Consider the following 109,233-nt stretch of genomic DNA (forward strand, 5'->3'; position numbering starts at 1 on the left):
ATGCCGTACTTGATCGGCATCCGGTCACCTCCCTGCAGGACGACCGGTTGACCGCAGGCCACCAACACCAGGCTGGTCAGGGGGTAGATGGGCGCAGTTCTTGTGCGACCGTCAAACGGCATGCCGAAGCAGAGAGGTCTTTTCTGATCAGCAGGACTGTGAAGAACGGGCCCCATCGTTCTGTAGGTGTCGAGCATGCCGGTGAGTTCCTGGGGCTCAGGCCGGCGGATGCGATGGGCGATCAGAAAGGCCCCAATCTGTGCCGCAGTGGCTTCCTCCCGAAGCATCAGTGCCAGAGCATCGGCAGCTTCCTCTCGACTCAGACCTTTGCTGGTGTGCTCACCGCTTCCGACTTTGCGCAGGTGCTGCTTGAAGCGGTCGCGACCGCTTAAGACATGACTTGTCAAGAGCGTTACCCCCGCTTAGGGCAGTGTTCAGCAGTGGGGTCACCTTCAGGGGTAGTCATTGCTACCGATCAGCTCACGCAAGCACGGAAAGACCCTGGAAGCTTCCATGTTTTGGATGGCTGGGGTTGTGGCGGCCATCGGCGTAATAGAGGCGCTCAAGTACCAGACTGGTGCTCACGCTGGAGGAAAGAGTCGGGTTGTTCAGAAGTGAAGTGAGTCTGCGGAAAATGGTGCTCATTGCGTCCACAATCGATCAATTCAATAGAGCAGTTCTGTATTCGGGAAGTTGTAGTCAATGACTCCAAACTCAGTTTTGAGTTTGGTTGTCTTTGTTGCTGTTTTCTGGCGTGAAGCGCGACAGGCTTTTTCAGATTTCAGTGTTTTTTATGACTGTTTCGTCGATGTCCACCCCATCTCTGGCGGCTCCTTCGCAGGCCACGCTGACTGCTTCGTTGATGGCTGCAAAGAAGGCAAAAGGTATGAGTTTTGCAGATCTTGAGTCGGCCCTTGGACTCGATGAAGTGTGGATCGCTTCGCTTTTCTATGGACAGGCCACAGCATCAGCTGAGGAGGCCGAGAAGCTGGCATCCCTGCTGGCGTTGGATCCTGCGATCACAGCTGCGATTCAGGAATTTCCGACCAAAGGCAGCCTGGAGCCAGTGATTCCGACTGATCCCCTGATTTATCGTTTTTACGAGATTATGCAGGTTTATGGAATGCCACTGAAAGATGTGATTCAGGAAAAGTTTGGCGATGGAATCATGAGCGCCATCGATTTCACTCTGGATGTGGAGAAGGTTGAAGATTCCAAAGGTGATCGTGTGGAAATCATAATGTGTGGCAAATTCCTGCCATACAAGAAATGGTGATCTCATCGATTTATTTTAACTGATATTTTTCGATCAAGTTTCAAGCCCGACATCTGTCGGGCTTTTGCATGTTCAGCTTCGAAACTGTTGCTCCAATTGCTGACAGGCAAGTTGTTTGCGAGATTCACTGTTTAGCGTTTCACTGAGCTCTTTCAGGCAACGTTGACTGACTGGGGTTGCGATGCAGCCGAGGGCTCTGAGCGCTGCGATGGCCACATTGTCGGATCCGGTTTTGCATAGATCCGACAAGCGTTCACTGATCGTTGCGCCATCCCGGCGTTGCAACACCCGAACTGCGGCAATCACCACTGGATCACGGAAATCGTTCAGCGGTTCTGTGCACAATGTGAGCAATGCGTCGTCGCTCAGGCAGTGAGACCGGAAACCAAGTAGCTGTAATCCCGCTAAGCGATGGTGCTGACCCGGATGATGTAAGCACTCCTGCACGACATGTTCTGGAACATCTGCGCCCCAGCAGGACAAGGCTTCAATGATGCAGAGGTTCACTTCAGCTAATTCGGAGCTGTTCCTCAGTTGGTCCAGAAGCCAATCCCTTGCTTCTGGCTGGTGACATAGCCCGGCCGCCAGCACCAGATCAGGTAGAGGGCCATGCTGCTGAATCAATTGTTCAATGATTGGCCAGCCTTGTTCAGCCAGCATTCCCAGTTTTTCGCAGAGAGCACGGCGAAGCTCAACAGAAAAGCTGGGGGAGTAGACCTCCCCCAGCCATTCGGGCTCCAACGGAGCACGGCGTGATCTGGAAAGCCGATCCCAGAGAGCGGCTTCGTTCACCGGTTGTGACACAGAACGTCAATCAGCGGGCGCCGAGCTCAGCGGCTAGTTCGCGTTCCAGTTTGTCATCGTGCTCGCTGGGCAGTACGTTGCCGATGTTGGTGCGGTGGGTGCTGTAAAAGAGCATTCCGATAAACACCATGCCACCAATGATGTTGCCAATGGTGACGGGCAGGAAATTCCAGAAAATGCATTTCCAGAAGGGAACCCCAGATCCGAGGATTGGCCCGGCGGTGTGCAGAAACTGGTTGACCACAATGTGTTCCATGCCCATTGATTGGAAAGCGGTGATCGGTAACCAGCAAGCCAGGATCTTGCCCGGAACACTTTTGCTGACCAGGGCCATCGTCACACCCAGACAGACCAGCCAGTTGGCAATCAAGCCCCTGACAATGGCCAGGAAGAAACCAAGAGATTGAAGATTCTCATATTTGGTAACAACGTTGGTTTGATTTAACCCGACGATTTTTGCTGCCACCTGCTGCCACATACCACCACCGTCAGCAGCCGAGGCTGGCTCAACAGTTCCTCCACTCGTGAGGCTGATTGCCATCAGCACTGCCACAACGGCAGTTCCGATCCAGTTGCCGAGCCATACCCATGCCCAGTTTCGAAAGGTTGCCCCCCAGGTGCTTTTGCCTGCCCAGGTGGCCATCGGCAGAAGGGCAAAGTTGCCTGTCACCAGTTCCATGCCGAACAGCACGATGCTGGCGAAACCAAATGGGAAGAGAAGAGAACCGAGCCAAGGTTGACCGCTTTTGAGTCCAACCGTGAGCGCAAGGATCACAGCCAAGCCGAGAATTGCGCCGGAATAGAATCCTCTCAGCAACAGGTTTTTGACGCTGACGGTGGATTTTTTGCCTCCGGCACCGATCATGCCGTCGACAAGTTCATTGGGTAGGACGTAGTCCATCTGCGAAGCAGTAACACTCATGATTTCAATTCTTTTGATAAGGAATGAGTTGAAGCGCAATGATCAACGGCTAGCCGCTTATTTTGTTCATTAATTTGGAGAATGGATCTCGTTGACTTTCTGTACGTGAAATCGGTTGTTTGTCTTGACCGGTTTTTGTGAACCAGTTGACAAAACGTGAGAAGAAGTCTTTGTTGCCAGGCATAAATAACCTCGTACAGATTGGTAATCAGATCAGTTGCGCCGTGGTGGTCTCAAAAAGTCAGCACCAACACTTGTGTCATTCCTGAACTGATTATGTGTTCGACATTTCACGCCGTGGCTTTGCACCGAAGCGTTCAATGAGAACTTCCTTTAGGACCTCTTTGATCTTTTCCGCAGGGATTGCTTTCTGATGTAATTCACCCACTGTTGGATTGGGACCCTGGGACCCTCCAAGAGTCATCGTGTACCCATCATCTGTTTTGCCCTCACTGTTTTTGGCCTTGGCGCCCGTCAGGCCGATTGCCCCCATATAGGCCTGTCCGCAACTGTTTGGACATCCGGTCCAGTGGATTTTCAATTCCTCAGGAAGCTCCAGCTCCTGATCGAGTTCCTTGGCGGCAGCCAGAGCCTGATCCTTGGTGTTGGTCAGTGCAAATCCGCAGTAGGTGCTGCCTGTGCATGACACGGTGCCTGCAGAAATTGCGCCGGGTTCCAGTGGAAATCGTTTGAGCAGCGGATCACTTTCAAACGATTCGACTTTTGCTTGTGGCAATCCGACAATGATCACGTTCTGATCTTCGGTCAGTCGCACTTCTGCGCCTCCATAGGTGATGCTCGCTGTGGCCAGATCATGGAGATCCTGTGCTGTCAGGCGACCAACCGGCACGTGCAGACCTGCGAAAACAAGCCCTTCCTGTTTCTGCGGGTGAATGCCGTAATGCGATCGGGGTGTGGTGTCGAAGACAGACCCGGGGTCGGGTGTCAGCGGTCCAAAAAGCTCTTCAACCTGATTACGGAAGTTTTCATGACCCACTTCATCGAGATACATCCTGAATCGACCCTTGGGACGCTTATTGCGCTCGCCGTTATCCCTCCAGAGGCGAATCACCGTGTCTGTCATTCGACAGATTTCCTCAGGTCTCACCCAGGCATTCAGGGGAATTGCATAGGCATTCATCTGGGATGAAAGAATGCCGCCAATCCAGACACCAAAGCCCATCACTCCATCCTTCTCAACCGGGTGGAAGGCAATGTCGTTGTGAAGCAGGAAGTTGTCTTTTGCGCCGGCGACGGCGGTATTCCACTTTCTAGGCAGATTGGAATACTCAGGATTTCCTTTGCGGTTATTTGTTAAAAACTGTTCAAGTTCGTCTGTGTAAGGCCTGGTGTCGACAATTTCATTGGGATCGATTCCAGCAATTGGGTTTCCGGTGACATTCCGAGGATTGTCAAATCCTGATTGAATCGTACTCAGACCAGCTTCCTCAAGCCGCTTCAGAATTTCCGGCAGATCGCCAAGCAGCACCCCTCTTAGCTGCAGATTTTGTCTTGTGGTGATGTCACAGCTGCCGTTATCGCCGTAGCGTTCAACAATGGAGCCCACCACACGCAATTGCTGAGCTGAGAGCACACCATTGGGGACTCGCAGGCGCAACATGAATTTGCCTGGAGTTTTTGGCCGCCAAAACATTCCATACCACTTGAGGCGAAGTTGAAGATCGGTTTCATCAACCTGCTCCCAACCCATTTTGGCGAATTTTTCAATTTCACTGCCGACAAGAAGGCCATCTTTGGCCGACTTGTTCTGCTCGATCTTATTCAGCTTCTTGCCGTCCAGATAAGGCCTGGAAGGAGAGCTAACTGTCATGATCTTGTTCTGCGAGGGGTGGATGATTGATCAAGAATTGGTATTGGTCAATCAAAGTGGTCGGAGGACCAGCGCTTCAAAAAGAACGGGAGCGCTTTTGCAGCAGTTAAGAGGCTTGTCAGGGGGTTGTCCGTAGTGGATCAAACAATTTCCCCTGCTGACTCTTGAAATCAAATGGGATGGGCGAATTGGTGACTGTGACTACATCTCATCCGCCCGACGGAGCCCTAGAAGGCTTGCTTTCGCGGACTCAGTATTGACGTCCAACTTCGCCGATCATTCGTATCGCTCCGTAGCGAAGCATCTGCCAGACGCGTTTCATGGCGGCGAAATCTCTGTCGAGTTCACTTCTGAGTTGTCCATCTCCCCGACGAACGCTCCGTCTTCCTTCGCCATGCCTCTGACGGAGAACCCTTGCCGAGCGATAGCTTTGGACAGTGTTCTCGCGCTGGAATCGACCTTCAGAGACAGTGCGATCAAGGGATCGACGGCGGGACATGGCACCAGGGGGAACGATGAACAACCGATGACAACAGCCAGCTCGGCCATCGATCCGTGGCCATTGCTACGGAACCGTGATTTGGGTTGTCAGCGGGCGATCAGGTTGGTTGTGCATGGACGTTCAGGTGGTGTTGTTCCTGAATCCTTGCTCGAGCTCCAGCAGGCGCTCCAGCAGCGCCGTCAGGCTCCTGTGCAGCTTGAAGTGCTCACGGCCGATTCACCTCCGGTATGCCCAGATCAAGCGAGCTGGTTGGTCCCTTTGTTGTTATGGCCGGGTTCTCATGCTCGCGCGGATGTGCCTGAGATTAAAAGTCGCATGCAGCGTGAAGGTGCGGACGTTGAGTTGCTTCCTTTTCTCGGCTCCTGGCCATGTTGGTGGGTTCTCGTGGCTGAAGCGCTTCAGCCCTTCGCTGCTGAAGGCTCGGTTCTCGTTCATCACCCGTTGAGTTCCGAGGAGGCGGATCGTTTTCTCCTGGAGTTGTCCGATCGCATGGGGCTACCGCTGCTGTCTTTCGACCATTGGTCTGACTATCGCAAGAGGCACCCGGAGGCACATCCACTGATGCTTGCGCTCGCCCCCAATCGCATGACGGAGGCACTGAGCGAGGCTGGGAGTATTCCACCGCTTCTTGATCTGGCTCTGATTCGTCAGGGCCTGATCGACTTGCTTGCCGCTCTGCCGTGAAGACTGCTGAACTCATCGGAACCGTTTATCTCGTTGGTGCAGGCCCTGGAGACCCCGATCTACTCACGGTGAGGGCCCATCGCCTTTTGGGTCGCTGTGATGCACTGGTTTACGACTCCCTGGTTCCTCGAGAGGTTCTTGATCTGGTGCCCGAGAACTGCGAGCGCCATTTCGTTGGCAAGCGTCGTGGGCACCATTCCGTTCCACAGCCAAGCACCAATGCGGTTCTCGTGAAGTTGGCAGCTCGGCATCGCTGCATTGTGCGTTTGAAGGGTGGAGATCCTTTTCTGTTCGGGCGCGGTGGTGAGGAGGCTGCGCATCTTGTTAAATACGGCGTGTCGGTTCAGGTGGTGCCAGGGGTGACCGCCGGAATCGCTGCACCCGCGTACGCAGGGATTCCAGTGACCCATCGTCGTGCCGGTTCTTCCGTCACCTTTGTGACCGGTCATGAGGAGATCGACAAGCGACGTCCCAAGGTGAACTGGCGGTCTCTGGCAACAGCCAGTGATGGGCTGGTGATTTATATGGGCCTTCATAACTTGCCTCGGATCGCTGCTGAGCTTGAGGCAGGTGGTCTCAGTGCCGAGACTCCAGTGGCTGTGATTCAGCAGGGGACCGTCGCCGGGCAGCGCTGTCTCAAGGCAACTCTCTCCGATGTGGCTGCACGCACTCGCAGCGAAGGCTTTGCTTCCCCTTCCGTGATTGTGGTGGGAGAAGTGGTCAATCAGCAGGTGGAGTCCTGTGCGCCTCGGCCGGCGGATGTCACGATGCCGATCCCCTTCTGACGATCAGATTGCCGGCCTTTCTGCGGATTCCTTCAGCCGCGATTTGAGCTGCGCCAAGTTGCAGGGGCGTGTCTCGCTGTTCAGCTGGGCTGAGATCAGTCGCTCCCAGGCTGTGGTGACGGCATCCTGAGATCCAGGCAGAACAAAGAGAAACGTGCCGTTGGCCACTCCGGCGATGCAGCGGCTCTGCAGGCTGCTCGTGCCGATGGTCTGGAAGGAGAGCATCCGGAACAGTTCACCGAATCCATCGATGGTCTTATCCAGCAAGGGGGCGATGGCTTCAGGGCTGCCGTCGCGTCCGGTCAGGCCTGTGCCGCCTGTGGTGATCACCACGTCAACGGCGGAATCCACGATCCATTGGCTCACCGCTGCTCGGATCCGATAGCGGTCGTCCGGACAGATTTCGCGGCTGTGCAACTGATGACCAGCTCCAAGCACGCGTTCCTGAAGCAGATCTCCGCTTGGATCGTTCTCCAGGGTCCGACTGTCTGAAATCGTCAGCAGGGCAATGGACAGCACGCAGCGTTGATTGGGGATGTGATCAGCAACGCTAGAACCGTGATGGTTTCGCATGGCATGCATGAAAGGGAGGCAGTCCGGTCCGGTTGATTCGGTGCAAGTGCTGCTGTTTGCCTCATTGCGGGACCAGGCGGGCTGGTCTGATCGTTGTTTTCCACTGAATGATCCAGTCGTGCAGACAGCCAGAGAGATCTGGAATCAGCTTGAACTTGGTGACTTACCTCGAGTGGTGCTTGTTGCCATCAATCAGGAGATCGTCAGCGCCGATCATCCTGTGCATGCAGGTGATGAACTGGCTTTCCTGCCGCCATTCACCGGAGGTTGACCGTGGTGTCGAAGTCGGTCGACTTGGAGCTTGTCATTCTTGACCAACCCACTTCGGGTGTCTTGGAGCTTGACGCCTGGTTGCGTTCCCAGATGGGTGCCGCCACAGCGATGTTCATGGGGCGCGTGCGTGATGTCGCCATGGATGGACGAGCGCTGGAGGTCCTTGAGCTCAGCCACTATCCGGGTTTGTGTGAACGTTTGATTGACACTTCCGCCCGCCAGTTGCTGCAGCAACACGGTGCTCGTTCTGCGCTTGTGCTGCACCGCGTTGGCCGGTTGCTGCCAGGTGAGTTGATCGTTCTGGTGGCGATCAGTGCTGATCGCCGTGGGCCCGCACAACGCTGCTGTGCCGCGTTGCTTGAGGCTCTCAAGCATGACGCTCCCTTCTGGAAGCGGGAATGGTGTCATGGAGAGGGGACCTGGCTGTCGGAGAACACACCGCTTTGAGCCTGAACGGTGGCTCAGAGGATTCGCCGTCGTAACAGTTGTGCCCAGACCTGATCACCAGATTCCATTTCGCCTGACTCTGCAGGGATCTCCAACAGCAGATCTGCATTCCGCAGTGAGCCGATTCGTGAGGAGGCCTGGGATCCATCAATACGGGCAAGCAGTTGTCCGTCGTCAGCGCAGATCAGCGAAGCCCTGGCCAGTTCCGGCCGTCCTGGCCTGCGCCGGTAAGGCGTTTCAAGGCTCACAAGCAGTCGCGGTAACAACTCCGGTTCCTGCTGGCCCTCCAGCAGCTGGAGGGCTGGCCAGAGCAGTTGCAATGCCGTGATGGCTGCTGCAACGGGATTGCCTGGAAGGCCAAAGAACGGAAGCTGATCTCCCACGTAGCCAAAGGCGAAGGGCCGCCCTGGTTTGAGGAACAGTTTCCAAAAGTCGACCTGACCCAGCTCCTTCATCAACGGTCGGATCCAGTCGCTGTCACCTGCGGAAACACCTCCTGTACTCACCAACACATCGCAGCAAGCGCTGAATTCAAGGATTGTCTCTCGCAGTGCCTGCGGTTGATCGGCCACCACTCGGCAATCCCATGCTCGATAGCCAAGTTGCATCAGCAAACCTTTGAGCAAGGTGCTGTTGCTTTCCCAGATGGCTCCCTCAGGTCGCTGTTCACCCGGAGTAACCAGCTCGTCGCCACTGATCAGCAGTCCAATTCGTGGTTGCCTATGAACACGCAGTTGCTCCACGCCACAGCTGGCAGCTTGGGCAAGATCTGCGAGTCCGAGGCGCTGGCCAGGATTCAGCAAGGTGAATCCTTGGCTGCATTCCTCGTTAGCCGGCCGGATCCATGGGTTGGCGGAGGCTTTGTGTTTCAAACAAAGAGTGTCGTTCAGCCTCTGCACCAGTTCCTGGGGGAGAACCCAGTCAGCCCCCTCAGGTAAAGGTGCACCGGTGAGAATTCGGATGGCTTCACCGTGGGCAAGCGCCGCGGGGTAAGGAGCGGCTGGTGCGGAGCGGCCCACCAACCGCCAGGTGTCATCAACGGCTGGTTGCTGACTCTGGCCCAGGGCATAGCCATCCATGATCGCGGCCCTGAAGCCGGGAACATCGGCTCTTGCCAGCACCGGGGCTGCGTTCACGCGTTCCAGAGCTTCTGTCAGTGGAACTGCTTCAGTCGACCCTTCAGCACGTTGAGCTTTGCCCGCCTGGATGGCTGCCAGGACACGTTGTTGAGCCTCTGAAAGATGCAGCCCCTCGCGGCCATAGGGGTCAGCAGCTCCAGCTGCCATGGCGACCTCCGTCTTTATGCAGCAGCTGAATTCGATTGATCGTCATGCCTGGTTCAACCGACTTCAACATGTCGTAGAGGGTGACCAGCGCGAGCGAGACCCCTGTGATTGCTTCCATCTCCACGCCGGTTTGACCGGTCGTGCGACAGCTGACCTGCACAGTCAGACCAGGCAACGAGGAGTCCGGTTCAATGGTTACGTCGATGCCGCTCAGGGGCAAAGGGTGGCACAGCGGAATGAGCTCTGATGTGCGCTTGGCCGCTTGAATGGCAGCAACGCGTGCTACCGCCATCAGATCGCCTTTGGATGTCTGGCCGCTAAGGACCAGATCCAATGTGGATGTGTTCATCACCAGCGAACCCGTCGCGGTCGCTTCGCGTTTGGTGATGGCGCGATCACCGACTTCAACCATGTGCACCTCACCCTGATTGGTGAGGTGCGAAAGCTGTTCAGACATCGATGAATGAGGTGCTGACTGAGGTCGTCAGTGTTGATCAGCGCTCACCCAGCACCGACCACATTGCAGCCTGGGAGGTGATCACGGGCTCCACCTGGGTTGATGACGCTGACGTCATCACGGGGGCGACTGCAGCTCGCTGACTGCGGACCATCTGCACGGCCAGGGAGGCCACGATGAAGGCGCCGATGAAACCTGCTGCAACGGTGATTGGGCTTCGGCTTGAGCTGCTGGTTGAGTAGGAAGGGCCCATTCGGGAATGAACGATCTCCTTTCACTATGGATAAAAACTGTAAGAACCGCTACTGAGCTCACTGAAACTTTGCAGTGATGTCTTTTCTTGCGGGGAGTTGATCACTAGGAGGCCGGAAGCGAGTCCTTCGGAGGCCAACCAGCCATGGGCCGAGCCGAAAATCATTCCCAGACAAAGGGCGAAACGCATTGCAATGAACAACGTTGGGCTGAGCATCTCTGCTTTGCGCCATGTCGTTGGTCGTTGTTGCCACTGTTTCCAGCTAGAGATAGGCAAAGCGTTGTTATTACTACCAATGCATCCGCAGCTGGATCAGTCGCGGCACTGTTTTGCATTCGAACAGGACTTCATCGGCTCCTGGCGATGTATTCCTTTATGTGTTCGCCGCAAACTTGATTTGGCGGGAATCAAGCTCAAGCTCAGTCACTGGTTGGCGATGAGTCACGAGCAACGTCAGGACCTGGTCGACTGGAATGATTCCCCCGAGCACCTGGCTCAGATGCGCGATCACTTGCGCGCCTGCACCGCTGCGATGCCTGATGGCATGGTCAAAGATCTGCCCCCTGCCGAGATGGAACCCTGGCAATTGCCGGCTCGGCTTCCGGATCAGCTTCTTGAGGCTGCTCGGCTTCGTGGGATCGACCTGACCTCTCAGGCCTGGATGAGGTTGCGTGAGCTGGATCGCTTCGCACTCTGCAAGCTGGCGCGCCCGGGCCACGATCATCACAACCTTGATGCTGCGTTCAGCGAAGTGCTGGGATGAGCATCCTGCGCAGCCTCTCCAGTCGTCCGCTCTGTTGTTCGACCGGTTGCATCACCAAGACGGCAGGGGCGACAACCACTGCCGTTGCCTTGAGTTCAGGTTGTTTGGAGATCGGGCAGGCCTGATCGTGCATTAGCGTGTTGGCCTCGCAGGCTTCAGGTTGCGTGAAACCCCAGTGCATTGGGAGAAAAACTGAGCCCCTGCGGATCCGGTCAGTCACGCTGACACGTGCTGTGAGTGTGCCTCGCCTGGATGTGATCGCCGCCAGTCCTTCATCCTCGATGGCGAATCGTTCGGCATCACTGGGATGAATTTCCAGGCGAGGTTCCGGATGCATGCTGTTCAGTCGTTTCACTTTTCCAGTGCGCGTCATCGTGTGCCACTGGCCGAGATAGCGACCAACTGTGAGCACCAACGGGTAGATCTCACAGGGTGGCTCCGCCAGTCCGAGAGGCGCATCCGCCTGAAAGCGGGCGCGACCGCTGGCTGTAGGGAATCGCTTGCCCACGTACAGACGCTTGGCTGCTTGCGTCGGCTCATGGCCGAAGGGGAAAGGCCATTGCTGGGGACCATGCTCGTTCAGCAGTTGGTGGCTCAGTCCTGAGACATCACAGACACGGCTTTCAGTGAGAGCTGCGAATTCGCTGTACACCTCTTCTGATGTGGCATAGGTGAACTGATCGACGTACCCAAGACGGCGTCCGAGTTCGGCAAAGACCTCCCAGTCGGGTCGGCTGTCGCCATGCTGCGGCCTGAACGCCGGGCAGAGCGTGACGCGACGCTCTGAATTGGTCATGACGCCTGACTTTTCGCTCCACTGCGATGCAGGCAGTAGGAGATGCGCGTAGTGCGACGTTTCCGTGTCGGCGTAGGCCTCGCTTACCACCACCAGAGGGCAGCGCTCCATGGCTGCTTTCACCCGCTCCAGATCAGGCATGCTCACAAGGGGGTTTGTGGCAGCGACCCACCAGAGATCCAGTTCGCCACGCTCCATGGCTTCCACCTGCTGCCAGGCACTCAGTCCCGGTTCTGCAGCGATGGATCCGCCGGCAAATCCCCAGGCCTGCTCCACGTCGGCGCGATGATCCGGGTTGGTCACAAGCCTGTAACCCGGCAGCAGGTGGGCCAGGCCTCCAGCTTCGCGGCCGCCCATGGCATTGGGCTGGCCAGTCAGTGAAAAGGGCCCAGCACCGGGTTTACCGATTTCACCGGTGAGTAAATGCAGGTTGATCAGTCCACTCACCACGGCGGTGCCTTCCCTGCGTTGGTTCACGCCCATGGACCAGAGGCTGAGGATGCCTTTTCTGCGGCTCCAGAGCCTGCCAACGTCGCGAAGTTGTTGTTCCGTGATTCCGCAGAGTTTGGCAGTTTCTTCAGCTGTCCAGGCGTTGATGGTCTTGGCGTAGTCCGAGAATCCTTCAGTGGCGGCATCGATGAAATCGCTGTCGAAGCCGTTGTCTTCAATGACGAGACGAGCCAGCCCGTGGAGCAGGGCGAGATCGCTGCCCGGGGTAATGGCTAGATGATGATCGGCAATCTTGGCCGTGTCTGTGCAACGAGGGTCAACCACCACGATGGTGAGGCCCTTGGGATCACGTTTTTTGCGTTTGAGCAGGCGCTGGAACAGCACGGGGTGGCATTCGGCCGTGTTCGTGCCGATCAGGAATGCCACGGAACAGTGATCGAGATCCTCGTAACAGCAAGGAGGACCGTCCGAGCCAAGACTGCGGGTATACCCGGCCACGGCTGAACTCATGCAGAGGCGTGAATTGGCATCGAAATTGTTGGTGCCCAGAGCTCCTTTCAAGAACTTCTGGGCCATGTAGTAATCCTCGGTGTGGAACTGGCCGGAGCCGTACATAGCGATGGCATCGGCACCTTTGCCGCTGAGGGTGCTGCGAATGCGCCTTGTCAGCAGATCAAAGGCACTGTCCCAGCTGATCGGCTGGAAATCATCATTGAATGTCGGCCGGTAGAGAGGCTGAGTGAGCCTTCCCCGGGCCAGGGTCTCACCCACCGTGGCCCCCTTGATGCAGACCTGTCCTAGGTTCGATGGATGTTGTTTGTTGCCTCGCGCAGTCCACATCGGGTTGCCTTCGGCGTCCCGTTTCACGGATTTTCCCGCTTCTCCCGGTGGCATCAGTTCCAGACCGCAACCCACGCCGCAGTACGGACACTGACTCTTAACGCTCGTGCAGGGACTGGTCATCAAAGAAGTCCGATGGAATGAGAGATCCCCGGTGCAGACAGCACCAGGGATCCGTGATCTCAGTCGAGAGTGCTGATTGATCAGCGAGCCATCGCAGGCGCGGATGGCGATGGACTTTCGCCTTCGTGCAACTCAGCGAAGGATCCTTTGGGTTCCTTGAGGAAGAAGAAGCAGAAGAAAGCCACGATCAGTCCTGCGATGCCCAGAATCTGGAAGAAGGCACTGTTGGAGGCTGCAATCACCTCAGGGGAAGGATCTTTGCCTCCACCCATCCAGAGCGGCAGCAGGCTGAAAATGGTGAGGTAAGTCACGGCGCCGACATTGCCGTAAGCACCAACCAGGCCTGCCACCTGACCCGTTACGCGACGCTTCACCAGCGGTACGAGGGCGAATGTTGCGCCTTCCCCGGATTGAACGAAGAAGGAAGCAAGCATGGTGATCACCACAGCAATGAAGATGCCTGTGGAACCGCTGAATGTGCCTGGTTTGATCAGGCTCATCACCAGATAGCCGATGCCCAGTCCGGCTGTGAGAAAGCCCATGGTGTTTTTTCGGCTGCCGAGCTTGTCGGAAATCAATCCGCCGGCCGGTCTCGCCACTAAATTCACGAAAGCGAAACAGGAGGCCAGGATTCCAGCTGTCGCTTTCGGCAGGTCGAAAGTGGTTTCAAAGAATGTTGGCAGCATCGAAACAACAGCCAGCTCAGAACCGAAGTTCACGATGTAGGTGAGTTCGAGAATGGCCACCTGACGGAACTCATAACGATCTTCCTTGGGATATACCTTGGTTCCCATGATCAGATCACGGTTGGTTCGGATGATTCCCCAGGTTTGAAAGATGAACCAGATGAGAACAGCCAGCAGGGCCAGTGGATAAGTTCCGGCGTTCAGGAATCCAACTTTCTGAAGTCTCCAGCACAGAACACAGAGGATTGCGGCGAAGGGAACATTCATGCCGAGTAGTCCCCAGAAATCCCTCATCGACGTGACTTCAAGACCTGCAGTCTTCTCGGGACGTTGATACTCTTTTCCTGGCGGGGTATCGCTGACGTTGAAGAAGTAAATCACTCCGTAAACGGCGGAGATGATTCCCGTTAAAGCAATCGCTCCTCTCCAGTTCAGGGTTGCACCAGTTGGCAGTTCGAATCCTCCGGAGAAGGAAAGAAAGCCAGCAAGCGCAACCAGGCTCAGTGCTGAGAAGGCTGAGCCGAAGTTGCCCCAACCGCCATAGATGCCCTCTGCCAGGCCGATCTCTTTGGGAGGGAACCATTCGGCAACCATGCGGATGCCGATCACGAAGCCGGCGCCCACGATGGAAAGCAGCAGACGGGCCACCACCAGTTGATTGAAATCCTGTGCTGATGCAAACATCAGGCAGGGAATCACCGAGAACACCAGCAGGGTGGAATAGGTGAGTCGAGGCCCGAATTTATCCAGCAACATGCCAATCAGCACACGAGCCGGAATGGTGAGCGCAACATTGCAGATTGCAACCGTACGGATCTGGCCGACGCTTAGGCCAAGATCAGCTTTCACTGTTGTGGCCAGTGGCGCCAGATTGAACCAAACGACAAAAGTTAAAAAGAATGCAAACCAGGTGAGATGGAGTGTTCGATATCTCCCCTGGAATGACCAGAGTTCGCCAAGCATGGGGTTTGTTGGTGTGGAGATTCAAACCCCGGTGTCGAAACGAAGGCACTCAGGATTTCAAAGTGCGGCGCTCATGCAGACCGCCTGATAATTGCACCATTTGGTGGCTACATGAATCGTTGCATTGGCTACAAAATTGCAGTGTTGGGCCCTCAGCATTTCTTTCGTGCATCAGCGATCTGAGTCTTTTTGGTAGTCGTTGTAACTGCAAAGTCGTTGGCTTGAGGTGTTACCAAGGCCCAAGATCTTCGGTCCTATGTCTCGTCGTCTTCTGGGCGTTGTTCTTGCCGGTGGTGCCAGTCGTCGCATGGGTGCCGACAAAGCTTTGCTGACCCATCCGGATGGATCGAGCTGGCTTGAGGCTCAGGTCCAGTTGCTGCGCTCAGCGGGTCTTGATGTGTGTGTGATGACGGGTCATGACACGCATCACGCGTTGCTCAGCACGCGCAAGGGAGTGACTGTTCAAGCGGAGCCCTGGCAGCCTGCAGGCCCCCTCTGGGCTTTGAGCTGTGTTCTGCATGATCGTGATGATGAAGCGCTGCTCACACTGCCTGTGGATATGCCGGGCCTACGTCTGGATGCATTGCAGCAATTGATCCTTCGCTGGAGACAGCAGCCAGCCAGGGCGCTTGTTGCCGATGACGGCTCCAGGCTCCAGCACCTCTTTGGGATCTATCCGTGCGGTGCTTCGTATCGCAAGGCGCTTGATGACGAGCTGACGGAGGGGAAGGGCCGTTGGCGCGAGTGGCTTGGGTGCATTCCTCATGACACGCTGAAACTACCTCCTGATCAGTTGGTCAATGTCAATAGGCCCCTTGATCTGAAAGCGTTGACTGGATGATTGCCGCATTTCCCCTGATTGACCAGCGGGCTCGAGCGCTCGGGGTGCTGCGGTTGTCGCTCACGGCCCGCTGCAATCTGGCCTGTCCCTATTGCTGCCCTGATGCTGAGGATCCTCCTGGGCTGCTCAGTCTTGAGCAGCAATTGCGCCTCATCCGGGTTGCTTCCAGGCTGGGAGCACACACCCTTCGGCTCACTGGAGGCGAACCGTTGCTGAGTGATCGGTTGCTGCCGCTACTTGAGCAGGTGGCTTGCGGGCGTGCCACTCCTGGAGACCCCTTGCAGGGTTTGCGTCAGGTGGCACTCACCAGCAACGGTGTGTTGCTGACGCAGGAACGGGCTCTTGCTCTGCGCGCTGCTGGTCTTGATCGGATCACTATCAGTCTCGATGCGGTCGAGGCTGTGGTGGTGGCGCGTATGGCGGGTCTGCGCGGTGGGGAACCAGCCGGAGCCCGCCTGATTCAGCAGGTGCTGGCTGGTCTTGAGGCAGCTCGTTCTGCAGGATTTGACCCTGCTTCTGGGGCCCTAAAGCTCAATGCGGTGATCCAGCGGGGCGTCAACGACGATCAGTTGATTCCTCTGGCGATGTTGGCGCGTCAGCAAGGGCTGGAGCTGCGCTTGATCGAATATATGGATGTGGGTAATCGCAACGGCTGGGCCATGGAGCAGGTTCTGCCTGCCGCCGTGATGATTGATCGCATCAGCCGCCATTGGCCGTTGTTGTCACTCGGGCGCTCCCCAGGTGGCACCGCCCTGCGCTGGCGTTATCGCGATGGCGCCGCAGACATCGGTGTGATCGCCTCAATCAGTGAGCCCTTTTGTGGAGACTGCAACCGCTTGCGCATCACCGCTGATGGGCAAGCCTTCACTTGTCTGTTTGCATCCTGTGGAACAGATCTGAAACCGGCTCTGACCAGTGACGACGACCTGGAGCGAGCAATTTGCTCTCTCTGGCAGCAGAGACTCGACCAGTACAGCGAAGAGGGCCGGGCGGCTTCCGGGAGCGCAGCTCATGCAGAGATGGCTTATCTGGGGGGCTGAACCGTTATCGACGCCACCGTTTCAGCAGAGAAAGCTCGGTGAAAACTACAGAGTTCGGGCCATGATCCGGCTCATAGGTGATGTTTTCAGTAACCCTGCCGAAGCCACGAAAGTCATCGAGATTGGTTTACTACTAACTTTCTTTCACAGTTGAGCTGGAGGGTAATTTCACCATGCTGTGATTATTAATTAGCGATGTTATCCGTCGATTGTTTAATTCTCTGTCGTGGTTGTCGAGGCTTCGACCAGTGCCATGACATGTTTGCAATGCTCTTCATAAAGAGCAGCGCAGTCTCTTGCATCGATGTATCGCCATGCTGCATGGGCTCCGCATGTGCCCCGATACTCCGTCTCGCAACAAAAGCTTTCTACAATCTCTGGTGGAGCAATGGCACGACTATGGGAGTTGATGTGCTGTGCAAAAAAGATGTCTTCAGCTTCATCCGAGGGGGATTTGTTGGAGTGTTTGATGCATATCTCAGCCATAAGCTTTGGATTCCTGATGCTTAATCCACCATTGCCGTTGATCAGTCCGTCAGGTACGGAATTGCAATAGATACGAGATTCTATAGCCGCTTCAATTCGATTTAATGTCTTTGAATATCTTGGGAATGAATGCGAGTCATAGCGATTTTTAGCCCAAGGGGATCCAACATAGTCATATTTAAAATATTCGAAATCGACAGGTTTGATGAGCAAAGTGTCGGTTTGAAAGATAAGAATTTTATCGTGATCGAGGCTTTGCCAGAAATCGGCGTTTTTCAAAAGTTGATTGTATCCGTTCCAGCCAAATTCAGAATCAGTTTGCTCAAGGCAATTGATTTTCACGAATGGTTCGAGATCCTTGAATAAGGTCTTCATGGCATCCAGTGCCTTGGAAGTCGTGTAAACAGAGACTTGCCACCGTCGTATCCCCATTAATAAAGTATTGAGAACGCAGGCTCTTAATTGGGGTGTCGGTCGATCATCAATGATGATTGCTCCAATGTTCTCTTTGGACCAAATTTCTGGGAGCATATTTATATCCTCGGTCGGTTTGTTTTGTATTGATTGAACCCAAGGCTCGAGAAACTGCATTTTGATGATTTGGCAGTGAGCTTGGAAAGCGTTCACGCGGTATAGTTCTAAGCTTCTCAAGCGTTGGGGCATGGTGAATCTTGGAGTTGACGTGGACTTTTAATCAAGTTTAGCTTGGATCAAAAAGATATTCTCCTTGCGCGCTGATTGTTTGACTTGATCAGATCTCAGGGTGTAGTGGGGTTCGATTTAAAAATGTTGCAAGGTTGCTCAGTGTGGCCGATCTGGTGCTGATCAAGCATAATTACATTAAAGTAAAGCTTCCAAAGGGTTCTTTGTCGTTGAATCATGTAGCCATTTTTCATCCTCCAGGGCGCTTGGTGGATGTCAATAATCCTTTTGGTAAGGATATCGCCAACGCAGCCTTGTATCGAGCTTTGGTGCGTTGGGGAGATTTCGAAAAAGTTCATATCCTTAACCAGATTAATGTTTCTTCGGATGATCTTCGTGAGGATTTGTATGCTCGTGATCTCGAGAGTACTGATATTCTCTCGGCACCATTAAGTGAGATCGAAGCGCTTAAATCATCGGGAATTTTGCTTCGCGGTCAACCCTATCTCAGTGAGCTTGCCTGGTTGAGACGATCTCAATGTTCAGATTCAGATTTTAGTCTTGCGGGCTTAATTCATACGGTTGCACCAGCTCAGATACGCGAGCGCATTGGTCAGTCGTTGTTTGCGCCTGTTCAGTCATGGGATGCTTTGATCTGCACATCACCTGCAGTGCAGGACAATGTTGGGCGTCTTTTTGATGCCTATGAGGAATATGTTCTTGAGCGGTTTGGAGGTCGTTGCATTCAACGTCCTCAGTTGCCATTGATTCCTCTGGCCGTTGATCTTCCCGAACGTTCTTCAGGTGTGTCGCTCGAGTTTGCTTCTCTGTTCAGATCAAAATTGCAGGTTGAATCCGATGATATTGTTGTGTTGTGGGTTGGAAGGCTTTCTTTTTTCGAAAAGGCATTTCCTCAGAGTATGTTTCTTGCCCTTGAACAAGCAGCATCGCAGACATCTAAGACTGTGCATTTCTTGATGGTTGGATGGTTTCCTCGAGGTGATAGTGACTACAATCTTTATTTAGAGGCTGCTCAAAAATTAGCACCCAATGTAAAAGTATCATTTCTTGATGGTAATCAGCCAAAAGTCGTTTCTGCTGCCTGGAATCTTGCTGATATCTTTTTGTCTCTCGTTGACAATATTCAGGAGACTTTCGGTTTAACTCCCCTTGAGGCGATGGCTTCAGGATTGCCAGTAGTTGCCAGCGACTGGGATGGCTATCGGATGACAATTCGTGATGGAGTTGATGGTTTTCTCATTCCTACGTTGTTTCCAGATTTGCAGGATCTGGGTGTGTTACTGGCAAACAGTCATGCGCTTGAGCTCATGGCATATCAAGATTATGTTGGTTCTTTAGCGCAGCACACTTCTGTCGATGTGAAGCTTGCTTCTCGTGCGCTTCTTTCTCTGATTGAATCACCATCATTGCGTAAAAAGATGGGAGAAGCCGGTCGTGCCAGGGTCGAAACAACTTTTTCCTGGCCTGTGGTTGTTGGTCAATATAGAGAATTGTTCTCAGAGCTTGACGCATGTCGTCAACATTATCAGCTCGAACATGCTCATTCAGAGTCCAGGCCTGCCAGAGTTCATCCTTCCCGTGGAAATCCATTTGTTGACTTCCTGGCGTTCGCTTCTGCCAGTCTGGGTGATGATGATTTTGTTCAATGTAGTGTTGAACCTGATCAGTGGTTATTCGTTTGGGATCAGCTTCAGGATGTGAAGCTCAACAACGTTTACCCTAGTTTTCGTTTAAATCAGCAAGAGCTGATGCTCCTGAGATCACATTTGCATCGTAAGCCCTGTTGTTCTGTTCGTGAATTGAAGGATCTGTTTCTGCCATCGCGCAGTGAACACGTTTTGCTGACGCTTAGTTGGCTTTGTAAGTATGGACTTCTATCAATTCCCTCATGACGCCGTTATGAATTGAATGATTCAACAATTTCCATAGGCTGGTTAATGACCCTGGCATCAGCCGCTAGATGATTCTGGTTGGTTTGACAATATCTGTTCCTTGATGCATTGAGTAAGTCTGTATTTTTTGATGACCGCCTTTCTGTCTTCCTTCTTTCGGTTGTTCAGATCATTCTTTCTTTTTGCCATTAGTACTGTAGTTGTTGATCAATTCTAAGATCGAAAGATTTTGACAGGTCAGCCGCTTTACCTTCCTCAATCACTTCTTTGATCGGTGTTGAAGTTGTGCTGTACTGCGGAGCCTTACATCGCATGTTTTCCAGAAGGCTGCAGCACCTCTTTGGGATCTATCCGTAAGTTGACTCAATGGTTCGTCAACGACGATCAGTTGATTTTTTGTGACGTCGGTGCTGCAGGCATCGGTGTGATCGCCTCAATCAGTGAGCCGTTCTGCGGAGACGGCAACCGGCTGCGCATCACTGCTGATGGGCAAGCCTTCATTTGTCTGTTTACATCCCGTGGAACAGATCTGAAACCGGCTTTGACCAGTGACGCCGAGCTGGAGCCAACAATCAGCTCTCTCTGGCAACAGAGACTTGACCAATACAGCGAAGAGGGCCGGGCGGCTTCCGGGAGTGCAGATCATGCAGAGATGGCGGATCTGGGTGGTTGAACCGTTATCGATGCCACCGTTTCAGCAGAGATAGCTCGCTAGAAGAGTGCAGAGTTCGGGCCAGGATCCGGCCCATTGGTGATGTTCGAACTGTTGTCCTTCGAGCGGTTTCGCGATACGCCATCCGTGCGTTTTTTTGACGTGACGGTCGAGACGTCCAATGCACGCGATCTGGTCATTCACTCAGGGCCTGCCGTGAGTCCCCCGGATGACCCGGAGACGGGAGCCTGGCAGTTTTATATGCATCCCAATCAGGAAGACAATCTTTTGGCTGCCAGTGGCGGACGAACCTTTTATCTGGTCAATCCTGCCTGGGATCAGCCTTTTCATATCGTCCGGCTTGATAGCGGTGGTGACATCCTGCGCATCCCGCCGAGGACGTTTCACCGATCCATCTCCGATCAGGAGGGCTCTGTGGTGTTGAACCAGGCTGTTCGAAAGCCAGGAGTGTCTCTGGTGCAGGAATTCCGCGTGTACAACAGTGCACGGATTCCTTCGCTGATGGACGCAACGACGACTTCGGCTCCGAAACCGCAGCTGCATGGGGTCATACCCTTGCCTCAAGCTGCCTGAACCAAGGACTGCGAAGTCTTTTCGCTGGTCTCTTCCTCGACGTTGATCGTCCAGCTGAGTTCGCTGTCGGTGTTAGGTGGACCACTGAATGTTCCACTCACTGCTGCCGTGAGCTCGGGTTTCGCCGATGTGGCCAAGACCACATAGCGCTCGTTGACCTCGTGACCGGCGCTTGGGTCGAATCCTCGCCACCCTGCTCCAGGAAGGTAGACCTCAGCCCAGGCATGCAGGTCGTACTTCTCCGGTGCCGGTTGCTGAATCTGATAACCGCTTACGAAGCGAGCCGGCAGTCCCGCAACGCGACAGCAGGCCACCATCAACATCGCCAGATCACGGCAAGAACCGATTCGTTCCCGAAGTGTGCGGCCTGCCGTCCATGCCGGACCAACGTGCCGTTGTGTGTACATCACCCGCTCCTGAATCAGCTCCAGCAAATGGTTGAGAAAGGCCAGCATTTGCTGGTTGCTACCCATCAGTGCCTCCTGGGTCAGGTCAATGGCAGAGGGTTCGTGCTGGCCATTGGGCAGCCAGCCCTCCAGCGCTCCCAGCAGGTCAACATTCAGCTGGCCACGGGGATAGGGCAGCGGTGGCTCGAGGTCGTTAAAGCAGAGTTCCAGAGATGGAGCAGGGCGTGTCTGCACTCGGCTTCGGGCTTCGAAACACAACTGATTGGTGCTGCCGACAAAGTTGAGTCGCTGGACCTCATCGCCACTGGCAGTGAGCACCTCACGTTGCAGATGGGGCTCAGGCAAAACGATGAGTTCATGGTGCAGCAATGTCTGGAAACCCTGCCCCCGGGGCTTGAGGCAAAGCCTGTGATCGCCGAGATTGACTGGCGCCTCGTAGCGATAGCTCAAGCGGTGAATGATGAAAGCGCGCATGCCGATTCAGTTGATGTGCGAGGAAAGTCAGTGCTCATGAAATAGCGCTTTTCGATGAGGCCATGGAGCCGATTGAGGTCCTGCTGCAGTTGATCGATCGCTTCGTGCAGACCGTTTTCGATGAGGTTGTCGATTCGGACGTAGCTCCAGCGGGCAAGCAGTTGACCACGCAAACAATCCAGGTCATCCGGTTGTTTCAAGACCGGTTGGGTTTGGATCTGTTGCAACGTGTCGCTGATCCCTTGCAGGCAGAACCGGACCGATCGCGGAAAGATCGGATCGAGCAGTAGGAACTGGGCGACGGATGTTGGTGTGATTCCCTTCTGCATACTTTGTCTGTACATCTGATAAGCCCCGGCGGTGCGTAGCAGGGTGATCCATTGCAGCTCGTCGAGCACTCCTCCGATCTCTTCGGGAATCGGCAACAGCAGGAAGTACTTCACATCGAGGATCCGAGAGGTTTTATCCGCTCGTTCCATGAGTCGTCCCAGCTGGCTGAATAACCAGCTCAGATCGCGACTGAGCGTGGCATCAGTGATGCCATAAACGATCTGGCAGCCTCGTCGGATGATCCTTAATTGTTCCTGAGGTGGTTCCTCCCAGATCGTTTCGCCTTTCTGCAGGCTCCAGTGAAGATCATTAATCTGCTCCCACATCTCCGTGGTGATGACGTCGCGGATCTGCCGTGCGTTCTCGCGAGCCATCGCGATGCAGCTCACAATGCTGTTGCGGTTGTCCTGATCCAGGAGCAGGAAGTGGATGACATCTTTGGATGATCCAGATGGATAAGCTTGTCGAAACTGCGGCGGTCGCCGCTGGCATCCACCAAAGGCAGCCACGGTTCGGCACTGCCCGGAGGGCAGTCGAGAGCCATCGCTTCGCTGACCTCGAGAAAGCACGAGATGTTTTCTGCTCGTTCCAGATAGCGATTGATCCAGTAGAGGGAGTCGGCGACCCGGCTCAGCACAGGACGGCCTCCCTTTTCTGCTCCGTTGTGACCCGCTGTTCATCAAGAATCCAGGTGTCTCTGCAGCCGCCACCCTGGGAGGAATTCACCACTAGAGAACCTCGCTTTAGGGCAACACGGGTGAGTCCACCTGGGCTGACCCAATTGCTTTTTCCACGCAGCACGTAAGGGCGAAGATCCACATGACATGGGTAAAGCTCCCCCTCGCTGAGCGATGGCACGGTGGAGAGCTGAAGCGTTGGCTGGGCGATGAAGTTGCGTGGATTCTCCCTGATCTTCGAATCGAAGTCGGCCAATTCTGAGCGGCTTGCCTGCGGTCCGATCAGCATCCCGTAGCCCCCTGCTTCGGCAACGGATTTCACCACTAGATGTTCAAGGTTGTCGAGGACGAACTGGCGATCCTCTGACCGTGCGCACAGAAAGGTGTGAACGTTCTCAATGACTGGCTCCTCACCGAGGTAGTAGCGAATCATTGCCGGCACATGGGCATAGATGAGCTTGTCATCGGCAACTCCTGTTCCCGGTGCATTGGCGATGGAGACCCTGCCCTGACGCAGCACATCCATGAGGCCGGAGACTCCCAGCATGGAGTCTTTGCGAAAAACGGTTGGATCGAGGAAGTCGTCGTCGATGCGGCGGTAGATCACATCCACTCGCGTGCGACCGTTCGTGCTGTGCATCCAAACACTATTGTCCTCGCAGATCAGATCCCGTCCTTCGACTAATGGGATGCCCATTTGCTGGGCCAGGTAGCTGTGCTCGAAGTAAGCACTGTTCAAAACCCCTGGAGTCAGGATCACAACCTGTGGTGAATCGCTCCAGGGAGCCAGGTCCTGGAGGGTTCGAAACAGGTGGGATGGGTAATCGTCAATGGGTTTGACGGTGCGCCCCTCGAACAGGCTGGGGAAAAGGCGTTTCATGACCCGTCTGTTTTCGAGGAAGTAGGCAACGCCTGACGGACAGCGCAGGTTGTCTTCCAGTACACGCCAGTGGCCGTCGCCATCGCGAATCAGGTCCAGGCCTGAGATGTGGCACCAACGATTGAACGGCAGTTCAATGCCCTGCATCTGGGGGAGCCAGCCTGATGAACTCTCCACGTCCTCGCGGTCGATGACGCCGTCACGAATGATCAGCTGAGAGCCATAGACGTCGGCGAGGAAGCAGTCGATGGCCTCCAATCGTTGCAGCAGTCCCTGCTCCAGGGCCTTCCATTCGCTAAGGGCAATCAGTCGAGGCAGGGGATCGAATGGAAGAATCCGTTCGCTACCCTCCTGGCCAGAGTCATTGAGGCGAAAGGTGGCTCCAAGCCGGCGCAGCAAGTTGCTTGCAGAAGCATGGTTGCGTTTCAGTTCCGGCAGGCCAATCTGTCCCAGTGAACTGAGCAGGGGGGCCAGATTCTTACGGGGACAGGCTGTACCACTGCAGAAATATTCGTCGTAGCCGACCGATGGTCTGTAGTCGGTGAACATCCCTTCAAGGTGGGTTTACTTCATCCAAGAGCTCGCTCCAGCCACGTCTTGTGACTGTTGCTACGAATCCTTGTTGAGGGTGATCTGATCTCCAAAGATCACAAAATTTGTGTAGTGCTCGGTACGCAATTCACTGATGTGAGCTCGATCAGCAGATCACCACGCGTTGCTGAAATGTTCTCAGCTGTTGCAGTGAAAAGAGAGCTGATGACCAGGCAGTCGAAACCGGATAGTTTTTCTGTTTGCAGCCGGAGGACTCCCTGGCGCTTGAAAGGGATCGCTTGCAGCTTTGCCCGATGTTCGATTGAACCATATCAACTCTGATCCAAGTAGAAACTGAGTTTTAGCCACTCAGATCTTTCGATTTGGCCGCACTCAAAAGAGTGGATTGCTCAGTGGCTGTAAGCCACGCCCCGGTATTTCAGCTCGACCACAATCGGGCGAGCCTCTGCCTGACGTGCCCGATAAGTCTGCCGGCGATAGGTGAGTTGAACAGTTGGCTTTTTTACAAAATCCTTGTGCTGATTGTAGGTGTGACCGCGATAGAGAAGTGCGCTCATGATCGGTTCTCCGAAGCAAGCTCAGGTCCCCGTTCCATGGCCTGAGTCGTACTGCGCTTCATTCAAGGATGAAGTGAACGATGTGTAGCTGTGACTACCAAATGATTGTGATTGATTGGCTTGTTGCTCTGGTGTTCGTGTTGATACCAGTTTCGAAAGGTTTTGGATTCAGTGGCTGCTGATGTTTTGTAGCTCGTTGAACATATTGCTGAACAACTGGCTTCCACTCTGTTGCAGATATCCGCCGAGTCGCTCCCAGTCACTGCGGAGTCGATTGGCTCCGTTCCTCCCCATCGCGCTAACGATGTAAGCGGCGTCGGATTGTATCCATCGCTCCAGGTTTGGCCCTGAGATTTCGAGATGACACTGGAGGCCAAAGGCATGCCGGCCGATCCTGAACACCTGTTCGGGGCAGTGCAACGACGAACCAAGCAAGGTGGCGTCATGGGGTAGTCGGATGCGATCGCCATGCCAGTGCAGGACCAGTGCACTTGGATCAAGGCCATCAAGCAGGGGTTCTTCTTTGGAATTCCGCAGCCAGTGAATGGCGCCAATACCCAGCTCTTTCATTGCTTGTGGTGGGTCGCCCACCTCGAGTGCTCCCACCGATCCTCCAGCCGCCACAGCGAGCAGCTGGGCACCCAGACAGATTCCCAGCACGGGTTTTTTCTGCTGATGCCAGATCGATAACCATTCCAGCTCGCGTTGAAGCCACTTCATGTGCGACTCATTGCGGTCGTTCACCCCCATCGGGCCGCCAAGCACCACAGCAATCGTGTCCGGGAGGCTGGCTGGATCGAGCAGGACTTCGCCGAGATCTGGACGGATCGTCTGGATGCTCATTCCCCGTTGAATCGCGAGTTCACGAATCAGATCAGGACCCTCATGATCAACGTGCTGAACCACCAGCAGGGAGTGATTCACAACAAGAGGTAGCGCTGGGCGAGGGGCAGAGTCTCGGCGGGCTCGCAGGTGAGCAGATTGCCATCGGCGAACACCTCATAGGTCTGCGGGTCCACATTCACCTTGGGCAGGGCCGCATTCAGCTTGAGCGCACTCTTGCCCACGCTCCGGGTCTCCTTCACCGCCATGCAGATGCGTTCCAGACCTAGTTGGCGTTGGATGTCGGCATCCATCGCGGCTTCGCTCACGAAGGTGAGACAACTGGGAGCCAGGGCTCTGCCGAAGGCGCCGAACATCGGGCGGCCGTGCACGGGCCCTGGAGTCGGAATTGAGGCATTGGCGTCTCCCATCTGGGCCCACACAATCGAGCCGCCCTTGATCACCAGCTCAGGTCGGATGCCAAAGAAGCCTGGTTTCCAAAGCACCAGATCAGCGAGCTTGCCGGTTTCGATGGATCCCACTTCGTTGCGGATGCCATGGGCGATTGCGGGATTGATCGTCACCTTGGCGATGTAGCGCTTGAGGCGATGGTTGTCGTTGCGATCGGAGTCTTCCGGCAGTGCGCCGCGCTGCAGCTTCATCTTGTGAGCTGTCTGGAAGGTTCGTATGATCACCTCGCCGACACGGCCCATGGCCTGGGAGTCGCTGGCGATGATCGAGAAGGCGCCCAAGTCGTGAAGGATGTCTTCAGCGGCGATCGTTTCGCGACGGATGCGTGACTCGGCGAAGGCCACGTCTTCGGGAATCTTCGGATCCAGATGGTGGCAGACCATCAACATGTCGAGGTGCTCCTCGAGCGTGTTGGTGGTGTAGGGCCTGGTGGGGTTGGTGCTGCTCGGCAACACATTGGCTTCGCCGCAGATCTTGATGATGTCCGGTGCATGGCCGCCACCGGCGCCCTCGGTATGGAAGGTGTGAATCGTTCGCCCCTTGATGGCGGCAATCGTGTCTTCAACGAAACCGGCTTCGTTGAGCGTGTCGGTGTGGATGCAGACCTGCACGTCCATCCGATCAGCGACGGAAAGGCAGGCATCGATCGTGGCTGGTGTGGTGCCCCAGTCTTCATGCAGTTTGAGACCGCAGGCACCGGCGCGCACCTGCTCTTCGAGGGCTTCCGGAGTACTGGCATTGCCCTTGCCGAAGAATCCCAAGTTCACGGGAAGCCCCTCGGCGGCCTGGAGCATCCTGCCGATGTGGAAGGCTCCGGGGGTGCAGGTGGTCGCGTTGGTGCCTGTGGCCGGACCCGTTCCTCCGCCCATGAGGGTAGTGACGCCGCTGGCCAGCGCCGTTTCGACCTGCTGGGGGCAGATGAAGTGGATATGGGTGTCGATACCACCTGCCGTGAGGATGTGGCCCTCGCCCGCAATCGCTTCGGTGCCTGGGCCCACAACGATGGTGACACCTTGTTGTGTGTCGGGATTGCCGGCTTTGCCGATGCCCACGATGCGGCCATCTCTGAGACCCACATCGGCTTTGATGATTCCCCACCAGTCGAGGATCAGAGCATTGGTGATGACCGTGTCAACGGCTCCTGCAGCTCGTGATGTCTGCGACTGGCCCATGCCATCGCGGATCACCTTGCCGCCGCCAAACTTCACCTCATCGCCATAGACGGTGCAGTCTTGTTCCACCTCCAGGATCAGATCTGTGTCAGCAAGACGCACGCGGTCACCGGTTGTGGGGCCGTAGGTCTCGGCGTAAGCCTCTCGGGAAATGCGGTAGGGCATGGTTCAGGCGTCGAGTGGTCCGTTGATGCGGCCGTTGAAACCGATCACCCGACGGGCACCGGCGAACGGAATCAGGTTGACGTCGCGACTGTCTCCCGGTTCAAAGCGGATCGCGGTTCCTGCAGGGATGTCGAGCCGTTGGCCGCGGGCCGCGGCTCGATCGAACTGGAGGGCTGCATTGGCTTCGGCAAAGTGGAAATGAGAGCCCACCTGCACAGGTCGATCACCGCTGTTGGCAACGCTGATGGTGGTGGTGGGTCGGCCCGCATTGAGTTCGATCTCGCCGGGTTCGCAGAGAAGTTCGCCAGGAATCAAGGGGGTCATTGGTCAGTGTTCAGCGGATCGGGTCGTGGAGCGTCACGAGCTTGGTGCCATCGGGGAAGACAGCCTCGATCTGCACCTCTTGCACCAGTTCGGAGACCCCTTCCATCACCTGATCGCGGCGCAACCAGGTGGTCCCTTCTTGCATCAGATCGGCAACACTTTTACCGTCACGGGCACCCTCGAGGATCAGAAAACTGAGCCAGGCCACGGCTTCAGGATGATTGAGATGAAGGCCGCGCTTGAGGCGTCGTTCGGCCAGCAGTGCTGCGGTCACGATCAGGAGTTTGTCTTTTTCCTGGGGACTGAGTTGCATGGGAAGCCTGGGTCAACTTCAGTGTGTCGCCGTTGGTCCGAGCGCATGGTTCGCTGTGAACAGTGATCGTTGCAAAGGCTGTGCTTGTAAGGGCTGTTCCTGCAGTGGCCAAACCCGTGGAGTCTTTGGCTCGTTCAGGTTTCTCAACAAACGGGTCCGTCTCCAGATGCGGCTGAACCAGAAACGGGCATCTCTGCTGGATGGACCTGCATAGCGGGCGATGAATCCCTGCTGGAGACCTCCGCATCGCATCGTGCCTTCAAGCCCCTCGCGATCGTCACGCGCAGCAGCAACCAAGTCCTTGAGGATGTGGGCACACAGCGGGATGGGAGCGGCCCAGATCAGAGTTCCGAACACTGGTTGGTGATGCAGGCCGTGCAAATCCTGGAGGCTTGAGTCCCCCAGTTCAAGCCTGTCCACCAGTTCCCAGGACTGCGGCTCCGATTCGTTTGCGCTCACCCTTTGGATGCTCAACGACGACCGCCAGCGGCCTTGCTGCAGTGTTTCGCCAGCGGCTGTTCGGCCCAGGCGAACAATCTCGGCTCCCAGGAATGAGGCATCCTCCGGTAGTCGCACGCTGAGTTGCTGCTCATAGAGGGCGTTGGCGTAGACCACGAGTTCCTGGGGAAGCCATTCCAAATCGCTGTTGCTGGAGAGTTGGCAATTCACTTCTTGTCGAGCCCAGGATCCCTGAGGATTCAGGCGGCTGCGACCGATGGAGCCATACACCTTTTGAGCTGCGACGCTGGTGATCAGGCTGCGGCTGTTGGCCTCGAGATCAAGGCTGATGTTGAGCTGGTCCCCGCCCACCAGTCCGCCAGCAGTGTGCAGAAGTGGGATTTCACGGCGACCGTCAGTGCCGTCTTCTGCGCGCAGCAGTTTGAAGGGAGCACTGCAGCCGCCCTGGTGAATGGTGCTCTCATCTTGCTGAATAAACTTCAGCCGGCAGTGTCCCTGCCAGGGATCGAGGCGTTGCATCACACCAAGCTCGATGGCTCTCAGCGATCACTCTGTAGCAATGCACACGAAAAGAAAGCTTGGGTCATAGGCAGGCTCAGGGCCGGACAAGGAAGGGTGGTGGTTGAACCTGTGATCGTGCTGGAGCACCGCCAATTAGCCGGCGGATCGACCAAGGCCGAGGCGGTCGGTCGTTTGCAACTGCCGCTCACCGCAGACGAACGCACGGTTTTGCGTGGCCGCCGTCGCACCCGCTGCGGCAGGGAGTTGTTGCTGCAGCTGCCTCGTGATGGTGCTCTCCAGCCGGGAGATCTGCTTTTGGATGGATTGCGCAGTTTGCAGGTGGAAGTGATCGCAGCGCCAGAACGGCTGTTGCGGGTTCGCGCGGCTTCGCCGCTTGAGCTCCTGCAGGCTGCATATCACCTTGGAAACCGTCATGTTCCGCTTGAGTTGCATGAACAGGAGCTTCTGCTGCTTGAGGATTCGGTGTTGGCCGTGATGTTGACGAGTCGTGGACTTCAGGTGGGTACCTGTGAACGGCCGTTTGTTCCCGATGGTGGTGCCTATGGCGGAGTTCATTCGCATCCTCATGGACTCGCTCCTGCATGACATCGCTCGCCTTGCTGCAGATGGTCAGTCCGGCGCTGCCCGTGGGTGCATTCAGTTATTCCGAGGGATTGGAGGTGTTGATTCAATCCGGTGCTCTCAGGGATGAACATGGGATTGAGCTGTGGCTTGCTGCAGAGCTTCAGCGGGGTGGCTTGCGCCTCGAAGCCGCAGCGCTCCCGGAGTTGGCAGCTGATCTGAGGCATTGGCAGGCCAGTGCTGATGCCAGTGCGCGAACCCGGGTGATTGATCTGGATGGCTGGCTGTTGGCGACGCGCGAAGCTGCAGAGCTGCGTGCCCAACAGCGTCAGATGGGTGGTTCGTTGCTTGTGCTGCTCGCAGACCTGGGTCACCCTCTTCCAGAAGCGCTTCCTCTGGCATGGCCTGCTGCATGGGCATGGGCCTCCGTTGCTCTGCAGGTCGCTGAGCGGGAAATGGTTGAGGGCTATCTCTACGGCTGGGTTGCCAATCAACTCAGTGCTGCTGTGCGTTTAGTGCCATTGGGGCCAACAAGAGCCCAGATTCTGCAGCAACGCCTGCTCCCCCAGATAGTGGATGTGGCTGAACAGTTGTCTGCTGTTCACCCCCATGAGCTTTGGAACAGTGGTGTTGGCGTCTCGATGGCGCAGCTGGCCCATGCTGAGTTGTATTCCCGCTTGTTTCGAAGTTGATGGCTAGCAAGCTTCGTTTAGGTGTTGCCGGACCGGTGGGCTCGGGGAAGACCGCATTGGTGGAGGCTCTTTGCAGAGAGCTGCGCGATCAGTTGCAGCTGGCTGTTGTCACCAATGACATCTACACCCAGGAGGATGCTCAGTTTCTGACCCAGGCAGGGGCCTTGGAGCCAGAGCGGATCCGTGGAGTCGAAACTGGAGGATGTCCGCATACGGCGATTCGGGAGGATTGCTCGATCAATCGGTCTGCGGTGTCTGAGCTGGAAGCCCAGTTTCCCGACTTGGATGTGGTGTTGGTGGAAAGCGGTGGCGATAATTTGGCCTCCAGCTTCAGTCCTGAGCTGGTGGACTTGTGCATCTACGTGATCGATGTGGCTGCTGGTGACAAGATCCCGCGCAAGGGCGGCCCAGGCATCACCCGCTCAGACTTGCTTGTGATCAACAAGATCGATCTGGCACCTTTCGTTGGAGCCGACTTGGGGGTGATGGAGCGTGATGCCCAACGAATGCGTGCAGGCCGTCCCTGGTGCTTCACCAATCTCCAAAGCGGAGAAGGCCTGGATTCTGTTGTTGGATTTCTGATGCAACAGCTACCAAATTCAAGACGTATTCAATAATTGTTATTGCTTTTGCTGTCGTTGATACCGAATTATTTTTGGTGTAAGTGGATGCAAGCTCATCCCTTGCTTGATGCACATTTGTCGCAATAGTTACTTTGCTTAGGCACTGTTCAGGACCCTTAACGTCATTATGTTTTCGTTAATACAAAACTGATTTTGAATCAGTCTTACTCAGTCACTTCCGCCATTCGGCGAGCATCCTGAATTGAGGATTTCATGAGTAATTCTTTGTCCAAGCGGTTGTTTTCTGGCTTGGCTGCTGCCTCTCTAGGTCTCGGTGTCACGGCATGTGCAGGTGGCGGTCAGGCCACCAACGCCACCTGTGATGACGATGGCAATTGCACTGTCACTGTTGGCATCCTTCATTCTCTGACAGGCACCATGGCCATCTCGGAGAAGACCCTCGTTGATACCGAGAAGATGGCCATCGCAGAAATCAACGCTGCCGGGGGCGTTGAGGTTGATGGCAAGAAATACATCATTGAAACCATCGTTGAAGATGGTGCATCCACATGGCCGACCTTCGCTGAGAAATCGAAGAAGCTGATCGACCAAGACAAGGTGCCAGTTGTTTTTGGTGGCTGGACTTCAGCCAGCCGGAAGGAAATGCTGCCGGTCTATGAGTCGAAGAATGCCTTCCTGTATTACCCGATTCAGTACGAAGGCCAGGAGTGTTCGAGCAACATCTTCTACACAGGCGCAACCCCGAATCAACAATCGGAACCGGCCACCAAATTCATGTATGAGAAGTCACCTGCTGCCGGTAAGGACTTCTTCCTGGTTGGATCGGACTATGTGTTCCCCCGCACGTCCAATACGATCACCAAGGCTCAGGTTGAGCAGCTCGGTGGCAAGGTTGTCGGCGAGGACTATCTGCCTCTAGGGAATACAGAGGTGGCTCCAATTATCGCCAAGATCAAAAAAGCCCTCCCGGATGGTGGCGTCATCATCAACACCCTTAACGGCGACCAGAACGTCGCTTTCTTCAAGCAGATCCAAGACGCTGGGATCACACCGGCCAATGGTTATTACGTGATGAGTTATTCCATCGCTGAAGAAGAAATCAGCACGATTGGACCTGAATTTCTTGAGGGTCACTACGGCGCATGGAACTACATGATGTCGATCGATACACCTGCTTCCAAGAAGTTTGCTGCAGACTTCAAGGCCAAGTACGGCGCCGATCGCATGGTTGCTGACCCGCAAGAGTCGGCATACAACATGGTGTATCTCTGGAAAGCTGCTGTCGAAAAAGCCAATAGCTTTGACGACGACAAAGTGCGTAAAGCGTTGATTGGTATTGAGTTTGATGCACCTCAGGGTCCTGTGAAAGTGATGCCAAACCATCACCTCTCTCAGACGGTTCGGATTGGTCAGATCACCAAAGACGGTCAGTTCGCGATCCTTGAAGAGACCAATGGTCCTGTGTCACCGCAGGCTTGGAACCAGATTCACCCTGATTCCAGTGGTTATGCCTGTGACCATACCGATTCCTCTAAAGGCGGTAAGTACAAGCTCTGATTCAGTTTCATTCATTGACTGATCACTGATTGGTCTTTGGAGGAGTTCCTCATGGGACTCCTCCTTTTGTTGTTCCACCGACTGTTTCAGTCCCGACTTCCGTGCAAATGCTTTTTGAAAGCCTGTTCAATGGTGTCGCCATCGGTTCGGTCCTGCTGATGGCTGCACTTGGATTGGCGATTGTGTTTGGCCTGATGGGCGTGATCAACCTCGCCCATGGTGAGTTGATCATGCTCGGGGCCTACACGACCTATGTGGTGCAGCTCATCTTCAAGCTGCCTGCAATGCAGCCCTTCTACAACGTCTATGTGTTGGTTGCGATACCCCTGGCCTTTGTCGTCAGCGGTGTCGTCGGCATCCTTTTAGAGCGAACCGTCATTCGTCGTCTTTACGGCAGCCCTCTGGAAACACTGCTGGCTACCTGGGGAGTCAGTTTGATTTTGCAGCAGTTTGTGCGCAGTGTGCCGATGGCTTATGCCGCAGGATTGGTCCTCGCTCTGGTGAGCGGATTTGGTTTGCCGTTGGTGCTTCCCGCTCAGTGGTTGATCGCGAAGCGTGCGCGTTTGATTCGTTTTGGCTCCTGGGCTCTGTCGGCCTGTTTTGGGGTTTGTCTTGCAGGGGTTCTGGCTTCGCAGATCAATCGCATAGCCCGAGCGGATGCACGCAATGTGGATGTCACGGCTCCGCAGTGGATGCGTGGCGGACTTGAGTGGATGGACCTGACCTTTCCTGTCCCTCGCTTGGTGATCATCGTGATGACCGTTCTCGCGGTGGTTGGTGTCAGCTTGTTTTTGAATCGTAGTGTCTGGGGAATGCGCATCCGTGCCGTCACCCAGAACCGCTCGATGAGTGATTGCCTCGGAATCCCCACCGACACTGTTGACGTGCTCACCTTCGGCATCGGATCCGGTCTCGCTGGAGTGGCTGGAGTGGCCGTGTCTCTGCTGGGGTCGGTTGGCCCCAACGTCGGGACGTCTTACATCGTTGGTTGTTTCATGGTTGTTGTGCTGGGTGGGGTCGGAAACCTGCTTGGCACTGTTCTTGCTTCCTTTTCAATCGGTTTGCTGACGGATCTGATCGGTGCTGGTCGCTTGCTCACGCTCTGGCCCGAGATGCCGGCACCGCTGGAGCAGTTGGTGAGCTTTTTCGCCACAACGAGCATGGCTCAGGTGATGATTTTCGCTCTGATCGTTGTGTTCCTCCAGTTCCGTCCTGCCGGTCTTTTCCCGCAGAAGGGACGCATGGTGGAGGTCTGATCGATGTTTTCTTCCTTTTCTCATCGTCGCTGGACGATCGTCTGCTTGTGGGTGCTGATCATCGCCGTGATCGTGGCGGCGCCCGCTGTCTTGCCTGTGTTCAGGCTCAACTTGCTGGGACGATTTCTGTCTCTGTCGATCGTGGCTCTCGGGATCGATCTGATCTGGGGTTTCACCGGTCTGCTCAGCCTTGGTCAGGGCATCTTTTTTGCCCTCGGTGGCTATGCCGCCGCGATGTACCTCCAGCTCAGCAACGCAGGTGATCTGCCCAACGGTATCCCTGAGTTTTTTGGTCTTTATGGCGTCAAGGAGCTGCCATTTTTCTGGCACCCCTTCGCCTCGCCTTGGTTCGCGCTGATGGCGATCTGGTTGATTCCCGGGATTCTTGCCGCTGTGCTAGGTGGCCTTGTGTTCCGTAATCGGATCAAAGGTGTCTACTTTTCGATCCTTACTCAGGCAGCATTGCTTGTTTTTTACAACTTTTTCAACGGCCAGCAGAAGCTGATCAACGGCACGAACGGTTTGCAAACCCCGGCCACGAAATTGTTTGGCCAGTACGTTGGCTCCGATTTGATGCAGCGTTGGTTCTTCTGGGTCACCGCTGTGGTGGTGATTCTGATCTGGGCTTTGTTGCGGTGGGTGGTGCGTGGTCGTTTTGGTGATGTGTTGATCGCGATCCGTGATGACGAACCGCGATTGCGCTTTGCCGGCTACAACCCAACGTTGTTCAAGACGTTTGTGTTTGGACTCGCCGGTGCTTTGGCTGGCATTGGCGGTGCGCTTTACACCGTTCAGTCGGGAAGTGCGTCGCCGCAGTTCATGGAAGTGCCCATGTCGATTGACATGGTCATTTGGGTTGCGGTTGGAGGTCGCGGAACTCTGGTGGGCGCGATTCTCGGTGCTGTGGTGATTAATTTCGCCAAGAGTCTCGTCAGTGAGGCGATGCCTGAAAGTTGGCTCTTCATTCAGGGCGGTTTGTTCATCCTCGTGGTGACCGCGCTCCCGGAAGGGGTGATTGGTTGGTTCCGAGGGGAGGGTCCAGGCAATCTTTTGAATCGTGTAGGACTCTCTCGACCTAGTGCGACTTATCCAAGGCTTGAGCTCGATGGTCAGGAGGAGGTGCAGCCATGACCATGCTCTCAACAGGAGGCGAAGCTCTGTTGGAGCTGAAGCAGATCACTGTCAGCTTTGATGGTTTTCTGGCTCTGAGAGACCTCAACCTCAGCCTTGCTCCTGGCGAACTTCGGGCGGTGATCGGCCCCAATGGCGCCGGCAAGACCACATTCCTTGATGTGATTACGGGCAAGACGGCACCAACGGAAGGCGATGTTGTCTTCAAAGGCTGTTCATTGCTGGGACGTGCAGAGCACCGCATTGCTCGCATGGGCATCGGTCGCAAGTTCCAGAGTCCAAGGGTGTTTGAACACTTGAGCGTTCAGGACAACCTTGTGCTGGCTGTGAATCAGCCGAAGCAGCCCTGGTCGCTGCTGGTTGGCGGCCTGAATGCCAGCAAGAGGGATCAGGTGCATCACTTGATGAGTATCGTCAACCTGCAAAACCGAGCCGACTGGGTTGCCGGTTCGTTGTCGCATGGTCAAAAGCAGTGGCTAGAGATTGCCATGCTTGTTGGCCAGGATCCCGATCTCTTACTGGTGGATGAACCGGTTGCTGGTCTGACTGATGAGGAGACTGATCTCACCGCAGATCTACTCAAGTCATTAGCTGGGGATCACACCGTGCTGGTGATCGAGCACGACATGGAATTCATCCGTCGTTTGGAGAGCCCAGTGACGGTGTTGCACCAGGGGCATGTGCTTTGTGAAGGAACGATGGATCAGGTGCAGGCCGATCCACGTGTGATTGAGGTCTATCTCGGAACCACAGAGGAGGACAACGGATGACAACGCTTTTGGAAATGCGCGGTCTGAACACCTACTACGGGGAGAGTCACATTCTTCGCGATGTCGATCTAACCGTAAAGGCTGGTGAGATGGTTTGTCTGATTGGTCGCAACGGGGTCGGCAAAACGACCTTGCTCAAATCTCTGATCGGGTTACTGCGACCACGTCGTGGTGAGATCGTTTTCAACGGCATCCCCCTCGATCGTCAGGCTCCGCATCAGCGGGCGCATGCTGGTTTGGGTTATGTGCCTCAGGGACGCGAAATCATTCCGCAGCTCACAGTTGAGGAGAACCTCATGCTCGGTATGGAGGCGCTGCCGGGAGGTTTGGACCGCCAACGAGGGATTGATCCCTTCGTTTACGACTTGTTCCCGATTCTGAGGGATTTCCTTACTCGCAAGGGTGGGGACCTCAGTGGTGGTCAGCAACAGCAATTGGCGATTGCACGCGCGCTGCTTGGAAAACCCAAATTGCTCCTACTGGATGAACCCACCGAAGGGATCCAGCCCAATATCGTTCTTGACATCGAATCGGCAGTGCGACAGATCATTTCCCAGGCTGGAATCAGTGTCTTGCTGGTGGAACAGCATTTGCACTTTGTTCGTCAGGCAGATCGTTATTACGCCATGCAACGTGGCGACATTGTTGCCAGTGGCCCAACGCAAGAGCTGAGTCAATCAGTCGTTGATCAGTTTCTCAGTGTTTGATCAAAGAGTTCAATGGTATTGGCCTCCATTAACTTGCCATAGCTGATTCGGGGATTTGATCATTGTCCATCGCGTAGTCGGCTGCATAGGCTCGCACATCCAGCATTTGGCCTTGTGGCGACATTAGCCAGAGCTCCAATCGAGCCTCTTGTGGGGCTTGAAACCAGAACATCTCTTTGGGCATGACAACCTTTTCCAGGTAAAAGTGCGATTCCCCAATGCACTTCATAATCACCATCTTGTTGGTGTTGTTGCGGTAAACGCATTCGATCATCTTGTTGGAAAACTCATTCATCCAATGTCGTCAAAATCTGACAGGTCAAATGTCTGATTCGTCACAAAAGCAGCCTCGGCAATATTTCAATTTTGCGCACTTGATACCAAATCCTTCGATTTGGTAGTTGTCGCAACATTGCTCACAGTTCGCTGTGTCACACCCATTATCTTCTGTTCACTCATAGGCAGAAAGGTCTTGCTTCACGGTCAGCCTCACGCTGCTGCGGTTGTTGCTGCTTTGGCCTGATCTTCGTGTCTTGCTGGTGAATGGTTCGGTCGTCTGAGCCTGATGGCGCTGGGTGTGTAGCTCGGTGACTGGCGCCCGACTCTGCCAGCTGTTGCCAGATCCATTGCAAAGGATGGATTACAGCTGTTCAGTCGCGACCAGCTGGGGAGCTGATGGGCGATCGGAGAAGCCAGCAGACCGCTCAGGCTTGGGCGCAGCAGGTCTGCAAACCGGTGTAAAGCAAGCTCCTCGCCATGACGGTCATAGGGAAGACGGTTAATGGCGGAGTCGAGCCCGAATTGACGCACTCTGTCTTCTCCGACACGCCGGTAAAGCACCTCCAGTGTGGGCAGTTGATCCATCGAGATCACGCAGCCTTCGTGTTCCATCAGGCTGCGCAGCACGGTGCAGAAGATTTCGCTGGCCATGCGTTGCAGGCCTTCGTCTGGTTTGTTTCCCAGGCTTTTGTGCTTGTGATCAAACAACCCCAGATCCACCTGCGTGATCCGGCTGGGTGCAACGTGTCGATAAACCTCGGAGAGCAGTCCCATCTCCAGTCCCCAGTCTGAAGGGATCCGCAGGTTCATCGCTAGATCGCGCGTGAAAGCGAATTCACCAGCCAGTGGATAACGGAAGGTCTGGAGGTAGCAGAGGTAGGGCAGTGCGCCGAAAATCTGTTCCAGGCTTGCCAGTAAGGGGCCGACGAACAGTCGTGTGGCGCGCCCCTGCAGCGCCTGTGTCTCTAAGGAGAGTCGGCTGTAGAAGGCCTTCACATAGGCCATTCCATGGGATGGGTTGAGCAGTGGTCGCAGCATTCGCTCCGGATAGCCGGAACCAAAGGTGCGGATGTCTGCGTCAAACAAGCCGATCACTTCCGCCTGCTGGCAGGCCACTCCCAGACCTTGCCAGACAGCCCAGCCTTTGCCGGGTGGGCCCGTCAGATCCAGCCCCAGGCTGGCCATGGAGGAGAGCACGTCCTGCACAGCAGGGCCGTTGGTCCAGTGCACCTGCACTTGGAAAGGCATGTTTGCAAAGAAGGCTTCGGCTGTATTGACGTCGTCGATGCTGTCGGCGGAGAGGGCAATCACCAGGCTGGATAATCCTGTGAGCGTCGACAGCGTGTCGCGAATCAGGCTCAGGGCCGGCCGCTTGAATTCCTCCATCAGGCAAGGAATCAGCAGGGCGGTAGGCCTTTGCCGCAGCTCCTTGTTGAAGTCGATGGCGTCGAGATTGCCAAGGCTGTAATCATGAACCGTGGTGATCAGGCTTTGCTGAAAATCCATGCGGTGTTCGATGCGACAACAGAGGAGAAGAACCTGTTCCATACCTGAACGACGTTCTGGTGGAACCTGATGCAGCCTCCGCGCGATCAAACGCTGCGAACCCTGCTAGGAGATCTCTACCCCAATAATTCTTCCGTCGATCTCCAAGAGTTGTCGTCGCAATTGCTGCAAATTCTCGGACCGGCTTCAGCACATGCCGACCCGGCAGTCGTGAATCACTGCTGGAACGGAGACGATGTGGTGTTGATCACCTATGCGGATTCTGTCGTCGATGATGCAAAACCTGGATTGCAGGGGCTTCGCAGCTTTGTGAACCGCCATCTGCAGGTTTTTGCACCTGTGATTCATGTGCTTCCGTTTCTTGAGTCCACCAGTGATGGGGGGTTTGCCGTTTCGAGTCATGAGCAGTTGGAGTCACGTCATGGCGACTGGACTGACCTTGCTGCGTTGGCAGAGGGGCGTTGCTTGATGGCGGATCTGGTGCTCAACCATGTTTCTGCATCCCATCCGTGGGTCCGTCAGTTTCTGCGAGATGAGGAGCCTGGTTGCTCCTGTGTGCTTGAGGCTGCCCCTGATCCCTGCTGGGACGACGTGGTCCGCCCTCGTAGTTCAGCGCTATTCACCCATCTGCAGAGCTCTGGGGGTCAGCGTCAGGTGTGGACCACATTCGGACCGGATCAGGTTGATCTGGATTGGCGTTGTCCTGAAGTTCTGCTGGGCTTCACGCGTTTGTTGAAGCAGAAGCTCGCCCATGGTGTGCGCTGGATTCGACTCGATGCTGTTGGCTTCGTCTGGAAGGAGCCGAATACTTCCTGCATTCACCTTCCTCAGGTTCACCGGCTCGTTGAGGTGCTGCGTCATCTGCTCACGCATGCCTGTGCGGGTCGAGGCGTAGTGGTGACGGAGACGAATGTTCCGGAGGAGGAGAACCTCTCTTACTTACGAAGTGGTCGGGAAGCTCATCTCGCCTACAACTTCCCGCTTCCTCCCCTGTTAATGGAGGCCGCGATGAGCGGTTCTGCTGATTTGCTCAATCGCTGGCTCTCGCGCTGGCCCCAACTGCCAAACTCCACTGCATTGCTCAACTTCACGGCCTGCCATGACGGTGTGGGGTTAAGGCCACTGGAGGGACTAATGCCCCAGCGGCGTTTGTTGAATCTGCTGATTGCCTGTGAGCAGCGAGGTGGCTTGGTGAGTCATCGTCGTCTCGCTGATGGGGAGGACGTTCCCTATGAGATCAACATCAGCTGGTGGAGCGCCATGGCCGATGGCGGTCTCGACCCAGCTCATCTTCAGCGCCAGCGTTTTCTGCTCACCGAAATGCTGAAGTTGGTGCTTCCTGGCATTCCCGCTTTTTATTTACCAGCTTTGCTGGCCAGTCCAAACGATCTGGCTCGCTTTCGTCAAAGTGGTCATCGCAGGGATCTCAACCGTCCTCAATTCAAAGCAGTGGCTCTGGAGCGGCGCCTTGATGATCCCGACAGTGATGCCACCGCTGTGTTGAGGGCTCTGCGCCATGCGCTTACGCAGCGGGCTGAGCTGCCTGCACTGCATCCGGACAGCGTTTTGGATGTGCTCAGTGTGGATCGTGTGGATCGTGTCGTCCTTCGCTGCTCCCATCAGGGCCACATTCTGGTGGCTGTCCACAATTTCACAGCCTCTCGCCTCACGTTTGATCCCACCGTTCTGGGCGGTCGAGATAATCGGGTCTGGGTCGATCGCCTCACTGATCAGCAGTTCGCGCCGCGGAGGAGACATTCACTGGAGCCGTATGCCGTGCTCTGGCTGGTGCAGCCATGACGGAGACTCCACACTCCAACTGGTGGGTTGTGACAGATCTCGACGGCACGCTCATGGATCATCATTACGACTGGTCCGCCGCGATGGACGTGATTCGTTGTCTGCAGCGTCATGGCATTCCTGTGATCCCCTGCACGAGCAAGACAGCAGAGGAGGTGCTCCGCTTTCGTGAGTTGGCGGATCTGCACGATCCGTTCATCGTCGAGAATGGTGGAGCCATCTATGGAGAATCCGCGACTGGTGAGCTTTGGCACCATGACTTAGGTCCATCCTGGAGACAGCTCAGACCGCAACTTGGTGATCTCGAGCGTGAGCTCGGCGAACCGCTCCAGGCCTTGGACGATCTCAGTGAAAGCGAGGCTGATCGGCTTTTAGGCCTCAGCGGTGAGGCCTTACGGCAAGCACAGTGCCGTCAGTGCAGTGTTCCCTTCGTTCCGCCGAAGACCCCTGAGTCTCGACATCGTCTTCAGGTGCTGGCTGAGATGCGCCATCTGGGCGTGGTGCAGGGCAATCGTCTCGGTCATCTGCTGGGTGCTGGCGTCAGCAAGGGCCAGGCACTGAAGACCCTCAAACAACGCCAGGGAGTTCCGGACGTGAAAGTGCTGGCTCTGGGCGATTCGCCCAACGACCAGCCGCTGCTGGATGCCGGCGACTGTGCTGTGGTGGTTCCAGGACCGACCGGACCGCATCCCGAGCTCAAGAACGGAGTGGCCGAGGGTCGTTATCAACTGGCGCCTGCACCCCATGGCGAGGGTTGGTCGGCGGCTGTGCTGCGCTATATCCCAGGGTTGCAGGACAACGACACGGTGCTTGCCTGAAAGCCAGTTCTGTTTCAGCCATCGAGCAGCTGTTGCCACAGCTGTTCTGGCTCGGGATATGGATCCAGGTCCATTCCGTTTACGGTTTTCAGTGATCTGCAGCCCAGGCTGTTGATCAATAGCGCCTGGTCATTGGCTCTCAGCTCTGGACCGATTGTCTTTTCTTTGATGAGTCTCTGTTCCAGTGCTCTGGCTCGCATCACACCTGGCAGGCAACCGCTGCTCAGCGGTGGGGTGATCCAGGCGCCTTGTCGTTTCACCAGCAGGTTGGAGCTGTCGCCGCAGCAGAGATCACCAGTTGTGTTGCGCAGCAGGGCCAGTTCTGCTCCCCGCGCCTGCACTTCCCGCCTGGCCTGTATCGCCTGACCGTAGGCGAGTGTTTTGCAACGGCTGAGAACACTGTTGGCGTTGCGTTGTTCCTGAACACTGATCCAGGCCTGAGCGGGTTCAAAATCCAGCTGATGGGGTTGAAGGGTGAGCCAGAAGCGGTGCTGAGTTGGATCTGGATCACCGGTTGCTAAGCCGATTCCTCGGCCAGCACTGCTGCCGCGGCTCCAGTTGAGACGCATCGCCCCTGCTGTAGCGGCGGTGTTCAGGCCTGCTCGAGAGATGGCTTCATCAGTTAGTTGCTCTAGCCAGGGGCGAGCAGGAGGAGCTGCCATTCCGAGCAGTGATGCGCCGCGCTGCCACCGCTGCAGATGTTCACTTAGCAGCTGGGCACTTCCGTTCTGGACCAGCACTGTCTCGAACAATCCATCCGCAAGCTGCAGACCTCGATCCGTGAGCGGCATTCGCAGGGCATCGGCACTGCCCCACTCGCCGTTATGCCAGCCGAGGATTGTTGCCGTCATGTCAGTGCCTCCAGCAAGGGCAGCAGCTTCCAGTCGAGTTCGTCAGCTTCCGCTTCGGGGTCGGAGTCAGCCACAATTCCGCAACCTGCATGCAGTCGTAGCTGCGCGTCTTTACGTAGCAGGGTGCGGATCAGGATGTTGCTGTCGAAGCGGCCGTTCCAGTCGAGGTGCAGCAGCGAGCCGCAATAGGGTCCACGACCCTGCGCTTCCAGTTCATGCAGCCGTTGGCAGGCTCTCAGCTTGGGTGCTCCTGTGATCGACCCCCCTGGCCAGCTGGCCTCCAGCAGGTCCACCCAAGACGCGTCCGGACGCAACTGACCTGTGACAACAGAGGTGAGATGGTGCACGCGCGCATAGCTCTCGAGCCGTACGAGGTCTGGCACCTGGATGGATCCAGGACGGCAGACACGACCAAGGTCGTTGCGCAGCAGGTCCACGATCATCACATTTTCGGCGCGATCTTTGGCGCTACACACCAGGTCCGCCGCAAGGTCGTCGTCGATGCGCGGATCATCATGGCGCGGCCGGGTTCCTTTGATCGGCCGTGTCTGGACTGCGCCGCTGGCCTCCACCTGTAGAAAGCGCTCGGGGGAGGTGGAGAGAACCGCTTCACCTGTGGCAGAACCGCTGCCAACCAGCAGACCGCTGAAGGGAGCAGGGCATTGATCGCGCAACCGTCCGTACAGCTCCAAATTGTTGACGTTGTTTCTGAGTGTGCTGCTTGCGCAGCTGGTGAGATTGGCCTGAAACAGATCGCCGCTGGCAATCAGCTCACGGATTGTGCTGACGCCTGCTTTGTATGTGGCGCGATCACTATGCCGATGCCAGCTGCATCCAAGCCTCTTCCCTTGCCTCGAAGTGGTCTTGGTTGGTCTCAGGCGTTCCATAGTCCTGGCCATGCCGGCGTGGCGTACGGGGTCGACGCCTTCCAGATGGATCTCTCTGGCTTTGAGATCAAATCGCAGCACAGGATCGTGGCGTGCGATCCAGAGGGTTGCCATTACGTCGCGACGCCAGGGGTTGCCGGGTTCCGTCCAGGCTGCAGCGTCGTAGCTGAGCCATCCAGTCCAGTGGCCGCCCTGGAGTTTCCGCAGAGTTGTGAAGGGATTGGACGCTCCTGGGTCACCCGGCAGCCCTCTGCAGCAGTACTGCTCCAGAGGATCAACCGCCAGGGTGATGTGCCGTCCAAGGTCGCTGCCATCTCCATCGAGCCAGATCAGGCCGCTTTCACCGTGAAGGTCAGCCAGGTTTTCAGCGACCAAGGCCGGCTCGAGCCAGGGCAGACGCCTGCGCAGCAGGGTCATTGGCTTGCGCTGCTGCATAGATCGGGGCGACCGGCATCGCGCAGAGCCGCATCACGGATGCGACAGCTGTCGCAGACGCTGCAGGGTCTGCTTCCTCCGCTGTAGCAGCTCCAGGTGGACGCAATCGGTACCCCCAGGCGCAGGGCTTCTTCCACGATGCGTTGCTTGCTCCATTTCACCAGTGGTGCCCAGAGTCGAGGACCATGTCCTTCCCGGCCCACTTTGCTGCTGAGATTTGCCAGGGTCTGGAAAGCCTCCAGATAGTCGGGCCGACAATCGGGGTATCCCGAGTAGTCCACGGCATTGACCCCAAGAACCACTCGCTCGGCGTTGCGAGCCTCGGCCAGGCTGAGGCCGATGCTGATGAAAACAGTGTTTCTGCCTGGGACGTAGGTGTTGGGGATGACTCCCTCCTGCACCCCATGTGTCGGTAAGGCCTGCTGCTGGTCAGTCAGCGACGATCCACCCCAACTGGCCAGGTTCACGCTGATGGTGTGGTGCTCGGCCAGGTTCAGAGCTTCGGCGATCGTGTTGGCTGCCTGCAGTTCCCGCCGATGGCGCTGGCCGTAATCGAAGGAGAGCCCGATCACCCGCCCACCTGCTTCCATCGCCAGTGCTGCCGCTGTGGCGGAATCCAGGCCGCCAGATAAGAGGGCAATCGCTGTGAAATCGGTCATGCTGTGCATTCTGTTGTCCATGGGGTGATGACGAAGCCTTCGCATCAGCTGTTGAAGCCAATCACCTGCTTTGGAGCTGCTCTGTCGCTCTCCGCTGTTTCTGCGCTGCCCGGTATTGCGATTCCGCGGCTGAATCTGACCGGCTACCCGGAGCCAGCCCCTGGCCTCAAACGTTGGGTGATTCAGCCGTCGGGTCTGCTGCCTAAGAGTTCAGATCCATTCATCTCTGCACAACCGATCGACTGGCGGATTCAGCTGATCGTGGGCCAGAAGGTCAGTCTTGATTGCAACACCAAGCGCCTTTCAGGTCCTGGGATGACCATGCGCATGCTGCCCAAGGCATCTGGCAAGGCCCTTTTTGAAGTGAAGGCTCCAGTGGCTGTGATCAGCACCAAGATGGCCTGTCCTGATGATCAGTCCACCGGTACTTCTTTCCTATCGCTCGGCAAGCAACCCTATCTCGTTCCTTACAACACCTCCTGGCCGATCGTTGTGGATCTGCCCGAGACCTTGCAGCTGCGCTGGCGGATCTGGAAAGCGGAGACCCGCCAGCAGCCTGGGGTCAGGCTCTGATCAAATCTGTCGCAGTGAGTCGGTCTTGCTTCGGAAGGTGTTCAGCATCAGCTGCAAATAGCTGACACTGCGCAACTTGATGTTGGCGGTGAGTGACATGCCCACCTGAAGTGGCAACTGTTTGCCGCTCTTGAGTTTGAGTTGCTGGCTGTCCAATTTGATCACTGCTGGGTAGGTGTACTCCTGTTCCATCTGCTGTGGGTTAGGAGGAAGTGCGTCTGATCCCACCGACTGAACGGTCCCTTCCAGTACGCCGAAGTCAGTGGCTGGAAAGGAGTCGATGCTGATGTCTGCTGGCTGACCCGTTCGTACGAAACCAATCTTGTTGCTTGGGATCATCACGTCGGCTTCCAGGGTGTTGAAAGGCACAACCTTCAACATCACATCGGACGACATGGCCTGGGAGACGAAACCGGGATTGTTCAGTTTCAAATCAAAAACAATTCCGTCAACAGGTGCTCGCAGGATCTGATTTTTGTTCGCAACCCTGACTTTCGTCAGCTCGGAATTGAGCCGAGCTCTATCGCTGCGTAGGCCTGCAAGCTGTGCATTAATTAATTTGGTTTCCTGGTCGAGCTGATTCATTTCACGGCGACCATCGAGCTTCAATTTGATGAGATCACCTTTCACCTCCTCTACCGTATTGCGTTGCTGCAGATATTGAATATCTTTGATGCCTCCTTCTTCGGCCAGGGTACTTAATCGTCTCAGGATATCTTCTTCAAGAGCAAGTTTGGCACGCGTGGTGGCTACCTGTTCGCGGTTTAAATCCTTGGTGCGCTCTTTTTCCTGATTTTTCAGAACGAGCTGTTGTTCTCTCTGGTTGATTTCAGTGGTTTTTTCTTCCACCCCCTGGATCGCGGACTTGAGTTGCTCCGCTGTGCTTTCCTGGTCGAGGCGGATGAGGGCCTGTCCCTTCGTGACGCGTTCGCCACTTTTTACCAAAATTTCTTCGACGACTCCGCCGGGTGGGACCCGAACTTCCTTGACGTTCCCGATCGGTTCGAGTTTGCCCTTAGCAACCACCACTTCTTCGGTACGAGCTACCGCCAGGAAGCCGATGCCGAGCAGGGTGGTACCGATCAGCCCCCAGGTGACTGTCTTCATCCACAAGCGACTTTGCTGCAGAACGTTCTCCTGATCGCTGACCAGGGTGATCCGGTTCTCCAGTGCTGAGCGTGCCTGCCTGACAAGCTTTCCGGGAGCACTTTCTTTATTGCTTCCGTTCTCCTGACTGCCAGTGTCGTTCTGAGAGTTGTTGTTGTTGGAATCGTTCGTCATCTCAGCTGGCCTCCTGCTGGCGATAAAGGGCGTAGTAACGACCGCGTTGGCTCATCAGTTCGTCGTGCGAACCCTTTTCAACCACCGCGCCCTGGTGCATCACCACAATCAGATCTGCCCGACGCACGGTGGATAGGCGGTGGGTGATGAAGAAAACCGTGCAGTCGTGCAAGGCCTGGATCATGTTGTCGCAGACCCTGCGCTCGGTTTCGTAGTCGAGTGCGCTCGTGGCCTCATCCATCACCAGCAGCTTTGGATTGGCCAGGAGTGTGCGGGCGATGGCAATGCGCTGACGTTGTCCTCCACTGAGAGAGGCTCCACGCTCACCCACTGAGGTGCTGTACCCAGCCGGTAGCTCCATGATGAAGTCATGGGCACAAGCCACTTTTGCGGCCATCACAATCTGTTCGCTGGTGGCATCCGGCTGTGTCAGAGCGATGTTCTCGCTCACGTTTCCCGAGAACAGCAAAGGGTCCTGGGGAACGATGCCGATCTGGCGCCGCAGCGAGTAAAGCTCGACTTTGTCGATGTCATATCCATCGATCAAGATCCGGCCCTTGTTTGGCGAGTAAAGCCGTGGCAACAGTTTCATCAGCGTGCTTTTGCCGCTTCCGCTTTGTCCAACGATTCCGACAAAGGTGCCGGGTTTCACTTGCAGCGATACATCGTTCAAGACCGGAGCTGAGCCTGGATTGAAGGCGAAAGTGAGGTTGTCAAAGTGCACTGCACCTTCAATGGGGGGCAGGGGCACCTTGGCTTTGTCCTGATCGTCAGATTCCTGTTTGGTGTCGATCACATCAGCCAATCGCTCGAAGCTCACCCTTAATTCCTGGATCGTCTGCCAGATCGTTGAAAGGCGCAGAAGTGGTTGAGTCACATAGCCGGAGATGATTCGGAAGGCAATCAGCTGACCGAGGGTGAGATCTCCAGAGAGAACCAATATGGCGCCCACCCAGAGCACCAAGAGCTGGGAGATTTTCTGCAGAACCTGTGATGTTTGGCTGAGTGCTGTTCCAGTAATGGTCTGTTCAAATGTGCGGCTGATGTACTTGGCATAGCGTTCTTGCCAGGTCCAACGACTCACCATTTCAACGTTTTGGCTTTTCACCGTTTGAATTCCGGTAAGCACTTCAATGAGATGGCTTGACGTTGAAGCATTGGCTTCAGCCGCTTTGCGGTACTGCCTCCGGAACAGGGGAGCGCCCAGAAGGGTGAGTGCGATCTGTATCGGCAGTACGGCCAGGGCGACCAATGTCAGCACCCAGCTGTAGAAGAGCATCACCACGATGTAGATGACTGAAAAAGCCGCATCAAGAACAGTGGTCAGAGCCTGACCAGTCAGAAAGTTGCGGATCTTTTCAAGCTCGGCGATTCGGGATCCCAGCTCACCTACCGGGCGGCGATCGAAATAGCCGAGGGGGAGCCGGAGCAAATGGTCAATGACTTCCGCGCCGAGGCGCTGGTCGATGCGGTTGGTGGTTTCGGTGAATAGGTAGGTCTTCAAACTGCCCAGAACTCCTTCAAGCAGCGTCACTGCCACAAGGGCGATGCCAAGAACCTGCAGGGTGTCCAGGCTGCGCTGGGCAATCACCTTGTCGACGATCACCTGGATCAGCAGAGGATTGGTCAGGGTGAACAACTGCACCACGAAGCTGGCGATCAGCACCTGAGCCAGTACACCGCGGTAGCGCTTGAGAGCAGGCCAAAACCAGGAGGGACCAAAATTTTGCTCTTGTGTGGCGCTGGTGCGGTCGATTAGCAGCAGATCGATTCCCTCTGGGAAAGCGTTTTCCAGTTGGGTTAAATCGAGTTCCACAAAGCCCTGGCTCGGCGACGCCAGCACAAGGCCACGTTGATCGCTCCGCACTGCCAGGGCGAAGGCTTGTCCCCAGGGCACCAATGTTGGCGTCTGCAGACGCAGGCCCATGCTCGCCGCCACCTTGGCACCCGACACGTGCAGGCCTAAACCGGCTGCCATCTGGCCACACAGTCGCAATGTGGGTGCCTGGTTGCGGCGCAGCTGATCGCGCAGGACCCGTTCAATGGCATCGCGCCGGAACGGCAGCTTCATCAGCTTGGTCAGCATCTGGAAGCAGGCCAATGTCTCTTCGACAACGCCTTCACCCGCCACGAAGAAGTCGCGGTTGTCTTCATTGGTCTGGTTGAAGCGGCTCACCGGCACGTGCCGAGGGGCCTGCGTGATCTCACTACCAGACTGGAGGCTGTCAGTCAGGTTGCTGACGGCCTCGGGTTCGACTTTTTGCTCTTGTATTTCGGCGTCGATCGCTGCAAAAGCCCCGCCTGGAAGGGCGATCACCCGCATCGGCAAGCCGTGCACATCGACTGGCATCGCAGCGATGAGACCAGGATCGATGAGCTCATCTCCAAGCGCAGCCTCAGTTCCCTCAGGGGGTTGACTGGCAAGGAACAGTCGCTCCCCTTGGTTCAGGGAGGTGCGGATGGCGCCTTCGTTCGAGGCGTCCAACAGTTGTGCTGTGGGCAGGAGCTCCGTGAGCAATTCGCTCAGAGACAGTGATTGCTTGGCGACACGATCGAGTTGCTGCTGCAGAAGCGCTGCCAGCTCCGCTTCCCACAGATGATTGCGGCAAGCAGCAGCGATTGTTGGGTCACAGTTCACAAGTGCAAGCAGCTGTTCGTCGCTGAGGCTGATGGCGACCAGCTCTGAGGCAGCTCTGACCTCTTCGCAAGCAGCGGCACGCAGCAGTGAAGCCACACCCACAAAGCTGCCAGCCTCAAGACGGATCAGGGTGCTGAGTCGACCCCCCTGTTCTCCGAGCAGTCGGGCACTGCCACTCTCGATCAGCAGCACGCGACCAGGGATGAACTGCCTCTCACAAAGGGGCTGACCCAGGGCATACCGCTGGGATTCACCCTGTTCGCGGAATCTGGTACGCAGGGCTTCGAGCCCGATCGACATTGCGGATTCCAGAATCGTTAGGGCACGGCCGGATCATTTTCCATGCTTGAGAGAGATTTGACCAGTTCCTTGGTCTCAATCCGCAGCCAATCCTCAAGCATTTCGCTGGCCATGCGCTGACGCATCGCGTCATCGAAGCTGGCTTCATGACGCTCATCAAGGCGGCTCACCACCCACCATTGATCGATGAGTATGGGTTCCAACACCACACCAGGGGTGGCTGTACGCAACTGGTAGCGCAGTTGAGGATGCGCACGCATCAGGCTTCCTGGGCCGATTTTGCCGCTGCTGCGTTTTTCAGGTCCTTCGCTGTGATCTGTGGCCAGGTTCTCAAAGCTTGCTTCACCTGCCTCCAACTGCAGATACAGCTCATGGGCCATTCCGGAATCCTTAACCCGCAGCAGGCTGTAGGTCACTTGATCGAGCGATTCCTTTCGCTGCAGAAAACGTGCTTCTGCTTGGATGCCAAAACTGCTCAACGCCAGTTCAGCGAGCTTGAGAGGCATACTTAACTGGACAAGCAGCTCATCCCTGCTCAAACAACGCTCTTCCAACCAGATTTTCAGAGCTGCTTCATCTTTGATCTGGGCCTGTTGGCAGTGGCTGACCAGCGCCTTCTGAATCAGTTCTGCTGAGGGGTTGAGGCCGGTGGTGGCCTCGTGCATGAGCTGCTTTCTCACCAAGGAATGCAGCAGGTCATTGCGACGCAGCAGGTCGAGGGTGTCGGCACCCAGGTTGGTCATTGAGGCCTGAACAGCGGGCCGGAAGTCATCCATGCATCAGAAGCTAGCTGGCGGGCCAGTGGTCTCAGAGAGTGTGGATTCTGGCGGCAGTAATGGACCAAGATCCAGCGCAAAGGCCTGGCGTCCTTCCAGTCGTCGCAACTCCACATGCAGATGGTCGGTGCTGGCGGAGCCGCTGCGGCCGACGCGGCCGATGCGGTCACCGGCACGCAGCAGCTGACCGGCATGAACGTCCGCGCTCTGCAGATGGGCGTACAGGGTCTGCCAGCCCCGGCCATGGTCCAGCAGCACCGTGAGTCCATAGCCACTGATCGACTGCACCAGATGGACCCGTCCTGAAAGCATGGCCAGGACCGGGGTGGCTGCAGGAGCGATCAGGTCATGACCCACGTGCATGCGCCAGCGTTGGCGACGGTCTGAGTAGCGCCAGCCATAGGGCTGAACCTCCTGCGCAGGCTGAGCGAGTGGATAAACCAGACGCAGAGTTTCGCCTTTGCGGAAAGGACGGTGGGTGTCGGGTAGCCGTCGCGGGCGGGATTGGCTCAGCAAGGCCAGATTGGAAACACCAGTGCGTTCAGGGACCTGTTCAGGAGGAAGAGGTTGTGCATCGATGGTCGATGCCATGTCTGCAAAAGCCCATGTGATCCCAATCGCCGTGGCTGCGAGCATCAGCAGACTTTTGCGGCGCATGGCAGAAGGATCTGATTCCGCTGTTGTATCGATTCAGCGCACGCCAAGCCACTTGTGGTTCTGCAGGCTCAGCCGCCAGCGTCCGTCTCCCTGTGCTTTGGTCACTGCCAGCTCCTGGCCTTCCTGGCTCTCCCATCCCGGTTGTACAAGCCAATGAGCCTGAGGAGCCTGAGAGGCCACCACATCGGCGAACAGCAGATCTGCAGCTTCATGAACCACCACCTTCAGTTCATGGCAGCAGGAGAGCAGATCCTGCCTGGGTGGTTTGTGTCGTTTCGGCGAGAGCGTGATCCAGTCGGGGCTGCCGCTGAGGGGATCCACGCCACTGGTCTCAAGGTGGATCGGAAGTGAACAGCTGCTGCGGATGGCGCTGGTGAGCGGTTCAAGCTGGTGATGCAGTGGTTCTCCGCCGGTGATGACCACGAATGCTGCTCCTTCCTTCGCGGCCTGCAAGGCATCCTGCGCCAGGTCTTCGACGCTGCGTTGCGGGTGCACGTTTGCTGACCAGGAATGCTTGGTGTCACACCAGCTGCAGCCCACCTTGCAGCCGCCGAGGCGGATGAAGAAGGCGCTGCGACCTGCATGCAGACCTTCCCCCTGCAGGGAGTGGAAGGTTTCCACCAACGGCAGGCCGTTCAGGGACTCGGCAATGCTCAAGGTTTGCGGCTGGCTTCGGGGAGGTCGCGGCCTCCGATGGCAGAACCCTGTTGACGCAGAGCTTCGCTGGGACTTGAGGGCAGGCGCTGCTGGGCTGCCTCGATCAAACCGCGGAACAGGGGATGTGGTCTGCCCGGGCGCGACAGGAATTCCGGGTGGTACTGGCAGGCCGTGAAGAAGGGATGACCCGGCAGCTCGATCAGTTCCACCAGCCGGCCATCGGGTGAGCTGCCGCTGATGCGATAACCCGATTCGAGGAACAGGCTGCGGTAGGCATTGTTGAACTCATAACGGTGCCGGTGTCGTTCGTAGACCACCTGATCGCCGTAGAGGTGTGCGGCCATCGAGCCCTCTGCGATCCGGCACGGATAAACCCCCAGACGCATCGTGCCGCCGAGATCGACGACGTCCTGCTGCTCAGGAAGTAGGTGAATCACCGCATGTTGGGTGTCGGGATCGAGCTCAGCGCTGGATGCATCCGTGAGACCGGCCTGATTGCGAGCCCACTCGATCACCGCCGTTTGCATGCCGAGACACAAACCCAGGAAGGGCACCCGTTGTTCCCTTGCCCAGCGAATGGCGGCCACCTTGCCGTCAACACCCCTATTGCCGAAGCCGCCCGGTACCACGACGGCGTCCATGCCTTTCAGCAGGCTTTCGGCTCCGTCGTTCTCGATCTGCTCAGCGCAGACCCAGTGCAAATCCAGGGAGGCATTCTGCGCCAGACAGGCGTGGCGCAGGGCTTCGACCACCGAGAGGTAGGCGTCGTTGAGTTGCACGTACTTGCCGACCAACGCCACCTTGACGGTCGGTCCTGGGTTGCGCATCTGGTGCACCAGCTGGGCCCAGCCAGCCATGTCGCTGTCATGGTCCTCCAGTTGCAGAACATCGAGCACTTCGCGGCAGAGGCCTTCGTCCTCGAGGGTCAAGGGCACGGCATAGATGCTGTCGGCGTCGAGGGAAGGAATCACAGCTCGTTCGGGAACTCCACAGAAGCCGCCGATCTTGCGTTTGAGCTCCTGGTTGATGTCACGGTCGCTTCGGCACACCAGCACATCTGGTTGGATGCCGATCGATCGCAGCTCCTTCACCGAGTGCTGGGTGGGTTTGGTTTTCAGTTCTCCAGAGGTGCCGATGAAAGGCAGCAGGGTCACATGGATGTAGGCCAGGTCATGGCGACCCACATCGCCGCGGAATTCTCGGATGGCTTCCAGAAAGGGCAGCGACTCAATGTCACCCACGGTGCCGCCGATTTCGGTGATCACCACATCGGCGCCACTGTTGGCGGCCACACGGTGGATCCGTTCGCGGATCTCACCGGTGATGTGGGGGATCACCTGCACCGTGCCACCGTTGTAATCACCGCGGCGCTCCTTGTTGATCACCGACTGGTAGATTGAACCGGTGGTCACGCTGTTGAGGCGCGACATCGCTGTATCGGTGAAGCGTTCGTAGTGACCGAGGTCGAGGTCGGTCTCAGCCCCGTCTTCGGTGACGAAGACCTCGCCATGTTGAAACGGGCTCATCGTGCCTGGGTCCACATTCAGGTATGGATCCAGCTTCAGAATCGAAACGCTGTAGCCACGCGATTTGAGCAGGCGTCCCAGGCTGGCGGCCACGATTCCCTTGCCGATGCTGGAGACGACACCACCGGTGACGAAGACGAACTTGGCCATGAACCCCTGGTCGATTCTTCAATGTACCCATTGCACCAAGGGGTCCGGTTTTGGCCGAGGCTCAGTCCTCCAGCAGGCTTCTGAGCATCCAGGCGGTTTTCTCGTGAATCTGCAGCCGCTGGGTCAGCAGGTCAGCGGTGGGTTCATCGCTGGCGGCCTCCGCCAGGGGGAAAATGCTGCGAGCGGTTCTGGCCACGGCCTCATGGCCAGCCACCAGTTCGCGCACCATGTCGAGAGCAGCAGGTGGTTGGCTGACTTCCTTGATCGATGCCAGTCCGGCAAGGGTCGCGCCGCCATAGGGGGCCACGATGCCAAGAGCCCTGATTCTCTCGGCGATCTCGTCCAGGGAGTTCCACAGCTCGGTGTACTGGTCCATGAACATCAGATGCAGGGTGTTGAACATCGGACCGGTCACGTTCCAGTGGAAGCCATGCGTTTTTCCATAGAGCACATAGGTGTCAGCCAGTAATCGACTGAGCCCAGCAGCGATCTGCTCGCGCTGTTCCTGAGGGATACCGATGTTGATCTGGGGTGCGCTGGCCATGCAATTGGTTTGGATCACGGTGGTTGAGGTCAGGAATCCAGGCCCAGGATGTAATCCTTCACCTTGGATCGCCGCTGCGGTTGGCGCAGCTTGAGCAGGGCGCGCGTCTCGATCTGGCGAACCCGTTCCCGCGACAGCGCCATCGCTTCTCCGATTTCCGCCAGGGTGCGCGGGTGATCGTCCTCAAGGCCGAAACGGCTGCGAATCACTTCCGCTTCCCTTGGTGTCAGCTCATCCAACAAGTGCTCCAGATCGTCATGGAGGGAGTCGCGGGTGAGGGTCTGCTCAGGTGTGGCACTGCCGTCTTCCAGCAGGTCTCCCAGCTGGGTGTCCTGATCCTTTCCGACCCTGGTCTCCAGGGAGACCGAGCGAGGAACCCGCATCAGCGTCATGCGCACTGTTTCTTCGCTCAGCCCCAGTTCCCTGGCCAGATCAGTCACCGATGCCAGTCGTCCCTTTTCGGTGGCGATCTCCTGCTGAACGCGCTTGATGCGGTTCAGTTTTTCGGTGACATGCACCGGCAGACGAATCGTTCGGCTCTGGGTGGCGATGGCTCGGGTGATTCCCTGACGGATCCACCAGTAGGCATAAGTGCTGAAGCGGAAGCCTCGGGTGGGGTCGAACTTTTCAACCGCCCTCTCGAGGCCAAGCGTGCCTTCCTGAACCAGATCCAGCAGCTCCATGCCCCGCTGCTGGTATTTCTTGGCCACTGCCACCACAAGGCGCAGGTTGGCCTGGATCATCCGGTCGCGTGCCCTGCGACCCTCCCGAAGCCGTCGCTGCAATTCCTTGGCCTCAAGGCCCACCTCCTCGGCCCAGAGGCTGTAGCCCTCATTCAGCTGTCGATTGAGTTCCTCGAGGGGCAACTCAGCCGCCCGAGCCCATTCCTGGCGTGTGGGCCAGTGGCTCACCTGATTGGCCTCACGCAACTGCAGTTCCTCCAGATCCAGCAGGATCCGGATTGCCGCATGGTGATTGCTGAGGTCCCGCTCCTGCACGAGCAGTTTTTCCCGCGCCTGGACCTGACGAGAGAGGGTGACTTCTTCTTCGCTGGTGAGCAGGTCGACTCGACCGATGTCCTGTAAGTACAGGCGCAGCAGGTCGTTGCCACCGCTCCAGCGGATCGGGGCATGCCCCGTCGATCGGGAGTGTTTGGCCAAGGAAACCCTGAATGGCTCACAGTCCTTCCAGGGTTGATGCTTTGAGAGCCCAGTGCTCCGAACCGCTGGTTTCTGTTCGGGTTCTAGTTCGCGGTCTCGTCGTTCTCTTCCACCCAGGTGCTGGCCACATGCAGCTCCTCAAGCTGTTTGTCGGCAACACCGCCGGGAGCGTTGGTCATCAGACAACGCGCCTGCTGGGTCTTGGGGAAGGCGATCGTGTCGCGGATCGATTCCTCGCCTGCCAGCAGCATCACCATCCGGTCGACGCCGAAGGCCAGGCCTCCGTGGGGGGGAGCTCCGACATCCAGGGCATCCATCAGGAAGCCGAACTGCTCCTGGGCTTCCTCCAGGGGCAGACCAACGGTCTGTAACACCTGTCGCTGCAGGGCCGAGTCATGGATGCGCAACGAGCCACCACCGAGTTCGAGCCCGTTGAGCACGAGGTCATAAGCCTGAGCGCGGGCTTCCGGCAGTGTCTGGGCCCACTCCGAGGGGTCGTTGCCCAGGTCTTCGGCGTTGGGAGCGCAGAAGGGGTGATGCAGAGCCTCAAAACGATTCTCATCACTGTTGAACTCGAACATCGGGAAATCCACGACCCAGAGGAAGTTCCACTGGCCGTTCTCCCTGTCGGGTTGGACCATGCCGAGCTCTTTGGCGAGGTATTGACGCACCCGGTCGAGGGCCTTGTTCACCGTGGCGGTGTCACCGGCACCGAATAACAGCAGCGTGCCTGGTTGGGCTCCGGTGCGACTGAGCAGCTCCTGCTTCTGCGCATCGCTGAGATTGTCCTTGATCGCACCGATCGTGTCGATTTCGCCACCGTCGCGCACGCGGATGAAGGCCAGGCCACCGGCACCGGCTTTCTGGGCTTCGCTGAACACGTCGCCGCCGGGCTTGATCCGCACATTGCTCACCGCATCGTTGCCGCCTGGGACGGCGATGCACTTCACCGATCCGCCGGATTTCACTGCACCGCTGAACACCTTGAAGCCCATGTCCTTGACGATGTCCGAAACGCTCACCAGCTCCATGCCGTAACGGGTGTCGGGCCTATCGGTGCCGTAGCGCTCCATGGCCTCATGCCAGGTCATGCGGGGGAAGGGCCGCGGCAGCTCGATGCCCTTCACGGCCTTCCAGATGGCGCAGATCAGTGATTCGTTGAGCTCGAGGATCTGCTCCTGATCCATGAAGCTCATTTCGATGTCCAGCTGGGTGAACTCCGGCTGGCGGTCGGCACGCAGGTCTTCGTCGCGGAAGCAGCGGGCCACCTGGTAATAGCGCTCGATGCCACCCACCATCAGCAGCTGTTTGAACAGCTGGGGGGATTGCGGCAGGGCGAACCAATCGCCGCCGCAGACGCGGCTTGGGAGTACGTAGTCACGCGCCCCTTCGGGGGTTGAGCGCGTGAGCACCGGTGTCTCCACCTCGATGAAGCCTTCGTCTTCCAGGAAGCGGCGGGCGGCCTGGATGGTCTGGGCCCGCAGGCGCAGGTTGTCGTTCATGCGCTTGCGGCGCAGATCCAGATAGCGGTGACGCAGTCGCAGCTCTTCTCGGGTGTTTTCTTCGTCGTGCACGGAGACGGGGAAGGGAAGGTTTCCTTTCACGCTGTTCAACACCGTGATGCCGCTGGCCAGCACTTCCACTGAGCCCGTCGCCAGCTTGTCGTTGAGGGATTCGGCCGGCCGGGCTCGCACCTTGCCGTTCACCTGCAGCACGGTTTCGCTGCGCAGATGTTCGGCCACAGCAAAAGCCTCAGCACCCAGGTCGGGGTCCACGGTGATCTGCACGGTGCCGCTGCGGTCGCGCAGGTCAATGAAAATCACACCGCCGTGGTCGCGGCGTCGATCCACCCAGCCGCACAGCTGCACCTGCTTATCAATGTGCTGCTTGCGCAGGTCGCCGCAACCGTTGCTGCGCATGGGATTTATCAGCTGGTGACAGGCGAGTTTCCCATAGCCCGGGCCCTTTTAACCACGTCGGTAGAAGGGTCGCTTCACCACGGTGGCCGGTTGCACCTGCCCTCGGATCTCCACACCAAGTTCGCTGCCGACTTTCGCCAGTTCCTTGGGTACGAGGGCAAGGGCGATGGCCTCCTCCAGGGTGGGTGACCAGCTGCCGCTGGTGACCACTCCCACCTTTTCACCGTTGTGCAGCACCGGGTAGTCATGGCGGGCGATGGCTCGTCCTTGCAGCTTCAGCCCCACCAGCCGCCGGGTGACTCCATTGGCTGCCACCTGCTCCAGAGCGTCTCGGCCGATGAAGTCCTGAGGCATCTCGAGGTGGACCAGCCAACCCAGGCCTGCTTCAAACGGGTTGGTGTTGGCATTCATATCTTGGCCATAAAGGTGCATGGCGGCCTCAAGACGCAGGGTGTCGCGTGCTCCCAGGCCGCAGGGCACCACATCCAGGTCCAGCAGTTGCGCCCAGAGTTTGCGTCCGTCTGCCCGGTTCAGCAGCAGTTCAGCACCGTCTTCTCCCGTGTAGCCGGTTCGGGCGCAGAACACCTGTTCGCTGAGCCCTTGCAGTTGCAGCAGGCGATGGCCAAAGCGGGGTAGCTCGTGCAGTGACTCTCCGCTCAATTTTTCGAGAATCCCAATCGCCTTTGGACCCTGCAGGGCGAGCAGCACGCCATCCCGCTTTTCATCTTGAACACTGAGACCTCGCGGTTCCAGCTGCTGTTTCAGCCAGGCCGTGTCGCTATCAGCGCAGGCAGCATTGATCACCACCAGCACGGTGCCGTCGCCGGATGCAGCTTCCCCCTGGTCGTAGACGATCAGGTCGTCACGGATGCCGCCGTTGTCATTCAGCAGCACGGTGTAGCAGGCCTGCCCCACTCCGATCCGGTGCAGGTCTGTTGGCACCAGAGTCTGGAGTGCGTCCTTGGGATTGCTGCCTTCGATCCGAAGCACGCCCATGTGGGAGATGTCGAACATGCCCACGCCTTCGCGCACGGCTTTGTGTTCGGCGATCAACCCCGAGAATTGCACCGCCATGTCCCAGCCGGCAAAAGGAACCATGCGACCCTTGGCTTCTCGGCAGAGGTCATGAAGCGGCGTGCGTTGCAGATCCATGACAGAGATCAGGCGTTCACAGCGGATCCTATGGATGCAGTTCCGGTTTGCGTTGGAAGTGGAAGCAAAGCCGCAGATTGAGTCATCAGCGTCGACCGCTACGGAAAGCGTCCTTAGCTTGAACTTCTCCGTTCAGAGTGCCTTCTGTCAAGTCTTCCTGCCAGTCCTGTCAGCACTGCATCCCTGCCCAGGGTGGTGGGGGAGGTGGATGGTGCAGGTTGCGCAATCTGACGGTGCACGTTGAGCTTGCACGGGTGATCTGGTGCCATCACTGGACAGCGCGTGCTCCGGTGCTTCCTGGCCTCGTGTCCTCCGATCAGCCTTTAGTCGGAGGTGATCGACAGCTGGACCTGGGATCTTCCCTGGATGGTCTTGGTCAATCCGAAGAGCCAGCCCAGGTCTTGTGAATAAAGATGGTGTGTCGTTTCAGTTACAACACCCCTTGAATCGGTCGCAACAATGAAGAGACTGAATGATTATTTGCGTCTCCGTTGTCGGTCTCCACATCCATGCCGACCGCTGTTCAGCTAATCGCTGAGCATCGCAACGTTGATCAGTTATTGTTGCCCACGGGCAGCATCCTGTTTGAACGGGGTGAATCGGCGACTGCTCTCTACGCAATTGAACGCGGGCTGGTGGAGCTCACGACCGGTGGTCGTGACCGCCTCCGCTATGGCGATGGAGAAGTGTTCTTCTACGAAGACCTGGTGGCGGAAGACACCCATCACAGTCGAACAGCGCGAGCGATCACTCCGGTTCACGTTCTTCGACTGGATCGCAACAGTTTTCTGGAGTTGATTCACGGGCATCCCACACTCGTGCTCAGCCTGCTCAGCGGTCAGCACCGACGACTGCGGCAGCAGCGTCTGGAAGCTGCTCACTTCTACTGAGCCATCAGCAACAGCAGGCTGCGGGTCACCTTGGCTGCCAGAACGCTGCTGATGCCACTCGGGTCCAGTTGAGGAGCCAGTTCGACAACATCGGCTCCGACGAGGTTGTGATGGCGTAATTCGCTTATCAATTCGGCGAAGTGTTGCCAGAGAAAGCCACCTGGTTCAGGGGTCCCTGTGCCAGGCATCACGGCCGGGTCAAACCAGTCAAGGTCAACGGTCAGATAAAGAGGCTGGCCGCGCAAATTCTGCAGACGGGAACCCATCTGAGCGAAGGGGACCAGGCGGTTGCTGCTGTGCAGTTCCGAGAATTCCTCCCTGGTACCGCTGCGAATGGCGATCTGCAGCAGCTCCCGACTGGGAAGCACCTCCAGGCAGCGTCGCATGGCGCAGGCGTGGCTCAAGCGAGATCCCAGCCATTCATCGCGGAGATCTGCGTGGGCATCCAGCTGCACCAGTGCCAGATCAGGATGTCGTTCGGCGACAGCAGCCACCGCTCCGGAGCTGATGGAGTGCTCACCACCCAGCATCAAGGGCTTGAGCTGCAGGTCCAAGGCATGGATCGTGGCCTTATGAACGGCCTCCACCACGGGTTCAGCGGCGCCAAAGGGGATATCAACCGCTCCAAGGTCGGCGTAGGCCATGGTCTCGAGGTCAAGGTCAAGCTGGGGGCAGTAGGTCTCAAGGCCAGCACTCACCTCCCGTACTGCTGAGGGTCCGAAACGGGTGCCTGGCCTGAAGGATGTTGTGCCGTCGTAGGGCACGCCGAACAGGCCTACCTTGCAGCCGTTCGGATCCCGGCTCGCGCCCATGTAGACCGCTCCCTCCCGATCAAACAGTGAATGGACCGGGATGCTCACGCCAAGAGCTCCCGTTCGATGAAGGCAGGTATCGCTTCAAAGGCACCGGCTTGCCAGCGAGGGCTCCAGATTTCGCAGCCTGCGGCGATGCTGGCCGCTCGCTCCACAATGGCTTTTCGGTAGCGGGGGCCCTCCACCGCAGCGAAAGTCCAGCTCCACCAACCGCTGGGATACATCGGCACCCAGCCGTAAAGGGGATCGGCATGGCCGAACACATCCCTCAGCAGCCGAACGGTATCGATGTGAACCTGCCGGAAGGCCTCAGGTGATTCGCTCTGGGTGGCGAAGATGCCTCCCGGCCTGAGGATGCGCCGGCAGTGCTCGAAGAAGCTGCGGTTGAACAAACCTTCGGCCGGACCTGCCGGATCGGAACCGTCCACGATCACCACGTCGTAGCTGGCTTTAGTGCAGTCTGCTGCCCAGGCAATGCCATCTCCCACAGTCAGGTGAAAGCGGGGGTCCTGCCAGCAGCCTCCACCAATGCAAGTCAGATGCTTCTGGCTGAGTTCCACCACCCGGCCATCGATCTCCACCATGTCGAGATGTCGCACGCCCGGATGGCGAAGGCATTCGCGAGCAGTGCCGCCGTCGCCACCGCCGATGACCAGGACGCGTTCAATGGCCGCGGCACTGCAAAGAGCCGGATGCACCAGTGCTTCGTGGTAGTGCCGTTCCTGGTGCTCGGCGGTCATCCAGCAACCGTCCAGCAGCAAGCCTCTGCCATAGCGCTCGCTCTCGATCACGGTGATGCGCTGGAAGCTGCTCTCTTCATCCACCAGCACCTGTCCAGTGAGTCCATAACGAACTCCTTCATGGTGTTCATCGATCCAGCGGCCTGTGGCCGGGGATGCCTTGGTCATGAAGGTTGTGGAGGAATCCTTCCTCCAGCTAAGAACAGCGTTGGCTCATCGTTTGCGCGGAGCGGACGCAGACTGCTGTTACCACTTCCAATGCTCGTCGGAGTCGGCGCGTGATTCAGGATCTGCCGATCAACGACCGTTTGGTGATCCCAGCCGCTGAGCTGCAGTGGCGGTTTTCCCGGTCCTCTGGTCCGGGTGGGCAGGCTGTGAACACCACCGATTCCAGAGTGGAGTTGCGATTTGACCTGGAGAGTTCCCAGGCTCTGGGTCCCTTTCGCAAGGCCCGCCTGCGTGAGCATTTGGCGTCGCGTCTGGAGGGGAATTGCCTGCGGGTGGTTGCGGCTGAGGAGCGTTCGCAGTGGCAGAACCGTCAGAGGGCCATGGCGCGACTGGCCGATTTGTTGAGGAAGGGGCTCAAGCCGCCGCCGCCGAAGCGCAGGCCCACACGTCCAGGACGTGCTGCAGTCAAACGGAGATTGGAGGCCAAAGGCAGGCGCAGCGAACTCAAACGTCGTCGCCAAGGCCGGCCCTCACTGGATGACTAAGGGTTGGTTCAGATGGATTGCTTGGTTAAGGTGCGGTTAACCAAGCTGTCTTGGAGGTGGATTGATGAATCAATTTCATGATCAACACCCCGCAGCGGAATTGGTCAACCTGATGCGTCTGGAAGAAGGGGCGCGGAGCTGCACAACCCGTGATCAGGCGCGCGCCATCATCCACGAAGCCGACCAGGTCAAGCGCCATCTCTGGGGCACAACGGAAGGCACGATCGCTGCTCACGATTGATCCAGGCCTCCGAGCTGGTTTCTGTCTACGGTCCGCGCAACGTCGCTGATCATCGTGCAGATACGCAAAGACACTGTGGGCCTGACCGTCGACAAAAGCCTGATGCGACTGCACGTTGTGCGGCCCCAGAGCGATGGTTGCTGGCCGGGCATCCTGTTTTATTCGGATATCTATCAGCTCGGTGCGCCGATCACCCGTCTTGCTGATCGTCTTGCCGGCTATGGCTATGTGGTCGCTGCGCCGGAGATCTTCCATCGCCGTGAGCCGATCGGCTCAGTGATCGAGCCTGATCCCATCGGCCGATTGCGAGGCAACGACAACGCTGCGCACACGTCTATTGCGGCCTATGACGCCGATGCGTCGGCGACATTGGCCTGGCTGGCTGAGAATGCGGATGTGGATAGCGGTCGTCTTGGGGCCGTCGGCTTCTGCATCGGAGGTCATCTTGCCTTTCGTGCTGCGCTCATGCCGCAGGTCAGGGCCAGTGTGTGCATCTATCCCACTGGTCTTCAGGACGGCAAACTCGGTCTGGAAGCGGCTGATTCATTGCAACGGGCTGCAGAGATCCAGGGGGCTCTGCTCACGATCTTCGGCCGGCTCGATCCCCATGTTCCTGGCGAAGCCAGGGAAGTGATTCTTGCGACGCTCGCGGCGATCCCTCATCTGCGGCACGAATCCATTGTTTATGAGGCGAACCACACCTTCATGCGCGATGACGGCGAGCGCTGGGATCCGCAGTGCGCTGATCAGGCCTGGACAGAGCTCACTGGTTTCTTGGAGAGGGAACTCAGCTGATCAGCTTCCCTGATCTTGAGACGCGCTCTGGCTCCGGATGGCTTCTTTGGCCTGCTGCCAAAGCCCCTCCAGTTCCTGAATGCTGTGCCCGTGGAGATCACCGCCCAAGGCTGCTTCGACCCGTGAAAAGCGATCCAGGAAGCGGTGATTGGTTCCTGCCAGTCCTTCCTCCGGACTGATCTCACACCAGCGAGCCACATTCACCAGGGTGAACAACACATCCCCAAGCTCCTCCTGGGCATGGGCCCTGTCGCCTGAGGCAACGGCTTCCTTGAGCTCTTCGAGTTCCTCGTTCACCTTGCTCCAGACACCGGTCATGTCCGACCATTCGAAGCCGGCCTTTGCGGCTTTTTTGGAGATGGTCATCGCTCCAGAGAGGGCCGGCTGTCCACGTACCTTTTCGGCGAGCTGATCGCTGAGGGGAGAGGTCGAGTTCGCGGCAGCTTTTGCTTCTGCTCTTTCCTGCGCCTTGATGGCCTCCCAGCTGATGCGAACAGCTGCGCTGTCGCGGGCTTCGGCGTCAGCGAAAACATGGGGATGGCGGCGAATCAGTTTCTCGCTGATGCCGACTGCCACAGCATTGAGATCGAATCGCCTGTCTTCTTCGGCGATGCGGGCATGAAGCACCACCTGCAACAGCAGGTCACCGAGCTCCTCCTTCAAGTGCTTGTCATCGCCATGACGGATTGCATCGGCCACCTCATGGGCTTCCTCCAGCACGTAGGGGGTCAATGACTGGTGGGTCTGTTCGAGGTCCCAGGGGCAACCTTCTTCAGGATCGCGTAACCGTGCCACCAAGCCCTCCAGCTGGCGCAGGGGGTCCTGGTGCTGGGTCACTTCGGAGCCTGAGGCCATGGAAACCACAAAAGGTTGTGGACACCCTCTCATCGACGTCGATGCCTGCGCCATGGTTTTGACCACTCCGCAGGCAGTGGATCTCCATCCAGAATCAGGTGCAGCCAAACGCTGCTTTCCAGACCCACCAGGACGCCGATCCAAGTTCGGGGATGTTCTCTCAAGGTTGTGAGCAGGTCTGGCCATGCCTGGGATGGAGTTGGAATGGCAGGGAATAACAGCGATGCAGTGGCTGTCCAGCTCAGCAACATCAGGGCTGACAGCCATGCCAAGCGCAGTGTCATGCCGATCAGGGGGCCGTGGGATAAGAGGGATCGATGCTGAAGCAGCCGCCGATAGGGCCACCAGATTCCACCCAGTACTCCCCAGCGCCTGAGGGCGGTCGAGCGCACGTCAAGGTCTGGTGACAGCCAGAGGCCTCCCACCAGGAAGGCCAGCGCTGTTAGAGCACCGTTGATCCATCCCAGCCAGCAGCTCGTCAGTAGGCCAACGGGCAGGCACCAGGCCAGGGTGGCCCGGTCATGGTCTTGGCCTGAGGCCACATCAATGGGTGTTGAGCTGCTCCAGCCTGCCTCCATCAGGCAGAATTGTCTTACCGGGCGATTAGCTCAGCGGTAGAGCACCTCCCTTACAAGGAGATTGTCACAGGTTCGATCCCCGTATCGCCCATCAGTCACCGCAACGCTTCTTAGCGAATCCTCACCCGCCACTCGGCGGGTTTTTTATTGGCGGGACCACTTCGGGACCACTTTTGTGGCAGTATTGGCCAAGTGGTCCCAGTAAAGAGGTAGTCATGGTGCTTGATTTTCGCCCCGTCCTGAAGCAGTCGATCAAGGAAGCCGGCGTGCCCCGCGGATGGTCTGTCAGCGAGCACCGCGGCAAGGTGAAACTTCGAGTTCGGCAGGGATCTGGCGGCACCGCGGCGTCGTGGACAAAAACGCTCCCGATCGCATGGGAGGTCGGCTGCATCGGTCCCGTCACCGACACCCTGGCCAGCCTTTATCAATCAACACAGGGCGACCCTCCCAAGTCACTGGCAGAGGCCTGGCTGGAACTTCATCCAGAAGATGACGACGAAGAGCCAGCCCCAGGTGTCCCAGCAGTCATCACCGGCATTGATTGGCAGGCGATCGCTGACAGGTTCTATGCCGACCGCTGCAAGCACGGCACCAAGATCAGCCAGCGCACCCTGAATGAAGAGAAGCGCTACGTGGGAGCGGCCATCACGGTGCTCACCGGCAAGCGCCCACCATCGACGCCATACCTTCTGCTGGATGCAGCGCTTGAGCTCCGCGGATGGGTGACCAAGCCAGCAGCGCGGAAGTCTGCTGTTGATGCCATCTGCCGCTTCCTGGCTTTTGGGATGGATCACTGCGGTTTGAGCTCTGACTGGGAGATTCCTGCCAGACAGAAGGCCAAGCTCGCTGGCAGCGGCAAGGCGTCGGATTCACCACCGATCGCAGCACTTTCTGATCTGCAGCTCCTGCAGCTGATTGATTCAGCACAGTCAGACGATTGGAAAAACGCTCTTCGGGTGATGGCCACCTATGGGCTGCGGCCGATCGAGCTGAGCTATCTCACGGTGGAATTCAACGAGGCAACCAAGCGAAAACAGCTGTTTTGCACCTATCGCAAAGCATGCGGCGGCAAGTCAGAAAAACTCGAGACTGAGCCTCGATTCCTTTATGCAGCCCCGCTGAAGGATGCAGACGGCAATCTGACTAGCGGTGATCTCACTGCGGCCTGGGAGGCAGGCCTGCTGCCGATGCCACCACTGAAAGAGAAAGGTCGTGCGGTTGCTCAGTATTTGGCCCGCATGCCGCTGTGGAAGCAGTGGAAGGTTGAGACTGAAGAGCAAGGCAGGACCCTGCGGCCCTACAGCTTCCGCAACAGCTACAGCGTCCGCTGCCATGAGCGTGGCCAGAACACTGCGGCGATCAGTGACGCGATGGGCCATAGCGAGCGCACACACAGTGCCAGCTATCTGGTGACCACGGCTGAGGCAACAGCCAGGGCATTTGGAGAAATGGGGGCGGCTGATGCAACCGACTTGTGACAGCTGCGGAAGCTCTGCGAGCTGAGCCTATTTCTCACTTAGACCCCGTATACGGAGCGCCTATCTAATGCTGTCAAATCCACTGTATACAGAGTTTGCATCAACCAAAAACGGCAATTTCCCCGTCAAAGGGTTGACAAGGGCGGTGTTTGGCTGTCAAGGTGCGCCTATCAGTTGCTGGCGACCGTCTTCGGACCCTCCCAGACTTTGCCTGAACCCACTGGATGGCTTTCCTTCTGGAACCAGTGGCAATCGGAACTGTGATTAGCCGCTTTCTCTGTTATTCCGAGACAGCCTTGTCACGTCGCAATCGCAAAGTACGGCTCCCGAAAGGGACCTCATATTCACCGTCACTCGTTCAGCAAATGATCGATAAAGACGCTGCATGCGGTTTCGACCTTCCGTTGCCTGTTCATCCAAAGACGGGCAAAGAGGTTCCGCTGGAGGTTTTCATGTCCCCAGCAGTGATGCGAGCGTACAAACTAGCTTTTGACGTTCATCCCAATACGGTCAATCTTCCGCCCATGCGGATTGTTGAGCGTGGAACTTGGGAGCATCTGAATGCTCTTTTGGCGAGGCCCGCTGGTGTTGTTTATGTCAAGGAAGATCCTTCGGATCCCAAGCTCCCTGATGAGAACACTCCAGACATCCTGAGAACCCTTTGCTGGGCTCCGGAAGAAGTTTCGACGCAGGGTTAGCGGCTGGTCGGCCACATCCCACTTGATGTGACCCCCGCAAATGTCTTTCAACGCTTCAACGCGAGAGGTGATGCAGGCGCTTGGTGTCAACGACGCCAAGACCCTCCATCGTCGCCGCGAGGATTACAACGACAAGTCCATTCATCCCGACACTCAGATTTTCAAGCTGGGTGTTCACTACCGCCGCAAATCACCCACCAGCCCGCAGGTTGTCTGGGATCAAGAATTAGCGGTCCGCGCTTGGACTGAAGCCACAAAGATCAACCGCAGTCGCTTTGACGATGGAGGTGAGGCATGAGCTCCACCTTCGACATCAACAGCACCGCAATGATCGAGGCCCGCAAGTCTTCACCCGATTGGCACGGCAGTCAGGTGTTGACCGGACTGGTGGCTTTCGGTTCGCACATGTTCCAGGGCGAACGCGATGCAAAGCGCATCAGTGCCATGTCGCCTGAACGCAAAGCCAAAGCGGTCGATCTCATCAATCACTGGTCAGAGCTCCACCGGGACGTTCTGGCTCTCAACCAGGAAATCAACGACGAACTGCAGGAGGGGATCGAATGACCACCAAGAAAACACTTGTGGAAGCCAGCAAGGAAGCCCGTGCGGCTGAGCTTGAAGGCTGGACAGATCAAGACATCGCCATTGCCAAAAGGGTCAACCGCCTGGCTCAGCTGATGGATGGCGACAAGCAGGCCGCCGGTTTGGCTCTGCTCGTTCAGGCATTGAACGACGTAATTGATGGCACTCACTCCATCAACGTCCACGAATGCGGAGGTGACTCATGACCACCACCAAACTCGAGCCACTTGGCGAGTTTTATCTCGCAACTCTGGTGGATAACACTGACGTGGTGCGCCACATCTGTGATGCCATTCATGAAGGCGATCCAGTTGATGCTGCCGGATTGCTTGTTCGCGATGCGATGGGCATCCTCGAAATCACCATTGGGCGCGTCAGCCGGGATCAATGGGATCTGCCTGGTGAAACCGATTGGCCGCGGCTTGATGCGTTCTGGGATGGTCCCAGCTCCCCCGAGGAACGCTCATGGGTCATTGGTGAATTGAAGATGCAGGCCAACCGCTGCTTTGACACTCACCAGGCTTACGCCGACCCAAAGGGCTCACTCCACAACGGTGGAATCCACTGGGCCTGGATCGCTGACCTGAAGGTGGCAGGAATCCTGCTGCTGGCCGCAAGCAGTGTTCTGAAGGAGGTGGAGTCATGAGCACTCACGCCGACAAGAGCCATCACCTGTCTGTGGATGGTGGTTGCATTCGCACCTACATCTATTTAGATCACGACGATCTCCGACTGATCGTTCAGTGCCTACGTGATGAAGCAGTCCGCATGTCCAGGTCTACTGATTCCCAGTGCTGGGCGCTTATGGACGAACGGGAGCAGCAGTGCAACCGCTTGATCAGTGAGATCCTCACCGCTGGCTTCAAGCTTGAGGAGAGGGTCGCGCTTCGCGGCATGGGGGTGACGGCATGAAAACCTCCGATGTGATCAGCGTGGCCATGTCACGCCTCGACGGGGCTAGAGCCGCGGCCGAGATGGTGGCTGATGGTCGGATCAATCCGGACATTCCCCACGAAGTTGGTGCCGGTGATGCCAGGGATTGGGGCGCTGACGACTTCTGTCTGGAAGATGCCTCAACCGCTGCATTCCTCGGCAACGGTTGCGAGCAGTTCAGCCGTCATCGGCAGATGACCGGTCCTGGTGAATGGCAGGAGGACCACTGCGAAGCCTTCCATCAGGGCTTCCTTGGTGTGGCTCTCGAATGCCTCTGGGCTGGAGGGAGCAAATGAGCATCCCCGCCATCACGCTGTGCCAGGTCGCCTTCGGCCTGGCCACTCTCAGCCTGGTGTTGCAGATGGCCGCAGCCATCGCTCGATCCAAGGCCTCCGCTCCAGCACCAGCACCATCAACACCATTGGTGCGGACCACCTTCGGTCCGAAAAAGCCCAGCCTGAAACTCACCAGGATGGAGCTGTTGAAGCACGCCCGTGATCTCAAGATCGGGACCGCGAAGTGGCGTGCCCATGCACGAAAGGTGCAGCTGCTCGAAGCAATCCGAGCTCACAACATCCAGCGGAGGACTGCCTAATGGCTGATCTCAAATCCGTTGAAGGGTTTGAAGAGAACCCGATCGTGACGATTGCCGCCAATCAGAAACATCTGATGGAGCAGTTCCAGGTTCTGGCTGACAACCAAAAGGTGCTTTTGGACAAACTGCCAGAAAAGCTCAGGGAGGAAACCGGCTGCCTCTTTGATCAGCTAATTGAGGTCACTGACCGTCTCGATCAGATCGAACGCATCGTGCATGCCGACGATTGGCAACGTCGGACGGAGGCCAGGAATGACTGAAAAGCCAAAGCGCTTTCCAATGCGCCTGACCTCCTTCATCTCGCTGCAGCAGCAGATTCAGACACTTGCTGTGGAAGCCAAAAAGGCAGGGCAACTGGAACTGGCAAGCCATTGCTTTGTCGTTTCCGACCTCATGGACGACTGGAAACGTCGTGTTCTGGAGGCTGCCTAATGCCACGACGCACACTCGACACCGCTGAGCTCTACGACGCTGCACGGTGGGAGCTACTTCGCGCTGGTTACTTTGAATCCCGCGGTGATCATTATCGCGGGCAAGTTCAAGAATGCAGAGTGCTGGCTGATCACTACAGCCGAACTTTGCAAGAGCGTGAGCAAGGATGATTTCCTTGCAGCAATCGACTTTTCAGCCCCCAATCACGGGGGCTTTTTTGTTGCTTGACCAAGACCAGATTCAGCAAGAATGATTAAGAGTTCTGATCATTTGACTCACCGGGGCGCCCTACACCACCCCCCGAAAGGATCACTCAAAACAGAGTAATTGCGAGTCACTTTTTAACTCTTAGGGTGACTTTGTTGCATTCATTGCCCATCGAATCATGACCTCTTCCACCATCGACAAGCACTGTCCGGTCGTCGATAGGGAGTTGATCAGCACCAAGTTTCACGCCGGAACAAAAGAGTTCCTTGAAAACTATCGCCGCACTAATGGCCTGCGTTCTCACGCTGAAGCTCTTCGCCAAATCGTTCTGATCGCCGCTGGCGAATTTGAACTGGCCAACAACTGATCACAGGGGGATTCAGCCACGCCCGGAAAAGCACCGGCTGGATCCCTGCCCTCAAAGCAAACCCCGCAAAAGGTTCAACCTTGAAGCATCCTCAACTTAGGGGCATCGACCCCGATGGCGCTAATGCGTCGTCAATTTCTGAACTCCTGCAACATCAGCAGGATGCTGCTCGCATCGAGCAAATCCAAGCTGAAACTCTCCGTGACGCTGCAGACGAGCTCTGCCTGCAAGCGTCCAAGCCGGTTGGATTTCAAGCCACTTCTGAACAGCAATCCGCCATCAGTGGCATCGCTGCTTTTTGCCGCCAATCAGGTGTTGGAACATTCGCTTCATTCAATGGCCCCGCAGGATCCGGCAAATCCACAACGTCACGGTTGATTCGTGAATCGTTGATCAATGCCGGTTACACGGTTGGGCTATGCGCTCCAACCCATAAGGCCTGCCAAGTTTTGGCAGATGCCTGCAAGGTCAACAAATCTGAAACTGCAACCTTTGCTTCGCTGCTTGGGTTGCGTGAAAAGAAAACCAAAGACGAGGTTGATTTTGTTCCGCAGCCTGGCTCCAAGCCGCGCCTGGATGAAAACGACATCTGGCTAGCGGATGAAGCATCGATGATGCACCCCAAGCTGCTCAAGTACATCGAGGAGGCAGCTGATTTCTGGACCAAGATCATCTTCATCGGTGATCAAGCCCAGCTCTCTCCCGTCAAATTCGGCAGGGTTTCGCCTGCATTGCGCTGCACTCCACGGTTTGATCTCACCAAAGTGATGCGCCACGACGGTGCAGTGCTTGATGCAGCTACCGCCATCAGGCAAACCACCGGCAGCAAATGGAGAATCCCATTCACCAAATCAATCATTGGTGACTCCAGCTCGATCTTCACCTACGCCGACAAAAAGGAATGGCAACATGCCTTCCTTGAGATGGCAGCCGAACATCACGAGAAAGATGATCCTGATGCGTTTCGCGTCATTGCCTGGACCAACGATGAGGTGAATCGGCTCAATGCCGGCATTCGTCGTCATGTTTATGGCCGCAAGGCTGCTCCGTTCCTCGTTGGGGAACGTGTTGTCACTCACTCAGGGGTCAAGGCTTCTGATGATCACACCGAACTGATCTATGGCTCGAGCCGTGAGCTTTTGATTCGTCACGCCACACCTGTTGAATTTCTCCATCCGGCCTGCACCGACGGCAAACCATTTCTGAGCTGGGAGCTGATCACTCAAACCGACGACGGTGAACCACCGCGAAAAATCAGGGCGATTGATCCCACCCATGAAGGTCGGATGCAGGTGTTCCTCAAGCAATTAAGGGAGCAGGCCTTTGAAAATATGCAGCGTGGCTCCGGCCAACACGCTTGGGATGATTTCTGGGATCTGAATGATTCCTTCGCGCAGTTACAGCCTTATTGGTGCCTGACCTGCCACAAGGCCCAGGGTTCTCAGTTCCGCAACGTATTCATCCAAGGGCGCGATTTAGATCGTGCAGCCGGTGGTGCCAACGAACGCCGTCGCCTTTGGTACACCGCGGCTACCCGGGCACAGCGTGCCGTTCATGTCATTGCTGATCCGGAGGTGAAGCTGTGACCACTGATTGGGAAGCAGTTCAGGAACACCTGGATTTTCTGGGTCTTGATCCAGATGAATCGCCAATCCTGTTCCGCGCTTGGTGCAAAGGCTTCGGCAAGGACTTTCTGAAAAACGGGAAGCCCATCAGCAAGGCGGTTGATGAACTGCTGGAGAAACGGCCGGAAATGGCGCTGGGATTCGTCGTGAATCCTGGTGGCGGCAAAAAGGCTGACATCACATCCGCAGTTGCTCTTTTCACCGAAGACGACAGCGGCGCATCACTCGACGAACAGATGGTCTCCTGGCAGGGCGTCATGCCTGAACCAGGCCTGTCCGTTTTCTCCGGAAACAAGTCGATTCACCATTACTGGCCACTGCAGCAGGCCATCACTCCTGAGCAGTTCACCATTGCTCAGCGGAGACTCGCGGCGATCATGCAGGCCGCCCATCCAGGCGGTGATGCCGACACCTCACTGGATGACCCATGCCAAGTGATGCGGGTCGCGGGGGCCATTCATCCGAAGACCGGCAATCGTGCCGAAATTCGCCATTCCACCGCCGAGCAGTTCAGCCTCGCTGAGCTCGAGGAATACTTCACCGCCGCAGAAGCACGGTTCAACATTCAGCCCAGCACCACTGCGGCACCATCACGTCGAAACAGGGTGCAAACTGCCGCGGCCGGTGATGGCACTCATTACAAAGACATGACCGCAGCGCAGCGTCATGCCGTTGTCATTGACGCCCTGCAGCATTGCCCTGAACGCGGGAAGCAAGGCACTGGTGGTTATCCCACCGCCATGCGCATCCTTGCCGCGCTCGTGCATGAATTCGGCAGTGAGCAAGCCTGCGATCTGGCAGCACAAGCTGACTGGTCACAAGACAGCGACTGGGAGATCGACAAGGTCGCAGCATCCTTGGAAGCTGATCCACCTGCAGCCGGCAAGCGCAGCAAAATCTGGACCGTTTTCACCATTGCAGCGGAGGATCCCGCCGATCCCAGCAACCCATGGATCTGCCCATGGAGAGAGCAAACCAGCCCGTCCAAAGCAGACGCTGCACCAGTGGCCACCATCGCCATCGACGACGACAGCGACACCCCCGGCGACGTTGCACTAATCGATCAGTGGGGGTCCGGTTGGGCGCTCACTGATGAAGGCAAAAAGGTGCGCACCAGTCTCTGCACCGGTGATGCACTGACTTCCCTTCAGTGGAAACTCCCGGATCGGTTCCTGCGGTTCAACACCGTCACTCGCCTGGTTGAAGCCGGTGGCCATCCCATCCCTGAACCTGAGATGGAACGCCTTTATGGCAAGGCACAACAGGCTGGCTGGAAGATCCAAAAGGCATCCTGCATCGATGCTGTTTATGCGCTGGCATCCACCAATCGGTTCGATCCAATTCAGGATTATCTGAATGTCGTAGTGGACGATCCCAGCATCGAGCCAGCGGACATCGACAAGCTCAGCAGCACCTATCTCGGCACCACTGAACCGCTGTTTGATCGCTACCTGAAGGTTGGTCTGATCGGTGCGGTGAAACGCCGTTTCGAACCCGGCTGCAAGTTCGACACCGTCGTGACTCTCGATGGTGATGGCGGCATCTACAAGTCAGAGTTCTGGATCGTTCTGGCCTCCCCTGACTGGCACTCCAGCAGTGATGCCGAACAGGAAAAGGATTTCCTGCTGATCCTTCATGGGGCATGGATCTACGAACAGGCTGAGCTCGATTACATCGCCGGCAAGAAAGCCGTCGGGCAGCTCAAAAACCTCATCACCACCAGACGTGATGATCTGCGCGTTCCCTTCGGTAAAGGCACCGAAAAGCAGGATCGTGCCGGGATCATGGTCGGCACCGTTAACGGTCCCTTCCTTCGCGGTGATGCTGCACTCCGCCGCAGATTCCTAGTCATCCAATGCCCGCAGTCATTCGACGCCGGTGAACGCATTGACATCGACAAGGTGCGCCGTGATCGCGATCGCATCTGGAAGGCTGCCGTCTTGGCCTATCGCGCAGGGGAACCATGCTTCCTCGATGCAGACGCTGCGGCAGCCGCCAGCAGGCTCAATCTTGAAGTCGCTGAGGATGAACATCCGTGGACGCATTCCATCGCAACCTGGCTTGATCAGCCCATCAATCGAGCAGGGCCACATCACACCAATGACATCCTGCGTGGTGCTGGAATCATTCCAATCGATCGCGCTCCTGATCGGTCACAGCAAACTGAATTGCCCAAAGCCATGGAGCAAATCGGAGGCTGGATCAAAGATCGCATTCCAACGCGACACAACGGGCAAAAAGCACGTTTCTGGCGCAAGGCCAGCACCCCAGAAGGTGGCTCAACCTAAGGCCAGGGGGTTGAGACATTTAGGGGGGTTGAGACATTTCGGCCCTAATTCATGGTTTTTGTCCCATAGGTTGAGACATTTCAGGAGGGGGTTGAGACAAAGGGGTTGAGACACCTCAAATCGTCTGATAGCAACCACTCTCAGGAATTTGTCTCAACGTCTCAACCATAAAAAGGAAATTGTATTTTTTTACTTATTTAGCTGTTTTATGGGTAGAAGCGAAAGTTGGGAAATAGGTTGAGCACGTTGAGACACTTGCTCAATTAGTCCCGGCATAATGTGTGCATGGGTCAAACAGTTAGCAAACACCCTCGGTCTCGTCAGAGGAAATCTGAGGCCAGAGAAGTCAGAGACATCGCCATTTATCAGTCACATATGGCTGGTAACTCTGTCCGCACGATTCAAAACGAGTTCTCAATCAAATCCACGCAGACTGTTCATCTCGCAATCGGTCGCGGGAAAGAACTGGTTAAAGAACGCGGCATTGATCTGGATGAACGCCGGATCGAAATTGATCAGCTGTTCAACAACACGCTTGGACACCTCGCCGGTGAAATCCAACGCCAAGCAGATGAAGGTCGAATTCAAACGATCGAACGCAGCGATGGTTCAAAAGAGATCCGTCGCACCAAGGGCATCGATCCCCGCACCGCGGAGGCGTTAGCCCGCTCTGCTGACCGATGGGCTCAATTCCTGGGAATCACCGATCGAGCGAATGAGGTGAATCAGCAGGCCACGGTGATCCAGCTGAGTGCCCCTGCAGATGGTGCGTCATTCACCGATCGCTGGAGCTCAGGGGAAACGGTCGATGTGACACCAAGTGGTCCCGCTAGTGGTCCCACTTCAGAGGGTGCCCTTGACAACCCCAGTCAGGGACTTGATGACCACCTGCTTACTAAGCAGATCACCGGGGCAAACGCCTCTTAAACGGAGCTTTTCTGATGATGTTTTCCGGTCCTGATCGTGACCACCAGCAACTTGCCGACCTGCTGACGCCATTTGATGAACCGCTGCCCTTCGACAACCTCGTACCCATCGCCGCAGCCATGTTGCAGGTGGCCATCCAGGCCCAGGGTGGAAGCGTCAGTGATCTGAAGTTGCAGCGCCTTGCATTGGCTGCTCTGTTCGAGCTGGGCATCGAGCACGTTGAAGCTGCTGCCCTTGAAGAGGCTGTGAATGAGGCCTTTCAGCAGATGAAGGCACGCGCCACCAGTCCAGCTGAGGTGAGTGCATGACCACCACTACAGCACCCACGGCCACCGGGCCTGAGATCCGCGAACCGACGCTTTGCCAGAGCTTGATGCTCGATGCGCCGTTCAGTGATGACCTCTGCGTGATCAGTGCACGCGGCACCGGCAAGAGCTGGGGCATTGCACTCGTGGTGGCCAGGGATGCAGCCCACTTCAAAAGCAAATACAGCTGCCTGATCACTAGGACCACATTCCAGGGACTGACCGAGCTCCAGGGCCTGCTCTGGCGTTACCTGACCGTGGCCTTTCCTGGGACCACCTACAGCTCAGCGGACATGACATTCCGCCTGGGCGGGAAGGACATGCCATTCGGCAAGGTCGAGCTGGCTTACACCGGTGCAGGGCCAGCTGAGCAGGTGAAGGCACTGGCCAGATTGCAGGGTCGATCGTTCATCTGCGCGATCCACGACGAATGCGGCAATCACTTTGATTCGCAGTTCATCGACATGGCAGCGGCCACGTTGAGAGGCCCTGCTGGAGTTCCGACACGGACCATCCTGTTGGGGAACCCTGGAGGCCCTGCCCATCCATGGCTGCAGGCCCGTTATGGAATCCCTGCGGGCTATCCAGAACCAGGGAAGGCAAGCCGCTTTTGGTCAGAAGACCTGGGGAAGCACACGATCTTTGCGAGCTTCACGGCGGGCTCGAACCAGCACCTGGACCTGGATCAATACATCCGGAACATCAAGGTTGCGGCGGCCGACGACCCTGCACTACTGGATGCCTGGCTGCATGGACGGCTGGATGTCGACATTGCAGGAGCGTTTTTCGGCAGCAGCTTTGGTGTGAGGCGCAGCCAGCGTGATGTGCGGCCTGGCGGGATCCCCCAGCAGGAGTTGAAGCGAGCGTTCGTCTGCATGGACTGGGGCTGCAGCGCACCAACGGTGGCTTACCTGTGTCTGCCCGATCCGGAGGGTGCACCGAGGGGAAGCATCTGGCTGCTGGATGAGTTTTATGTGGCGAGCTCTACGGCTGGCGGCCAGCGCGACTGGACCCGCGGCACTTATCTGAGCAATGCCGAACAGGCGGTGGGAATCATCGAGTGGCTGTCCAGGTGGAACCTGAGGCCAGGCACCACAAAGGTTGTGGCCGACGATGCGGTGTTCAACGCCACTGGCAGCGACAGGGGCAGCACTGCTGGTGACTTCAAAGCTGCTGGGTGTCCGCTGGTGCGTGCGGGAAAGATGAACGCACGGGAAGCCAACGGCTTGGCGCTGGTCAGAACGATGTTGCAGGCAGCTGGAAGGGATCCGGAGACGCCATGGCTGATGTGGACGCAGGCGTGCCAGGGACTGATGGCGACATGGCCGACGTTGCCGAGGCATCCACGGGATGTTGAGCGAATTGCTGACGGTTGCGCGAATCACAGCCTGGATGCGGTCAGGTACGGCGTGCAGTGGTGGCGTGCCAAGTGGAAGGTGGGGAGAAAGAGTGCACCCCACCCATTGATGTGGCACTGATGGAATTACAGGAGGGCGATGTTGTGAGGTTGGCCGGAAGTGTGACGTTGGCTGAGTTTGGGCTGGCGTTATGTGATGACGACGGCGAGATGTTGGAGATCGATGGTGTGGTGATGAAGGTGTTCCCGCAGTGGGTGGATGTACGAATTAAAAGGATGCTGAAAACAGTGAGTTTTGCTGCACCGATTGAAGGTGCAATTCGGCGGGCAGTACGACGTGGGGAAGTGCTGGAAGTATTGGACGAGGAAGCGAGGCTATGGCCTAATGCAGCGGCATTAAAGGGTGTCAGTGACGAAAGGGAAGGCAAGGCGAGCAAGGTTGCTGCACCTGTGTTTTGGACTGTTGGTGTGGATGAAATTCCTAGGAGCTAACCCAACGGGGGAGTCAGGCGGGTGGAAGAGGTGCCCGCCTAGGTGGTGATTCAGACCAGTGCTATGACTGCTGAAAAGACCTCATACCCATGTCAGAAGAGCAACTGAAAGCGTTCCTGGAAAAGGTCAAAAGCGACAGCAGCCTTCAGGACAAGCTGAAAGCAGCCGCTGATGTTGACGCAGCTCTTGCAATTGCGAAAGAGGCTGGGTTTACGATTTCTTCTGATGACGTTCGATCATCAGTTTCAGATGATGAGCTGGAAGGTGTAGCTGCTGGGGGTTGTTATAACTGGAAGAGCGCTAGAGACTACTAACTGGTAACTGGCTAGCAGCACCTACACACTCAAAGCTTCTGCATTAGCAGGGGCTTTTTATTTCTTCAATCACCCCAAATAGCCCACAAATTAGCCTTCAATAACTGGCACGATTGAGCGCAGTAAGTATTAATCAAAGACACTTCAAAGCATCGTTGCTATGACTGCTGAACAGACCTCATACCCATGTCAGAAGAGCAACTCAAGGCGTTCATCGCCAAAGCCAAAGATGACCAGACAATTCAGGAGAAACTAAAGGCAGCGAAGAATCCTGAGGACGTCGTAGGGATCGCTAAAGAGCACGGCCACGAATTCACTGCTGATAAGATCACTGAACTCAGTGAAGAGGAGCTTGAAGGCGTGGCTGGCGGTTTCGAATGTTCATTCCCATGCAAGCTCTCAATAGGTGGTCCAGGGTAGTAGTACGCTAATTCCCAGATGATACGCTGATTAGATTCTATGCTTTAAAATTACATATTCAAAGCCCTTGCACTGACAGGGGCTTTTTATTGCTTCAATGGTCGGACTAACCCCATAAATCATCCTTCAATGCCTGCCACGATTGAGCACAGTAATTATTAGCTAAAGACACTGCAGCAGACCATTGCTACAACTACTCAACAGACTTGATGCAAGCAATGTCAGAAGAGCAACTCAAAGCGTTCCTTGCCAAAGCGAAGGATGACCAGTCCATTCAGGCGAAACTAAAGTCAGCGAAATCACCCGAAGAGGTTGTGGGCATCGCTAAAGAACACGGTCACGAATTCACTGCTGATAAGATTACTCAACTCAGTGAAGGAGAGCTAGAAGGCGTGGCTGGCGGTTTTAGAGGTTATGAGATGAAGGAAATTATCAGAGGTTATGGAGATGATGAAGGAGAGCTAGAAGGCGTAGAGCTATAATGAAGGGAGGAGATTTTTAAGAGCTAGAAGGCGATAGGTTTAGACTGAAACAAGCATAGCTTACACACTCAAACCCTCTGCATTGACAGGGGTTTTTTATTTCTTCAATCACCCCATACCCACCATTAATCAGACCCAAATAGCATCCGATACCTGGCACGATTGAGCGCAGTAAATTTCAGCCAAAGACGCTGCAGCAGACCGTAGCTATAACTGCTGAACAGAATTGATAACCATGTCAGAAGAGCAACTCAAAGCCTTCCTAGAAAAGGTCCAAGTCGACACCAGCCTTCAGGAAAAGCTCAAAGCAGCGGCTGACAATGATGCTGTTGCTGCGATTGCGAAAGACGCTGGGTTTAGCATCTCTGCTGATGACTTGAAGAAGGCTCAATCAGAACTTTCAGATGAGGAACTGGAAGGCGTGGCTGGTGGACTTGGGCCCAAGGTGTCTGCTGGGTCCCTTTACTGTTTGTGTCCTGGGTGACAGCCCTTTCCTAGATGGCGAAGTTGGCTCCTTCCTCTAGTGGGTTGGGATGATTCTGTTATTTGGTGATGGATTCTGAGCCTACTCATTGCAAAGCCCCTGCCACTACAGGGGTTTTTTATTGTTTCAATCACCCCAAAAAGACCATCAATCAGCCTTCAATGCCTGGCACGATTGAGCGAAGTAAGTATTAGCCAAAGACACTGCAGTAGACCGTTGCTATAACCATTAAAGACTCCCGATAGCTATGTCAGAAGAGCAACTTAAAGCGTTCCTGGAAAAAGTGAAAGGTGATTCCAATCTTCAAGCCAAGCTAAAAGCAGCTAAGTCACCTGAAGATGTTGTGGGCATCGCTAAAGAACACGGTCATGAATTCTCTGCTGATAAGCTGAGTCAGCTCAGTGAAGAGGAGCTGGAAGGCGTGGCTGGCGGCACCTGTTTTTGTTTTTCGGTTGCATGTCGGTTAGACACAGGAATTACCTTTCGATGAGTGGGCTTGTCAGGATTAATTAGCATGAAACAAGCATAGCTTACACACTCAAACCCTCTGCATTGACAGGGGTTTTTTATTGCTTCAATGGTCTGACTGACCCCATAAATCAGCATTCAATACCTGGCACGATTGAGCGTAGTTGAGCAGTAATCAGGCTGGTCAAAGCGTTGCCCAACGAGGTGTTGACTTAGTTCTGAGCTATTCACCAGAAGCTCACCAGAACTTCGCGGTTTCTCTACCAGAGCTGTGTAGAGGGGTTCACCAGAAGGGCTGTGACCTTGAAGGAGTCGAGGGGGCAACACCCCACACATCACTCACTCACTTCAAAACCATGACTGCACTCAAGAACCAAGCCCAAATCATTGAACTGACTGACGATCAACTCGAAGCTGCTCAAGGAGGCAATTTCGGGCGAGTTGCCGCTGAGATCATGTATAACCACGCCCGGAAGAAAAATCCGGGGCTTGCGCTTCTGGAATGGTTTGGCGGTGGTCGTGCTCCCTGGCAATGATTGCGGAGCAGTCAGACTCCTCGTTCACAACCTGATCATCAACCCCGCCAAGTGCGGGGTTTTTGCTGTCTGGCTACCCGCGTCAATCCGGGTCAGCGTGGATCGACCGGCACCAACTTCGCCCAGTCGCCACCTTCTGGCATCACCGGCCCAACCTTCATGTCTGTGGGCTCCTGGAACACCACGCGCCAATCGGGGAGCCTGGACGGCACATAGTCCGATCGTTCGATCCGGACGCCACCCAGCACTGATGGCGCTCCATAGAACCCGCTCATCCAGTGCGGATCCTGATTCAGTCCACCGCGGAACCAAACCCAGCAACGGGCGTTCGGCTGCGTGGTGGATTCCTGCTTGGCCACGCGGACTCCCAATGAGCACGGAAACTAATCGCCAAACTGAAACCTGACATCAGCCGCTCATGCCAAAGATCACCACGACCTGCGTTGAGATGACATGTCTGCAAGGGTTGGCTGATCTGGAACGAATCGAGGGTCCATGGCTGGAACTGATCGCCGGCGATGACCCAGAGGGAGTGGCGGTGATTCTGCGTTTGCTGCTGGCCCACATGGCTTCGACGAGCAAGCGGCTGCTGGGAGCGATGGTGCTCGATCGGCTGGATGTTGAAACCGATGCCGTGGAGCGAGCATCTCTGCGGCAGGGAGATACTCATTTGCAAAGTGGTCCCGCTGCCTGAAACGGGACCACTTTCACCCTTTTTCGGGGATACCTAGGGCACCCTCCGAAACCAACAATCGAGCTATAGCTTGAAAAACGCAGTCGCCGACTGTGAATTTTTCTCCCTTACAAGGAGATTGTCACAGGTTCGATCCCCGTATCGCCCATTCCGAACCACCACTCAAAAAAGCAGTTCTGAACTGGCTTTTGGGAGTTCATGCCATCAAGCGTCCGTGACGCTTGAACTAGCTTGGTGCAGCGTTTTGATTGACCTGTGCGCACGCTTGTGCGCACAATGGCAAGACGGATTAAGGGAGATGCTCGTGGCCGCGACGCCTCGGAGGCCAGCGAAAGCCCCGGCATGGGTGAAGGGCATGCGGCAGGCGCTCACGGGCCTGGCCGGTGAGGGGTGGACCGTCAGAGACATCCGCGGCCGGATCCAGCTGACCGTTCGTTTCGACGATGGCCAGCGCAGCAGTGTGGTGCTCGAGCTCCCCTGGGCGGGAACCAGCCAGGCTGCGCTGCTAACCACGGCCGAGAAACTTAAGGCTCTGATGAGCCAAGGCCGCGGCCTGAAGGAAGCTCACCAGCTGCTGGCCAAGTCCACCGTCAGCACCACCACCGCAGGCGACACCGACTGGACGGCGATTGTCGAAGACTTTCGCAAGGCCAAGGTCGAGTCAGGAAGCATCAAGGCCACCACCTGGCGGCGGATGTATCAGCCAGAGATGAATCATCTGCTAACGGCCCTGGCCACCAAGCCCAAGCCTGTTAACAGCAAGACGCTGCTCCAGCGCCTGGTGGGTGTCGGTGGTGAGCCTGGCTCTGATGGCCGCAAGCACCGGATCCAGTACGCCGCGCAGCTGCTCCGGCATGCGGTCAACGAATGTGCGGCCGATCCCCGCTGGGAGCCACCTTCGAACCTCAAGCCGTTTGTCGGCAGCAAGCCGAAGAGCACCACCCTGACGACATTTGCCAAGGACGACCAGATCGTTCGGTTGCTGGAGGGCATCGACAATTCGCAGTGGCGGAATGCCGTTGGTTTTGTGGCCTGCTTCGGCCTCCGCGGAGTGGAGCTGGCCTACCTCTCACCGAAGGGTGGGTTCTTGCATTGCCGCTATCGGAAGCGGACGGCCAGGAAGGAAGAGGGCACCGACCCCCGAGACATCGTTGGCTTGGATCCAGCCGGCCTTGAGGGCCTCTCGGCCAACCTGCTGGCGATGCTCGAGGAGCAGGGGAATGCCTGTCTGCCGTCCACCTGCTTCCGGGTCAATGAGGAGGGGGAGATGCTGGCGGCTGGCCATGCCTTGTCTCAGTACCTGGCCCGCAACAGTGTCTGGCAGCAGTTGAAAGTGGAGACCGCTGAACTTCCTCCCACCGGCAACGCAGGCAACGATCTGGTGCCGTACTCCATGCGGCATGCCTATGCCGCCCGAGCTCATGAGGATTACGGCTTCAGCCCACGGAAGACAGCTGGCCTGATGGGCCACAGCTTGTTGACCCACAGCCGTCATTATGGCAGTCAGATCGATCAGGAGATTCTCGAAACGGCGCTCGAACAGGCCCAGGCCGTGGTGGCCCGCCGCAAGCTCGAGGCAATGGTCTGAGCTTTAACACCTTGGCCCAGATAAGAGCGAGGTTTTTCAGCAGTTATCAATCAGTGCCTGTGATTTCTTGATCTCGCTCCAGAGATCGAAAACGGTTGGTTTGAGGGAATTTGATGATTTCTTGCTTCGCGGATCGGCACCAGCCAGAACAGATGCAGCTGGATTGACTCAATGGTTCCAAGCACTGATCCACGGAACACAGGTGATCAAATCACCGATGTGATCACAGCAGTTGGAGTCATTGGTGGTCTGGGTTGCTTGGTGGTGGTGATCGTTGGCGGCTTCATCACGGCAGATGCAGTCAAAGACGGAATCAAGCAAGTTCCTATTGAGTCACCGATACCGATCGAGGCTCCCCAAGCTCCGTAACTGAGCTTTCGCTGATCTCCTCCCCATTCGATCAGGTTGGCACAAGCTGGGAATATCCCGTTTCGCGTGTTCGGTCCCTTGGCGGGTTTCACCGTCACGAGCAGCCCAGCTGGCTGGCGATGGTTTCCGCACCGTAAAACGAACAGCAATGTCAATGAAATCTGCAACTGGGATGTCGTCGCCAAAGCGATGGAAGCCGCTGGTGCCACATCAAGTCAGATGTATATCTTTGCCAAAGCATTGGCAGCAGGAAAGTTCGACCCAATGCCCACCAGCTTCCCAGAAGCCCCGTACAGCATTTCGGCTGTAGCTGGCTGATCACAGCAGATCAAAGCCTCACCTCTGTGAGGCTCACCCACCCAATTAAAAACATGACTCCTTCAACTCAAACCCAAACCCGATTCGGCTTCAGCAACTTCGCTGAGACCTGGAATGGTCGTCTAGCAATGCTTGGCTTTGTAATTGGCCTTGCCACCGAGCTAGTCACTGGCCAGGGAATCCTCAGTCAAATTGGTTTCTGATCCCGTTCGATCGGGAAGACGCTCGTCTGCGTAATAGAGCTTTTCAGCCATGAGCTCACCAACCATCTCAATAAAAAACCCCGCTCTAGGCGGGGTGTGATTGAAGTGGGTTGTTTCGCCGGGAGATGGATCAGCACAACTAGACCGCCCTGCTTTTTCCTGTAAAAATCTTTATTGCTTTCAGCTAGCTCCCAATGGCTTTCGGCTTCCATGTTCCTTACCTATAGCTCTTCATAACCATTGTCTGATTAAAGGGACGGTCAGTGGAAGTGCTCACATGGAATACTCCGTCAACACAAGAAACCTCAAAGTGATTGTAATTGGGAATTTCGCACTCTAATCTATCTATGTTCTGAGTATTTGTTTCGTTGAATGCCTCAAAAACGCTGTCACGATTGAAGAAGTTTTTAATTAGTTGGGTCAACATGATTCATTCCCCTTCGATATATTCACCATCTCCGGAATCAATCGGATTCACATCGCCCGGATGGGTGAACGTGATGGCTGAAGGCTCCCCCAATCGGGGATCAGTTCACCCGGGAGCCGGTGTCGCCAAGGCTCCCGGTCAATCAAAAACCCCGCACTGGGCGGGGCTGTTGAGGTCGATTGGGAGGTGGGACTTTGCGCTGATTGATCAGCCCTCTAGCTTGGCGGGTTCGGCCTCGCCTTCTCTCAGTTCAGCGTCGATGATCATCACGGCAGCAGGGTTTTCTGCGGCGAACTTGACGCGACCCAGCAGGTAAGCGGCCTCGTGCTCAGAGAGACGCTGGTCGTCAACGATGGCATCGAGGAACACCGTGGTGCGGCGATCAATGTCCTTTTCTGCAGTGTTGTAAAGCTGCAGCACCGAAGCGGTGACATCAGCTTCCATGCGGAAGACGTTGGCAATGACATGCTCCACGTCGGTCCACTCCGTTCTGCATGGCTCGAGAGTGTCGAGCACAGGGCGCTGACCTCTGGAGATCAGATAGTCAGCAAACTTGGCAGCGTGCTGCTCCTCTTGCTTGGCCTCATCACGCAGATGTTCAGCAAAGCCGGTCAGCTCACGTTCAGCGAACCAGACAGCAGCAGCGAAGTAATCAGCAGCTGACTGACGCTCAAGGTTGAGATGCGCTTCCATCAGGTCGAGCATTTCAGCCGACATGGGCTCAGCCATGGCACGGCCTGCAGGACCGGTGGGGACATTGATGGGGGCTTGGATTTGTGAAGCTGTCATGTCTCTTCCTCTGGGAGGGATGCATCAGTTCTACATCACAAAAGAGCGAAAGATATGCGTAAAAACCGAACATTAGTGGATCAAAATATGCTTTTGAGAATCACATTCAGGAGCCCCAAATATGTTGTTGAGAATCACAATCAGGAGTGCAATCTGCTGCTGAGAATCAGTTTCGATAGATCGATATTAAGTGTTCGGTTAGCCACCAAAGAAATGGTGCCCTGAATGCAATAGACCGGATGAGTTGTTACCGAGAGTTGTGTGATGACTGCAGTTTTACTTTTATGCGACTGCTCACTTTGCAAGCGCAGCGTTGAAGAATCGCGATCAATCAGGGTTGGCGGGCAGCATTTCTGCTCTGAGTCCTGTGCCAAGGGGCATCCCAACATGGAGCCATGTGATGGCGAGCGGAACGGCTGTAATTGCGGAATTGGAGAGTTGGAGCTGCTTTTTGCGGCTACCGATTAGTTCAGAACAAGCTTTGGGTCGTTCCGAGGCAACAAAACTCACCAAGAATTCACCAAACCTTTGCTGGAAACTAATAACAACACTGAGATCTAGAGGCCAATATTTAAAAAGACTTAAAAATATTTCTATGGTTACTAACGCAATTCTCATATCAATCCCATTTGTTGTGGGATTTATGTTCGACTTCATCGTCGAGGCTTTCGAGACCACGAAGAGTCAGCCCACAAGTGACAGCTCCATGGAAGAAGACAGCAGGGCCAGGTTGGTACCGATGGATCAGAGCCGACCTGGCTCGAACCGGTTTGCCGTCAAAGCTCATCTCCATCACGACTTGAATCCTTGTTCTGATAAGCCGCCAGCGCGAGTGAACTGATGACTGTCAACAGTTCAATGACATGAGCCCAATCGCTGTCCCACCACATAGCTCTGCCTCAGAGTTGTTCTGTAATCATCAGAAGTCGGTGGCGAAGTAGTCACCAGAGGGGAGAGCCGAATGATTCAGTGGGGCTCACGCGCCATCAGCAAGGATTCGCAGGTGATGCCAAGGCTCCATGGCAGCAAAAACCCCGCTTGTGGCGGGGTGTGATTGGTGTGAGGTTGTTTTGTCGGGAGATCGATGGCGACTACTCGACGCCCTCTGCTTTCCCCTTTCGGGTTTTGTATTGCTCTCAGCCCCGCATTCATAGGCATCTGGCTTCCCGACAGTGATTAGCAGGCTTTGTTTGCAACATCGTCAGAGACCGATGTGGACATGATTGGCCTCCAAATTCCGTCCGAACCTTTTTGCTCCCAACTACTGCAATTAACTGTGACTTTAAAGGGATCCATGACAGACCAATTTGACATATAAGTAGCTATATTTCCCTGCTTTCCTAACGGCTTGATGTAGCCCTGGTTCCCTTTTACTGTGCCAATATATATCCAATCATCCCTAGCCTCAGCAGGAACTGGGATTAAAAACGAACCACCGATAACAGCAGCGGCAGCTGCAAAAGTAGAAAGTTTCATTTGAGTGATTTAGAGAGTGGAGTTCATCCCTCCTGGACCTTTTCACCATCTCCAAAATCAATCAAATTCACATCACCTAAAGGTGTGAAACAGCAGATCCTCAACTCACCCGCTCGGGGGAATCACTACAAGATCAGGCCCGGCCGCTGAAGCGTACCTAGCGTCTGTGCCCATGGGGTGACACCCAATGCCTGCTGAGCAGCCCACTCCTGAAGTCACTCGCCAGGCACTGTTGAAGTTGCTTTCTGAGGTAACGGATACTGGCTCGAGGGCCGATGCCCAAGCGACAGAGGTCGGAGCCCAGATCAACCTTGCTATTGAGCGGGTAAAAGCAGATGCATCAGAAGGAGCAGCACCCCTTGATGCTTGTGGCCCACACGGCCGAGCCATGCTGATTCAAGCTCAGAAGCGTCTTGAGAACTTTCAGGCTTTGCAGGTTTTAGAGGCAGTTGCCAGCGAAAGTTTCGGGATGCTTTAAGGCACAAGCTTTCGGTGGCTAGCCCAACTGACGTACTGAGACCAGCAGATTCAGCACAAACTCATAGTTGACACAGCTCAGCATCTGTTTGATGCATCCATAGGCATTGCCGTGCCCAACCTCAAATTGCTCTGCGAATGCCTCCTCGCTCAGCTTTGCTTGCCAGGCGAGTGCATCTCGACGTATCCAAGCCGAGAGCTCTTCCGGCGTATGGCAGTGCAGCAGCTCTTCGGACGCAGCATCGCTTATCTGGTCGACGACAATCAGTGCGTAGCGATGCGTTGCTGCTTCCAGTTCTCCCTTTCCTCATAGCTGCTCGATGTACTGAAGTGCTTGAGATCGATTCATCTGCCTGATCCAGGCCTCTGTCCTGCCCCAAAGCCCACAAGTTCGTTTAAGAGGCGTATTGCACCGATCGCGTTTGATTCACATCCAGCGGAGGCTGCATCAGTTGCCATCTGCTCAACCATCAAGACCTAGCTGGCAAGCTTGTCAACGAAATCGATGTCGCTTAGGTCACTCTGAACGACGTCCCTCGCTTTGTGAAGATATCGGGATGCCTGAAGAAAGCCCCCATGCATCGGTCAAAAGAAGTATGGACTGATTTTGAGATAAACCCTAAGCAATCAGCGTTACCAGCTTGGATGACCTATTAAAAGATCAAAAATGATGAATAGCTTGCACTGAAAATGCAAATCAACATCTCTACCTTAAGTTGAAACAAGCCACTTAGGTACTGCAAGTCTTTCTTCAATAGCTATGCATCTAAATGCAAAAATCAATATCATGCAAAAAATGCCACCATATAAGCTATGGCCAGGGGCATAATTAAGAATAAAAGCATATGCAATACAGCCTATCAAAATAGGTATGGCATATAATTCTTTTGATAACAATAAATTTGACCGGCCTGCCATAATATCTCTTACTATTCCTCCACCAATAGCCGTTATGACCCCCAAAATAATTGGCCCAAAGGGAGTGGCATAATCTAAGTTCCACACCTTTTCAAAGGCTTGGATGGCAAACAAGGAAATACCTACGGCATCCATATATAAAAGTAACTTATTGACTCTTCTTTGAACAAATATTTTTTTCCAAAAAAAGGCGATTATGGCGCACAAGATTGGGACCCAAATATAGAATTGATTTGTTGACCAAAAGACAGGCTGATCGATAATTACATCACGAATTGTACCTCCACCAACAGCAGTTACTAATGCAAAAACACATGCGCTCAGCAAATCAATCTTTTTTTCAGTACCAGCCAGAACAGCTGTAATCGCAAATGCGATAGTCCCTAAAACTTCTAATGCAATCGATATTTGCTGCATGATTAGTTTTGCGTGAACAGCAAGCAGGACAATAGCTTCATTTTAGTATTTTATTTGCGAAAGGTTGACTATCAGTTAGTTCTTTGCTTTCCACAACTGACCTATGTCGACTGCTGTCCAGTCTATAAAATAGTTTGGTACTGGTATTTTCATCCATATCTTACGCTTTTTAATGTCGAATACGACCTGGTAATTCGTTAAGTCAACATCTTGCACTGTCGGCTTAGTTGGCCCACCATTTTCGTTAAAAGTGCCATCTTGATTAAAGAGAGTCAAGTCAAAAATATTTCTCAACATTTGGGCATTGATCTTGCCTTTGTTTTTATCAAGGTGATATTTAATGTTTTTATATCGCTTAAGAGAATTGCTTAGTGTCTCTCTCACGCCTATACCCCAATCAGGACTTAAAAAAGTATTGACTACGGTAATTGAGTCTCCAATCTCTGTTCGATATCGATTACCTCCTAAAGATGACCGCTCAACAGAGGCTGCTCTTTTTTCATCAGCAACAGTCATAATATGCGATACGCTTGCAACTGTTCCGTTGACTTTTGCCAACAAGGTATCCAAAGAATCTGATTCGGAAATTAAATCTACAGTTACACCTAGTGTTGAAGGTCTGTTAATTGCGATTATCTGACCTCCCATGCTCGTACCATCGTGAAGATCAAAATAGACTCCATTTTCATTGATGGAAGTCCAAGCAGCAATCATTCCCGGCCAAGCAACTGATGCAGATTTATAGTCGCCTCCTTCTGGTTTTTTAACTAATAGGGTAATCGGCAAAGGCAAAAAACTTTCAGCCCAATCCATATTTCGAGAAGTATACATATTCCCGTCTACAGAATCATTTCCCCAAGCCAAGCCTGAGGAACATCCCGAAAAAGAGTGTAATTTAGACTCATACATTCCATACTCCATGTATTGATCTAACAAGCAAATATTCTCTATAGGGATTCCTGAACCTTGCGCTATGCCCTGGTAAAAATTCTTATTTCGATTTGAAGCGTATGAATACCCCCTATTGAACCAAACCTTGAGGTCTTCATCCGTAATGCTTCCCTTCTTCCGCCCTGGCTCTATTAATGTATCCCATGATTTTTTAATATGATCTTTGAGCAGCTCACCATATTGACACCCCATCTCGTAATCGCTTCCTGATACCAAGACAATCAAAAATCCATTAATGTTATATAGTCTCCCCTCTGCTGAAGTAGCTATAAGGTTTAGCTTTTCATTTTCCATGGATTCTTTAAAAACACTAATTTAAATTAGCGATTTTGCGGAATCCGTCAAGTTCTTATATTTTAGTGCTGAATTTCTACGAGTCGTATTGGCGAACTAGTGGCTCCTCTCTGCCCCAAAGCCAACCAACTTTCAGGAGACGGATTGCACCGATCGCGTTGCTTTCACGCTCATCGGCGGCTGCATCAGCTGCCATCTGCTCAAGCAGTTGAACCTTGCTGGCAAGCATGTCGGTGCGGTCAACGTCAGCCAGATCTTCTCTGACGATGGCGCGTGCTTCGTAGATATAAACCCGTGCTGTTTCTCTGCACGCCCCCCAGCTATCCCAGACGTGATGCTGCAGCCACCGCTGAGAGTTGCCTTTAACGATGAGGTCAGCCAGCTCTTCAACGCGTGCTGTCTTCTCAGCCTTTGTGCATTTCTTTCCCATGCAACTATTCTGACAGGAGAGATTGATGTCAACGAGGTTGATGCGTAGATCCTGTCGGCGGATATCCAGCGCAGACTCCACGTGGACCCAACCTGCAAACGTTTGATCCGCTCACTGCGGAACCTGACTTTCAAACCTGGAAAAGCCGAGCCGACGGATGACGACAACAGCCACATGGCCGAGGCCACGGCCTACATGGCGATCGCGATCAGCAAGGGCCTCACACCCTGGACAGTCGGAAGCAGCGAGACCGTCTCGGTCTGGTGAACGGCCCGCAGATGGGACATTCACTCGTTTGGGTGATGCGCCTTCACCACCCTTTCAGCGACGGTGCTTGGGTTCGCAATCATGCATGGGAAAACGGGTCTGCAGTCGGTTCTGCTGCTGTTCAGCCTTCAGCGCAAATGTGTCCGCTGACACATACACCCATCTGTAGCGTTTGACAGCAAGTCGCGTATCAGATGAAAACTCTTAGCCGCGTGGCTGTCGGATCTGCCGTTGGTGTTCTTCTAAATGCCGCATCGTTCGTCGCGGCGAACGTGTCTAGGTATATCAAACAAAAATTGGGTGGAATATGAAATGAAACAATATGTCTATTCAATCAGAGTGCATAACGGAAAAGGTACATGCAAAATTGGGCTAACTTTCTATCCAAGTGATCGCTTTAAGGCATTAAAGGTCCATGGAACCGACGTGTTGAAGCTTGTCGAAACGGCAGACATGCGAAGTCTTGAAAAGAGCTTGCATAGAAAATTCGCTTCATTAAGAGTCCCGCAGTCAGAAATGTTTGATTTGTCTGACGCGGAGATCAATGAATGCAAGCAAATAATGGATAGATACGCTCTGTCCAGTTATGTAAAGCTCAGAAAGCCTGTCTCAAGAAATTCAGGGAATGCGGTTGGAGAGGAAATAGATTTTTTATTTGAATTTATCGGCACTCTGGTAATTGCTGCTCCTTTCTTTTGCTTTTTATAGATGGAATGATTTTATGGCTAATTACAGTTACGCGTTTTTGGATTGAAATAATGCCTTTTCCTGAGGAGCTAGGCATGTTGTTGAGTCTAGTATCTTTCTTTGGGGGCTTTTTTATTCTACCCCTTATTGCGCATTACACCGGATTCCTGGACAAGTGATTTGCATGCTTGATGCGCCAACCAAAGAGTAACAAGTTATATTTTATCGACTGAATTGCTGAAACAAGCTGATCACCACCTTGGCGGGCAACGCTTCCACCCGCCGAATATCTGCTTACTCAACACTCAAAGCAATAGTCGCCACCCTCAGCTATTCCCGCAACCCCCCATTTGGGGGATGTGGAAAACAAAGGGACAATTTAATATTAAATCAAAGCCGGTTAAAAATGAATGACACCGAACACAGGCTAAAGAAAATAACTGTTTCGTATTTAATGGAAAACAGAAACAGCGAACACAGGCTTAAGGCAGAAGTGATATTTAGCGCAGTCTTTGAAGATGAAATCAATATTATCTTTCACAAATGCTGCCTGTATGGAGAGAGACAAAATTAAAAAAAACCAGGCACATGCCTTGAGCAATTTCATGTGTGGTGGACCAATACCTGGATAGATGGATATTCAGGAGGCAAGACCGTTGACGCTAAAAGGGTGGTAGAAGTAGAGCTGGAAAAGATAGTGAATTTAATGGCTATCACAAAAATAGAAATACTTGAATATCAGGGCTGTTAAGGAACAACACCAGTTACAAGTCAATAATTCTTGCAGCGCAGTCCTTCCCCTGCTGATTGTTCACCAGCCAGCCGACACCCTGCTTTGGTGGGTGCCGTTCAACCTGTGGTCGGTCCTTGTTTGGCATGGCACCACCTTGGCGAATTCACTCATATGGGGGATGACTATGGAAAGCACTAATCCGAGGCTGATGGCATCCAAAAGGAGAAGCCCATGTGCTGCGACAACCCAAACGCTGACCATCACAAAAATGACAAGCCAGCGAAAGAAAAGCCCTAGAACTATCCAACCCAATCGATCGGTTCACCACTGATCAACTGCCGAGCACGGGCTGCCATTGCCTGACGCTCGGCTTTTGTTTGGCGCTCCCATTGCTGAGATAGCGGCAGCACCTCGAGCTGGCCTGTTGCGCTGCATCGATCGGTGAGCTGGATCTAGGGGCCGCCACGGTGGCTGTGGCCGCAGGCCTGCATCTCCTCCAGCGGAACCTGCTGATCGATTTTTGGTCTGTGCGCAGGCAAAGAGGTGGTCATGGGTCACATTTACTCACATATCTGCGCACGCAGCCCATCAAATTGCTGAGAACAGAGTGACTGACAAAAGCGAGGTGTTGCCTTATAAGGAGATTTTCACAGGTTCGATCCCCGTATCGCCCATTTCGGACCATCACTCCAAAACGAATTTTTTCAGTGGCTTTTGGGGGTTCATGTCACCGACCGTCCCTGACGCTTGAAGTGGCTTGACGCACCGTTTTGGTTCACATTTGAACACGTCTCTGAGCACGAGTTGTGACGGATGAAGGCCGATGGCAGAAGCGGAAGTGCTGGAAATGGCTCGGGGGACTCAGTTGCGCGCCAATGAATCACTGCACACCCAGGCTGAAGACGACGCAGCCAGGCCATGGTGCAAACAGTTGATTGATGCTGGTGTCGATGCAGTCGACCGGACTATGAGGAAGCGCCATCCAGAACGGCAACAGCGCTTAAGGCGACGCCAATACCCAGGAAAAGAGCAAGAGCTAAGAACACAGGACTAGAGAAGAATCCAATCCGATGAGTATTAACGCTTAAGTACATTTACTCATGTCTTCGGGAATACGTTGTTTGCTTGTTCTCACGCAAGGGAGCTCCTTCCTTCGAGGCAGGTGCACATCTGCAAAGTGGCCCGCCCTCTAAAGCGGGACCAGTTTCGCCATTTCAGGGGAATGCCTAGGGCGCTCTCTGAATCCAGCCACCCAGCCACAGATTCAAAAACGCAGTCGCTGACTGTAATTTTTTCTCGCGTACAAGCAGACTGTCACAGGTTCGATCTTCCTATCGCCCATCAGTCACCTCAATGCATCTCAGCGCCACCACCCGCCAGCCGGCGGATTGTTTATTGGTGTTCCCACTTAACTATGCAAGCGGCTCAAGACCGGCGTGTGGGCTCAGCTGATTGCAAACCGGAAGGGACGTAGCCCGTTCGTCCTAGCGATCTTTGCGAGTCACAACCCAGAAGGACCAGAGAGAGCCCAGCCACCGATGAAAACCAACATCAATGAATTTTTTGCTTAAAGATTTGCTTTAAAGTGGTCGCAATTGATTGGCGCGATTTAGCTCAGCGAGCGCTGCAAGGTAAGAGTGAAGCGACTGCCAACCCCGATTTCTGATTGCACACTCACACTGCCGCCCATGCCTTCCATCAACATCTTGACGATCGATAAACCTAGCCCTGAGCTGGACTCGCCACGGCGCAAAGCGACTCCATCTGCACGTACGAAGCGCTCAAAGATTCTTTCCTGTTGATCTTCCGGAATTCCCTGGCCATAGTCTTGAACGGCGAATAAAACACACTGATCCTTGACATTAACGACAAGATCTATCGCGCTCATTGGTTCTGAGTACTTCACTGCATTTCCAATTAGGTTTTCAAGGCACTTAACAAGGCAATCTGGGTCGCCTATGACCCAGATAGAGTCTTCGAACCCACTTTCATCAAATCTAATTGGATTATTCGGAAAGGCAAATTGTGCGAGACGCAGTGCTTCGCGACAGCTCAAAATACATTCGAAGGGTTCGCGCAAGACCTTGAGTTGATGATTGTCTGCACGGCTAAGATCTAATAAGTCGCTTAGCATTCTATTCAGTCTAAAAGCTTCTTTGTCAGCAATCGATAAAGACTCGCGATATCGCGAATCCAGGTCTTGGGCGCGATTTAAGACTGACTGAATAAATCCGGAGATTACCGTAAGTGGTGTTCTAAATTCATGTGATATGGTTGAAGCAAATTGCTTTTGATTCTTGGCAGAAGCTTCTAATCGCTGAACCATGCGATTGAACTCAGTGAGAATGGGCTGAAGCTCAACTGGCTGCCCTTCCAAAGAAATCAGTGCAGTATCAAGGTTGTCTGGTTGAATATTGGATATCCGAGAACGCAATGACCGAATTGGCTTGAGAATATAGGTGAGAGCAATAGCAAGTAAAACGACCAAAGAAAGCATTAAAACAATCTCAGAAAAAAGTCTGACCCTATTCAGTGCATTAAACAATGACATGTTGTAGATAGGTCTGATATAGATCAGTGATCCGGTCTCTGGACCACCAGACAGATTCATAGACTTCACAGCGACGGCGTTTTTATCCCGAAAATCAACCAGCGAAAAGCGGTTCTTGCTGGTCGTTGCTAGGTGAGCAAATTCACGCAGGCGTTCGGGGCTATAAAGCGATTGGGCTCCTTTCCCCGGAACAAGACCAGCACTTCCCGAGATCATGACCGCCTTGCCATCTGCTAAATCAATATCCGACAAAAAATATTCGTAATCCTCTCTAGTGCAGCATTCCATTGCTTCTTGAGCAGAAAGAGAATCTAATTTGTTATCAACAAGATTTAATGGACGCAGGAGCTCCCTGGAAAGGGCAAAATTCAAGTGCGAAGCGGTGAAATCTCTCCAAAGCTTTCCTGAAATTGCCAGGCTGAGTCCAGACTGGGCAACAATCAGAATAAAAGACGTAAGAAAAAAGCGGCGTGCGATGGACCATGAACGGTCACCAGAAAGCGATTGCGATGAATCTAAATCTGATGACCCCACAACAAGAATGCCCCTCTAACGGAAAGATAGCCAGTGGAAGCAGTTTTTTCTGGTGAATTTCTGGTGAAAATGCTGCCAAACACAAAGATGCTCCAGAAAGGATTAGGTCTTTTGATTCGATGTGCAACGTGTTCGCGCTCCCAAGGTCTTTACAAATTCCTTCATCTCCTGAAACGACTTAAGGTCTTCCTTGCTGTTCGGTAACTCAAAGCCGGTGACCCAGATATCTTTTAAAAGTTCTCGATTGGATCGAGACTCTTTGTTCCACGCCAATAGAGCTTCTTGTATTTGTATAACCATTGGCGAAACTGACGGCTTTAACAGCCTGGAAGAGGCCAGGATATAGTTATTCCGTTTCTTGTCACTGGCCCAGCCAACAATAACTTCTGATTGTGCTGCTGGAGGAACATGCTGCAGAGGATTATCGACAGTGCCAGGAACAAATGCAAAGTCTTGATCATTACTGTCACCAAGAAACATTGCACGAAGCTCATGTTTTTGCTCATGCGTACAGCTTCTCAAATCCAATAAAGTAACTCCTTGAGATTTCATCTCCAGTAGAGGTGTCAGAAACGAAGAGCCAGAAGAGCTGTTTCCAAAAACAACACTTCTCCCTTTCAATGCCTGAAGTGGCTGCTTGCTATCAAGCCCACTTTTAACTTGATCTAAAATTTGACGATTTACAAGCAGTATATTGGCGAAAGATTTTTCCTCAATTGCTATTGGCTTCGCGTCTGGGTCTGCATTTAAAATCTTTGCGGTGTTCAAAGATCCCGACCAAAACAAATCCACCTTCCCAGAGGCGAATAGCTCATAAGCATGGGAATAGTTAATTGCGGGGATGTATTCGATATTAAGACCGGTTTGTCTGTGAAGGTATTCAGTAAATATTTTCATTTTTTCATACATCTTGTCCTGTGAATAATTAGGCTCTTCTGTGATGCGTAGATCTGCTCGTTTTGCTTTTGACTTCGATTGCTCAATTGCGACTCTTGAGCTGTTCTGACCGCAGCCAAATAAAAGAAGCCCAGCGATGATTGGGCCAACTATATGTTTTTGCCGTAAGCCCAAGGCCGACCTTACAAAATTTTACTGTAGTAACAGTGGCTTACTGCTTCTTCGCTCTTCATTAAATCAAAAGAGTTAATTCGCCACAATGCTTCAGATCCTTTCAGACTGAAACCGTTGGTGAGCAGAGATGGACGCAAAAAATGATGTGGTGCTCATCGCTGATGATGAAGCCAACATTCTCATGCTTCTCGAAATGGAGCTTCAAGCCGAAGGGTTTGAAACCATCGTCTGCGAAGACGGTGCTAAAGCCTTGGCGCAGATCAGGGAGTCCGCCCCGGCGATCGCTCTGCTCGACTGGAATATGCCCATCATCACTGGGCTTGATGTCTGCCGCAGGCTGAGAGATACCGGTAATGGCCTGCCCGTGATCATGATCACGGCACGGGATGAAATGGACGATCGCGTTGCTGCTTTGGAAGCTGGTGCAGATGACTTTATTGCCAAGCCATTCAATATCCGTGAGGTTCTGGCCAGGGTTAAGGCCTTACTGAGGCGTAGCGCTGCTGTTAGCCCCGATCAGCTCAGCTTTGGAGATCTTCATCTCAATGGACCAGAGCGCCGATGCAATTACGCAGGGGTGCCTTTAAACCTGACCGTCAGAGAGTTTGACCTTTTGGAATGCTTCATCCGTAACCCGCGTCAAGCGATGAGTCGATCTCAGTTAATCCAGAATGTTTGGGGCGATGATTACTTTGGAGACGAGAACGTAGTCGATGTGTATGTGCGTTATCTGCGTAAAAAACTCGAAGACGTTAAGCCTGAACGCATCGTTCAGACAATCCGTGGCATCGGTTTTACCCTGAGGCTGGATGATCAGACATGATTAATATCCAGCATGCTTCTTTTGCTGCATCCCTGAAATCAATGATGCTGCGGTGACTCAATAGCTTTGTTCAGTGGAAGTTTTGTTGTGTCCATGAGACAGGATGATGCCTGTTGAGCGGTCCGAGATGTCAACGGCATTCGAGTGAAAAGGCACGGAGATCAGCTGTGCTTGCGCGTTTGATCGCACTTGTTGATCAAGGCCGCTGGAGAGGGGGATGCTCTCAATCGTGAATCAGGCTGGTCGGCCAAAGACCCGTTGAGTTACCTGGTGTCTGGGTTTCACCAGCCCTTCACCAGAAATCATCCGGTCGTGCACCAAAGCTGTGCAGCTTGGTTCACCAGAAGGACTGTGATCTTGAAGGAGTCGAGGGGGCAGAACCCCCAAACATTCACGCTCACCAGTCATGTTCATCAAGTCCACCTTCGTCTACACCCTTTCCCTCACGCTGGGCATTTCTGCTGTCACTCATGCAAAAACGCTGTTGATCGAGCAGGCACCTCAGGGAACCGCTGAAAACGAGGAATTGGTTTATCGCACCTGTGATGCGAGCCTCCATGGATTTGATCGCTCCAGAGGCCAGCGCATGAGCCCCTTCATCAGCTATGTCCCCGAGCAGTGGTCCCGTTGGACTGTGTGACTTGTCTTGATCGGATTGAGCTGATCAATCCGGTCTGAGCAATCGGAGACAGCTTAAAAGCTCACTCTTTGACTTTGATTTTTATCCTTTTTAGGAGATTGACCTTGGATCGATTCTCCTATCGTCCATCCTTAGACACCACGTAACAACGCAGTACTGAAGGGGTCATACTCTTCTTTATCGAGACTGGTCTAAGCAGTAGCCAAGGCAGGTGTTGGCTGCTGGATTCCGTTCATGGTGTCTTTGAGCTCGGCAACATCAAGCAGCCCTTCAGCACTGAACCATGGAGAGTTTTCCCAACTAAAGCCTTCGCCGAAGGTGTTGTCTGGAGCAACGACATACCAATGGCAATTCACGTCCGGCGCATCGACGGAGCATTGTGACCAGTCGGCTTGCCATTGGGGAACCTGAACCCACATGACAGCTGCAAGCACGACTGAAAACAGGCTTTGCAGCATTGCCTTATCAATTGAGGACGTTGACCCTACTCGCCTGTGCCCTCGGCAGGACGTTCACCTCTTGAAAGGGCAGATTGGGGACCAAAAAAAACGCCCCTTTCTCAAGGGGGCGTGAAGTGAGGTCCGTGACCATTGCATTCAACGTCAAATCTCTGCGCTGTCCAGCCAGTCATTGATGACCAACCATGACTCAACACGGATACAAGACCGATGGGGAAGCTCGAACCGGACAATCAGGACACCCAGCCCGGAAGCTGCCGCTTGTTTCTGCTCGTGTGCAGACCTTATTGGGCGGGGGTGTGTCAGCTTCGCGCTTTCGATTCGGCATGGCTGAGAGCCTGGGCAACGGTCTGATGGCAATGGATCAGAGACCCAGCGCCATCAGCAGTCCCTGGTGAACCAAAGCTTCGGTACCGATCAGCGCAATGAAGCCGAGCATCGCCAGACGTCCGTTCAGACGTTCAGCTTTCGCCAGTCGCTCACGGCGCATCTGAGCTGCGGCAAGGTCCTGCCAGTAGCGCTCATCAGCCAGAAGGGTTGCAGTTGTCATGGGTGTCTCCGTGTGGGACCAGACAGGTCTATGCCCACCGGAGCTGGCTCGGTAGCAGGGACAGCCGCCCATGCAGGTTCGGATTTAGGACCTTCTCCCGTCGGATTCAAGGGGGTCAGTTCAGTAATCGGGAGCCACGAAAGTCCCCATTAGATTGCCATCATTTCGTCGCGGGGAAATGAAAGGCCCACGCACGTCTCGACAAACCCGGCGGCGTAGTGCGGATTGCAGCGTCGGGTTAGTCAACGTTGCTGATCAATGCTGCCACTGTTGTTAACCGCTGGTTCCTGCTAGTGCAGTCTGCACCTGGTTCACAGAGCAGAATCATGACTTTCTTTTGGAGTTGATGAAGGCATCGACCAGATCATTTCGACCCGTTGTTGTGGTTTCTCTGGTGAGTGTGGATGAGATGTTTGCCAGGTTGAGGCTGCTGAACAACGTGTTGGGCTCTTCAGCCAACTGCTTCTGGACATTGGATCCATCGCGGTTCAAGCCACCATCACGGAAATCTGTCGCTGTGTCTGTCAAGCAGGGGACACATGTCTCGCAACGCTCAGCGGCAGTGCCCATGGATGTGCGGATGCGATCAGTGCATGCATGACGCCGCTGCTTGCTGGAGTTGGTCGAGCCTTTGCTCACGGGAGCCCCAGAGTTCAATCAGCTTGGGCCGGTTCATTTCTGGCATCACGGAGAAGCGATCATCACGGTAAATCTGTTTAAAGATTGCGTCGACTTCTGCTCTGTAAGCAAGATCGACGGGTCTGATGCCGTCATCCTCCATATCAACTGGCCAGCGATCAGTCATTGGAACAAAAGCCACCAGATCAAGCTTCTGCAGAGTTTCTCTGACTCTTGGTGCCATTGCGTTCACAAATGCATTATCAATATCGGTTGTTTTTTTGTCAGCTGTATATTGAGAGTAAGCAATGTAATCCACGGGTGCGCGATCGAATATCACACAGTCGTTGATTGATGAATAGAGATTCACGCGGCTAGCGTTGTAATACATCTGAATGCCGTTGTGAAGGCGGTTGCTTTCTTGGCGGAAGCGGATGTCATACATCTCTGCATCGAGGGCACGGAACGGCTCCTCTTCGCGTTTGTATTGGGGATGCCGTTTCACCCAGTCCCAGACCAAGGTGCTTTTCCCGAGGGAGTGGGATCCACTGATGGCGATGCGCATGTTGAGATCTGTGGTTAATCGCGCCATTCATTATGTTTCGATTTCAACGCAATGGGGCGTGGCTTAATTGCTGAGCAGGGTTATCCATTGATGGTCCGCAGGTTGAGCCGAGTCTGGATCGCCTGGAGCGAGGCCAGATCTCGCGAGTGCCTGAGACTCTGGTCAGCAGTGGAGACCCCTGTTGGGGGATTCAACGGTCCGAGCAATCACACTTTTGGGTTATGTGAGTTCGGCTTGTTTCAGCGATGGTGGAATCATCACAGAGATCATCTTCACGACTGATGACAAACAAATGAAAGTCATTCCCTTGATTGCTTCAGAAGCCTCTTTGCGAGCAGCAGAGGACTAAGCGGAAGCCACTCATTAGCGCCGACCCTTTCGCCATTCCGGCGACTGCCGCTGATCGAGGGTTCTGGAGTCTGAAGCCATGATGAGCTGGTTGAAAGTCATACATAGCCCTTTCAGCGAATAGCAGGATGGTCAAGTCGTGCTCATCCATCTCCAGGCAAAACCTTTCAAACAACAGGATGATTTGAATGAGGAAATTAATGACCGGAACTAGTGCTAAAGCCCATTTGCTTGAGCTGTTGCTAGAGCCGCTGAAAGGCTGCAAAGGGCTTTACAACTACAAGCAGGATTTGATGAAAAAGATCATGCAGATGTCAGACCTGCAAGTGAGGGAGTATCTCGACTACCACCAGCGCTGTGATGCTTCTGGCTGATGCACCAGTCTCGGCACAGCGAGCTGCATTGATGCTTCGACCCAGATCAACGCGAGATGGAAGCATCACTGCCAGATCACATCTTCACCCTCGATCAAGCAAGCTCCGCTGTGATCTCTGGCGCTGAGGGTTTTGACAAAACAGAGTCGAGGCCTGCCTTATCTTTCTTAATGACGTGAACGCCACAATCAAAATCGTGAGTTGGCTTAAAAAGTCTGGGGAAGTGTTGATTCTGGCGAAGTTTGTCCTCCAGGGAGGTCATACCTGGCCCTATTCAATCGGATGTCCCGGAGCTGGTGAACCATTCAAATGACGACTTGCGGCAGTTTCATCACGCTGCAATCAATTCAATGATCTCTTCGCATCGAAGGATTGCCCTTCACCATTGATCAGCCAGACATCTTGGCAGTATCGATATCTGGCATTGATCCTGATTAAAGGCCAATGGTGTGAAGCAATCCTTCGCCACTGATCAATTCTGTTGCGATCGCTGCAATGAAGCCGAGCATGGCCAGACGACCGTTCAACTTCTCTGCCCGCTCGTGGAACCCCCAGCCTGCGTCGGGTCCAGCCATTTCCATGGGTGGCTCCTTGGCATAGACGTTGTCATGCCCCTCAAGATCGTGAGTCACCAGTCCGGTTGGTGCCTGAAGTGTGGTTGCTGTCATGGATGTCTCCGAGTGGGACCTGTTTGGTCTATGCCAGCTGTTGGCTTCCTGGAAGGCCTGACAGCCGTCCATGCAGGTTCGGTTTCAGGACCTTCCCAGACGGGTTCTACGGGAGCACATTCACCCACTGGCTGCTCTGGCTTGATGCTGCCCTGATGCGTGTGCAGGCTCTGCCCTAACAGCCTGCAGTGAGCTCAAAGCGCAGTCTGTGGCCCCTTTCAACATCAGCGATCGTTGAGTCGTCCCAAGTGCGGGACACTTCACGCTGGTTACTCAGGCAAGTTTTCGACTGCGCGGTGCATGAAACGCTTCACCAGCGGCATTGGCCAACCCTCGCGCTGCAGGGATTCCGCGATGTGATCAATCTGGAGGGCAATTTCCTCTGCCACGACATCTTCCAGCAGGGATTCGGAATGGTCTGTGCTGCTTGTCATGGGGATGGATGCCGTCCTTTTGCTTTAACCCTGGTTTAGACAGGCCTGCAAATGCTGCCGGAATTCAGAAAACAATTGCGCATTTGCTGGCCTAGGTGATCTGGGTTGGCCAGAACTGAACCATCCGCGCAGTCTTGATGGCACCGAGCTCTCCCCAGCGGCATCCCGACGACATCACACACCATCTGCTTCGGGCTTTTGGGGTTCTGGTAGGGGTCAGCATTGTGGCTGTGGTGGTCTGGCTTGTCACTGCTTCGCAGGCCACCAGCTCCAGACTGCCACCGGACATTGCGCTGGATCGCGTTGAGTTCTCCGAAGCGACTCCTGTGCCATGACATCGCTAACTCCCCTGCCTGCGCCTGTGGAGAGTCACTGGAGAGTCATGCTTCCTGTGGAGATTCACATTTTTAATCTCTAGTGCACCGGCAGTGAGCAGCGTCGCCAGCCGGTCTTGAGCATCGTCTCCCAGGTTTCGATGGCGTTTGAGCTGAGCAAGGTCGTCTTGACTGAGGCTCAGGGGGATGCTGCACGACCCATCCATAGGTTCTTATGGATATCCACTGCTCCTGAGCTGCTGGCGTGTTGGGTTTGAACTGCACCAGCAACTTTTGCGCAGCATTGACCAACCACCCTTCTCCTCCGGACTTCACTGGAGGTTCTTTGGTGATCCGATTGCGGCTTGGCATGCTCAGCAGTCTGATCAAACCCTGTTCAAAAAATGTCGGACCTAATGGGTGATGGATTCCAGTGAATGGAAAAGTGTGAGGTCCGGGAGGGATTCAGCGCTTGGTTCGGCAGATGTTGCAAAGCCCGAAGAATTCCAGCGTGTGAAAGATCAGCTTGAAGTTGTCTGTCTCCGGGGCCTGCACGTTCAATTCATGCATCGGGCATTGCTGCAACGTCTGCGTGGTGCCGCAGCTCACACAAGTGAGATGGTGCTGATCACGCTCCACTGGTGCGTAGAGAGCTTCGCCCGTCGGCAGATGTCTGCAGCGGATCTTGCCTTGTTGATGGAGTTTGCGCAGATTGCGATACACCGTTGCCAGCCCCATGGCTCCCGGTTGCCCCTCCAGGCAGCGATGCAGCTGCTGGCCGGTCATTTCGGCCTCACTGTTTTGCAGTTCTTCCAGCAGCAATTGCTGCCGTTGCGTCCCCGTAGATCCCTGTTGCTTCATGGTGAATTCTGACCTCATACTGCTGCGCTTCTGTTTTGGATCAGTTCGGAACTGACGGCCCAAAGACGTGATCGTTGTTCTTGGCTGCGAGCGGCGCGAGCCACGGGCTGCCGTTTGGGAGCACCACGCATACCTCCAAATTTACTGGGGCCGTAATGCTCTCCACCTTGTACGGCTGTAGAGGTTGCCGCCATGAGCTGCGGCAGTGCCCCCTGGGCTGCGCTCTGGAACATGGGATCCATCAATCGGTAAGCCAGGGCTTCCTGCCAGGCGCCATTGGCTGCCACCGAGAGTGGTTGAAGATTCGTCCGCGCCAGCCCTGGATGGGCTGCCAGCGATCTCACGCTGCTTCCCGACTGCTCGAGACGATGATTCAACTCCAGTGCAAACATCACGTTGGCCAACTTGCTCTGGCCGTAAGCCTTCCAGCGGTCGTAGCGCTTTTCACCGTTCAGGTCATCCCAGGCGATCGCCCCGAAATACTGTGCTCCCGAGGTGACGGTGACGACTCGAGCCTGTTCGCGGCCCTCCATCAGAGGCAGAAGCGCCTGGGTCAGTGCGAAGTGGCCAAGGTGGTTGACGGCGAACTGCATTTCATGTCCCTGCTGGCTCAGCAGCCGTGGAGGCGCCATCAGTCCCGCGTTGTTGATTAGAAGATCCAATCGGTCGTAGCGCGACTGAACTTCTCGGCAGCAGGCATCGACATTGTCGAGGTCAGCTAGATCCAGGTCGAGCAAATCCACACCAGAGGACCCCTGCTCCAGCAGTTCCGCGCGAGCCGCCTCTCCCTTGCGGCGGCTGCGACAGGCCATCAGCACAGTTGCCCCGGACCGGAGCAAGGCCCGCGTGGTCTCCAGGCCAAGGCCGCTGTTGGCCCCTGTGACGAGGGCTATTCGTCCTCGCAGGTCAGGCATGTCGTCGATGGTCCAGCCCATGCGGCGATGTCAGCGCCCATCCAGTCTCGCGGGTTCGCTCAGTCTTCGGGGAAGAGCAGGCCAGCGAGTTCGTCGGCATCCACGTCATAGACGCGCGCCAGCGAAGTTTCGATGGCGCTTGTCACCTCACCAGGCAGGAAGCGCATGGCATTGAGAGCGTCTTCAGCGATCTCGTCGCTGAGCAGGATGTCCTCGGAATCCAGTTTTTCGTCGTTGATGATGGCCATCACCCAGCTCTGATAGGCATAAACCAGATCCGAGAACTCGAGTTCGGGATCATTGAGATCCAGGGTCATGGTCAGGCGTAGACGCGCAACACCAGTCTGACCTCCTGGGGAGAGGATGTCTTCAAGTGAGGGTCAGCATGAGCCGTCCGGATCCCGAACAGTTGCAGGGCACGCTTGTGGACTTCGCCCTGCTGGAACTGATTCGCCAGCACCGCGAAAGCTTTCAGCCGCTCTGGAGCGTTGACAGCTGGGTCAAGCTGATGATCTGGCTGTCGCTGAACTGCGGGTTGTCGGGAGAGCGCGACAGCCTTGAACATTTCGCTGCTGCCATCGGAGAGCGCATCACCTCGCGGCTGCGTCGAACCTTCTTTGAGCGGGAGTTGGCGGATCTGGAGCTTCAGGTGCTGGCGGATCCCGCTGAGCAGCAGGTGCTGTTGTTGTCACAGGCACCTACGGATCCCGCTGTGCTGGATCCGGAGCGCCTGGCCAGAGCTTTGGAGCGGGTGGAACTCACCGACCTGGTTGTCGCTGATCGCAGTCGCTGGCAACAGCTGGAGGCCGTGGTAACGATTCCCTGGAAGGGCTGATGTCTGAGCTGAACGACCTGAGCCTGATCGGTCGCTACGGCAATGCCGGTTTTGAAGCGGTCGCCGATGGCGTGATGGCCTTTTTTGATCGGCGCACTGACCTCCACCGTCCTGGCGTTGCCTTCGGTTCCTCCACAGATGAGGAACCGTCGAAGCTGAGCACGGATATCAGCCTGGTGGCCATTGATCGCAGTGACCCTGAGTCTTGTGCTTTGTCGGAGGTGATTGTGCGGGGTGTCACTGCCGGTTTGGATCGCTACCTGGAGGAGCGACCTTTGTTTCGTGAGGTCTGCCCTGACCGGGAACTGTTCGTTGTGCCGATTTTCAACCTTCAGCGCTACGCCCCAGGCGAGGGATTTCGGAAATGGCACTGCGACTGGACCATCAGCGATGAGGCCACGGAACCCGTTCATCGCGTGCTGGCATGGATTCTTTATTGCGACACCGTGGCTGAAGCCGGTACGGAGTTTCACTGGCAGCAGCATCACGAGGAGGCCGTGCGGGGAAAACTGGTGATCTTCCCTGCAGGCCCAAGTCACATCCACCGCGGTCGGGTGAATTGCAAGCACAGCAAAACCATCGCCACCGGGTGGATCAATGCAGGGACAAAGGAGGGTTATCTGCGGCGCCTGGCTCGCTCTTGAGCGGTGGTATCTCACGGACTGTGTTGACCTGTTGCGGGAAAGGAATTTCAATCCCTTCCCGTTTGAATGCTGTCCAGATCGCCTGATTCACTTCACTGACAATGCCGATGTTGCTCATCGGGTCGGAGATCCAGTAGCGCAATGAATACTCGATGGCGGAGTCTCCGTAGTGCACCTGCAGCGCCCTTGGCGCTGGATGATTCAGCACTCTGGGCACGCTCAGAGCTGTCTGCTCAAGGATCTTCAGGACGATCTGGGGATCATGGCTGTAGGCGGCGCCAATTCGGATCTCGCTGCGCCGCATTCGGTCTGTGGCGGTGTAACTGGTGGCCTGCGCGGTGAAAAACATCTGATTGGGAATCAGCAGTTCCGCGTTGTCTCGATCTCGCCAGAGCAGAGTGGCGCGCAGGCCCAGCTTGCGCACTTCGCAAGGATCTCCATCCACCATCAGGATTTCTCCCGGACGCACTGACCCTTCAAACAGCAGCCAGATGCCGCTGATGAAGTTGGAAAACACCTCCTTGATGCCGAAGCCGAGGCCCACGGACAATCCACCTGCGATTGCCACGAGAGCCGTGGAGTTCAGACCGATGTGAAACCCCACGGCCGTGATGCCAATGCCAATCACCACATAGCGGAGGATCAGCTCCAGAGCTTTGCGGCTGCTGTCACTGCAGCTGAGCAGTTTCTGCAGCATCCAGGCCACCCCCGCGGCCGGAAGCTTGGTGCCCACCAGCAGCAGATAGGTCACCAGCATGGCGATAACCAGATTGTTGACGGTGAGGATCTCGCCGAAGAGGCTGCCCAGCTTGATCACGCCGAGATCTGCGGGATTGTCGAACTTGCTGATCAGGTTCAGGCCCACCAGAACCAGGAACAGCGGCCTCAGCAGTCGACTTTCCAGTTGATGGATTGTTGAGGTGGGAAGCAGCAGCAGCAGCAGTTGGTTCAACAGGTTGAGCAGATTCCAGCCCAGCCAGCAAAGGCCGGCATAGCTCACCAGACCAGTCTTTCCGCCGGGAAGTTCGATCAGCCAGGCGATCAACAACATGGCGATGGGCGCCACCAGCAATCTCAGTGCTGGGTGCAGGTTTCCAAGCCGCCGTTGTGGATTGATCAGGTGCCATCCCACGCTCAGTCCAAGGATCAGCAGCAATTGGGCGACGACAGCGCTTCGCTGCAGGTAACCCAGCCAGCCGAGGATTTCCCAGAGCAGCTGGCTCATGCTCCCCCCTCCAGGACTTTGACTAGGGATTTCTGGCTGGAACGCGGGTTGGAGGCTCCAAACACCAGTTGAACCAGAACCTGCGACCCATCGCGATCGATGCTGCGATGGTGAGCCAGCCCAGCCAGTGCTGATTCATGCAGCATCGAATCCTCTCTGGACTGCACCAGGGTGGCCAGCGTGCGGGAACTGCGCACCGGCACAGCCACGGCGGGATTGACTGGCAGGAATGCGAGGGATCGCAGCGACAGATTCCGCTGCACCATCGGGTTGGTAATGAACTGGGCCAGGCTCACAGCCATGTTCCGCTGCCTTGGACTTGAATTGGCTCCGAGCGCCAACACCCTCACGGCATTCATGGGGCTTGCAGTTCCAGCAGGACCGCTGGGAAGCGGCGAAACCCCGAGGTTGTCGCCCATCAGCTTTCTGAGCCGCAGCAGGCTGTTGGAGTTACAGCTCACCCAGTCGAGTTCCCCATCGTTGAGCAGGTTTTCCAGTTGCCCCTGGTCCTGGAAAAAGGTGATGTTCTGCTGGGCACTGGCCCGTTGTAACCAGGCCAGCCACTCCACCATCGCTTCAGTGTTCCTTGGCGTCAGTGTCTGGTCATCGTTGGCCTTGGCCAGACTTTGAATGGCCCCCAGGCTGCCTGCGGTCCAAAGCAGTTCCGAGAAGTTCACCGCCAACCCCACCCGTGTACCGGATGCGCCTTGTTGGAGCAATTCCTGCAGTGTGGTGGGAGGGTTCTGAACGATTTCGCGGTTGAAGCAGGCGATCTGCGGGTAGATGACCATCGGCTGGGCCGTGATTCGCCCATCGTCCAGCTTCACCCTTTCCCACAGGCCCTGATCAGTTTGATAACGATTGAATGACTTGACTGGAAGCTCATCGGTGAGTCCTTCGCTCAGCAATTGATTGGCTTGAGGGGCATCCGTGACCACCAGATCGGGCCCCAGATCAGAGGCATTGCGGCGCTGGAGTTCGTGTTTGAGATTGGCGCGCTTGTACAGCGCGACCTGCACTTCCACGTTGGGTTTGATCTTGCGGAAATCGCTGATGATGAGCTGAATCCGCTGGCGGAAGTCGGTCTGTGTGGCGGTATCGATCTTGCTGTCCTGATCGATCACCATCGCCAGGTAAAGCATCACCGGAAGCTCATTGCCGAGGCGGCTGCAACCGCTGAGCGCCAGGGTGGAGAGCAAGACGCTGGCTGCCAGCCGAGCACGCACGATCGAGAGTTGATTGGTCAATCCATTCTGATAATCAATTTCGTTGCTGTCTCGCCACAGCTGGTTCAACGGCCATCAGGCTGCCCCGTTTGTCTCGGGAGGCTGATCTTGCGGCCTGAGTGTTGGTTCAGACAGCTGTTTTGCGAGCATGGATCGCTGTTGTTGAGCGCGTCCCGTGTCCGAACTGGCCAAGACCTATGACCCGGTGGGCACCGAGGCCCGCTGGCAGCAGGCCTGGGAGGACCAAGGAGCTTTTCATCCCGATCCCCAGGCGCCTGGGGATCCGTTCTCGGTGGTGATCCCGCCTCCGAATGTGACCGGCAGCCTGCACATGGGCCATGCCTTCAACACGGCCCTGATCGACACGATCGTGCGCTACCAGCGTCTGGCTGGAAAAAATGTGCTTTGCCTCCCTGGCACTGACCATGCCTCGATCGCTGTGCAGACGATCCTTGAGAAGCAGCTCAAGCAGGAGGGCAAGACCCGTCATGAGCTAGGCCGCGAGGCGTTTCTGGAGCGGGCCTGGCAGTGGAAGTCGGAGAGCGGCGGCCGCATCGTCGATCAGCTGCGCAGGCTTGGCTATTCGGTTGACTGGCGTCGGCAGCGTTTCACCCTTGATGAAGGGCTGAGCGAGGCCGTCAGAGAAGCCTTTGTCCGCCTGCATGAGCAGGGCCTGATCTATCGAGGCGAGTATCTGGTGAATTGGTGCCCCGCTTCCGGTTCGGCGGTGAGCGACCTGGAGGTGGAAATGAAGGAGGTGGATGGTCATCTCTGGCATTTCCGCTACCCGCTCAGCAGCGGCGACGGTCATCTGGAGGTGGCCACCACCCGACCCGAGACGATGTTGGGCGATACAGCTGTTGCTGTGAATCCCAGCGACGAGCGCTATGCCCATCTGGTGGGCCAGACCCTCACCCTGCCCTTTGTGGGCCGTGAGATTCCGATCGTTGCCGACGATCATGTGGACAAGGACTTCGGCACCGGTTGCGTCAAGGTGACGCCCGCTCACGATCCCAACGATTTCGCCATCGGCCAGCGCCACGGTCTGCCCCAGATCACGGTGATGCGCAAGAACGGCACGATGAATAAGCAGGCCGGGCAGTTCAAGGGACTGGATCGTTTTGAAGCACGCAAGGCTGTGGTGGCCGGTCTGGAGGAACTCGGTCTGCTGGTGAAGGTGGAGGACTATCGCCACAGTGTTCCTCACTCAGACCGTGGCAAGGTCCCTGTTGAGCCGTTGCTGTCCACCCAGTGGTTCGTCAAGACCGAGCCTCTGGCAGCCCGTTGTCGTGAAGCGTTGGAGCAGCAGGATCCACGCTTCATTCCCGAGCGCTGGGAGAAGGTCTATCGCGACTGGCTCACCGACATCCGTGACTGGTGCATCAGCCGTCAGTTGTGGTGGGGGCATCGCATTCCGGCCTGGTTCGTGATCAGTGAGACCGATGGCAAATACACCGACACCACGCCTTATGTGGTGGCACGCAATGAAGCTGATGCCCTGGAGAAGGCCAGAGCTGAGTTTGGTTCAGCTGCGGAGATTGAGCAGGATGAGGATGTGCTCGACACCTGGTTCTCCAGCGGTCTCTGGCCGTTTTCCACCCTGGGATGGCCCGATGCTGACAGCGCTGACCTGCAGCGCTGGTATCCCACCAGCACCCTGGTGACGGGCTTCGACATCATTTTCTTCTGGGTGGCCCGGATGACGATGATGGCCGGCGCCTTCACGGCTGAGATGCCGTTCAAGGACGTCTACATCCACGGTCTGGTCCGGGATGAGCAGAACCGCAAGATGAGCAAGAGCGCCGGCAACGGCATCGATCCGCTGCTGCTGATCGAGCGGTACGGAACCGATGCATTGCGCTTTGCCCTGGTGAGGGAAGTGGCTGGTGCCGGTCAGGACATTCGCCTGGATTACGACCGCAAGAAGGACACCTCCGCCACCGTTGAGGCCTCACGGAATTTCGCCAACAAGCTCTGGAACGCCACCCGTTTTGCCTTGATGAATCTGGATGGCATGACGCCTGCTCAGTTGGGAGAAGCCGATCCTGCTGCCCTGCAGCTTGCGGATCGCTGGATCCTGTCGCGCCTGGCCAGGGTCAATCGTGAAACCGCGGATCGATACAGCCGCTACGGCCTGGGGGAAGCGGCCAAGGGGTTGTATGAGTTCGCCTGGAACGATGTTTGCGACTGGTATCTGGAGCTCAGCAAGCGCAGGCTTAATCCAGGTGAAAACGCCAGCGCTGGCGCTCTCGTGGATCAGCGCACGGCCAGGCAGGTGCTGGCCAAGGTGATCAGTCAGATGCACCTGATGCTGAATCCGCTGATGCCGCATCTCACCGAGGAGTTGTGGCACAGCGTCACCGCTGAGCCAGAGACAACCTTCCTGGCGCTGCAGGCCTGGCCGGCCGTCGATGAAGTAGCCCTTGATCACGATCTCGAAGCCTCATTCGCCGAGTTGATTGCTGCGATCCGCGTCGTGCGCAATTTGCGTGCAGTGGCCGGTCTCAAGCCATCCCAGACCGTCCCGGTCCGTTTTGTGAGTGGCCGCGGCGATCTGGTCGCAGTGCTCCAGCAGGGGATTGCCGACATCACGGCGCTCACCAAAGCTGAAACGGTTCAGGTGATGACGCCTTCTGAGGCGGATGCAGCCCCGGTGACCAAGGCTCTTGCTGGCGTCAGCGGTGAGCTGCAGGTGCTGCTTCCGATCGAAGGACTGGTGGATCTCGATGCTTTCGCTGCAAGGCTCGAGAAGGACATCGCCAAGGCCGAGAAGGAGATCAAGGGTCTGGCCGGTCGACTGGCCAATCCCAATTTCGCTGACAAGGCACCGGCCGCTGTGGTGGCGGAGTGCAGGGCCAACCTGGCCGAGGCTGAGGCACAGGCTGATCTGGCACGCAGGCGTTTAGGGGATCTCAGCTGAGTCGCTCGCGCTGTTCAGATCCCTAACCTTCAACCAGCTCTGCCTCTGAACGCTCGACCCTCTCTTGATCATGGTTGAAACGCTCAGCAAGACGTACTGCGTCGCTGAAAAACAGCCTGGCCTTGCTGGCACCATGAGGCATTTTTTTGCTCTGCATGCAGCGTGATGTGTCCGCGGTATGGGATGTGTTGTTTGCCATCGCTCCTAATGAGATGGTGGTGTTCCTCAGAGCCAATCGCGCCGGAAAGACGATCATGCTTTCGTGTTTGTGTCTTCATATTGGTAATAAAGAACCTTATCGATAAAAAAACTTGTTTTAAATGCGTCAATAGACAATTTGGGTTTATTTCGTTAACATAGATGCCTCATGTTTGAACAAATTCGCTGTGATTGATCATATGGTTTAAAGCTTTAAATGTGGAATAAGTTGCTATCAGGCGTGGGAAATGCCAGCTCAATCGGGATTTGCTCAGAAAGTTGTGTTGCAGTAATTGATTTGAATAATCTGAAATTGCTTAATAATCGATTGGGCCAAGAAGAGGGGGAAAGACTTATTGGAATAGCTGGTGATGTTTTGCTTTCAGTTGCGAGGAAAGCTTGCAAAGTGTACAAGACCAGTGGTGAATTGTTTTTGGACTAAGTCCGGTTTACCCTGATATATCAAAAAATTAGAAACTCGGATTAGCGCCAAATTTTCTGATAAAGGAATAAATGCTTCGATTGCTATCTCGTGGAAAAGTCAATCTGAACTTTTGTACGATATTTTTTGTCAAGAAGAGCTTTTACTGCTTGCAAACAAGAACCATACAGTCAATGATCGAGCTTTTGCTGGTTCACACAGTTTTTCGCGGCTATTGCCGACTAAAATATCTAAATTTGAATGTGAAATTGAATTAGCAGCTGATTTAGATTTTGCAATTAAAAAACAAGAATTTTCTCTTGCATATCAGCCGATTTATAATTCATTGCATGAAATTATATGGTGTGAGGTTCTTGTGCGATGGCAGAGAAAGAAGGATGGAGAGCTTGTGCCACCCGAGATTTTCATACCACTTGCTGAAACTAATAATAGGATACATGATATCTGGGTTTGGAGTTTTGAAACTGCTCTTGCTCAATTGCAGGAGTGGCGTACGGACTCCTATCAACTGCCGAAGCTTTCGTTTAATTTTTCACCGTCACAGACAGATTTTTCTAGAAATACTCAATTCTCTTATGCAGAACAAATTAAAAATTGGTGCAAATCTTATAATTTTTCTAGTCGAGACTTCTTAATTGAGCTGACTGAAACTCCCTTATTAAAAGATTATGCTGCGGCTATAGATTTATTTGATGATCTAAAATCGATTGGTGTAAGATTATGTCTTGATGATTTTGGAGCGGGCTTTTCGTCACTCTCTATGTTGAGATTTCTTCCTGTTTCGACCATCAAAATTGATCGATCTTTTTTAGTGAGGTTGCCTGACTCAGTATCTAATCGAGCAATAGTCAAAGCTACTATTGCTCTAGCTTCGGAGTTAGGAATTAATGTAGTCGCGGAGTGCGTTGAGAATGAACAACAATTTAGGTTTCTAAATAATCTTGGGTGCGACTACTTCCAAGGTTATTTTTTTACAAAACCGATTGCATCTAATATACTAGAAAAATTATTTATCAAGAATTAGGCATGAATTTTCTTTTATCTAATTTCTTGGCATGATCATTACGTCGTTTTGTGACTAATTCTAGAGTTGATTGTTTTTGCGATAATTTTATCACCGCAGCTCTTATGTGTTGTCTTTGTTCCCTTTCGTTTGTGGAGATTCTCATTGTTTAAAAGCAGTCAGTTGTATTTTGATCGGAGTTGCAATGTGTTTTTGTTCATTTATTGGTTGGAACATTTAAGTAGGTGTATACAGCAAGTTTTATCAGACCGGCATTAGCGGGTAATGAGCAGATGGATGCTGGGTTTATCGGCAAGTTTTATGTGTCTAAAATGCTACATCTTGAAGCTTATGTATACCAGAAGACCTGCGGACCGATCACTCGGCCGGTAATGTAAGTTAATTAAACTTTATTTTTTTAAAATAATGTCTTCACGTGAGCTGTAAGTATTAGCTGTTCTTGACGCGTGACCTTCAAAAATTATGCATGTAATTACTGAATGAATCATTTTGGATTGCTGGTCTTTTGGGC

Annotated in this window: 130 protein-coding genes, 1 tRNA gene and 1 pseudogene (1 of these 132 only partly in view); 71 read left to right on the plus strand and 61 right to left on the minus strand. The window is 55.2% G+C overall.

The window, feature by feature from the left end; genetic code table 11:
- On the minus strand, positions 1-407 hold the 5' end (the start) of the coding sequence (locus SIB58_RS14810; RefSeq protein WP_066908747.1) for an anthranilate phosphoribosyltransferase family protein. Its footprint begins 664 nt before the window's first position; 407 of the gene's 1,071 nt are visible here — the first part of the coding sequence; it begins with the start codon at positions 405-407; the stop codon falls past the left edge of the window.
- A 73-nt stretch (positions 408-480) separates the two neighbouring features.
- Positions 481-645: a cyanate hydratase gene (locus SIB58_RS14815; protein WP_066908762.1), complete on the minus strand. Its 165-nt coding sequence runs from the start codon at positions 643-645 to the stop codon at positions 481-483.
- Between the two features lie 178 nt (positions 646-823).
- Between SIB58_RS14815 and cynS the strand changes: the two genes are divergently transcribed.
- On the plus strand, positions 824-1,276 hold the full coding sequence (gene cynS / locus SIB58_RS14820; protein ID WP_369818663.1) for a cyanase: 453 nt from the start codon (positions 824-826) through the stop codon (positions 1,274-1,276).
- A 72-nt stretch (positions 1,277-1,348) separates the two neighbouring features.
- Here cynS and SIB58_RS14825 read toward each other — a convergent pair whose 3' ends face one another.
- The 4 genes from SIB58_RS14825 to SIB58_RS14840 all read right to left on the minus strand — a co-directional run bounded on the left by SIB58_RS14825 (position 1,349) and on the right by SIB58_RS14840 (position 5,332).
- Positions 1,349-2,068 (minus strand): HEAT repeat domain-containing protein, encoded by a 720-nt coding sequence (locus SIB58_RS14825; RefSeq protein ID WP_067327010.1) that lies wholly within the window; start codon positions 2,066-2,068, stop codon positions 1,349-1,351.
- 22 nt (positions 2,069-2,090) lie between these two features.
- Positions 2,091-2,981 (minus strand): formate/nitrite transporter family protein, encoded by an 891-nt coding sequence (locus SIB58_RS14830; RefSeq protein WP_066908763.1) that lies wholly within the window; start codon positions 2,979-2,981, stop codon positions 2,091-2,093.
- A 295-nt stretch (positions 2,982-3,276) separates the two neighbouring features.
- Positions 3,277-4,833 (minus strand): ferredoxin--nitrite reductase, encoded by a 1,557-nt coding sequence (locus SIB58_RS14835; RefSeq protein WP_066908764.1) that lies wholly within the window; start codon positions 4,831-4,833, stop codon positions 3,277-3,279.
- A gap of 250 nt (positions 4,834-5,083) precedes the next feature.
- On the minus strand, positions 5,084-5,332 hold the full coding sequence (locus SIB58_RS14840) for a hypothetical protein (RefSeq protein ID WP_074159328.1): 249 nt from the start codon (positions 5,330-5,332) through the stop codon (positions 5,084-5,086).
- Positions 5,333-5,359: 27 nt separating this feature from the next.
- Here SIB58_RS14840 and SIB58_RS14845 point away from each other — a divergent pair, with 27 nt between their 5' ends.
- Together SIB58_RS14845 and cobA are read left to right on the plus strand one after the other, a co-directional pair.
- Positions 5,360-6,019, plus strand: a complete 660-nt coding sequence (locus tag SIB58_RS14845; protein ID WP_066908943.1) for a DNA mismatch repair protein MutS — start codon at positions 5,360-5,362, stop codon at positions 6,017-6,019.
- Complete coding sequence (cobA, locus tag SIB58_RS14850; RefSeq protein WP_066908766.1) at positions 6,016-6,804, plus strand: uroporphyrinogen-III C-methyltransferase; 789 nt, start codon at positions 6,016-6,018, stop codon at positions 6,802-6,804. The genes SIB58_RS14845 and cobA overlap by 4 nt, the downstream gene beginning before the upstream one ends.
- 3 nt (positions 6,805-6,807) lie before the next feature.
- Here cobA and moaB read toward each other — a convergent pair whose 3' ends face one another.
- The gene (gene moaB, locus SIB58_RS14855; protein WP_066908946.1) at positions 6,808-7,377 is read right to left on the minus strand and encodes a molybdenum cofactor biosynthesis protein B; all 570 of its coding nucleotides are present in this window, start codon (positions 7,375-7,377) and stop codon (positions 6,808-6,810) included.
- Between the two features lie 7 nt (positions 7,378-7,384).
- On the opposite strand from moaB, the gene SIB58_RS14860 reads away from it, so the two are divergent.
- Positions 7,385-7,648, plus strand: coding sequence for a MoaD/ThiS family protein (locus SIB58_RS14860; RefSeq protein WP_066908768.1), 264 nt, complete (start codon positions 7,385-7,387; stop codon positions 7,646-7,648).
- A gap of 62 nt (positions 7,649-7,710) precedes the next feature.
- Positions 7,711-8,097: a molybdopterin synthase catalytic subunit gene (locus tag SIB58_RS14865; protein WP_231884203.1), complete on the plus strand. Its 387-nt coding sequence runs from the start codon at positions 7,711-7,713 to the stop codon at positions 8,095-8,097.
- A gap of 14 nt (positions 8,098-8,111) precedes the next feature.
- Here the strand turns inward: SIB58_RS14865 and SIB58_RS14870 are convergent, their stop codons facing one another.
- Genes SIB58_RS14870 through SIB58_RS14880 form a run of 3 tightly spaced genes read right to left on the minus strand, consistent with a single transcriptional unit; the run spans position 8,112 to position 10,093 of the window.
- Positions 8,112-9,383 (minus strand): molybdopterin molybdotransferase MoeA, encoded by a 1,272-nt coding sequence (locus SIB58_RS14870; RefSeq protein WP_066908771.1) that lies wholly within the window; start codon positions 9,381-9,383, stop codon positions 8,112-8,114.
- Complete coding sequence (moaC, locus tag SIB58_RS14875; RefSeq protein WP_066908774.1) at positions 9,364-9,840, minus strand: cyclic pyranopterin monophosphate synthase MoaC; 477 nt, start codon at positions 9,838-9,840, stop codon at positions 9,364-9,366. Before moaC ends, SIB58_RS14870 begins: the two co-directional genes overlap by 20 nt.
- A gap of 37 nt (positions 9,841-9,877) precedes the next feature.
- The gene (locus SIB58_RS14880) at positions 9,878-10,093 is read right to left on the minus strand and encodes a hypothetical protein (RefSeq protein WP_066908779.1); all 216 of its coding nucleotides are present in this window, start codon (positions 10,091-10,093) and stop codon (positions 9,878-9,880) included.
- A gap of 295 nt (positions 10,094-10,388) precedes the next feature.
- On the opposite strand from SIB58_RS14880, the gene SIB58_RS14885 reads away from it, so the two are divergent.
- Positions 10,389-10,856, plus strand: a complete 468-nt coding sequence (locus tag SIB58_RS14885) for a nitrate reductase associated protein (RefSeq protein ID WP_066908782.1) — start codon at positions 10,389-10,391, stop codon at positions 10,854-10,856.
- On the opposite strand, the gene SIB58_RS14890 is transcribed toward SIB58_RS14885, so the two are convergent.
- A complete protein-coding gene (locus SIB58_RS14890) occupies positions 10,837-13,065 on the minus strand; it encodes a molybdopterin oxidoreductase family protein (RefSeq protein ID WP_067326984.1) in 2,229 nt (742 codons plus the stop codon). The genes SIB58_RS14885 and SIB58_RS14890 overlap by 20 nt on opposite strands.
- An 80-nt stretch (positions 13,066-13,145) precedes the next feature.
- Positions 13,146-14,714 carry an MFS transporter gene (locus SIB58_RS14895; RefSeq protein WP_067326982.1) on the minus strand — a complete coding sequence of 523 codons (1,569 nt, stop codon included), beginning with the start codon at positions 14,712-14,714 and terminating at the stop codon, positions 13,146-13,148.
- A 256-nt stretch (positions 14,715-14,970) separates the two neighbouring features.
- On the opposite strand from SIB58_RS14895, the gene SIB58_RS14900 reads away from it, so the two are divergent.
- Both SIB58_RS14900 and SIB58_RS14905 read left to right on the plus strand, forming a co-directional pair.
- Positions 14,971-15,555, plus strand: a complete 585-nt coding sequence (locus SIB58_RS14900; protein WP_074162605.1) for a molybdenum cofactor guanylyltransferase — start codon at positions 14,971-14,973, stop codon at positions 15,553-15,555.
- Entirely contained in the window at positions 15,552-16,595 is a 1,044-nt protein-coding gene (locus SIB58_RS14905; protein WP_067326979.1) for a GTP 3',8-cyclase MoaA, read from the plus strand. The genes SIB58_RS14900 and SIB58_RS14905 overlap by 4 nt, the downstream gene beginning before the upstream one ends.
- A 213-nt stretch (positions 16,596-16,808) precedes the next feature.
- Here SIB58_RS14905 and SIB58_RS14910 read toward each other — a convergent pair whose 3' ends face one another.
- Positions 16,809-17,744, minus strand: coding sequence for a DUF5672 family protein (locus SIB58_RS14910; protein WP_066908794.1), 936 nt, complete (start codon positions 17,742-17,744; stop codon positions 16,809-16,811).
- A 143-nt stretch (positions 17,745-17,887) separates the two neighbouring features.
- On the opposite strand from SIB58_RS14910, the gene SIB58_RS14915 reads away from it, so the two are divergent.
- The 3 genes from SIB58_RS14915 (at position 17,888) to SIB58_RS14925 (ending at position 20,882) form a co-directional block, all read left to right on the plus strand.
- Positions 17,888-19,636: a glycosyltransferase family 4 protein gene (locus SIB58_RS14915; protein WP_197461180.1), complete on the plus strand. Its 1,749-nt coding sequence runs from the start codon at positions 17,888-17,890 to the stop codon at positions 19,634-19,636.
- A 358-nt stretch (positions 19,637-19,994) separates the two neighbouring features.
- Positions 19,995-20,309 (plus strand): hypothetical protein, encoded by a 315-nt coding sequence (locus SIB58_RS14920; protein ID WP_066908796.1) that lies wholly within the window; start codon positions 19,995-19,997, stop codon positions 20,307-20,309.
- An 81-nt stretch (positions 20,310-20,390) separates the two neighbouring features.
- Positions 20,391-20,882 (plus strand): redox protein, encoded by a 492-nt coding sequence (locus SIB58_RS14925; RefSeq protein WP_066908958.1) that lies wholly within the window; start codon positions 20,391-20,393, stop codon positions 20,880-20,882.
- Here the strand turns inward: SIB58_RS14925 and SIB58_RS14930 are convergent.
- The 9 genes and pseudogenes from SIB58_RS14930 to SIB58_RS14970 form a co-directional block, all read right to left on the minus strand.
- Positions 20,870-21,763, minus strand: a complete 894-nt coding sequence (locus SIB58_RS14930) for a transglutaminase family protein (protein WP_066908798.1) — start codon at positions 21,761-21,763, stop codon at positions 20,870-20,872. The genes SIB58_RS14925 and SIB58_RS14930 overlap by 13 nt on opposite strands.
- Positions 21,736-22,730: pseudogene (locus SIB58_RS14935) on the minus strand (alpha-E domain-containing protein). The gene SIB58_RS14930 and the pseudogene SIB58_RS14935 overlap by 28 nt, the downstream one beginning before the upstream one ends.
- Complete coding sequence (locus tag SIB58_RS14940; protein WP_067326973.1) at positions 22,724-24,199, minus strand: circularly permuted type 2 ATP-grasp protein; 1,476 nt, start codon at positions 24,197-24,199, stop codon at positions 22,724-22,726. The pseudogene SIB58_RS14935 and the gene SIB58_RS14940 overlap by 7 nt, the downstream one beginning before the upstream one ends.
- A 392-nt stretch (positions 24,200-24,591) precedes the next feature.
- On the minus strand, positions 24,592-24,759 hold the full coding sequence (locus SIB58_RS14945; protein WP_074159330.1) for a DUF4278 domain-containing protein: 168 nt from the start codon (positions 24,757-24,759) through the stop codon (positions 24,592-24,594).
- A 168-nt stretch (positions 24,760-24,927) separates the two neighbouring features.
- Positions 24,928-25,683: a type 1 glutamine amidotransferase gene (locus SIB58_RS14950; RefSeq protein ID WP_066908804.1), complete on the minus strand. Its 756-nt coding sequence runs from the start codon at positions 25,681-25,683 to the stop codon at positions 24,928-24,930.
- The gene (gene ureC, locus SIB58_RS14955) at positions 25,680-27,389 is read right to left on the minus strand and encodes an urease subunit alpha (protein ID WP_066908807.1); all 1,710 of its coding nucleotides are present in this window, start codon (positions 27,387-27,389) and stop codon (positions 25,680-25,682) included. The genes SIB58_RS14950 and ureC overlap by 4 nt, the downstream gene beginning before the upstream one ends.
- A gap of 3 nt (positions 27,390-27,392) precedes the next feature.
- A complete protein-coding gene (locus SIB58_RS14960) occupies positions 27,393-27,713 on the minus strand; it encodes an urease subunit beta (RefSeq protein WP_066908810.1) in 321 nt (106 codons plus the stop codon).
- 10 nt (positions 27,714-27,723) lie between these two features.
- Positions 27,724-28,026, minus strand: a complete 303-nt coding sequence (locus tag SIB58_RS14965; RefSeq protein WP_066908813.1) for an urease subunit gamma — start codon at positions 28,024-28,026, stop codon at positions 27,724-27,726.
- An 18-nt stretch (positions 28,027-28,044) separates the two neighbouring features.
- Positions 28,045-29,004 carry an urease accessory protein UreD gene (locus tag SIB58_RS14970; RefSeq protein WP_066908816.1) on the minus strand — a complete coding sequence of 320 codons (960 nt, stop codon included), beginning with the start codon at positions 29,002-29,004 and terminating at the stop codon, positions 28,045-28,047.
- 99 nt (positions 29,005-29,103) lie between these two features.
- On the opposite strand from SIB58_RS14970, the gene ureE reads away from it, so the two are divergent.
- The 8 genes from ureE (at position 29,104) to urtE (ending at position 36,265) form a co-directional block, all read left to right on the plus strand.
- Complete coding sequence (ureE, locus tag SIB58_RS14975; RefSeq protein WP_067327003.1) at positions 29,104-29,592, plus strand: urease accessory protein UreE; 489 nt, start codon at positions 29,104-29,106, stop codon at positions 29,590-29,592.
- The gene (locus SIB58_RS14980; RefSeq protein ID WP_067326970.1) at positions 29,589-30,260 is read left to right on the plus strand and encodes an urease accessory protein UreF; all 672 of its coding nucleotides are present in this window, start codon (positions 29,589-29,591) and stop codon (positions 30,258-30,260) included. Before ureE ends, SIB58_RS14980 begins: the two co-directional genes overlap by 4 nt.
- A complete protein-coding gene (gene ureG, locus SIB58_RS14985; RefSeq protein ID WP_067326967.1) occupies positions 30,260-30,877 on the plus strand; it encodes an urease accessory protein UreG in 618 nt (205 codons plus the stop codon). The genes SIB58_RS14980 and ureG overlap by 1 nt, the downstream gene beginning before the upstream one ends.
- A gap of 219 nt (positions 30,878-31,096) precedes the next feature.
- Positions 31,097-32,401, plus strand: coding sequence for an urea ABC transporter substrate-binding protein (urtA, locus tag SIB58_RS14990; RefSeq protein WP_066908827.1), 1,305 nt, complete (start codon positions 31,097-31,099; stop codon positions 32,399-32,401).
- 101 nt (positions 32,402-32,502) lie between these two features.
- Positions 32,503-33,657: an ABC transporter permease subunit gene (locus SIB58_RS14995; protein WP_067326964.1), complete on the plus strand. Its 1,155-nt coding sequence runs from the start codon at positions 32,503-32,505 to the stop codon at positions 33,655-33,657.
- 3 nt (positions 33,658-33,660) lie between these two features.
- Complete coding sequence (gene urtC, locus SIB58_RS15000; RefSeq protein WP_067326961.1) at positions 33,661-34,788, plus strand: urea ABC transporter permease subunit UrtC; 1,128 nt, start codon at positions 33,661-33,663, stop codon at positions 34,786-34,788.
- Entirely contained in the window at positions 34,785-35,558 is a 774-nt protein-coding gene (urtD, locus tag SIB58_RS15005; RefSeq protein WP_067326958.1) for an urea ABC transporter ATP-binding protein UrtD, read from the plus strand. Before urtC ends, urtD begins: the two co-directional genes overlap by 4 nt.
- Entirely contained in the window at positions 35,555-36,265 is a 711-nt protein-coding gene (gene urtE / locus SIB58_RS15010) for an urea ABC transporter ATP-binding subunit UrtE (protein ID WP_067326955.1), read from the plus strand. The genes urtD and urtE overlap by 4 nt, the downstream gene beginning before the upstream one ends.
- A gap of 28 nt (positions 36,266-36,293) precedes the next feature.
- Here the strand turns inward: urtE and SIB58_RS15015 are convergent, their stop codons facing one another.
- Together SIB58_RS15015 and SIB58_RS15020 are read right to left on the minus strand one after the other, a co-directional pair.
- A complete protein-coding gene (locus SIB58_RS15015; RefSeq protein ID WP_067327000.1) occupies positions 36,294-36,539 on the minus strand; it encodes a DUF1830 domain-containing protein in 246 nt (81 codons plus the stop codon).
- Between the two features lie 215 nt (positions 36,540-36,754).
- On the minus strand, positions 36,755-38,050 hold the full coding sequence (locus tag SIB58_RS15020) for a glycosyl transferase (protein ID WP_067326998.1): 1,296 nt from the start codon (positions 38,048-38,050) through the stop codon (positions 36,755-36,757).
- 69 nt (positions 38,051-38,119) lie between these two features.
- Here SIB58_RS15020 and SIB58_RS15025 point away from each other — a divergent pair, with 69 nt between their 5' ends.
- Positions 38,120-39,850, plus strand: a complete 1,731-nt coding sequence (locus SIB58_RS15025; RefSeq protein ID WP_067326953.1) for an alpha-amylase family glycosyl hydrolase — start codon at positions 38,120-38,122, stop codon at positions 39,848-39,850.
- Entirely contained in the window at positions 39,847-40,668 is an 822-nt protein-coding gene (locus SIB58_RS15030) for an HAD-IIB family hydrolase (RefSeq protein WP_067326951.1), read from the plus strand. The genes SIB58_RS15025 and SIB58_RS15030 overlap by 4 nt, the downstream gene beginning before the upstream one ends.
- 14 nt (positions 40,669-40,682) lie before the next feature.
- Here the strand turns inward: SIB58_RS15030 and SIB58_RS15035 are convergent, their stop codons facing one another.
- From SIB58_RS15035 to queC, 3 genes are read right to left on the minus strand one after another with little or no spacing between them, the layout of a single operon-like run.
- The gene (locus SIB58_RS15035) at positions 40,683-41,519 is read right to left on the minus strand and encodes an aminotransferase class IV (RefSeq protein ID WP_067326948.1); all 837 of its coding nucleotides are present in this window, start codon (positions 41,517-41,519) and stop codon (positions 40,683-40,685) included.
- Positions 41,516-42,823, minus strand: a complete 1,308-nt coding sequence (locus SIB58_RS15040) for an anthranilate synthase component I family protein (RefSeq protein ID WP_066908972.1) — start codon at positions 42,821-42,823, stop codon at positions 41,516-41,518. The genes SIB58_RS15035 and SIB58_RS15040 overlap by 4 nt, the downstream gene beginning before the upstream one ends.
- Entirely contained in the window at positions 42,820-43,500 is a 681-nt protein-coding gene (gene queC / locus SIB58_RS15045; protein WP_066908967.1) for a 7-cyano-7-deazaguanine synthase QueC, read from the minus strand. The genes SIB58_RS15040 and queC overlap by 4 nt, the downstream gene beginning before the upstream one ends.
- Positions 43,501-43,527: 27 nt before the next feature.
- On the opposite strand from queC, the gene SIB58_RS15050 reads away from it, so the two are divergent.
- Positions 43,528-44,073: an ecotin family protein gene (locus SIB58_RS15050; protein ID WP_066908852.1), complete on the plus strand. Its 546-nt coding sequence runs from the start codon at positions 43,528-43,530 to the stop codon at positions 44,071-44,073.
- On the opposite strand, the gene SIB58_RS15055 is transcribed toward SIB58_RS15050, so the two are convergent.
- From SIB58_RS15055 to gcvT, 10 genes are all read right to left on the minus strand, one after another.
- Complete coding sequence (locus tag SIB58_RS15055; protein WP_082823418.1) at positions 44,074-45,354, minus strand: HlyD family secretion protein; 1,281 nt, start codon at positions 45,352-45,354, stop codon at positions 44,074-44,076.
- Between the two features lies 1 nt (position 45,355).
- Complete coding sequence (locus tag SIB58_RS15060; RefSeq protein ID WP_066908855.1) at positions 45,356-48,292, minus strand: ABC transporter transmembrane domain-containing protein; 2,937 nt, start codon at positions 48,290-48,292, stop codon at positions 45,356-45,358.
- Between the two features lie 17 nt (positions 48,293-48,309).
- The gene (locus SIB58_RS15065) at positions 48,310-49,068 is read right to left on the minus strand and encodes a peptidylprolyl isomerase (RefSeq protein WP_066908858.1); all 759 of its coding nucleotides are present in this window, start codon (positions 49,066-49,068) and stop codon (positions 48,310-48,312) included.
- Positions 49,069-49,071: 3 nt separating this feature from the next.
- Positions 49,072-49,725, minus strand: a complete 654-nt coding sequence (locus tag SIB58_RS15070; RefSeq protein ID WP_231857118.1) for a M23 family metallopeptidase — start codon at positions 49,723-49,725, stop codon at positions 49,072-49,074.
- A 33-nt stretch (positions 49,726-49,758) separates the two neighbouring features.
- A complete protein-coding gene (locus tag SIB58_RS15075; RefSeq protein WP_066908861.1) occupies positions 49,759-50,382 on the minus strand; it encodes a 7-carboxy-7-deazaguanine synthase QueE in 624 nt (207 codons plus the stop codon).
- Complete coding sequence (locus tag SIB58_RS15080; protein ID WP_066908864.1) at positions 50,379-52,058, minus strand: CTP synthase; 1,680 nt, start codon at positions 52,056-52,058, stop codon at positions 50,379-50,381. Before SIB58_RS15080 ends, SIB58_RS15075 begins: the two co-directional genes overlap by 4 nt.
- 61 nt (positions 52,059-52,119) lie before the next feature.
- Positions 52,120-52,602, minus strand: coding sequence for a Dps family protein (locus SIB58_RS15085; RefSeq protein ID WP_186539094.1), 483 nt, complete (start codon positions 52,600-52,602; stop codon positions 52,120-52,122).
- A 29-nt stretch (positions 52,603-52,631) separates the two neighbouring features.
- Positions 52,632-53,762: an RNA polymerase sigma factor, RpoD/SigA family gene (locus SIB58_RS15090; RefSeq protein WP_066912133.1), complete on the minus strand. Its 1,131-nt coding sequence runs from the start codon at positions 53,760-53,762 to the stop codon at positions 52,632-52,634.
- 83 nt (positions 53,763-53,845) lie between these two features.
- Positions 53,846-55,681, minus strand: a complete 1,836-nt coding sequence (gene aspS, locus SIB58_RS15095; protein ID WP_066912136.1) for an aspartate--tRNA ligase — start codon at positions 55,679-55,681, stop codon at positions 53,846-53,848.
- Positions 55,682-55,729: 48 nt separating this feature from the next.
- Positions 55,730-56,833, minus strand: coding sequence for a glycine cleavage system aminomethyltransferase GcvT (gene gcvT / locus SIB58_RS15100; RefSeq protein WP_066912139.1), 1,104 nt, complete (start codon positions 56,831-56,833; stop codon positions 55,730-55,732).
- 137 nt (positions 56,834-56,970) lie between these two features.
- Here gcvT and SIB58_RS15105 point away from each other — a divergent pair, with 137 nt between their 5' ends.
- Complete coding sequence (locus tag SIB58_RS15105; protein ID WP_231884239.1) at positions 56,971-57,240, plus strand: metal-binding protein; 270 nt, start codon at positions 56,971-56,973, stop codon at positions 57,238-57,240.
- 102 nt (positions 57,241-57,342) lie between these two features.
- Positions 57,343-57,723 (plus strand): cyclic nucleotide-binding domain-containing protein, encoded by a 381-nt coding sequence (locus SIB58_RS15110; RefSeq protein ID WP_067327641.1) that lies wholly within the window; start codon positions 57,343-57,345, stop codon positions 57,721-57,723.
- Here the strand turns inward: SIB58_RS15110 and speB are convergent.
- Both speB and speE read right to left on the minus strand, forming a co-directional pair.
- Positions 57,717-58,535, minus strand: a complete 819-nt coding sequence (gene speB, locus SIB58_RS15115) for an agmatinase (protein ID WP_066912234.1) — start codon at positions 58,533-58,535, stop codon at positions 57,717-57,719. The genes SIB58_RS15110 and speB overlap by 7 nt on opposite strands.
- Positions 58,536-58,579: 44 nt before the next feature.
- A complete protein-coding gene (speE, locus tag SIB58_RS15120; RefSeq protein ID WP_066912152.1) occupies positions 58,580-59,443 on the minus strand; it encodes a polyamine aminopropyltransferase in 864 nt (287 codons plus the stop codon).
- A 110-nt stretch (positions 59,444-59,553) separates the two neighbouring features.
- On the opposite strand from speE, the gene arfB reads away from it, so the two are divergent.
- The 3 genes from arfB (at position 59,554) to SIB58_RS15135 (ending at position 61,024) form a co-directional block, all read left to right on the plus strand.
- Positions 59,554-59,988 carry an alternative ribosome rescue aminoacyl-tRNA hydrolase ArfB gene (arfB, locus tag SIB58_RS15125; RefSeq protein ID WP_066912155.1) on the plus strand — a complete coding sequence of 145 codons (435 nt, stop codon included), beginning with the start codon at positions 59,554-59,556 and terminating at the stop codon, positions 59,986-59,988.
- A gap of 64 nt (positions 59,989-60,052) precedes the next feature.
- Positions 60,053-60,229, plus strand: a complete 177-nt coding sequence (locus SIB58_RS15130; RefSeq protein ID WP_197461224.1) for a hypothetical protein — start codon at positions 60,053-60,055, stop codon at positions 60,227-60,229.
- A 54-nt stretch (positions 60,230-60,283) separates the two neighbouring features.
- A complete protein-coding gene (locus tag SIB58_RS15135; RefSeq protein ID WP_067327638.1) occupies positions 60,284-61,024 on the plus strand; it encodes a dienelactone hydrolase family protein in 741 nt (246 codons plus the stop codon).
- On the opposite strand, the gene mazG is transcribed toward SIB58_RS15135, so the two are convergent.
- Together mazG and SIB58_RS15145 are read right to left on the minus strand one after the other, a co-directional pair.
- Positions 61,025-61,879, minus strand: coding sequence for a nucleoside triphosphate pyrophosphohydrolase (mazG, locus tag SIB58_RS15140; protein ID WP_066912162.1), 855 nt, complete (start codon positions 61,877-61,879; stop codon positions 61,025-61,027). It abuts the gene before it with no gap.
- A 29-nt stretch (positions 61,880-61,908) separates the two neighbouring features.
- Positions 61,909-62,457 (minus strand): metal-binding protein, encoded by a 549-nt coding sequence (locus tag SIB58_RS15145; protein WP_369813462.1) that lies wholly within the window; start codon positions 62,455-62,457, stop codon positions 61,909-61,911.
- Positions 62,458-62,476: 19 nt separating this feature from the next.
- On the opposite strand from SIB58_RS15145, the gene SIB58_RS15150 reads away from it, so the two are divergent.
- From SIB58_RS15150 to SIB58_RS15270, 25 genes are all read left to right on the plus strand, one after another.
- Positions 62,477-62,548 (plus strand) — tRNA-Val (locus SIB58_RS15150).
- A 124-nt stretch (positions 62,549-62,672) separates the two neighbouring features.
- Complete coding sequence (locus SIB58_RS15155) at positions 62,673-63,935, plus strand: hypothetical protein (protein ID WP_067327635.1); 1,263 nt, start codon at positions 62,673-62,675, stop codon at positions 63,933-63,935.
- Between the two features lie 365 nt (positions 63,936-64,300).
- Positions 64,301-64,633, plus strand: coding sequence for a hypothetical protein (locus SIB58_RS15160; protein ID WP_197461573.1), 333 nt, complete (start codon positions 64,301-64,303; stop codon positions 64,631-64,633).
- 40 nt (positions 64,634-64,673) lie between these two features.
- A complete protein-coding gene (locus SIB58_RS15165) occupies positions 64,674-64,931 on the plus strand; it encodes a hypothetical protein (protein WP_066912168.1) in 258 nt (85 codons plus the stop codon).
- Positions 64,928-65,197, plus strand: a complete 270-nt coding sequence (locus SIB58_RS15170) for a hypothetical protein (protein ID WP_067327632.1) — start codon at positions 64,928-64,930, stop codon at positions 65,195-65,197. Before SIB58_RS15165 ends, SIB58_RS15170 begins: the two co-directional genes overlap by 4 nt.
- Positions 65,194-65,421 carry a hypothetical protein gene (locus SIB58_RS15175; RefSeq protein WP_066912174.1) on the plus strand — a complete coding sequence of 76 codons (228 nt, stop codon included), beginning with the start codon at positions 65,194-65,196 and terminating at the stop codon, positions 65,419-65,421. Before SIB58_RS15170 ends, SIB58_RS15175 begins: the two co-directional genes overlap by 4 nt.
- Positions 65,418-65,861 (plus strand): hypothetical protein, encoded by a 444-nt coding sequence (locus tag SIB58_RS15180; protein WP_066912177.1) that lies wholly within the window; start codon positions 65,418-65,420, stop codon positions 65,859-65,861. The genes SIB58_RS15175 and SIB58_RS15180 overlap by 4 nt, the downstream gene beginning before the upstream one ends.
- Positions 65,858-66,127: a hypothetical protein gene (locus tag SIB58_RS15185; protein WP_066912181.1), complete on the plus strand. Its 270-nt coding sequence runs from the start codon at positions 65,858-65,860 to the stop codon at positions 66,125-66,127. Before SIB58_RS15180 ends, SIB58_RS15185 begins: the two co-directional genes overlap by 4 nt.
- Entirely contained in the window at positions 66,124-66,444 is a 321-nt protein-coding gene (locus SIB58_RS15190) for a hypothetical protein (RefSeq protein ID WP_066912184.1), read from the plus strand. The genes SIB58_RS15185 and SIB58_RS15190 overlap by 4 nt, the downstream gene beginning before the upstream one ends.
- Positions 66,441-66,743, plus strand: coding sequence for a hypothetical protein (locus SIB58_RS15195; RefSeq protein WP_066912187.1), 303 nt, complete (start codon positions 66,441-66,443; stop codon positions 66,741-66,743). Before SIB58_RS15190 ends, SIB58_RS15195 begins: the two co-directional genes overlap by 4 nt.
- Positions 66,743-67,003, plus strand: coding sequence for a hypothetical protein (locus SIB58_RS15200; protein ID WP_066912190.1), 261 nt, complete (start codon positions 66,743-66,745; stop codon positions 67,001-67,003). The genes SIB58_RS15195 and SIB58_RS15200 overlap by 1 nt, the downstream gene beginning before the upstream one ends.
- The gene (locus tag SIB58_RS15205; protein WP_156486821.1) at positions 66,996-67,175 is read left to right on the plus strand and encodes a hypothetical protein; all 180 of its coding nucleotides are present in this window, start codon (positions 66,996-66,998) and stop codon (positions 67,173-67,175) included. The genes SIB58_RS15200 and SIB58_RS15205 overlap by 8 nt, the downstream gene beginning before the upstream one ends.
- Before the next feature lie 385 nt (positions 67,176-67,560).
- Positions 67,561-67,749 (plus strand): hypothetical protein, encoded by a 189-nt coding sequence (locus SIB58_RS15210; RefSeq protein WP_066912193.1) that lies wholly within the window; start codon positions 67,561-67,563, stop codon positions 67,747-67,749.
- An 80-nt stretch (positions 67,750-67,829) separates the two neighbouring features.
- Positions 67,830-69,335: an ATP-dependent DNA helicase gene (locus SIB58_RS15215; RefSeq protein WP_074159395.1), complete on the plus strand. Its 1,506-nt coding sequence runs from the start codon at positions 67,830-67,832 to the stop codon at positions 69,333-69,335.
- Positions 69,332-71,662 carry a VapE domain-containing protein gene (locus tag SIB58_RS15220; protein ID WP_066912201.1) on the plus strand — a complete coding sequence of 777 codons (2,331 nt, stop codon included), beginning with the start codon at positions 69,332-69,334 and terminating at the stop codon, positions 71,660-71,662. Before SIB58_RS15215 ends, SIB58_RS15220 begins: the two co-directional genes overlap by 4 nt.
- A 375-nt stretch (positions 71,663-72,037) precedes the next feature.
- Complete coding sequence (locus SIB58_RS15225) at positions 72,038-72,589, plus strand: hypothetical protein (protein ID WP_066912204.1); 552 nt, start codon at positions 72,038-72,040, stop codon at positions 72,587-72,589.
- Between the two features lie 17 nt (positions 72,590-72,606).
- Complete coding sequence (locus SIB58_RS15230; protein WP_066912207.1) at positions 72,607-72,897, plus strand: hypothetical protein; 291 nt, start codon at positions 72,607-72,609, stop codon at positions 72,895-72,897.
- Positions 72,894-74,372, plus strand: coding sequence for a hypothetical protein (locus tag SIB58_RS15235; protein WP_231884238.1), 1,479 nt, complete (start codon positions 72,894-72,896; stop codon positions 74,370-74,372). The genes SIB58_RS15230 and SIB58_RS15235 overlap by 4 nt, the downstream gene beginning before the upstream one ends.
- Positions 74,372-74,743 carry a hypothetical protein gene (locus tag SIB58_RS15240; protein ID WP_066912210.1) on the plus strand — a complete coding sequence of 124 codons (372 nt, stop codon included), beginning with the start codon at positions 74,372-74,374 and terminating at the stop codon, positions 74,741-74,743. Before SIB58_RS15235 ends, SIB58_RS15240 begins: the two co-directional genes overlap by 1 nt.
- An 89-nt stretch (positions 74,744-74,832) precedes the next feature.
- The gene (locus SIB58_RS15245; RefSeq protein WP_066912212.1) at positions 74,833-75,057 is read left to right on the plus strand and encodes a Nif11-like leader peptide family RiPP precursor; all 225 of its coding nucleotides are present in this window, start codon (positions 74,833-74,835) and stop codon (positions 75,055-75,057) included.
- A gap of 186 nt (positions 75,058-75,243) precedes the next feature.
- Positions 75,244-75,477 (plus strand): Nif11-like leader peptide family natural product precursor, encoded by a 234-nt coding sequence (locus SIB58_RS15250; protein WP_066912214.1) that lies wholly within the window; start codon positions 75,244-75,246, stop codon positions 75,475-75,477.
- 218 nt (positions 75,478-75,695) lie between these two features.
- Positions 75,696-75,959: a Nif11-like leader peptide family natural product precursor gene (locus SIB58_RS15255; protein ID WP_074159397.1), complete on the plus strand. Its 264-nt coding sequence runs from the start codon at positions 75,696-75,698 to the stop codon at positions 75,957-75,959.
- A gap of 235 nt (positions 75,960-76,194) precedes the next feature.
- The gene (locus SIB58_RS15260; RefSeq protein WP_066912216.1) at positions 76,195-76,443 is read left to right on the plus strand and encodes a Nif11-like leader peptide family natural product precursor; all 249 of its coding nucleotides are present in this window, start codon (positions 76,195-76,197) and stop codon (positions 76,441-76,443) included.
- Between the two features lie 247 nt (positions 76,444-76,690).
- A complete protein-coding gene (locus SIB58_RS15265; protein ID WP_066912219.1) occupies positions 76,691-76,933 on the plus strand; it encodes a Nif11-like leader peptide family natural product precursor in 243 nt (80 codons plus the stop codon).
- A 334-nt stretch (positions 76,934-77,267) separates the two neighbouring features.
- Positions 77,268-77,447 carry a hypothetical protein gene (locus tag SIB58_RS15270; RefSeq protein WP_066912222.1) on the plus strand — a complete coding sequence of 60 codons (180 nt, stop codon included), beginning with the start codon at positions 77,268-77,270 and terminating at the stop codon, positions 77,445-77,447.
- A 92-nt stretch (positions 77,448-77,539) separates the two neighbouring features.
- On the opposite strand, the gene SIB58_RS15275 is transcribed toward SIB58_RS15270, so the two are convergent.
- Entirely contained in the window at positions 77,540-77,806 is a 267-nt protein-coding gene (locus SIB58_RS15275; RefSeq protein WP_231857205.1) for a hypothetical protein, read from the minus strand.
- Positions 77,807-77,865: 59 nt separating this feature from the next.
- Here SIB58_RS15275 and SIB58_RS15280 point away from each other — a divergent pair, with 59 nt between their 5' ends.
- From SIB58_RS15280 to SIB58_RS15300, 5 genes are all read left to right on the plus strand, one after another.
- The gene (locus SIB58_RS15280) at positions 77,866-78,141 is read left to right on the plus strand and encodes a hypothetical protein (RefSeq protein ID WP_066912225.1); all 276 of its coding nucleotides are present in this window, start codon (positions 77,866-77,868) and stop codon (positions 78,139-78,141) included.
- Positions 78,142-78,439: 298 nt separating this feature from the next.
- On the plus strand, positions 78,440-79,729 hold the full coding sequence (locus SIB58_RS15285; RefSeq protein ID WP_156486817.1) for a hypothetical protein: 1,290 nt from the start codon (positions 78,440-78,442) through the stop codon (positions 79,727-79,729).
- A gap of 171 nt (positions 79,730-79,900) precedes the next feature.
- Complete coding sequence (locus SIB58_RS15290; protein ID WP_067327628.1) at positions 79,901-80,098, plus strand: hypothetical protein; 198 nt, start codon at positions 79,901-79,903, stop codon at positions 80,096-80,098.
- 36 nt (positions 80,099-80,134) lie between these two features.
- Positions 80,135-80,416 (plus strand): hypothetical protein, encoded by a 282-nt coding sequence (locus SIB58_RS15295; protein WP_414494960.1) that lies wholly within the window; start codon positions 80,135-80,137, stop codon positions 80,414-80,416.
- Positions 80,417-80,469: 53 nt separating this feature from the next.
- Entirely contained in the window at positions 80,470-80,619 is a 150-nt protein-coding gene (locus SIB58_RS15300) for a chlorophyll a/b-binding protein (RefSeq protein ID WP_414494666.1), read from the plus strand.
- 634 nt (positions 80,620-81,253) lie between these two features.
- Here the strand turns inward: SIB58_RS15300 and SIB58_RS15305 are convergent.
- Positions 81,254-81,835, minus strand: coding sequence for a ferritin (locus tag SIB58_RS15305; protein ID WP_414494667.1), 582 nt, complete (start codon positions 81,833-81,835; stop codon positions 81,254-81,256).
- Positions 81,836-82,099: 264 nt separating this feature from the next.
- Between SIB58_RS15305 and SIB58_RS15310 the strand changes: the two genes are divergently transcribed.
- Positions 82,100-82,303 carry a hypothetical protein gene (locus SIB58_RS15310; protein WP_074159350.1) on the plus strand — a complete coding sequence of 68 codons (204 nt, stop codon included), beginning with the start codon at positions 82,100-82,102 and terminating at the stop codon, positions 82,301-82,303.
- A gap of 1,195 nt (positions 82,304-83,498) precedes the next feature.
- Positions 83,499-83,789 carry a hypothetical protein gene (locus SIB58_RS15315; protein WP_066910709.1) on the plus strand — a complete coding sequence of 97 codons (291 nt, stop codon included), beginning with the start codon at positions 83,499-83,501 and terminating at the stop codon, positions 83,787-83,789.
- Positions 83,790-84,499: 710 nt separating this feature from the next.
- Here SIB58_RS15315 and SIB58_RS15320 read toward each other — a convergent pair.
- The 3 genes from SIB58_RS15320 to SIB58_RS15330 form a co-directional block, all read right to left on the minus strand.
- Positions 84,500-85,123, minus strand: a complete 624-nt coding sequence (locus SIB58_RS15320; RefSeq protein WP_066910706.1) for a trimeric intracellular cation channel family protein — start codon at positions 85,121-85,123, stop codon at positions 84,500-84,502.
- A 75-nt stretch (positions 85,124-85,198) separates the two neighbouring features.
- Positions 85,199-86,368, minus strand: a complete 1,170-nt coding sequence (locus tag SIB58_RS15325) for a C45 family autoproteolytic acyltransferase/hydolase (protein WP_156486740.1) — start codon at positions 86,366-86,368, stop codon at positions 85,199-85,201.
- Positions 86,369-86,444: 76 nt separating this feature from the next.
- The gene (locus SIB58_RS15330) at positions 86,445-86,879 is read right to left on the minus strand and encodes a hypothetical protein (RefSeq protein ID WP_066910700.1); all 435 of its coding nucleotides are present in this window, start codon (positions 86,877-86,879) and stop codon (positions 86,445-86,447) included.
- Here SIB58_RS15330 and SIB58_RS15335 point away from each other — a divergent pair, their 5' ends adjacent.
- The 3 genes from SIB58_RS15335 (at position 86,880) to SIB58_RS15345 (ending at position 89,539) form a co-directional block, all read left to right on the plus strand.
- The gene (locus SIB58_RS15335) at positions 86,880-87,065 is read left to right on the plus strand and encodes a hypothetical protein (RefSeq protein WP_066910697.1); all 186 of its coding nucleotides are present in this window, start codon (positions 86,880-86,882) and stop codon (positions 87,063-87,065) included. It begins immediately after the preceding gene.
- A gap of 246 nt (positions 87,066-87,311) precedes the next feature.
- The gene (locus tag SIB58_RS15340) at positions 87,312-87,773 is read left to right on the plus strand and encodes a GIY-YIG nuclease family protein (RefSeq protein WP_082823406.1); all 462 of its coding nucleotides are present in this window, start codon (positions 87,312-87,314) and stop codon (positions 87,771-87,773) included.
- A 1,535-nt stretch (positions 87,774-89,308) separates the two neighbouring features.
- On the plus strand, positions 89,309-89,539 hold the full coding sequence (locus SIB58_RS15345; protein ID WP_066910685.1) for a hypothetical protein: 231 nt from the start codon (positions 89,309-89,311) through the stop codon (positions 89,537-89,539).
- Positions 89,540-90,094: 555 nt separating this feature from the next.
- On the opposite strand, the gene SIB58_RS15350 is transcribed toward SIB58_RS15345, so the two are convergent.
- Together SIB58_RS15350 and SIB58_RS15355 are read right to left on the minus strand one after the other, a co-directional pair.
- Positions 90,095-91,570 (minus strand): sensor histidine kinase, encoded by a 1,476-nt coding sequence (locus SIB58_RS15350; protein WP_067326872.1) that lies wholly within the window; start codon positions 91,568-91,570, stop codon positions 90,095-90,097.
- Positions 91,571-91,672: 102 nt separating this feature from the next.
- Positions 91,673-92,641, minus strand: coding sequence for a PhnD/SsuA/transferrin family substrate-binding protein (locus SIB58_RS15355; protein WP_156486742.1), 969 nt, complete (start codon positions 92,639-92,641; stop codon positions 91,673-91,675).
- Between the two features lie 145 nt (positions 92,642-92,786).
- Between SIB58_RS15355 and SIB58_RS15360 the strand changes: the two genes are divergently transcribed.
- A complete protein-coding gene (locus SIB58_RS15360; RefSeq protein WP_414494676.1) occupies positions 92,787-93,464 on the plus strand; it encodes a response regulator transcription factor in 678 nt (225 codons plus the stop codon).
- 406 nt (positions 93,465-93,870) lie between these two features.
- Complete coding sequence (locus SIB58_RS15365; protein ID WP_067326874.1) at positions 93,871-94,104, plus strand: hypothetical protein; 234 nt, start codon at positions 93,871-93,873, stop codon at positions 94,102-94,104.
- A gap of 191 nt (positions 94,105-94,295) precedes the next feature.
- On the opposite strand, the gene SIB58_RS15370 is transcribed toward SIB58_RS15365, so the two are convergent.
- The 4 genes from SIB58_RS15370 to SIB58_RS15385 all read right to left on the minus strand — a co-directional run bounded on the left by SIB58_RS15370 (position 94,296) and on the right by SIB58_RS15385 (position 96,322).
- Positions 94,296-94,562, minus strand: a complete 267-nt coding sequence (locus tag SIB58_RS15370; RefSeq protein ID WP_066910670.1) for a hypothetical protein — start codon at positions 94,560-94,562, stop codon at positions 94,296-94,298.
- Positions 94,563-94,926: 364 nt separating this feature from the next.
- On the minus strand, positions 94,927-95,112 hold the full coding sequence (locus SIB58_RS15375) for a chlorophyll a/b-binding protein (RefSeq protein WP_066910748.1): 186 nt from the start codon (positions 95,110-95,112) through the stop codon (positions 94,927-94,929).
- A 324-nt stretch (positions 95,113-95,436) separates the two neighbouring features.
- Positions 95,437-95,640 carry a hypothetical protein gene (locus SIB58_RS15380; RefSeq protein WP_197461566.1) on the minus strand — a complete coding sequence of 68 codons (204 nt, stop codon included), beginning with the start codon at positions 95,638-95,640 and terminating at the stop codon, positions 95,437-95,439.
- A gap of 58 nt (positions 95,641-95,698) precedes the next feature.
- Complete coding sequence (locus SIB58_RS15385) at positions 95,699-96,322, minus strand: AAA family ATPase (RefSeq protein WP_414494677.1); 624 nt, start codon at positions 96,320-96,322, stop codon at positions 95,699-95,701.
- A gap of 521 nt (positions 96,323-96,843) precedes the next feature.
- Between SIB58_RS15385 and SIB58_RS15390 the strand changes: the two genes are divergently transcribed.
- Positions 96,844-97,017 (plus strand): hypothetical protein, encoded by a 174-nt coding sequence (locus tag SIB58_RS15390; RefSeq protein ID WP_156486743.1) that lies wholly within the window; start codon positions 96,844-96,846, stop codon positions 97,015-97,017.
- A 434-nt stretch (positions 97,018-97,451) separates the two neighbouring features.
- Here SIB58_RS15390 and SIB58_RS15395 read toward each other — a convergent pair whose 3' ends face one another.
- Together SIB58_RS15395 and SIB58_RS15400 are read right to left on the minus strand one after the other, a co-directional pair.
- Positions 97,452-97,685 (minus strand): chlorophyll a/b-binding protein, encoded by a 234-nt coding sequence (locus SIB58_RS15395; RefSeq protein ID WP_066910661.1) that lies wholly within the window; start codon positions 97,683-97,685, stop codon positions 97,452-97,454.
- A 269-nt stretch (positions 97,686-97,954) separates the two neighbouring features.
- A complete protein-coding gene (locus SIB58_RS15400) occupies positions 97,955-98,119 on the minus strand; it encodes a hypothetical protein (protein WP_170951801.1) in 165 nt (54 codons plus the stop codon).
- A 137-nt stretch (positions 98,120-98,256) separates the two neighbouring features.
- On the opposite strand from SIB58_RS15400, the gene SIB58_RS15405 reads away from it, so the two are divergent.
- The gene (locus tag SIB58_RS15405) at positions 98,257-98,454 is read left to right on the plus strand and encodes a hypothetical protein (RefSeq protein WP_066910658.1); all 198 of its coding nucleotides are present in this window, start codon (positions 98,257-98,259) and stop codon (positions 98,452-98,454) included.
- 79 nt (positions 98,455-98,533) lie between these two features.
- Here SIB58_RS15405 and SIB58_RS15410 read toward each other — a convergent pair whose 3' ends face one another.
- The 4 genes from SIB58_RS15410 to SIB58_RS15425 all read right to left on the minus strand — a co-directional run bounded on the left by SIB58_RS15410 (position 98,534) and on the right by SIB58_RS15425 (position 100,525).
- Positions 98,534-98,614 (minus strand): DUF1651 domain-containing protein, encoded by an 81-nt coding sequence (locus SIB58_RS15410; protein WP_231857159.1) that lies wholly within the window; start codon positions 98,612-98,614, stop codon positions 98,534-98,536.
- Between the two features lie 284 nt (positions 98,615-98,898).
- On the minus strand, positions 98,899-99,294 hold the full coding sequence (locus tag SIB58_RS15415) for a transcriptional repressor (protein ID WP_066910742.1): 396 nt from the start codon (positions 99,292-99,294) through the stop codon (positions 98,899-98,901).
- A 14-nt stretch (positions 99,295-99,308) separates the two neighbouring features.
- Positions 99,309-100,229: an oxidoreductase gene (locus tag SIB58_RS15420; protein WP_067326877.1), complete on the minus strand. Its 921-nt coding sequence runs from the start codon at positions 100,227-100,229 to the stop codon at positions 99,309-99,311.
- A 38-nt stretch (positions 100,230-100,267) separates the two neighbouring features.
- On the minus strand, positions 100,268-100,525 hold the full coding sequence (locus SIB58_RS15425; protein ID WP_066910649.1) for a hypothetical protein: 258 nt from the start codon (positions 100,523-100,525) through the stop codon (positions 100,268-100,270).
- A 68-nt stretch (positions 100,526-100,593) separates the two neighbouring features.
- Between SIB58_RS15425 and SIB58_RS15430 the strand changes: the two genes are divergently transcribed.
- Together SIB58_RS15430 and SIB58_RS15435 are read left to right on the plus strand one after the other, a co-directional pair.
- Positions 100,594-101,043, plus strand: coding sequence for a protein phosphatase (locus SIB58_RS15430; protein WP_067326880.1), 450 nt, complete (start codon positions 100,594-100,596; stop codon positions 101,041-101,043).
- A gap of 17 nt (positions 101,044-101,060) precedes the next feature.
- Positions 101,061-101,687: a 2OG-Fe(II) oxygenase gene (locus SIB58_RS15435; protein ID WP_067326906.1), complete on the plus strand. Its 627-nt coding sequence runs from the start codon at positions 101,061-101,063 to the stop codon at positions 101,685-101,687.
- Here SIB58_RS15435 and SIB58_RS15440 read toward each other — a convergent pair.
- Positions 101,638-102,912 (minus strand): mechanosensitive ion channel family protein, encoded by a 1,275-nt coding sequence (locus SIB58_RS15440; RefSeq protein ID WP_067326883.1) that lies wholly within the window; start codon positions 102,910-102,912, stop codon positions 101,638-101,640. The genes SIB58_RS15435 and SIB58_RS15440 overlap by 50 nt on opposite strands.
- Positions 102,909-104,159 (minus strand): extracellular solute-binding protein, encoded by a 1,251-nt coding sequence (locus SIB58_RS15445; RefSeq protein WP_156486744.1) that lies wholly within the window; start codon positions 104,157-104,159, stop codon positions 102,909-102,911. Before SIB58_RS15445 ends, SIB58_RS15440 begins: the two co-directional genes overlap by 4 nt.
- A gap of 154 nt (positions 104,160-104,313) precedes the next feature.
- Between SIB58_RS15445 and SIB58_RS15450 the strand changes: the two genes are divergently transcribed.
- On the plus strand, positions 104,314-107,058 hold the full coding sequence (locus SIB58_RS15450) for a valine--tRNA ligase (RefSeq protein WP_067326885.1): 2,745 nt from the start codon (positions 104,314-104,316) through the stop codon (positions 107,056-107,058).
- Between the two features lie 22 nt (positions 107,059-107,080).
- Here SIB58_RS15450 and SIB58_RS15455 read toward each other — a convergent pair whose 3' ends face one another.
- The gene (locus SIB58_RS15455) at positions 107,081-107,257 is read right to left on the minus strand and encodes a hypothetical protein (RefSeq protein ID WP_156486745.1); all 177 of its coding nucleotides are present in this window, start codon (positions 107,255-107,257) and stop codon (positions 107,081-107,083) included.
- 216 nt (positions 107,258-107,473) lie between these two features.
- Here SIB58_RS15455 and SIB58_RS15460 point away from each other — a divergent pair, with 216 nt between their 5' ends.
- Positions 107,474-107,698: a diguanylate cyclase domain-containing protein gene (locus SIB58_RS15460; RefSeq protein ID WP_067326887.1), complete on the plus strand. Its 225-nt coding sequence runs from the start codon at positions 107,474-107,476 to the stop codon at positions 107,696-107,698.
- Between the two features lie 112 nt (positions 107,699-107,810).
- Positions 107,811-108,722 (plus strand): EAL domain-containing protein, encoded by a 912-nt coding sequence (locus tag SIB58_RS15465; protein WP_067326889.1) that lies wholly within the window; start codon positions 107,811-107,813, stop codon positions 108,720-108,722.
- Positions 108,723-109,233 lie beyond the last annotated feature (511 nt).

This window comes from Synechococcus sp. MIT S9504, assembly GCF_047497135.1.
Taxonomy (GTDB): domain Bacteria; phylum Cyanobacteriota; class Cyanobacteriia; order PCC-6307; family Cyanobiaceae; genus Synechococcus_C.

Excerpts from the sequence above, each read along its gene's own strand:
- speE (WP_066912152.1), bottom strand. The coding sequence starts at position 59,443 with ATGACCAAGGCATCCCCGGCCACAGGCCGCTGGATCGATGAACACCAT.
- SIB58_RS14945 (WP_074159330.1), bottom strand. The coding sequence starts at position 24,759 with ATGAGCGCACTTCTCTATCGCGGTCACACCTACAATCAGCACAAGGAT.
- SIB58_RS15290 (WP_067327628.1), top strand. The coding sequence starts at position 79,901 with ATGGTTCCAAGCACTGATCCACGGAACACAGGTGATCAAATCACCGAT.
- SIB58_RS15210 (WP_066912193.1), top strand. The coding sequence starts at position 67,561 with ATGACCTCTTCCACCATCGACAAGCACTGTCCGGTCGTCGATAGGGAG.
- urtA (WP_066908827.1), top strand. The coding sequence starts at position 31,097 with ATGAGTAATTCTTTGTCCAAGCGGTTGTTTTCTGGCTTGGCTGCTGCC.
- SIB58_RS15145 (WP_369813462.1), bottom strand. The coding sequence starts at position 62,457 with ATGGAGGCAGGCTGGAGCAGCTCAACACCCATTGATGTGGCCTCAGGC.
- SIB58_RS14900 (WP_074162605.1), top strand. The coding sequence starts at position 14,971 with ATGTCTCGTCGTCTTCTGGGCGTTGTTCTTGCCGGTGGTGCCAGTCGT.
- SIB58_RS14895 (WP_067326982.1), bottom strand. The coding sequence starts at position 14,714 with ATGCTTGGCGAACTCTGGTCATTCCAGGGGAGATATCGAACACTCCAT.
- urtD (WP_067326958.1), top strand. The coding sequence starts at position 34,785 with ATGACCATGCTCTCAACAGGAGGCGAAGCTCTGTTGGAGCTGAAGCAG.
- SIB58_RS15420 (WP_067326877.1), bottom strand. The coding sequence starts at position 100,229 with ATGGGCTGGACCATCGACGACATGCCTGACCTGCGAGGACGAATAGCC.
- SIB58_RS14885 (WP_066908782.1), top strand. The coding sequence starts at position 10,389 with ATGCATCCGCAGCTGGATCAGTCGCGGCACTGTTTTGCATTCGAACAG.
- SIB58_RS15170 (WP_067327632.1), top strand. The coding sequence starts at position 64,928 with ATGAGCTCCACCTTCGACATCAACAGCACCGCAATGATCGAGGCCCGC.
- SIB58_RS15375 (WP_066910748.1), bottom strand. The coding sequence starts at position 95,112 with ATGACAACTGCAACCCTTCTGGCTGATGAGCGCTACTGGCAGGACCTT.
- SIB58_RS14860 (WP_066908768.1), top strand. The coding sequence starts at position 7,385 with ATGAAAGGGAGGCAGTCCGGTCCGGTTGATTCGGTGCAAGTGCTGCTG.
- SIB58_RS14970 (WP_066908816.1), bottom strand. The coding sequence starts at position 29,004 with ATGCAACGCCTCGATCCCTGGCAGGGACACTGCCGGCTGAAGTTTATT.
- SIB58_RS15340 (WP_082823406.1), top strand. The coding sequence starts at position 87,312 with ATGCCGCATCGTTCGTCGCGGCGAACGTGTCTAGGTATATCAAACAAA.
- SIB58_RS15065 (WP_066908858.1), bottom strand. The coding sequence starts at position 49,068 with ATGGATGACTTCCGGCCCGCTGTTCAGGCCTCAATGACCAACCTGGGT.
- SIB58_RS15320 (WP_066910706.1), bottom strand. The coding sequence starts at position 85,123 with ATGCAGCAAATATCGATTGCATTAGAAGTTTTAGGGACTATCGCATTT.
- ureG (WP_067326967.1), top strand. The coding sequence starts at position 30,260 with ATGGCTAGCAAGCTTCGTTTAGGTGTTGCCGGACCGGTGGGCTCGGGG.
- SIB58_RS15300 (WP_414494666.1), top strand. The coding sequence starts at position 80,470 with ATGACTCCTTCAACTCAAACCCAAACCCGATTCGGCTTCAGCAACTTC.
- SIB58_RS15025 (WP_067326953.1), top strand. The coding sequence starts at position 38,120 with ATGCAGCCTCCGCGCGATCAAACGCTGCGAACCCTGCTAGGAGATCTC.
- SIB58_RS14845 (WP_066908943.1), top strand. The coding sequence starts at position 5,360 with ATGACAACAGCCAGCTCGGCCATCGATCCGTGGCCATTGCTACGGAAC.
- aspS (WP_066912136.1), bottom strand. The coding sequence starts at position 55,681 with ATGCGCAGCAACGGTTGCGGCGACCTGCGCAAGCAGCACATTGATAAG.
- SIB58_RS15040 (WP_066908972.1), bottom strand. The coding sequence starts at position 42,823 with ATGACCCTGCTGCGCAGGCGTCTGCCCTGGCTCGAGCCGGCCTTGGTC.
- SIB58_RS15460 (WP_067326887.1), top strand. The coding sequence starts at position 107,474 with ATGTGGAATAAGTTGCTATCAGGCGTGGGAAATGCCAGCTCAATCGGG.
- SIB58_RS15430 (WP_067326880.1), top strand. The coding sequence starts at position 100,594 with ATGAGCCGTCCGGATCCCGAACAGTTGCAGGGCACGCTTGTGGACTTC.
- SIB58_RS15385 (WP_414494677.1), bottom strand. The coding sequence starts at position 96,322 with ATGGCGCGATTAACCACAGATCTCAACATGCGCATCGCCATCAGTGGA.
- SIB58_RS15110 (WP_067327641.1), top strand. The coding sequence starts at position 57,343 with ATGCCGACCGCTGTTCAGCTAATCGCTGAGCATCGCAACGTTGATCAG.
- SIB58_RS15165 (WP_066912168.1), top strand. The coding sequence starts at position 64,674 with ATGTCTTTCAACGCTTCAACGCGAGAGGTGATGCAGGCGCTTGGTGTC.
- SIB58_RS15260 (WP_066912216.1), top strand. The coding sequence starts at position 76,195 with ATGTCAGAAGAGCAACTCAAAGCCTTCCTAGAAAAGGTCCAAGTCGAC.
- SIB58_RS14910 (WP_066908794.1), bottom strand. The coding sequence starts at position 17,744 with ATGCCCCAACGCTTGAGAAGCTTAGAACTATACCGCGTGAACGCTTTC.
- urtC (WP_067326961.1), top strand. The coding sequence starts at position 33,661 with ATGTTTTCTTCCTTTTCTCATCGTCGCTGGACGATCGTCTGCTTGTGG.
- SIB58_RS15130 (WP_197461224.1), top strand. The coding sequence starts at position 60,053 with ATGAATCAATTTCATGATCAACACCCCGCAGCGGAATTGGTCAACCTG.
- SIB58_RS15250 (WP_066912214.1), top strand. The coding sequence starts at position 75,244 with ATGTCAGAAGAGCAACTCAAGGCGTTCATCGCCAAAGCCAAAGATGAC.
- SIB58_RS14880 (WP_066908779.1), bottom strand. The coding sequence starts at position 10,093 with ATGGGCCCTTCCTACTCAACCAGCAGCTCAAGCCGAAGCCCAATCACC.
- SIB58_RS15270 (WP_066912222.1), top strand. The coding sequence starts at position 77,268 with ATGACTGCACTCAAGAACCAAGCCCAAATCATTGAACTGACTGACGAT.
- SIB58_RS15155 (WP_067327635.1), top strand. The coding sequence starts at position 62,673 with ATGGTGCTTGATTTTCGCCCCGTCCTGAAGCAGTCGATCAAGGAAGCC.
- queC (WP_066908967.1), bottom strand. The coding sequence starts at position 43,500 with ATGACCGATTTCACAGCGATTGCCCTCTTATCTGGCGGCCTGGATTCC.
- ureC (WP_066908807.1), bottom strand. The coding sequence starts at position 27,389 with ATGCCCTACCGCATTTCCCGAGAGGCTTACGCCGAGACCTACGGCCCC.
- SIB58_RS15230 (WP_066912207.1), top strand. The coding sequence starts at position 72,607 with ATGTTTTCCGGTCCTGATCGTGACCACCAGCAACTTGCCGACCTGCTG.
- SIB58_RS15345 (WP_066910685.1), top strand. The coding sequence starts at position 89,309 with ATGGCAGAAGCGGAAGTGCTGGAAATGGCTCGGGGGACTCAGTTGCGC.
- SIB58_RS15205 (WP_156486821.1), top strand. The coding sequence starts at position 66,996 with ATGACTGAAAAGCCAAAGCGCTTTCCAATGCGCCTGACCTCCTTCATC.
- SIB58_RS15175 (WP_066912174.1), top strand. The coding sequence starts at position 65,194 with ATGACCACCAAGAAAACACTTGTGGAAGCCAGCAAGGAAGCCCGTGCG.
- SIB58_RS14965 (WP_066908813.1), bottom strand. The coding sequence starts at position 28,026 with ATGCAACTCAGTCCCCAGGAAAAAGACAAACTCCTGATCGTGACCGCA.
- SIB58_RS15185 (WP_066912181.1), top strand. The coding sequence starts at position 65,858 with ATGAGCACTCACGCCGACAAGAGCCATCACCTGTCTGTGGATGGTGGT.
- SIB58_RS15440 (WP_067326883.1), bottom strand. The coding sequence starts at position 102,912 with ATGAGCCAGCTGCTCTGGGAAATCCTCGGCTGGCTGGGTTACCTGCAG.
- SIB58_RS15370 (WP_066910670.1), bottom strand. The coding sequence starts at position 94,562 with ATGCTGCAAAGCCTGTTTTCAGTCGTGCTTGCAGCTGTCATGTGGGTT.
- SIB58_RS15280 (WP_066912225.1), top strand. The coding sequence starts at position 77,866 with ATGCCAAAGATCACCACGACCTGCGTTGAGATGACATGTCTGCAAGGG.
- SIB58_RS15455 (WP_156486745.1), bottom strand. The coding sequence starts at position 107,257 with ATGGCAAACAACACATCCCATACCGCGGACACATCACGCTGCATGCAG.
- SIB58_RS15285 (WP_156486817.1), top strand. The coding sequence starts at position 78,440 with ATGCTCGTGGCCGCGACGCCTCGGAGGCCAGCGAAAGCCCCGGCATGG.
- SIB58_RS15240 (WP_066912210.1), top strand. The coding sequence starts at position 74,372 with ATGGAATTACAGGAGGGCGATGTTGTGAGGTTGGCCGGAAGTGTGACG.
- SIB58_RS15050 (WP_066908852.1), top strand. The coding sequence starts at position 43,528 with ATGACGAAGCCTTCGCATCAGCTGTTGAAGCCAATCACCTGCTTTGGA.
- SIB58_RS14905 (WP_067326979.1), top strand. The coding sequence starts at position 15,552 with ATGATTGCCGCATTTCCCCTGATTGACCAGCGGGCTCGAGCGCTCGGG.
- urtE (WP_067326955.1), top strand. The coding sequence starts at position 35,555 with ATGACAACGCTTTTGGAAATGCGCGGTCTGAACACCTACTACGGGGAG.
- moaB (WP_066908946.1), bottom strand. The coding sequence starts at position 7,377 with ATGCGAAACCATCACGGTTCTAGCGTTGCTGATCACATCCCCAATCAA.
- SIB58_RS15085 (WP_186539094.1), bottom strand. The coding sequence starts at position 52,602 with ATGGCCAGCGCACCCCAGATCAACATCGGTATCCCTCAGGAACAGCGC.
- SIB58_RS15265 (WP_066912219.1), top strand. The coding sequence starts at position 76,691 with ATGTCAGAAGAGCAACTTAAAGCGTTCCTGGAAAAAGTGAAAGGTGAT.
- SIB58_RS14980 (WP_067326970.1), top strand. The coding sequence starts at position 29,589 with ATGACATCGCTCGCCTTGCTGCAGATGGTCAGTCCGGCGCTGCCCGTG.
- SIB58_RS15060 (WP_066908855.1), bottom strand. The coding sequence starts at position 48,292 with ATGTCGATCGGGCTCGAAGCCCTGCGTACCAGATTCCGCGAACAGGGT.
- SIB58_RS15055 (WP_082823418.1), bottom strand. The coding sequence starts at position 45,354 with ATGACGAACGATTCCAACAACAACAACTCTCAGAACGACACTGGCAGT.
- SIB58_RS15395 (WP_066910661.1), bottom strand. The coding sequence starts at position 97,685 with ATGACAGCAACCACACTTCAGGCACCAACCGGACTGGTGACTCACGAT.
- SIB58_RS15035 (WP_067326948.1), bottom strand. The coding sequence starts at position 41,519 with ATGACGGCAACAATCCTCGGCTGGCATAACGGCGAGTGGGGCAGTGCC.
- SIB58_RS14830 (WP_066908763.1), bottom strand. The coding sequence starts at position 2,981 with ATGGACTACGTCCTACCCAATGAACTTGTCGACGGCATGATCGGTGCC.
- SIB58_RS15400 (WP_170951801.1), bottom strand. The coding sequence starts at position 98,119 with ATGACAAGCAGCACAGACCATTCCGAATCCCTGCTGGAAGATGTCGTG.
- SIB58_RS15030 (WP_067326951.1), top strand. The coding sequence starts at position 39,847 with ATGACGGAGACTCCACACTCCAACTGGTGGGTTGTGACAGATCTCGAC.
- SIB58_RS15020 (WP_067326998.1), bottom strand. The coding sequence starts at position 38,050 with ATGGATTTTCAGCAAAGCCTGATCACCACGGTTCATGATTACAGCCTT.
- SIB58_RS15070 (WP_231857118.1), bottom strand. The coding sequence starts at position 49,725 with ATGCGCCGCAAAAGTCTGCTGATGCTCGCAGCCACGGCGATTGGGATC.
- SIB58_RS14840 (WP_074159328.1), bottom strand. The coding sequence starts at position 5,332 with ATGTCCCGCCGTCGATCCCTTGATCGCACTGTCTCTGAAGGTCGATTC.
- SIB58_RS15255 (WP_074159397.1), top strand. The coding sequence starts at position 75,696 with ATGTCAGAAGAGCAACTCAAAGCGTTCCTTGCCAAAGCGAAGGATGAC.
- SIB58_RS15415 (WP_066910742.1), bottom strand. The coding sequence starts at position 99,294 with ATGAAGCAACAGGGATCTACGGGGACGCAACGGCAGCAATTGCTGCTG.
- SIB58_RS15015 (WP_067327000.1), bottom strand. The coding sequence starts at position 36,539 with ATGATCGAATGCGTTTACCGCAACAACACCAACAAGATGGTGATTATG.
- SIB58_RS14815 (WP_066908762.1), bottom strand. The coding sequence starts at position 645 with ATGAGCACCATTTTCCGCAGACTCACTTCACTTCTGAACAACCCGACT.
- SIB58_RS15160 (WP_197461573.1), top strand. The coding sequence starts at position 64,301 with ATGATCGATAAAGACGCTGCATGCGGTTTCGACCTTCCGTTGCCTGTT.
- SIB58_RS15200 (WP_066912190.1), top strand. The coding sequence starts at position 66,743 with ATGGCTGATCTCAAATCCGTTGAAGGGTTTGAAGAGAACCCGATCGTG.
- SIB58_RS15365 (WP_067326874.1), top strand. The coding sequence starts at position 93,871 with ATGTTCATCAAGTCCACCTTCGTCTACACCCTTTCCCTCACGCTGGGC.
- SIB58_RS15225 (WP_066912204.1), top strand. The coding sequence starts at position 72,038 with ATGGCTGGTAACTCTGTCCGCACGATTCAAAACGAGTTCTCAATCAAA.
- SIB58_RS15390 (WP_156486743.1), top strand. The coding sequence starts at position 96,844 with ATGACCGGAACTAGTGCTAAAGCCCATTTGCTTGAGCTGTTGCTAGAG.
- SIB58_RS14940 (WP_067326973.1), bottom strand. The coding sequence starts at position 24,199 with ATGTTCACCGACTACAGACCATCGGTCGGCTACGACGAATATTTCTGC.
- SIB58_RS14925 (WP_066908958.1), top strand. The coding sequence starts at position 20,391 with ATGTTCGAACTGTTGTCCTTCGAGCGGTTTCGCGATACGCCATCCGTG.
- SIB58_RS14835 (WP_066908764.1), bottom strand. The coding sequence starts at position 4,833 with ATGACAGTTAGCTCTCCTTCCAGGCCTTATCTGGACGGCAAGAAGCTG.
- mazG (WP_066912162.1), bottom strand. The coding sequence starts at position 61,879 with ATGGCCTCAGGCTCCGAAGTGACCCAGCACCAGGACCCCCTGCGCCAG.
- speB (WP_066912234.1), bottom strand. The coding sequence starts at position 58,535 with ATGGGCGCGAGCCGGGATCCGAACGGCTGCAAGGTAGGCCTGTTCGGC.
- SIB58_RS14870 (WP_066908771.1), bottom strand. The coding sequence starts at position 9,383 with ATGGCAGCTGGAGCTGCTGACCCCTATGGCCGCGAGGGGCTGCATCTT.
- SIB58_RS15305 (WP_414494667.1), bottom strand. The coding sequence starts at position 81,835 with ATGACAGCTTCACAAATCCAAGCCCCCATCAATGTCCCCACCGGTCCT.
- SIB58_RS15195 (WP_066912187.1), top strand. The coding sequence starts at position 66,441 with ATGAGCATCCCCGCCATCACGCTGTGCCAGGTCGCCTTCGGCCTGGCC.
- SIB58_RS15180 (WP_066912177.1), top strand. The coding sequence starts at position 65,418 with ATGACCACCACCAAACTCGAGCCACTTGGCGAGTTTTATCTCGCAACT.
- SIB58_RS15190 (WP_066912184.1), top strand. The coding sequence starts at position 66,124 with ATGAAAACCTCCGATGTGATCAGCGTGGCCATGTCACGCCTCGACGGG.
- SIB58_RS15310 (WP_074159350.1), top strand. The coding sequence starts at position 82,100 with ATGACTGCAGTTTTACTTTTATGCGACTGCTCACTTTGCAAGCGCAGC.
- SIB58_RS15325 (WP_156486740.1), bottom strand. The coding sequence starts at position 86,368 with ATGGAAAATGAAAAGCTAAACCTTATAGCTACTTCAGCAGAGGGGAGA.
- SIB58_RS14930 (WP_066908798.1), bottom strand. The coding sequence starts at position 21,763 with ATGCGCGCTTTCATCATTCACCGCTTGAGCTATCGCTACGAGGCGCCA.
- SIB58_RS15315 (WP_066910709.1), top strand. The coding sequence starts at position 83,499 with ATGCCTGCTGAGCAGCCCACTCCTGAAGTCACTCGCCAGGCACTGTTG.
- SIB58_RS15080 (WP_066908864.1), bottom strand. The coding sequence starts at position 52,058 with ATGGCCAAGTTCGTCTTCGTCACCGGTGGTGTCGTCTCCAGCATCGGC.
- SIB58_RS15235 (WP_231884238.1), top strand. The coding sequence starts at position 72,894 with ATGACCACCACTACAGCACCCACGGCCACCGGGCCTGAGATCCGCGAA.
- SIB58_RS15425 (WP_066910649.1), bottom strand. The coding sequence starts at position 100,525 with ATGACCCTGGATCTCAATGATCCCGAACTCGAGTTCTCGGATCTGGTT.
- SIB58_RS15245 (WP_066912212.1), top strand. The coding sequence starts at position 74,833 with ATGTCAGAAGAGCAACTGAAAGCGTTCCTGGAAAAGGTCAAAAGCGAC.
- SIB58_RS15405 (WP_066910658.1), top strand. The coding sequence starts at position 98,257 with ATGGCACCGAGCTCTCCCCAGCGGCATCCCGACGACATCACACACCAT.
- moaC (WP_066908774.1), bottom strand. The coding sequence starts at position 9,840 with ATGTCTGAACAGCTTTCGCACCTCACCAATCAGGGTGAGGTGCACATG.
- SIB58_RS14890 (WP_067326984.1), bottom strand. The coding sequence starts at position 13,065 with ATGACCAGTCCCTGCACGAGCGTTAAGAGTCAGTGTCCGTACTGCGGC.
- gcvT (WP_066912139.1), bottom strand. The coding sequence starts at position 56,833 with ATGGATCTGCAACGCACGCCGCTTCATGACCTCTGCCGAGAAGCCAAG.
- SIB58_RS14960 (WP_066908810.1), bottom strand. The coding sequence starts at position 27,713 with ATGACCCCCTTGATTCCTGGCGAACTTCTCTGCGAACCCGGCGAGATC.